The organism is Nocardioides sp. NPDC004968, assembly GCF_040608935.1.
GTDB lineage: Bacteria > Actinomycetota > Actinomycetes > Propionibacteriales > Nocardioidaceae > Nocardioides.
Genome location: NZ_JBEXJF010000012.1, coordinates 1 through 112,430 on the forward strand (window position 1 = coordinate 1; position 112,430 = coordinate 112,430).

General features: G+C 69.5%; 108 protein-coding genes (1 of these 108 running past the window's edge). 36 read left to right on the forward strand and 72 right to left on the reverse strand.

Going from position 1 to position 112,430, the window contains the following annotated elements:
- The 14 genes from ABZU72_RS13860 to ABZU72_RS13925 form a co-directional block, all read right to left on the reverse strand.
- Positions 1–118: MucR family transcriptional regulator (locus tag ABZU72_RS13860; protein WP_355019548.1), on the reverse strand; the 118-nt coding region annotated here is incomplete at its 3' end.
- 42 nt (positions 119–160) lie between these two features.
- Complete coding sequence (locus ABZU72_RS13865) at positions 161–1,777, reverse strand: FAD-dependent oxidoreductase (RefSeq protein WP_355019429.1); 1,617 nt, start codon at positions 1,775–1,777, stop codon at positions 161–163.
- A complete protein-coding gene (locus ABZU72_RS13870) occupies positions 1,774–2,235 on the reverse strand; it encodes a carboxymuconolactone decarboxylase family protein (protein WP_355019430.1) in 462 nt (153 codons plus the stop codon). Before ABZU72_RS13870 ends, ABZU72_RS13865 begins: the two co-directional genes overlap by 4 nt.
- 15 nt (positions 2,236–2,250) lie before the next feature.
- On the reverse strand, positions 2,251–3,123 hold the full coding sequence (locus tag ABZU72_RS13875; RefSeq protein ID WP_355019431.1) for an NAD(P)-dependent oxidoreductase: 873 nt from the start codon (positions 3,121–3,123) through the stop codon (positions 2,251–2,253).
- On the reverse strand, positions 3,120–3,884 hold the full coding sequence (locus tag ABZU72_RS13880) for an SDR family oxidoreductase (protein WP_355019432.1): 765 nt from the start codon (positions 3,882–3,884) through the stop codon (positions 3,120–3,122). The genes ABZU72_RS13875 and ABZU72_RS13880 overlap by 4 nt, the downstream gene beginning before the upstream one ends.
- The gene (locus ABZU72_RS13885; protein ID WP_355019433.1) at positions 3,881–5,362 is read right to left on the reverse strand and encodes an aldehyde dehydrogenase; all 1,482 of its coding nucleotides are present in this window, start codon (positions 5,360–5,362) and stop codon (positions 3,881–3,883) included. Before ABZU72_RS13885 ends, ABZU72_RS13880 begins: the two co-directional genes overlap by 4 nt.
- Positions 5,359–5,961 carry a hypothetical protein gene (locus ABZU72_RS13890; protein ID WP_355019434.1) on the reverse strand — a complete coding sequence of 201 codons (603 nt, stop codon included), beginning with the start codon at positions 5,959–5,961 and terminating at the stop codon, positions 5,359–5,361. The genes ABZU72_RS13885 and ABZU72_RS13890 overlap by 4 nt, the downstream gene beginning before the upstream one ends.
- Positions 5,962–6,156: a ferredoxin gene (locus ABZU72_RS13895; RefSeq protein WP_355019435.1), complete on the reverse strand. Its 195-nt coding sequence runs from the start codon at positions 6,154–6,156 to the stop codon at positions 5,962–5,964.
- Positions 6,153–7,523: a cytochrome P450 gene (locus ABZU72_RS13900; RefSeq protein ID WP_355019436.1), complete on the reverse strand. Its 1,371-nt coding sequence runs from the start codon at positions 7,521–7,523 to the stop codon at positions 6,153–6,155. The genes ABZU72_RS13895 and ABZU72_RS13900 overlap by 4 nt, the downstream gene beginning before the upstream one ends.
- Positions 7,520–8,299, reverse strand: a complete 780-nt coding sequence (locus tag ABZU72_RS13905; protein ID WP_355019437.1) for an SDR family oxidoreductase — start codon at positions 8,297–8,299, stop codon at positions 7,520–7,522. Before ABZU72_RS13905 ends, ABZU72_RS13900 begins: the two co-directional genes overlap by 4 nt.
- Positions 8,296–9,531, reverse strand: coding sequence for a cytochrome P450 (locus ABZU72_RS13910; protein WP_355019438.1), 1,236 nt, complete (start codon positions 9,529–9,531; stop codon positions 8,296–8,298). The genes ABZU72_RS13905 and ABZU72_RS13910 overlap by 4 nt, the downstream gene beginning before the upstream one ends.
- Position 9,532: 1 nt before the next feature.
- On the reverse strand, positions 9,533–10,081 hold the full coding sequence (locus tag ABZU72_RS13915) for a helix-turn-helix domain-containing protein (RefSeq protein WP_355019439.1): 549 nt from the start codon (positions 10,079–10,081) through the stop codon (positions 9,533–9,535).
- Between the two features lie 76 nt (positions 10,082–10,157).
- On the reverse strand, positions 10,158–10,946 hold the full coding sequence (locus tag ABZU72_RS13920) for an enoyl-CoA hydratase-related protein (protein ID WP_355019440.1): 789 nt from the start codon (positions 10,944–10,946) through the stop codon (positions 10,158–10,160).
- Positions 10,947–12,554, reverse strand: coding sequence for an FAD-dependent oxidoreductase (locus tag ABZU72_RS13925; protein ID WP_355019441.1), 1,608 nt, complete (start codon positions 12,552–12,554; stop codon positions 10,947–10,949).
- Positions 12,555–12,616: 62 nt separating this feature from the next.
- Here ABZU72_RS13925 and ABZU72_RS13930 point away from each other — a divergent pair, with 62 nt between their 5' ends.
- Positions 12,617–13,456: an LLM class F420-dependent oxidoreductase gene (locus tag ABZU72_RS13930; RefSeq protein WP_355019442.1), complete on the forward strand. Its 840-nt coding sequence runs from the start codon at positions 12,617–12,619 to the stop codon at positions 13,454–13,456.
- Here ABZU72_RS13930 and ABZU72_RS13935 read toward each other — a convergent pair whose 3' ends face one another.
- Positions 13,457–14,326 (reverse strand): alpha/beta hydrolase, encoded by an 870-nt coding sequence (locus tag ABZU72_RS13935; RefSeq protein ID WP_355019443.1) that lies wholly within the window; start codon positions 14,324–14,326, stop codon positions 13,457–13,459.
- 88 nt (positions 14,327–14,414) lie between these two features.
- Between ABZU72_RS13935 and ABZU72_RS13940 the strand changes: the two genes are divergently transcribed.
- Both ABZU72_RS13940 and ABZU72_RS13945 read left to right on the forward strand, forming a co-directional pair.
- Positions 14,415–14,867 (forward strand): nuclear transport factor 2 family protein, encoded by a 453-nt coding sequence (locus tag ABZU72_RS13940; RefSeq protein ID WP_355019444.1) that lies wholly within the window; start codon positions 14,415–14,417, stop codon positions 14,865–14,867.
- Positions 14,868–14,889: 22 nt separating this feature from the next.
- Entirely contained in the window at positions 14,890–15,300 is a 411-nt protein-coding gene (locus ABZU72_RS13945; protein WP_355019445.1) for an RpiB/LacA/LacB family sugar-phosphate isomerase, read from the forward strand.
- 30 nt (positions 15,301–15,330) lie between these two features.
- Here ABZU72_RS13945 and ABZU72_RS13950 read toward each other — a convergent pair whose 3' ends face one another.
- From ABZU72_RS13950 to hsaA, 7 genes are read right to left on the reverse strand one after another with little or no spacing between them, the layout of a single operon-like run.
- On the reverse strand, positions 15,331–16,023 hold the full coding sequence (locus ABZU72_RS13950; protein WP_355019446.1) for a cation transporter: 693 nt from the start codon (positions 16,021–16,023) through the stop codon (positions 15,331–15,333).
- A complete protein-coding gene (locus ABZU72_RS13955; protein ID WP_355019447.1) occupies positions 16,020–16,970 on the reverse strand; it encodes a cation diffusion facilitator family transporter in 951 nt (316 codons plus the stop codon). Before ABZU72_RS13955 ends, ABZU72_RS13950 begins: the two co-directional genes overlap by 4 nt.
- Entirely contained in the window at positions 16,937–17,272 is a 336-nt protein-coding gene (locus ABZU72_RS13960) for a metalloregulator ArsR/SmtB family transcription factor (RefSeq protein WP_141804731.1), read from the reverse strand. The genes ABZU72_RS13955 and ABZU72_RS13960 overlap by 34 nt, the downstream gene beginning before the upstream one ends.
- A gap of 59 nt (positions 17,273–17,331) precedes the next feature.
- On the reverse strand, positions 17,332–17,913 hold the full coding sequence (locus ABZU72_RS13965) for a flavin reductase family protein (protein WP_160023260.1): 582 nt from the start codon (positions 17,911–17,913) through the stop codon (positions 17,332–17,334).
- A 30-nt stretch (positions 17,914–17,943) separates the two neighbouring features.
- Entirely contained in the window at positions 17,944–18,843 is a 900-nt protein-coding gene (gene hsaC / locus ABZU72_RS13970) for an iron-dependent extradiol dioxygenase HsaC (protein ID WP_355019448.1), read from the reverse strand.
- Positions 18,840–19,742 (reverse strand): 4,5:9,10-diseco-3-hydroxy-5,9,17-trioxoandrosta-1(10),2-diene-4-oate hydrolase, encoded by a 903-nt coding sequence (hsaD, locus tag ABZU72_RS13975; RefSeq protein ID WP_355019449.1) that lies wholly within the window; start codon positions 19,740–19,742, stop codon positions 18,840–18,842. Before hsaD ends, hsaC begins: the two co-directional genes overlap by 4 nt.
- Complete coding sequence (hsaA, locus tag ABZU72_RS13980; protein ID WP_355019450.1) at positions 19,742–20,935, reverse strand: 3-hydroxy-9,10-secoandrosta-1,3,5(10)-triene-9,17-dione monooxygenase oxygenase subunit; 1,194 nt, start codon at positions 20,933–20,935, stop codon at positions 19,742–19,744. The genes hsaD and hsaA overlap by 1 nt, the downstream gene beginning before the upstream one ends.
- A 176-nt stretch (positions 20,936–21,111) precedes the next feature.
- On the opposite strand from hsaA, the gene kstD reads away from it, so the two are divergent.
- From kstD to ABZU72_RS13995, 3 genes are all read left to right on the forward strand, one after another.
- Positions 21,112–22,824 carry a 3-oxosteroid 1-dehydrogenase gene (kstD, locus tag ABZU72_RS13985; RefSeq protein ID WP_355019451.1) on the forward strand — a complete coding sequence of 571 codons (1,713 nt, stop codon included), beginning with the start codon at positions 21,112–21,114 and terminating at the stop codon, positions 22,822–22,824.
- A complete protein-coding gene (locus tag ABZU72_RS13990; protein WP_355019452.1) occupies positions 22,824–23,708 on the forward strand; it encodes a MaoC/PaaZ C-terminal domain-containing protein in 885 nt (294 codons plus the stop codon). The genes kstD and ABZU72_RS13990 overlap by 1 nt, the downstream gene beginning before the upstream one ends.
- Before the next feature lie 94 nt (positions 23,709–23,802).
- Positions 23,803–25,269 carry an FAD-binding protein gene (locus tag ABZU72_RS13995; protein ID WP_355019453.1) on the forward strand — a complete coding sequence of 489 codons (1,467 nt, stop codon included), beginning with the start codon at positions 23,803–23,805 and terminating at the stop codon, positions 25,267–25,269.
- 487 nt (positions 25,270–25,756) lie between these two features.
- On the opposite strand, the gene pulA is transcribed toward ABZU72_RS13995, so the two are convergent.
- The 8 genes from pulA to ABZU72_RS14035 all read right to left on the reverse strand — a co-directional run bounded on the left by pulA (position 25,757) and on the right by ABZU72_RS14035 (position 39,626).
- Positions 25,757–31,036 carry a pullulanase-type alpha-1,6-glucosidase gene (pulA, locus tag ABZU72_RS14000; RefSeq protein ID WP_355019454.1) on the reverse strand — a complete coding sequence of 1,760 codons (5,280 nt, stop codon included), beginning with the start codon at positions 31,034–31,036 and terminating at the stop codon, positions 25,757–25,759.
- Positions 31,037–31,178: 142 nt separating this feature from the next.
- The gene (locus ABZU72_RS14005; RefSeq protein ID WP_355019455.1) at positions 31,179–32,567 is read right to left on the reverse strand and encodes an alpha-amylase family protein; all 1,389 of its coding nucleotides are present in this window, start codon (positions 32,565–32,567) and stop codon (positions 31,179–31,181) included.
- Positions 32,568–32,794: 227 nt separating this feature from the next.
- On the reverse strand, positions 32,795–33,961 hold the full coding sequence (locus ABZU72_RS14010) for a lipid-transfer protein (protein ID WP_355019456.1): 1,167 nt from the start codon (positions 33,959–33,961) through the stop codon (positions 32,795–32,797).
- Entirely contained in the window at positions 33,958–34,335 is a 378-nt protein-coding gene (locus tag ABZU72_RS14015; RefSeq protein WP_355019457.1) for a MaoC family dehydratase, read from the reverse strand. The genes ABZU72_RS14010 and ABZU72_RS14015 overlap by 4 nt, the downstream gene beginning before the upstream one ends.
- On the reverse strand, positions 34,335–34,739 hold the full coding sequence (locus ABZU72_RS14020; RefSeq protein ID WP_355019458.1) for an OB-fold domain-containing protein: 405 nt from the start codon (positions 34,737–34,739) through the stop codon (positions 34,335–34,337). Before ABZU72_RS14020 ends, ABZU72_RS14015 begins: the two co-directional genes overlap by 1 nt.
- Positions 34,736–35,257: a MaoC family dehydratase N-terminal domain-containing protein gene (locus ABZU72_RS14025; RefSeq protein ID WP_355019459.1), complete on the reverse strand. Its 522-nt coding sequence runs from the start codon at positions 35,255–35,257 to the stop codon at positions 34,736–34,738. The genes ABZU72_RS14020 and ABZU72_RS14025 overlap by 4 nt, the downstream gene beginning before the upstream one ends.
- Positions 35,254–37,434 (reverse strand): acyl-CoA dehydrogenase, encoded by a 2,181-nt coding sequence (locus ABZU72_RS14030; protein WP_355019460.1) that lies wholly within the window; start codon positions 37,432–37,434, stop codon positions 35,254–35,256. The genes ABZU72_RS14025 and ABZU72_RS14030 overlap by 4 nt, the downstream gene beginning before the upstream one ends.
- A gap of 65 nt (positions 37,435–37,499) precedes the next feature.
- Positions 37,500–39,626: an acyl-CoA dehydrogenase gene (locus tag ABZU72_RS14035; protein WP_355019461.1), complete on the reverse strand. Its 2,127-nt coding sequence runs from the start codon at positions 39,624–39,626 to the stop codon at positions 37,500–37,502.
- Positions 39,627–39,797: 171 nt separating this feature from the next.
- On the opposite strand from ABZU72_RS14035, the gene ABZU72_RS14040 reads away from it, so the two are divergent.
- Positions 39,798–40,433, forward strand: a complete 636-nt coding sequence (locus ABZU72_RS14040; protein ID WP_355019462.1) for a TetR family transcriptional regulator — start codon at positions 39,798–39,800, stop codon at positions 40,431–40,433.
- Between the two features lies 1 nt (position 40,434).
- Here ABZU72_RS14040 and ABZU72_RS14045 read toward each other — a convergent pair whose 3' ends face one another.
- From ABZU72_RS14045 to ABZU72_RS14120, 16 genes are all read right to left on the reverse strand, one after another.
- Complete coding sequence (locus tag ABZU72_RS14045) at positions 40,435–41,274, reverse strand: hypothetical protein (RefSeq protein WP_355019463.1); 840 nt, start codon at positions 41,272–41,274, stop codon at positions 40,435–40,437.
- Positions 41,252–42,400 carry a hypothetical protein gene (locus ABZU72_RS14050; protein WP_355019464.1) on the reverse strand — a complete coding sequence of 383 codons (1,149 nt, stop codon included), beginning with the start codon at positions 42,398–42,400 and terminating at the stop codon, positions 41,252–41,254. The genes ABZU72_RS14045 and ABZU72_RS14050 overlap by 23 nt, the downstream gene beginning before the upstream one ends.
- A gap of 118 nt (positions 42,401–42,518) precedes the next feature.
- Positions 42,519–43,277, reverse strand: a complete 759-nt coding sequence (locus tag ABZU72_RS14055; RefSeq protein ID WP_355019465.1) for a glucose 1-dehydrogenase — start codon at positions 43,275–43,277, stop codon at positions 42,519–42,521.
- Entirely contained in the window at positions 43,277–44,164 is an 888-nt protein-coding gene (locus ABZU72_RS14060; RefSeq protein WP_355019466.1) for an SDR family NAD(P)-dependent oxidoreductase, read from the reverse strand. Before ABZU72_RS14060 ends, ABZU72_RS14055 begins: the two co-directional genes overlap by 1 nt.
- Before the next feature lie 6 nt (positions 44,165–44,170).
- Positions 44,171–44,365 (reverse strand): ferredoxin, encoded by a 195-nt coding sequence (locus tag ABZU72_RS14065; protein ID WP_141804749.1) that lies wholly within the window; start codon positions 44,363–44,365, stop codon positions 44,171–44,173.
- A 17-nt stretch (positions 44,366–44,382) separates the two neighbouring features.
- A complete protein-coding gene (locus ABZU72_RS14070) occupies positions 44,383–44,886 on the reverse strand; it encodes a pyridoxamine 5'-phosphate oxidase family protein (RefSeq protein WP_355019467.1) in 504 nt (167 codons plus the stop codon).
- A gap of 112 nt (positions 44,887–44,998) precedes the next feature.
- Positions 44,999–45,862 (reverse strand): hypothetical protein, encoded by an 864-nt coding sequence (locus ABZU72_RS14075; protein ID WP_355019468.1) that lies wholly within the window; start codon positions 45,860–45,862, stop codon positions 44,999–45,001.
- Complete coding sequence (locus ABZU72_RS14080) at positions 45,862–46,449, reverse strand: hypothetical protein (RefSeq protein WP_355019469.1); 588 nt, start codon at positions 46,447–46,449, stop codon at positions 45,862–45,864. Before ABZU72_RS14080 ends, ABZU72_RS14075 begins: the two co-directional genes overlap by 1 nt.
- Before the next feature lie 5 nt (positions 46,450–46,454).
- Positions 46,455–47,732, reverse strand: coding sequence for an MlaD family protein (locus tag ABZU72_RS14085; RefSeq protein WP_355019470.1), 1,278 nt, complete (start codon positions 47,730–47,732; stop codon positions 46,455–46,457).
- Positions 47,732–49,084: an MCE family protein gene (locus ABZU72_RS14090; protein ID WP_355019471.1), complete on the reverse strand. Its 1,353-nt coding sequence runs from the start codon at positions 49,082–49,084 to the stop codon at positions 47,732–47,734. The genes ABZU72_RS14085 and ABZU72_RS14090 overlap by 1 nt, the downstream gene beginning before the upstream one ends.
- Positions 49,081–50,337 carry an MCE family protein gene (locus ABZU72_RS14095; RefSeq protein WP_355019472.1) on the reverse strand — a complete coding sequence of 419 codons (1,257 nt, stop codon included), beginning with the start codon at positions 50,335–50,337 and terminating at the stop codon, positions 49,081–49,083. The genes ABZU72_RS14090 and ABZU72_RS14095 overlap by 4 nt, the downstream gene beginning before the upstream one ends.
- A complete protein-coding gene (locus tag ABZU72_RS14100; RefSeq protein WP_355019473.1) occupies positions 50,334–51,323 on the reverse strand; it encodes an MCE family protein in 990 nt (329 codons plus the stop codon). Before ABZU72_RS14100 ends, ABZU72_RS14095 begins: the two co-directional genes overlap by 4 nt.
- Entirely contained in the window at positions 51,323–52,423 is a 1,101-nt protein-coding gene (locus ABZU72_RS14105; protein WP_355019474.1) for an MlaD family protein, read from the reverse strand. The genes ABZU72_RS14100 and ABZU72_RS14105 overlap by 1 nt, the downstream gene beginning before the upstream one ends.
- Positions 52,420–53,562 carry an MCE family protein gene (locus ABZU72_RS14110; RefSeq protein WP_355019475.1) on the reverse strand — a complete coding sequence of 381 codons (1,143 nt, stop codon included), beginning with the start codon at positions 53,560–53,562 and terminating at the stop codon, positions 52,420–52,422. Before ABZU72_RS14110 ends, ABZU72_RS14105 begins: the two co-directional genes overlap by 4 nt.
- 13 nt (positions 53,563–53,575) lie before the next feature.
- Positions 53,576–54,418, reverse strand: coding sequence for an ABC transporter permease (locus ABZU72_RS14115; RefSeq protein ID WP_355019476.1), 843 nt, complete (start codon positions 54,416–54,418; stop codon positions 53,576–53,578).
- 7 nt (positions 54,419–54,425) lie between these two features.
- A complete protein-coding gene (locus ABZU72_RS14120; protein WP_305367616.1) occupies positions 54,426–55,157 on the reverse strand; it encodes an ABC transporter permease in 732 nt (243 codons plus the stop codon).
- Positions 55,158–55,534: 377 nt separating this feature from the next.
- Between ABZU72_RS14120 and ABZU72_RS14125 the strand changes: the two genes are divergently transcribed.
- On the forward strand, positions 55,535–56,785 hold the full coding sequence (locus tag ABZU72_RS14125) for a phospholipase D-like domain-containing protein (protein ID WP_355019477.1): 1,251 nt from the start codon (positions 55,535–55,537) through the stop codon (positions 56,783–56,785).
- 19 nt (positions 56,786–56,804) lie between these two features.
- Here ABZU72_RS14125 and ABZU72_RS14130 read toward each other — a convergent pair whose 3' ends face one another.
- Genes ABZU72_RS14130 through ABZU72_RS14140 form a run of 3 tightly spaced genes read right to left on the reverse strand, consistent with a single transcriptional unit; the run spans position 56,805 to position 59,535 of the window.
- Entirely contained in the window at positions 56,805–57,710 is a 906-nt protein-coding gene (locus ABZU72_RS14130; protein ID WP_355019478.1) for a DNA-3-methyladenine glycosylase 2 family protein, read from the reverse strand.
- Positions 57,707–59,095: a serine hydrolase domain-containing protein gene (locus ABZU72_RS14135; RefSeq protein ID WP_355019479.1), complete on the reverse strand. Its 1,389-nt coding sequence runs from the start codon at positions 59,093–59,095 to the stop codon at positions 57,707–57,709. Before ABZU72_RS14135 ends, ABZU72_RS14130 begins: the two co-directional genes overlap by 4 nt.
- A gap of 23 nt (positions 59,096–59,118) precedes the next feature.
- Positions 59,119–59,535, reverse strand: a complete 417-nt coding sequence (locus ABZU72_RS14140) for a MarR family transcriptional regulator (protein ID WP_355019480.1) — start codon at positions 59,533–59,535, stop codon at positions 59,119–59,121.
- 52 nt (positions 59,536–59,587) lie between these two features.
- On the opposite strand from ABZU72_RS14140, the gene ABZU72_RS14145 reads away from it, so the two are divergent.
- From ABZU72_RS14145 to ABZU72_RS14160, 4 genes are all read left to right on the forward strand, one after another.
- Complete coding sequence (locus ABZU72_RS14145; RefSeq protein WP_355019481.1) at positions 59,588–60,172, forward strand: TIGR03086 family metal-binding protein; 585 nt, start codon at positions 59,588–59,590, stop codon at positions 60,170–60,172.
- 42 nt (positions 60,173–60,214) lie between these two features.
- Positions 60,215–61,720: an ATP-dependent DNA ligase gene (locus tag ABZU72_RS14150; protein ID WP_355019549.1), complete on the forward strand. Its 1,506-nt coding sequence runs from the start codon at positions 60,215–60,217 to the stop codon at positions 61,718–61,720.
- Positions 61,721–61,776: 56 nt separating this feature from the next.
- Positions 61,777–63,240, forward strand: coding sequence for a glycerophosphodiester phosphodiesterase family protein (locus ABZU72_RS14155; protein ID WP_355019482.1), 1,464 nt, complete (start codon positions 61,777–61,779; stop codon positions 63,238–63,240).
- Positions 63,241–63,303: 63 nt separating this feature from the next.
- Positions 63,304–64,029: a TetR/AcrR family transcriptional regulator gene (locus ABZU72_RS14160; protein WP_355019483.1), complete on the forward strand. Its 726-nt coding sequence runs from the start codon at positions 63,304–63,306 to the stop codon at positions 64,027–64,029.
- 278 nt (positions 64,030–64,307) lie between these two features.
- Here ABZU72_RS14160 and ABZU72_RS14165 read toward each other — a convergent pair whose 3' ends face one another.
- Positions 64,308–65,588, reverse strand: coding sequence for an acetyl-CoA C-acetyltransferase (locus tag ABZU72_RS14165; protein WP_355019484.1), 1,281 nt, complete (start codon positions 65,586–65,588; stop codon positions 64,308–64,310).
- Between the two features lie 150 nt (positions 65,589–65,738).
- On the opposite strand from ABZU72_RS14165, the gene ABZU72_RS14170 reads away from it, so the two are divergent.
- Complete coding sequence (locus ABZU72_RS14170) at positions 65,739–67,061, forward strand: 3-oxoacyl-ACP reductase (RefSeq protein ID WP_355019485.1); 1,323 nt, start codon at positions 65,739–65,741, stop codon at positions 67,059–67,061.
- Positions 67,061–67,942, forward strand: coding sequence for a MaoC/PaaZ C-terminal domain-containing protein (locus ABZU72_RS14175; protein WP_355019486.1), 882 nt, complete (start codon positions 67,061–67,063; stop codon positions 67,940–67,942). The genes ABZU72_RS14170 and ABZU72_RS14175 overlap by 1 nt, the downstream gene beginning before the upstream one ends.
- Positions 67,943–67,957: 15 nt before the next feature.
- On the opposite strand, the gene ABZU72_RS14180 is transcribed toward ABZU72_RS14175, so the two are convergent.
- Complete coding sequence (locus tag ABZU72_RS14180) at positions 67,958–68,854, reverse strand: superoxide dismutase (protein WP_355019487.1); 897 nt, start codon at positions 68,852–68,854, stop codon at positions 67,958–67,960.
- A 123-nt stretch (positions 68,855–68,977) separates the two neighbouring features.
- Between ABZU72_RS14180 and ABZU72_RS14185 the strand changes: the two genes are divergently transcribed.
- Genes ABZU72_RS14185 through ABZU72_RS14195 form a run of 3 tightly spaced genes read left to right on the forward strand, consistent with a single transcriptional unit; the run spans position 68,978 to position 70,568 of the window.
- Positions 68,978–69,889, forward strand: coding sequence for a GNAT family N-acetyltransferase (locus tag ABZU72_RS14185; RefSeq protein WP_355019550.1), 912 nt, complete (start codon positions 68,978–68,980; stop codon positions 69,887–69,889).
- A gap of 56 nt (positions 69,890–69,945) precedes the next feature.
- Complete coding sequence (locus tag ABZU72_RS14190; RefSeq protein WP_091041496.1) at positions 69,946–70,164, forward strand: hypothetical protein; 219 nt, start codon at positions 69,946–69,948, stop codon at positions 70,162–70,164.
- Positions 70,165–70,178: 14 nt separating this feature from the next.
- Entirely contained in the window at positions 70,179–70,568 is a 390-nt protein-coding gene (locus ABZU72_RS14195) for a PIN domain-containing protein (protein ID WP_355019488.1), read from the forward strand.
- 3 nt (positions 70,569–70,571) lie between these two features.
- On the opposite strand, the gene ABZU72_RS14200 is transcribed toward ABZU72_RS14195, so the two are convergent.
- From ABZU72_RS14200 to ABZU72_RS14210, 3 genes are all read right to left on the reverse strand, one after another.
- Positions 70,572–70,922, reverse strand: a complete 351-nt coding sequence (locus ABZU72_RS14200; RefSeq protein ID WP_355019489.1) for an ArsC/Spx/MgsR family protein — start codon at positions 70,920–70,922, stop codon at positions 70,572–70,574.
- A 120-nt stretch (positions 70,923–71,042) separates the two neighbouring features.
- Positions 71,043–71,921: an acyl-CoA thioesterase II gene (locus tag ABZU72_RS14205; protein ID WP_355019490.1), complete on the reverse strand. Its 879-nt coding sequence runs from the start codon at positions 71,919–71,921 to the stop codon at positions 71,043–71,045.
- Between the two features lie 15 nt (positions 71,922–71,936).
- The gene (locus ABZU72_RS14210; protein WP_355019491.1) at positions 71,937–72,896 is read right to left on the reverse strand and encodes a PAC2 family protein; all 960 of its coding nucleotides are present in this window, start codon (positions 72,894–72,896) and stop codon (positions 71,937–71,939) included.
- Positions 72,897–73,183: 287 nt separating this feature from the next.
- Between ABZU72_RS14210 and ABZU72_RS14215 the strand changes: the two genes are divergently transcribed.
- Entirely contained in the window at positions 73,184–74,383 is a 1,200-nt protein-coding gene (locus tag ABZU72_RS14215) for an acetyl-CoA C-acyltransferase (protein WP_350658645.1), read from the forward strand.
- Positions 74,380–76,473, forward strand: a complete 2,094-nt coding sequence (locus ABZU72_RS14220; RefSeq protein WP_355019492.1) for a 3-hydroxyacyl-CoA dehydrogenase NAD-binding domain-containing protein — start codon at positions 74,380–74,382, stop codon at positions 76,471–76,473. The genes ABZU72_RS14215 and ABZU72_RS14220 overlap by 4 nt, the downstream gene beginning before the upstream one ends.
- Positions 76,474–76,562: 89 nt before the next feature.
- On the opposite strand, the gene ABZU72_RS14225 is transcribed toward ABZU72_RS14220, so the two are convergent.
- The 8 genes from ABZU72_RS14225 to ABZU72_RS14260 all read right to left on the reverse strand — a co-directional run bounded on the left by ABZU72_RS14225 (position 76,563) and on the right by ABZU72_RS14260 (position 84,078).
- Complete coding sequence (locus tag ABZU72_RS14225) at positions 76,563–76,784, reverse strand: hypothetical protein (RefSeq protein WP_355019493.1); 222 nt, start codon at positions 76,782–76,784, stop codon at positions 76,563–76,565.
- 145 nt (positions 76,785–76,929) lie between these two features.
- On the reverse strand, positions 76,930–78,828 hold the full coding sequence (gene dxs, locus ABZU72_RS14230; protein ID WP_355019494.1) for a 1-deoxy-D-xylulose-5-phosphate synthase: 1,899 nt from the start codon (positions 78,826–78,828) through the stop codon (positions 76,930–76,932).
- A gap of 10 nt (positions 78,829–78,838) precedes the next feature.
- Positions 78,839–79,291 carry an NUDIX domain-containing protein gene (locus tag ABZU72_RS14235; RefSeq protein WP_355019495.1) on the reverse strand — a complete coding sequence of 151 codons (453 nt, stop codon included), beginning with the start codon at positions 79,289–79,291 and terminating at the stop codon, positions 78,839–78,841.
- Between the two features lie 11 nt (positions 79,292–79,302).
- Positions 79,303–80,304, reverse strand: a complete 1,002-nt coding sequence (locus tag ABZU72_RS14240) for a zinc-binding dehydrogenase (RefSeq protein WP_355019496.1) — start codon at positions 80,302–80,304, stop codon at positions 79,303–79,305.
- Positions 80,304–81,179 (reverse strand): phosphonate ABC transporter, permease protein PhnE, encoded by an 876-nt coding sequence (phnE, locus tag ABZU72_RS14245; RefSeq protein WP_355019497.1) that lies wholly within the window; start codon positions 81,177–81,179, stop codon positions 80,304–80,306. The genes ABZU72_RS14240 and phnE overlap by 1 nt, the downstream gene beginning before the upstream one ends.
- Entirely contained in the window at positions 81,176–81,961 is a 786-nt protein-coding gene (locus ABZU72_RS14250; protein ID WP_355019498.1) for an ATP-binding cassette domain-containing protein, read from the reverse strand. Before ABZU72_RS14250 ends, phnE begins: the two co-directional genes overlap by 4 nt.
- Positions 81,961–82,902, reverse strand: a complete 942-nt coding sequence (locus ABZU72_RS14255) for a phosphate/phosphite/phosphonate ABC transporter substrate-binding protein (protein WP_355019499.1) — start codon at positions 82,900–82,902, stop codon at positions 81,961–81,963. The genes ABZU72_RS14250 and ABZU72_RS14255 overlap by 1 nt, the downstream gene beginning before the upstream one ends.
- A gap of 18 nt (positions 82,903–82,920) precedes the next feature.
- Positions 82,921–84,078 (reverse strand): TIGR03364 family FAD-dependent oxidoreductase, encoded by a 1,158-nt coding sequence (locus ABZU72_RS14260; RefSeq protein WP_355019500.1) that lies wholly within the window; start codon positions 84,076–84,078, stop codon positions 82,921–82,923.
- Between the two features lie 168 nt (positions 84,079–84,246).
- Between ABZU72_RS14260 and ABZU72_RS14265 the strand changes: the two genes are divergently transcribed.
- The 3 genes from ABZU72_RS14265 to ABZU72_RS14275 all read left to right on the forward strand — a co-directional run bounded on the left by ABZU72_RS14265 (position 84,247) and on the right by ABZU72_RS14275 (position 86,146).
- Positions 84,247–85,005, forward strand: a complete 759-nt coding sequence (locus ABZU72_RS14265) for a GntR family transcriptional regulator (RefSeq protein ID WP_355019501.1) — start codon at positions 84,247–84,249, stop codon at positions 85,003–85,005.
- A complete protein-coding gene (locus ABZU72_RS14270; protein WP_355019502.1) occupies positions 85,002–85,718 on the forward strand; it encodes a phosphonatase-like hydrolase in 717 nt (238 codons plus the stop codon). Before ABZU72_RS14265 ends, ABZU72_RS14270 begins: the two co-directional genes overlap by 4 nt.
- A 212-nt stretch (positions 85,719–85,930) precedes the next feature.
- Complete coding sequence (locus ABZU72_RS14275) at positions 85,931–86,146, forward strand: hypothetical protein (protein ID WP_355019503.1); 216 nt, start codon at positions 85,931–85,933, stop codon at positions 86,144–86,146.
- Here ABZU72_RS14275 and ABZU72_RS14280 read toward each other — a convergent pair.
- On the reverse strand, positions 86,143–87,378 hold the full coding sequence (locus ABZU72_RS14280; RefSeq protein WP_355019504.1) for a helix-turn-helix domain-containing protein: 1,236 nt from the start codon (positions 87,376–87,378) through the stop codon (positions 86,143–86,145). The genes ABZU72_RS14275 and ABZU72_RS14280 overlap by 4 nt on opposite strands.
- Before the next feature lie 224 nt (positions 87,379–87,602).
- On the opposite strand from ABZU72_RS14280, the gene ABZU72_RS14285 reads away from it, so the two are divergent.
- Positions 87,603–89,924 (forward strand): molybdopterin cofactor-binding domain-containing protein, encoded by a 2,322-nt coding sequence (locus ABZU72_RS14285; RefSeq protein ID WP_355019505.1) that lies wholly within the window; start codon positions 87,603–87,605, stop codon positions 89,922–89,924.
- Positions 89,925–89,932: 8 nt separating this feature from the next.
- Positions 89,933–90,424: a (2Fe-2S)-binding protein gene (locus ABZU72_RS14290; protein ID WP_350720292.1), complete on the forward strand. Its 492-nt coding sequence runs from the start codon at positions 89,933–89,935 to the stop codon at positions 90,422–90,424.
- Here the strand turns inward: ABZU72_RS14290 and ABZU72_RS14295 are convergent.
- On the reverse strand, positions 90,421–90,726 hold the full coding sequence (locus tag ABZU72_RS14295) for a thiamine-binding protein (protein ID WP_355019506.1): 306 nt from the start codon (positions 90,724–90,726) through the stop codon (positions 90,421–90,423). The genes ABZU72_RS14290 and ABZU72_RS14295 overlap by 4 nt on opposite strands.
- 86 nt (positions 90,727–90,812) lie before the next feature.
- On the opposite strand from ABZU72_RS14295, the gene ABZU72_RS14300 reads away from it, so the two are divergent.
- The 3 genes from ABZU72_RS14300 to ABZU72_RS14310 all read left to right on the forward strand — a co-directional run bounded on the left by ABZU72_RS14300 (position 90,813) and on the right by ABZU72_RS14310 (position 92,645).
- Positions 90,813–91,040 carry a hypothetical protein gene (locus tag ABZU72_RS14300; RefSeq protein WP_355019507.1) on the forward strand — a complete coding sequence of 76 codons (228 nt, stop codon included), beginning with the start codon at positions 90,813–90,815 and terminating at the stop codon, positions 91,038–91,040.
- On the forward strand, positions 91,037–91,723 hold the full coding sequence (locus tag ABZU72_RS14305) for a hypothetical protein (RefSeq protein ID WP_355019508.1): 687 nt from the start codon (positions 91,037–91,039) through the stop codon (positions 91,721–91,723). The genes ABZU72_RS14300 and ABZU72_RS14305 overlap by 4 nt, the downstream gene beginning before the upstream one ends.
- Positions 91,724–91,838: 115 nt before the next feature.
- Positions 91,839–92,645, forward strand: coding sequence for an endonuclease/exonuclease/phosphatase family protein (locus ABZU72_RS14310; protein WP_355019509.1), 807 nt, complete (start codon positions 91,839–91,841; stop codon positions 92,643–92,645).
- Positions 92,646–92,718: 73 nt separating this feature from the next.
- Here ABZU72_RS14310 and acnA read toward each other — a convergent pair whose 3' ends face one another.
- Complete coding sequence (gene acnA, locus ABZU72_RS14315) at positions 92,719–95,409, reverse strand: aconitate hydratase AcnA (protein ID WP_355019551.1); 2,691 nt, start codon at positions 95,407–95,409, stop codon at positions 92,719–92,721.
- A 283-nt stretch (positions 95,410–95,692) separates the two neighbouring features.
- Here acnA and ABZU72_RS14320 point away from each other — a divergent pair, with 283 nt between their 5' ends.
- Both ABZU72_RS14320 and ABZU72_RS14325 read left to right on the forward strand, forming a co-directional pair.
- Entirely contained in the window at positions 95,693–96,064 is a 372-nt protein-coding gene (locus ABZU72_RS14320) for a hypothetical protein (protein WP_355019510.1), read from the forward strand.
- Positions 96,051–96,482, forward strand: coding sequence for a hypothetical protein (locus ABZU72_RS14325; RefSeq protein WP_355019511.1), 432 nt, complete (start codon positions 96,051–96,053; stop codon positions 96,480–96,482). Before ABZU72_RS14320 ends, ABZU72_RS14325 begins: the two co-directional genes overlap by 14 nt.
- On the opposite strand, the gene ABZU72_RS14330 is transcribed toward ABZU72_RS14325, so the two are convergent.
- Together ABZU72_RS14330 and ABZU72_RS14335 are read right to left on the reverse strand one after the other, a co-directional pair.
- The gene (locus tag ABZU72_RS14330) at positions 96,479–97,297 is read right to left on the reverse strand and encodes an arylamine N-acetyltransferase (RefSeq protein WP_355019512.1); all 819 of its coding nucleotides are present in this window, start codon (positions 97,295–97,297) and stop codon (positions 96,479–96,481) included. The genes ABZU72_RS14325 and ABZU72_RS14330 overlap by 4 nt on opposite strands.
- 41 nt (positions 97,298–97,338) lie before the next feature.
- The gene (locus ABZU72_RS14335; protein WP_355019513.1) at positions 97,339–98,232 is read right to left on the reverse strand and encodes an AraC family transcriptional regulator; all 894 of its coding nucleotides are present in this window, start codon (positions 98,230–98,232) and stop codon (positions 97,339–97,341) included.
- A gap of 144 nt (positions 98,233–98,376) precedes the next feature.
- Here ABZU72_RS14335 and ABZU72_RS14340 point away from each other — a divergent pair, with 144 nt between their 5' ends.
- Positions 98,377–99,159 carry an SDR family oxidoreductase gene (locus tag ABZU72_RS14340; RefSeq protein WP_355019514.1) on the forward strand — a complete coding sequence of 261 codons (783 nt, stop codon included), beginning with the start codon at positions 98,377–98,379 and terminating at the stop codon, positions 99,157–99,159.
- Positions 99,160–99,176: 17 nt separating this feature from the next.
- On the opposite strand, the gene ABZU72_RS14345 is transcribed toward ABZU72_RS14340, so the two are convergent.
- Positions 99,177–99,824 (reverse strand): response regulator transcription factor, encoded by a 648-nt coding sequence (locus ABZU72_RS14345; protein WP_355019515.1) that lies wholly within the window; start codon positions 99,822–99,824, stop codon positions 99,177–99,179.
- Between the two features lie 2 nt (positions 99,825–99,826).
- Positions 99,827–100,960 (reverse strand): histidine kinase, encoded by a 1,134-nt coding sequence (locus ABZU72_RS14350; RefSeq protein WP_355019516.1) that lies wholly within the window; start codon positions 100,958–100,960, stop codon positions 99,827–99,829.
- A gap of 262 nt (positions 100,961–101,222) precedes the next feature.
- Here ABZU72_RS14350 and ABZU72_RS14355 point away from each other — a divergent pair, with 262 nt between their 5' ends.
- Positions 101,223–102,140: an ATP-binding cassette domain-containing protein gene (locus ABZU72_RS14355; RefSeq protein ID WP_355019517.1), complete on the forward strand. Its 918-nt coding sequence runs from the start codon at positions 101,223–101,225 to the stop codon at positions 102,138–102,140.
- Entirely contained in the window at positions 102,137–102,922 is a 786-nt protein-coding gene (locus tag ABZU72_RS14360) for a hypothetical protein (protein WP_355019518.1), read from the forward strand. The genes ABZU72_RS14355 and ABZU72_RS14360 overlap by 4 nt, the downstream gene beginning before the upstream one ends.
- Before the next feature lie 58 nt (positions 102,923–102,980).
- On the opposite strand, the gene ABZU72_RS14365 is transcribed toward ABZU72_RS14360, so the two are convergent.
- From ABZU72_RS14365 to ABZU72_RS14375, 3 genes are all read right to left on the reverse strand, one after another.
- On the reverse strand, positions 102,981–104,612 hold the full coding sequence (locus ABZU72_RS14365; protein ID WP_355019519.1) for an MFS transporter: 1,632 nt from the start codon (positions 104,610–104,612) through the stop codon (positions 102,981–102,983).
- 254 nt (positions 104,613–104,866) lie between these two features.
- Positions 104,867–106,069 carry a TRAM domain-containing protein gene (locus ABZU72_RS14370; RefSeq protein ID WP_355019520.1) on the reverse strand — a complete coding sequence of 401 codons (1,203 nt, stop codon included), beginning with the start codon at positions 106,067–106,069 and terminating at the stop codon, positions 104,867–104,869.
- Positions 106,066–108,081 carry an APC family permease gene (locus ABZU72_RS14375; protein ID WP_355019521.1) on the reverse strand — a complete coding sequence of 672 codons (2,016 nt, stop codon included), beginning with the start codon at positions 108,079–108,081 and terminating at the stop codon, positions 106,066–106,068. The genes ABZU72_RS14370 and ABZU72_RS14375 overlap by 4 nt, the downstream gene beginning before the upstream one ends.
- A 121-nt stretch (positions 108,082–108,202) precedes the next feature.
- Here ABZU72_RS14375 and ABZU72_RS14380 point away from each other — a divergent pair, with 121 nt between their 5' ends.
- The 4 genes from ABZU72_RS14380 to ABZU72_RS14395 all read left to right on the forward strand — a co-directional run.
- On the forward strand, positions 108,203–108,865 hold the full coding sequence (locus ABZU72_RS14380) for a TrkA family potassium uptake protein (RefSeq protein ID WP_355019522.1): 663 nt from the start codon (positions 108,203–108,205) through the stop codon (positions 108,863–108,865).
- A complete protein-coding gene (locus ABZU72_RS14385) occupies positions 108,865–109,536 on the forward strand; it encodes a TrkA family potassium uptake protein (RefSeq protein ID WP_350720306.1) in 672 nt (223 codons plus the stop codon). Before ABZU72_RS14380 ends, ABZU72_RS14385 begins: the two co-directional genes overlap by 1 nt.
- A gap of 117 nt (positions 109,537–109,653) precedes the next feature.
- Entirely contained in the window at positions 109,654–111,354 is a 1,701-nt protein-coding gene (locus ABZU72_RS14390; RefSeq protein WP_355019523.1) for an ABC transporter ATP-binding protein, read from the forward strand.
- Positions 111,351–112,430: the 5' portion of an ABC transporter ATP-binding protein gene (locus tag ABZU72_RS14395; RefSeq protein WP_355019524.1), read on the forward strand. 672 nt of this gene lie beyond the right edge of the window; the window shows 1,080 of its 1,752 coding nt (coding positions 1–1,080); it begins with the start codon at positions 111,351–111,353; the stop codon falls past the right edge of the window. The genes ABZU72_RS14390 and ABZU72_RS14395 overlap by 4 nt, the downstream gene beginning before the upstream one ends.

Consider the following 112,430-nt stretch of genomic DNA (forward strand, 5'->3'; position numbering starts at 1 on the left):
AGTCGCTCGGCAGGCCCCACTTCGTGCGGTACTGCTCGGGCGTCAGGCCGTAGGCTGTGTTGAGATGACGCTTGATACTGAAACGCCCGTCAAGTCCACGAAGGACCCGTCTAGTCACCGCGCGGGTCTCACTCCTTGGACACCAGTGGGCCGGCCAGGCTCACCGCGCGTGGACCAGTGTTGCGATGCGGACCTGTTCGGTCCGATCGGTCACTTTCACCCGCGGGCGACCGGTCTCCTCGCCCGAGGCACACTCGTGGGCGTCCAGGGTGTTCCAGCCGGCTTGGTCGACCACGGTCACGCCCCTCCCTGCCAACAGGTCATCGAGCGACTCTTCGGTCGGGTCGGGAAGGCCGCCCGCGGCATAGTCGTCGAGCAGGGTGCGTACGGTCTCCGCGGCGCAGGCGCGGTTGGTGCCGATCACTCCGCTGGGACCGCGCTTCGCCCAGCCCGCGGTGTAGGTGGCCTCGGCCCCGATCACCCGGCCGGCCTCGTGCAGGAAGCGGCCGGTACCCGCCTCGTTCGGGACGCCGGCTACGCCCGCGGAGCGGTAGCCCGTGGCCCGGACCACCAGCCCTGCCTCGACCTCCTCGCCGCTGGCGAAGCGCACTCCGGTGACGGTCTCCGTGCCGAGGATCTCGGTGGGTGTCAGGCCGAAGCGGAGGACGAGCCGCTTCGCGGCGTCCGTACGCGGCCGGGCGGCCAGGTCGCGGAGCAGGTCGGCCTTCTGGAGCGACCCGAAGGTGTGGGCGTTGCGTTCGGTCGTGTCCGCCTCGGTCGGCAGGGCGGTCAGGTCCGCCTCGTCGACCACGACGTCGATGCCCGGGGCGTCGGCCAGCGCCCGCAGCTCCGGGCTGGTGAAGGCGGCGTGCTCGGCGCCGCGGCGGGCGGTGACGACGACCTCGCGGATGCCGCTGGCCGCCAGAGCGGAGAGCGCGGCCGGAGCCAGGTCGGAGGCCGTCAGAGCCGCCTCGTCGGCCAGCAGCAGCCTGGCCAGGTCGAGCGCGACGTTGCCGTTGCCGATGATGACGGCCCGCTCGTGCGCGAGCGGGAAGGTGAGCTCGGCTCGGTCGGGATGGCCGTTGTACCAACCGACGAGCTCCGCCGCCGAGGTCGAGCCGGGCAGCTCCTCCCCCGGCAGGCCGAGGCTGCGGCCCTCGCCCGCGCCGGTGGTGTAGACGACCGCGTGGTGGGCGCCGAGCAGCTCCTCGTGGGTGACGTCGCGTCCGATCTCGACGTTGTAGCGCGTCCGCACGCGGCGGTGGCGGGCCGTCTTCGCGAACCCGGAGACGATCGCCTTGGTGTCCAGGTGGTCCGGTGCGACGCCGTAGCGGACCAGGCCGTAAGGGGTCGCGAGCCGGTCGATGACGGTGATCTCGACGTCGCAGCGGCGGGTGGCAGCGAGCTCCTCGGCGACGTACCAACCGGCCGGACCGGCCCCGACCACGGCCACCTTGAGCGGTCCGTTGCCGGTGATCTTGGGGGCCAGCGACGGCAGCGGCGCGGGCTCCTCCTGCTCGCCGGTGAACTCGAAGAAGGCGGCGTTGATGTCGACGTAGGGCGCGAACGCGTCCGGGACCTCGTAGTCGGGGAAGATCGCGTTGACCGGGCAGGCGTCCTCGCACGCGCCGCAGTCGATGCACTCGTCGGGGTGGACGTAGAGCATCTCGGCGGCGCCGAAGCCCGGCTCGTCGGGCCCGGGATGGATGCAGTCGACCGGGCAGACCTCCACGCAGGAGGCGTCGTTGCAGCACGACTGGGTGATGACGTACGTCATGAGCGCTGAGCCTTCCGCTGAGCCTTCCGCTGAGCCTTCCGCTGAGCCTTCCGCTGAGCCATCCGCTGGGCCTTCCCGATCGTCTCCTCGACGACCGTGTTCATCCTGGCACCGTTCGGCCATCCCGCGTAGTGGCTCAGGAACACCACGATCTCGCGCAGCTCGTCCTCGGAGAGCTCGCCGTTGGCGTACGCCGCGGGCACCTGGATCCCGAGCACGTCCGCCGCACCCTGCCCGGCGAGCAGGCCGATCAGCAGGAGCCGGCGGTCGCGGGTGGTCAGGCCCGGGCGCTGCCAGATGTCCCCGAAGAGATGGTCGGCGGTGTAGCGGAAGAAGTCGCCCTCGCCGTCGGCCATGTCGAAGCCGTAGACCTCCTCCATCTTGCGCAGCCCCTTGGCGCGCTGCTCGGGAAGGTCGGCGAACTTGTCGATGCCATCACTCATGTGCTCTGAAGTCATGTGTCCGTTCCTTGTTCAGTCCTTGGGCAGCCCGAGCCCCAGCGCCAGGCGCTCGAGCGCGAGCCGGGCGAGCGGCACCTCGACGCCGAGCTCGTCGGCGAGCGCGATCGCGAAGCCGAGGTCCTTCTCCCCCAGCGCGACCACGTGGCCGAAGACGCCGTGCCAGAAGTCGGTCTCCTCGATCGGCGCGGTGGTGTCGCGGTGCATGATCGCGCCCGGGCCACCGGTGATCGCGTCGGTGTGGCGTACGACCTCACCGAGCGCCACCAGGTCGAGCCCCGCCGCCTCGGCGAGCCGCTGGGCCTCGGTGGCGGCGGTGAAGGAAGCGAAGTGGAGCAGGTTGCGGGCCAGCTTGAACCTCGTCCCGGCGCCAACCGGGCCGGCATGGACCACCTTGGAGCCCATCGCGGCCAGGACCGGGCCGGCCGCTGCGTACGCCTCCGGGCTGCCGCCCACGAGGATGGCCAGGGTGCCAACGGCTGCCCCCATCGGGCCGCCGGAGACGGGGGCATCGAGCACGTTCACCCCGTGCGGCTCGGCGGTCGCCGCGAGCTCGGCCGGTGTCTCCGGGGCCACCGTGGAGTGCACCAGGACCGTCAGTGGGTCGTGCCCCGGACGGTCACCCACAGACGTGAGCACCTCGGCGAGCACCTGGCGCACCTGGTCGTCGTCGCGCACCATCACGCTGAGTACGTCGACGGCCGAGGCCAGCTCGGCGACCGAGCCGGCCGCCTTCGCACCGGCGGCACCGAGCTCGGCGACGGGCTCCTCGGCGATGTCGTGCACCCACAGCTCGATCCCGTCCGTGCCGGCGAGCTGGAGCGCCATCGGCTTGCCGATGTTGCCGAGCCCGACGAACCCGGCGCGCGTCCTGGGCACCGCGGTCACAGCCGGAACGTCCCGCCGCCGTCGACGGCGATGATCTGTCCGGAGATCCACGAGGAGTCCTCGGAGAGGAGGAACTTCGCGGTCCCGACCATGTCCTCGGTGGTGCCGAGGCGCTTGATCGCCATCTGCTTCGTCATCTCCTTGGCCGCGTCACCGGCCTGGGTGCGGGTCGCCTCGGTGTCGGTCGGCCCCGGCGCGATCGCGTTGACCCGGATGTTCATCCCACCGAGCTCGTGGGCGAGCTGCTGAGTCAAGCCGTTGATGCCGACCTTGGCCAGACCATAGAAGCCGGAGTAGAGGTAGGCGGCGGTCGAGGACTGGTTGACGATCGCCCCACCGCCCCGCTTCTGCATCGCCGGGTAGGCCGCGCGGGTCATCACGAGGGCCCCGTTGAGGTTCACGCTCATGAACTTCTCGTAGTAGTCCCAGTCGACGGTGATCAGCAGGTCGAAGGCCATGTCGCCGTAGATCGCGGCGTTGTTGATCAGCCCGTCGATCCCGCCGTACGCCTCGGTCGTCTCGGCCACCAGCGCGGCCGCCGACGCGTGGTCGGAGACGTCGCAGCGTACGAACCTGGCGACGCCGCCGGCCGCCTCGATCTCCTTGGCGACCTGCTGCCCCTTCTCCTCGTTCAGGTCGGCGACGACGACGGCGGCTCCCTCGGCGGCCAGCCCCTTGGCGTACGCCTCGCCGATCCCCTGGGCGGCGCCGGTGACGACGATGACCTTGTCCTTGAACCTCATGGTCTCTCCTGTGCTCATGCCGGCTCCGCGATCAACTTGGTCTCGAGGTACTCCTCGAAGCCTTCGACGCCCATCTCCCGGCCGAGGCCGGACTGCTTGTAGCCGCCGAAGGGGGCGTCGGGGCCGAACCACTGGCCGCCGTTGACACCGATGGTGCCGGTGCGGATCCGGGCGGCGACCGACTTCGCGCGCTCCAGCGACCCGGATTCCACGGAGCCGGAGAGGCCGTAGGGCGAGTCGTTGGCGATGCGTACGGCATCGTCGTCGCCGTCGTGCGGGATCACCGTGAGCACGGGGCCGAAGATCTCCTCGCGGGCGACGCGGGCGGAGTTGTCGAGGCCGGCGACGACGGTGGGCTGGATCCAGAAGCCGCCGGCGAGGTCGCCGTCCTGGACCGCGACCGCGCCACCGGTCGCGATGCGGCCGCCCTCCTCCTCGGCGAGCGCGAGGTAGCCGAGGATCCGGTCGCGCTGGACCGCGGAGATCACCGGGCCACAGATCGTGCCGGCATCGGCCGGGTCGCCCGCGCCGAGGGAGGACATCGTCGCGGCGGCCGCCTCGACGGCTGCGTCGTAAGAGTCGCGAGGCACCAGCAGCCGGGTGGTCAGAGCACAGCCCTGACCTGCGTGGACGGCTACCGAGAAAGCCGCCATCGAGGCGGCCGAGGCGATGTCGGCGTCGTCGAGGACGATCGCCGCGGACTTGCCGCCGAGCTCGAGGAAGACCTTCTTCAGGCTGGGCGCAGCGGCCGCCATGATCGCCCGGCCGGTGGCCGTGGATCCGGTGAAGGAGACCAGGTCGACCCGCGGGTCCTCGGCCAGCATCGCGGCCACCCGGTTGTCGCGCGGGGTGACGACGTTGAAGACGCCCGGCGGGAGATCGGTGTGCTCGGCCGCCAGCCGGCCCAGCTCCGCGGCCAGCCATGGCGTGTCCGGGGCGGGCTTCAGGATCACCGTGTTTCCCGCCGCCAGCGCCGGTCCGATCTTGGCGAGGTTGATCTGGTTGGGGAAGTTCCACGGCGTGATCGCGGCGACCACGCCGACGGCCTCGCGCCGCACCGTACGCCGCGAGGAGATCCCCATCGTGACCCCGACGCCGAGGTCCCGCTCCCACTCGAAGGACTCGGCGAGCTCGATGGTCCACTTCAACGTCTCGACCGGGGTGTCGAACTGCGGCCCGGCCACCAGGAACGCGGGCGCGCCGACCTCGGCGGTGGTCAGCTCGCGCAGAGCCTCGGCGTTGTCGAGGATCGCCTGGTGGAGCTGGCGCAGGCACCGGATCCGGTACGCCACGTCGGTCGACCAGTCGGTCTCGTCGAAGGCCTTCCGCGCGGCCGCGATGGCGGCGTCCATGTCCTCGGCCGTCGAGTCGGGCGCGCGCCCGATCTCCTGCCCTGTGGCCGGGTTGAGGATGGCGTACGTCTCGCCGGAGCTGGCCGCGCCGAGCTTGCCGTCGACGAGCTGCTGGGCGGGCGGGTTGGTGGGGATGCGCGTCATCTCGGCAGCTCCTGGGTGACGAAGTTCCCGGCCGCCACCGGCGGCGGCCAGACGGTCGAGGGCAGGTCGGCGAGGCGGTAGTGGCCGGGCTGCTCGATGCCGTTCAGCGACATCCGCTCCAGCAGCCCGGCGGTCGCCTTCTTCGCCTTGACGATGTCGAGGAAGGTGGTCGCGGTCGACCCGAGGTCGAACCAGTCCCGCTGCCAGGCGAACTCCAGCCCGTCGCCGTCGGGCCGCGGTGCGACCCCGAACCAGGAGCCGCCGATCCCGAGGATCTCGTACTCCTCGCCGGTCGCGTCGTCGACGATCCCGGCCCGCTGCCGCCAGAAGCCGATCACCATGGCGTTGACGTCATCGATGACCGTCGCCTGGTAGTCGTAGTGCCAGCCCTCGAGCCCGGCCATCTCGGTGCCGAGCGCCCACTCCCGAATCTGCTCGCGGCCCACCGCCATGAAGTGCTCGTCCGGCGTGTACATCCAGCCGTACGTCGCGTCCTCGGCATACACGTCGGCCAGCGGCGACCAGTTGCCGTCGGCCTCCGCCTTCCGGTTGAGGTCGAGCCAGTGGGCCCAGAACTCCTCGATCTCGGCGCGGTCCATTCAGTCCTCCAGATTGAGAGCGAAAGCGGGGCAGTACTTCACGGCCGCACGCGCGGCGGGAAGCTGCTCCTCGGACGGTTCGGTGATGCGTAGGACGACCTGATAGCTGTCGTCGTCGAAGGCGAAGAGCTCCGGGGCCTCGGCGAGGCACTCCTGGTGCCCCTGGCAGAGCCCCAGGTCAGCAGCGATTCTCACGGCGACCGCCTCCGGTAGCGGACCCGGCAGGGCTGCTGGAGCTGGATCACCATCTTGGTGAAGTCGTCGGCGTACGACTCGAGCGGCTGCGCCGCCTCGAACGAGTAGTCGCGCAGGATGACCGAGAAGATGGCCTTCATCTGCATCATCGCGAACGCGTTGCCGACGCAGCGGTGCTTGCCCGCGCCGAACGGGATCCAGGTCCAGCGGTTCTGCATGTCCTCCTGGCGCGGGTCGATGTAGCGGCTCGGGTCGAAGGACGCATGCCTAGGGAAGTCGGCCTCGATCCGGTTGGAGACCCGTGGCGAGGCGGCGAGCAGGGTGCCGGCCGGGATGGTCTCGCCGAGCAGCTCGAAGTCCTCGCGCACCAGCCGCATCAGGATGATCAGGGGCGGGTGCAGCCGCAGCGTCTCCTTGAGCGCCGCCTCGAGCACCGGGATGGAGCGCAGGGCCTGGAAGGAGACGTCGCTGCCGTCGGCGTACAGCTCGTCGAGCTCTTGGACGACATCGCCCATGACCTCGGGGTTCCGCAGCAGCTCGATCATCGCCCATGAGGCCGTGCCCGAGGACGTGTGGTGGCCGGCGAACATCATCGAGATGAAGACCCCGGTGATGGTGTCGGTGTCCATCTCGATCGAGATGAGCACGTCGAGGAGGTCGCGCTCCTCGCGAGCGACCTTGCCCCCATTTTCCTTGGCCCGCGCGACCCGCTTGTCGATGATCGCCTGGACCAGCGCGACGAGCTTCTCCCGGGCGGCATCGCGCATCCGGAAGCTCTCGATGTCGGCGTAGGCGTCGACGTACGCGATGGCGTCCGTGCCGTGCTCCAGCTCGTGATAGTGCTGGGCGAAGGAGGAGTCGAGCTCCTCGCGGAACGGCTTCCCGACCAGGCACGCCGAGGTGGTGTAGATGGTCAGCTCGGCGAAGAAGTCGAGCAGGTCGATCTCGCCCTCGTCGCCCCAGCCGGCGATCATCCGGCGGATCTCGGCCTCGATCGTCTGCGCGTGCCCGCGCATCATGTCGCCGCGCAGCGCCTGGTTCTTCAGCATCTGCTGCCGCTCCTCCGGAGAGGCGTCGAAGACGACGCCCTTGCCGAAGATCGGCGTCATGAACGGGTACGCGGCCGCCTGGTCGAGCACCTCGTCGGGCGCCCGGAAGAACGCCTCGTTGGCCTCGGCTCCGGTGACCAGGACGACGTCCTTGTCGGCGAGCCGAAAGCGCCCGAGGTCGCCGCACTCCTCGCGGACGCGGGTGAACAGCGAGATCGGGTCGACCCGCATCTCCGGCAGATGTCCGGTGCCGCGGATGATCTCGGGGACGCTGGGGTCCTGGTCGTCCAGGACGGTGGAGACGGTGGGGATCGTCATCGTGGCTCCTGCACAGGGGCTTCGGGGTTGACGTCGATGGTGCTGATGTGGACTCCGCGCTTGGCGGTCACGACCGATGTGATCGCGTCGGCCAGCGCCCGGGCCTTGAGGAAGTGTGGGTGGCGCGCGAGGCCCCATCTGACCCACTGCTCCAGCACGAAGCCGCCGAGCTCGGCGGGCCACTCGTTGCCGATGTCGGAGTGGGTGGGACCGGGTCGCACGATGGAGGCCCGGACGCCGGTGCCCTCGAGCTCCATCTGGAGCGCGTTGATCATGCCTTCCAGGCCCCACTTGGAGGCTGCGTACGCTCCCATGAACGGCCGCGGCTTCACCGCCACGTCGGAGGAGAGGAAGACCAGGTCGCCGCGCTGCCGCTCGATCATCCCGGGCCCGAAGGCGCGCAGGATCCGGTGGGCGCCGAGCAGGTTGATGTCGACCTGGCCGCCGAAGGTCTCGGTGGAGACGTCGACGGTGGCTCCCGGATGGGTGACGCCGGCGTTGCTGACCACGACCTCGATCTCGCCAAGGTCGGCGACCGCCTTCGCGGCGAACTCGGCGACCGACTCGTCCGAGGTCACGTCGAGGGGATGCGCGACCGCCTCTCCCCCGTCGGCCCGGATCGCGGCGGCGATCTCCTCGACCCGGTCGAGCCGCCGGGCACCGAGCGCGACCGGGAAACCTTCCGTGGCCAGCGCTTTCGCGGTCTCCGCGCCGATCCCGGAGGAGGCGCCGGTGATCACCGCCGGGCGGCGGTCGGGCTGTGCGTACTTGCTCATCGGACCGTCCTCCAGGCGAACGTGACGGGCAGCTCGGCGAACCCACGCACGCTGGTGGAGTGCACGCGGACAGCACGGTCGGCGTGGACCTCGAAGCCAGACGTACGCCGCACCAGCTCCGCCAGCACGACGCGAGCCTCCAGCCGGGCGAGGTTGGCGCCGAGACAGAAGTGCCGGCCGACGCCGAAGCTCATGATCCTGCCGAGCTCGTCGGAGGGGCGATGGATGTCGAAGACGTCCGGGGCGGTGAAGACGCGCTCGTCGCGATTGGCCGAGCCGAGCAGCACGAGCAGCTTCGACCCGGCAGGGACGACCTGGCCGTGGAGCTCGACGTCCTCGGCGACGTAGCGGGCCAGCATCTGGCTGGAGGTGTCGTGGCGCAGGGTCTCCTCGATCCATGCGCCCACCGGCGCGGTGTCCTCGGGATCGGCGAAGACCTCGGCGAGCTGAGACGGGTGGGCGCCGAGGTGGAAGAGCGCGTTGCCGAGCAGCTTGGTGGTCGTCTCGTTGCCGGCCACGACCATCAGGAACAGGAACGCGATCACCTCGTGGTCGAGCAGCCGGTCGCCGTCGACCTCGGCCTCGATGAGTGCCGAGGTGAGGTCCTCGCTGGGCTGCTTGCGCCGCTGCGCGACCATCTCGGCGTAGTAGCCGATCAGCTCGAGCGCGGCTGTCATCCCGGCCTCCGGTACGTCGCGTACGCCGTCCTCACGGTGCACCACCAGGTCAGCCAGGCGGCGCACCTCGTCGCGGTCGGCGACGGGGACGCCCATCATCTCCGAGATGACGTCCATCGGGAGCTTGCCGGCGAGCTCGGCGATCCAGTCCGCCTCTCCGGTCTCGGCGCAGGCCGCGATCAGCGCGTCGAGGTAGTGGTCGGCGAGCGCCTGGATCTGCGGGGTGAGCTCGCGTACGCGGCGCGGGGTGAAACCGGCCGAGACAAGCTTGCGCAGCCGGGTCTGCTCCTTGCCGTCCAGAGCCAGGAAGGACATCACCCGATGGGCGTCGGTGTTCCAGGCGCTGGCGTCGAGCGAGACCCCCATCCGGTTGGAGAAGGTGACGTCGTTCTTCACCGCGGCGTGCACGTCGGCATGCCGGGAGAGCGCCCAGAAGTCGTCGGAGGCGTTGTAGTAGAGCGGCGCCTCGTCCCGCAGCCGGGCATAGACCGGGTAGGGGTCCTCGTGGAAGTCGTAGTCGTAGGGGTCGAAGATCTCGGTGGTGGTGCTCGTCATCTCACTCCTTACCGACGATCACGGCGACGACCGGGGCGAGCCGGTCGGCCATCTCGTCGTAGGTCATCAGGCCCATGCCCGCCTGCAGCAGCGCCCCGGAGAAGGCGAGCAGCAGGGCTTCGCGCTCGGCCTCGGCCGCACCCTCGCCGAGCGCCGCCTCGAACCGGGCAGCGAACTCGGCCCCGATCCGCAGCCGCAGCCGCTCGACATCGGAGTCGCTGCCCAGCAGCGCCGGGGTGACCGCCGCCGCGAGCGCCGGCTCCTCCGCGATCCGGGTCGTGAGGCCGCGTACGGCCGCCTGCACCCGCTCCACGCGGGATCCGGTCTCCTCGACCGCCGGCGTCTCGGCCAGATGGCGCCAGAAGAGCTCGGCGAAGAGATGGTTCTTGGAGGCGAGGTAGGTGTACGCCGTGGCCGGGGAGACCCCGGCCCGGGCAGCGACCGAACGGACGGTCAGTGCCTCGTGCCCCACTTCGCGCAGCTCGGCCAGACCTGCGGCGAACACTCGCTCGACCGTCTCCGCCTGGCGGGTGCTCGTTGCGCTGGACACGTGTCCAGATTAGAACACGTTCTCGTTTCGGGCAAGGGGGTGACCACGACGGAATCGGAGTCCCGTTGTGCCCGGTTCAGGCCCCGGGCGGAAGCCTGGTGAAGTCGGGCTCCCGCCCCTCGGCGAAGGCGACGAGCGCCTCGATGTTGGCGGGACCGCCGAGCAGCTCGGCGAACTTGGCGTTCTCGAGCTCCCGGGCAGCCTCGATCCCAGGGCGCAGCGACGCGGTCATCGTCTCCTTGACCGCGACCAGGCTGCTGATCGGCCTCGCAGCGAGGGTGGCGGCGTGACCCCAGGCGACCTCGAGAAGCTCCTCTGGCTCGGTGACCCGCCAGACGAGCCCCATCTCGTGGGCCTCCTCGGCACTGAACCACTCCCCCGACATCAGCATCCAGGCGGCGTTCTGGCGGCCGATCAGCCGCGGGAACAGGAAGCTCGAGGCCGCCTCCGGCGCGACCCCGAGCGTGGTGAACGGCGTCTTGAACCTCGCCTTCGTCGAGGCGAGGACCAGGTCGGCGAAGCCCAGGAGCGTCACGCCGATGCCGAGACCCAGCCCGTTGACGGCGACGACCAGCGGCTTGGAGAACGCCGCCAGGGAGTCGACCAGGCCGATGAACCCGTGGGCGGCGCTCTCGTCGCCACCCGAGGCGGTCTCCTTCATCTCGATCAGGTCGGTGCCCGCCGAGAAGGCCCGGCCGGTCCCGGTCAGCAGCACGACCGCCACCTCCGGGTCCTCGTCGGCCTCGCGAAGCGCCTCGGCGAGAGCGACGTAGAGCGCCTGGCTGAACGCGTTGAGCTGGTCGGGACGGTCGAGGGTGAGCGTACGGACGCGATCGCGGTCCTGGCTCAGCAGCAGGTCGGACATCTATGCCCCCAGGATCAGGTCGGCGGCGCGCTCCCCGATCATGATCGAGGGCGCGTTGGTGTTGCCACCGGTGATCGAGGGCATCACGCTCGCGTCGGCGACGCGCAGGCCGTCGATGCCCAACACCCGCAGCGACGGGTCGACCACGGCGCGCTCGTCCGACCCCATCCGGCAGGTGCCGACGCCGTGGTAGACGCTGTGCACAATGTTGGGCAGCAGCTCACGGGTCGCCTCATCGGTGGCGTACGACGGGCCGGGCGAGATCTCGCCCTGGTTGTCCCCGAGACCGACCATCATCTCGCGCACCTTCGCGATCCCGTCCAGGAGCACCTCGGTGTCCTTGCCCGACGTCAGGTAGGCCGGGTCGAGCAGCGGGTGCGCGAGCGGGTCGGCGCTGGCCAGGCGTACGGTGCCGCGGCTCTCCGGGTAGATCAGCGTGGGCAGGATGCACAGTCCGGGCTTGCTCGTCGGCGGCCGGATGGCCTTGTCGCCGTCCTGGTTCGGGAACGGGTAGACCCAGTAGAGGACGTGCAGCTGCAGGTCGGGGACCTGATCGGCCAAGGCGCTGCGTACGAACCCGAAGGCCTCGAACTGCGAGCCGGCAGCCCAGCCCTTGCGGGTGAGCCGCGACTTCGCGAAGCCAGCGGCGAAGTAGGCCGGCGTGGGCCGCCGCAGCGCCGAATCCATCCGGAACGAGACCGGCACGAAGAGGTGGTCGTGGAAGTTGTCGCCGACGGGAAGGTCGGCGTGGACCTGGATGCCGTGGTCGCGGAGGTGGCCGGAATGACCGATTCCGGAGAGCATCAGCAGGTGCGGTGAGCCGTAGACGCCGGCCGCCACGATGACCTCGCGGGTCGCCCGGATGGTCTGCTCGTCGCCGTCGGCACCGACGACCTCGACGCCGGTGGCGCGCGAGCCCTCGATCCGTACGCGGGTGACCTGGGCCTTGGTCAGGATCAGCAGGTTGTCCAGCGGCTGCTCGCGCAGGTAGGCCTTCGAGGCCGAGTAGCGGCGCCCCTCGGACGCGCTGAGCTGGACGACGCCGACACCCTCCTGCTCCTTGCCGTTGTAGTCGTCGAGCGCGCTGACCCCGAGCCGCTTGGGCGCCTCGTCGAGCCAGGTCTGCGTCGCCGGGGTGAGGTCCTTCTGGTAGCGCACCTTCACCGGCCCGCCCTGGCCGCGGAACTCGTCGCCGCCGCCCTCGAAGTCCTCCATCCGCTTGAACGCCGGGAGCACGTCGTCGTAGGACCATCCGGTCGCGCCGTCGGCCGCCCAGTCGTCGAAGTTCTGGCGGTTGCCGCGCACCCAGAGCATGCCGTTGATCGAGGACGAGCCGCCCAGCACCTTGCCGCGGGTCATCGGGATGACCCGGTCGAGGGCGGCGCTCTGCGGGACCGACTTGTAGCCCCAGTCGACCAGCTTCTTCAGCTGTGGCGTGGAGAGCATCGCGGCGACCGCGCCGGGGAGCTCGAGCAGGTTCTTGATCCCGAAGGCGGTGTCCTTGGTTCCCGCCTCGATCACGATCACGCTGGCACCGCTCTCGGCCAGCCTGCGAGCGGTGGCGCAGCCCGCACTCCCGGCGCCTACGACGATGTAGTCGGCTTCCATGTTCACTTCTCTCTCCCGTTGATCCCTTCCGCAAAGACTAGAACACGTTCTACTGTTGTGTCATGCGCCACGGCATCGTCCTGTTCACCTCGGACCGCGGCATCGCGCCCGCCGAGCTCGCCACCGCCGCCGAGGAGCGTGGCTTCGACACGTTCTACGTGCCCGAGCACACCCACATCCCGGTGCGCCGCGACGCCCTGCACCCCACCGGCGGCGCCGAGCTCCCCGACGACCGCTACCTGCGTACGCTCGACCCCTGGGTCACCCTCGGGACCTGCGCCGCGGTCACCTCGCGGATCGGGCTCTCCACGGCCGTCGCACTGCCGGTCGAGTCCGACCCGATCACGCTCGCCAAGACGATCGCGACCCTCGACCACCTCTCCGGCGGCCGGGTCTCGCTCGGGGTCGGATTCGGCTGGAACACCGACGAACTCGCCGACCACGGCATCCCGGGCGACCGCAAGCGCACCGCACTGAAGGAGTACCTGGAGGCGATGCGGGCGCTGTGGACCGAGGAGGAGGCGGCCTATCAGGGCGACTTCGTCTCCTTCGGCCCATCCTGGGCCTACCCGAAGCCACCGCAGGGCCGGATCCCGACGATCGTCGGCGCCGGCGGCGGCCCCAAGACGCTGCGCTGGATCGCCCGCAACGCGGAGGGCTGGATGTCGACCCCGACCGAGGCCGGCATCGGCGACAAGGTGAAGACGCTGCAGGACGAGTGGGAGTCGGCGGGCCGCGAGGGCAAGCCCGAGGTACGCGTCCTCGTCGCGAAGCGGCCGACACCCGACGACCTGGCCGAGTGGTCGGTGGCCGACGAGCTGATCTGGGGCGTCCCCGACACCGAGCCGGCAGGCGTGCTCACCTACCTCGACAAGCTGGCGGGCAGGCTCGACCTCGGCTGATCAGCCCAGCCGCTCGCGCAGGAAGCCGACGATCCGCGCCAGGCCGCCTCGCGAGGCCGGCGAGATGCCCGGCAGGGTGAGATAGGCGTGGGTCGCCAGCCGCGGGCAGTGAACGGCGACCTCCACCCCAGCCGTACGCAGCGCGTCGGCGTAGCGCTCGGCGTGCGAGCGCATCGGGTCGAACCGCGCGGTGAGCACCAGCGCGGGCGGCAGACCCGCATGGGACCGCGCTCGCAGCGGCGAGGCCGACCACTCCTCGGCGAGCGACACGTCTTTGCCGAGGTAGTGATCCACGATCCCGCCCAGTCCCGGGCCACGCAGGCCGACGAGATCGACGAGCGGATAGATCAGCACCTGCCCGCGGATCCGAGACTCGCCCTCGTCCCGGGCGCGCAACGCCAGGACCGCGGCCAGCGTGCCACCGGCGCTGTCGCCCAGCACGGCGATCCTCGTCGGATCGGCGCCGAGCTCGTCGGCGTTCGCGACGACCCACGCCAGCACGGCCCAACAGTCCTCGACCGCCGCCGGATAGGGATGCTCCGGAGCGAGCCGGTAGGCCGGCGCGACCACGACCGCCCCGATGCGGGCCGCGATCCGGCCGGCCATCCAGCGCGACTGCTCGGGCGATCCCCAGCACCAGCCGCCACCATGGAATGCCAGCACGATCGGCCGCCCCGAGGCCTGGGCTCGCGGGATGTGGACGCGCAGCCGGATCTCGCCGACCCATGCCTCGCGCACCACCACCCCCGGGTCGTCCACCCCGAACACCCAGGTCAGGCGGCGGTTCGCCAACAGCGCCGCCCGCCGCTGGCGCAGCTCGACCATCCCGTCCACACCGTGATCCTGCACCTCGGCGACGGTCTTCGTCATGACCTACGGCCGACCGGCGGTCGAACGTCACCGCACAGCTCGCACAGACGACGCCCCAGAATAGAACACGTTCTACTATGATCGGCGCATGAGTGACATCAGCGAGATAGAGCAGCTCAAGTACCGCTACGTACGCCTTCTCGACACCAAGCAGTGGGACGAGTTCGCCACCTGCTTCAGCGACGACGCCACCGCCGACTACGCCGGGCTCTCGTTCACCTCGCCCGCCGAGCTGGTCGACTACATGCGGACCAACCTGCCCGCGGAGATCATCACGATGCACCACCTCCACCACCCGGAGATCGCGGTCGACGGCGATGCGGCCACCGGCCGCTGGTATCTCTACGACAAGGTCTTCGCCCCCGCCTACGAGTTCGCCCTCGAAGGCGCCGCCTTCTACGAGGACCGCTACACCCGTACGCCGCTCGGCTGGCGCATCGCTCACACCGGCTACCAGCGCACCTGGGAGCTGACCACCAGTCTGAAGGACCAGCCCAGCGCGAAGTTCACCGGACCCGGCGGACCGGCCACGCACGCCTGAGCACGAGGGTAGGTTCGGCACCATGCGGATCGCCTTCGGAAGCGACGACGAGAACGAGACGACCCGGGCCGTGCTCGCCGAGCTGCGGGAGCGCGGTGACGTCGAGGTCGTCGAGACCGACTCCTGGCCCGACCTCGGCGCCGGCATCGGCCGGGCGGTCGCGGAGGGCCGCGTCGACGTCGGCGTGGTGATGTGCTGGACCGGAACCGGCACGGCGATCGCCGCCAACAAGGTCCCCGGCGTACGCGCCGCCCTCGCCTGGGAGCCCTGGATCGCCCGCAACGCGCGCCTGTGGAACGATGCCAACGTCTTGGCGATGAGCCTCAAGCGCCTCGCCCCCGACGTCGCGGTCGAGGTCACCCGGGCCTTCCTCGACGAGACCGATCCCGACCCCGAGGAAGCGGCCGCGATCAAACGCCTCGACGAGCTGTGAGCGCACCCCGGGAGCCCCGAGGCTGCCCGGTCAGCAGCAGGCGCAGCCCTTGTCGCAGCCATCGTGGCTGGCGAGGGCCCCGGCCGGAGTGCAGCAGACCTCACCGCGCCAGGCGTTGATCCCCTCCCCCACGGCCAGCGCGGCGATGACGAGCGCAGCGACCGAGTCGGCCCACCACCAGCCCCAGGCGCTGTTGGCGAGCAGGCCCACGAGCAGCGCCGCGGACATGTAGGTGCACAGCAGCGTCTGCTTCGAGTCGGCTACGGCGGAGTGGGAGCCGAGCTCGTTGCCGGTGCGGCGCTGGATCCAGGAGGCGGCGGGCATCACGAGCAGGCTCAGCGCGGCGATGCCGATGCCGAGACCGGAGTGGTCGGCGGCGTGCCCGGCGATCAGGCTGGTGACGGCGTCATAGGAGACGAAGGCCGCGAGCCCGAAGAAGGAGAACGCGATGATCCGCAGCGCGACCTTCTCGCGGGCCTCGGGATCGCGGCCGGCGAACTGCCAGGCGACCGCGAGAGCGGAGGAGACCTCGATGACCGAGTCGAGACCGAAGCCGAGCAGTGCCGCCGAGCCGGCGATCGCTCCGGCCGCGATCGCCACCACGGCCTCGATCACGTTGTAGGCGATGGTGAAGGCGACCAGGAGGCGGACCCGTCGCACCAGGACGGCCCTCCGGGACGGATCGGGTCCGCCGATGACATGGATCGGGAGGCCCGAGCTCACCAATTCACCTCATGGCACTGGCGGGTCGGGGCGGTCTCGGTCTGCAGGGTGGCATGCTCGATCTGGTGCCGGGTGGCGAGCGCGCTCTGCGCCTCAGCCAGCACGGCCTGGGCATCGGTGCCCGCATCCAGGACCAGATGCGCGGTGGCGACATGCATCCCGGAGGTCAACGTCCACACATGCAGGTCGTGAACGCCGTCCACGCCCGGGACCGCTTCGAGGTCGGCGACGACCTGGTCGACCTCCATGCCCTCGGGGACGTGCTGGCCAAGGACCGCCAGGACCTGACGGCCCAGAGCGATGGCGCGTACGGCGACGAAGACTCCGATCGCGACGGCGACGGCCGTGTCCCACAGCGGCTGCCCGGTGGCGGCGACCAGCAGTCCGGCCACGATCACACCGACGCTGCCGGCGGCGTCGGCGACCACCTCGAAGTAGGCGCCCTTGAGGTTGAGCGACTCGCTCGCCCCCGCGCGCAGGAGCAGCATCGAGACCAGGTTGACGGCCAGGCCGATCGCACCGACCACGAGCATCGCCCCGGTCTGGACCTCGGATCCCTCCCCGATGCGGCCGATCGCCTCGAGCACGACGTAGACCGCGACCCCGAGCATCACCAGGACGGTCAGCCCGGAGGCGAACACCTCGACCCGGTAGGAGCCGTAGGTGCGGCGACCGGTGGTGTCGGCGCGGGTGGCGATCCGAGTCGCGACCAGCGCCGCACCCAGCGCGACGACGTCCGCGGTCATGTGGCCGGCGTCGGAGATCAGTGCCAGGGACCCCGACCACAGGCCCGCGACGAGCTCGACGACCAGGAACGCCGACACCATGGCGAAGGTGACGGCCAGGCGCCACCGGTGCCTGCCGCCGGCGTGGCCCACCGCGGCGCCGTGACCGTGTCCGTGCCCGTGGCCCATCAGCAGCAGCCCTGCTCGGCGGAGTCGCGGCATGCTTCCGGATCGGTGACCAGGATCAGGTCGTGCAGGTCAGCCAGAGCATGCGCGAGGCGGCCGTCGGCGAGCTCGTAGCGGGTCCGCCTGCCCTCGGGGACGGCGACGACCAGGCCGCAGCCACGCAGGCAGGCCAGGTGGTTCGACATCGACTGGCGCGTCACGCCCAGCGACTCGGACAGCTCGGCCGGGTAGGCCGGACCCTCGCGCAGCTGCATCAGGACCCGGGCCCGGGTGGCGTCGGAGAGGGCGTGCCCGAACCGGGCGAGAGCGTCCAGAGACGATGTGGTGGCGGTGACCATGCCCGCGACAGTACACCGAAACATGTATTCAGCAAAAGCTGAACCAATGGCGGGACGGGTCAGTCCAGCTCCCGGTAGTTGCTGCGGAAGAAGAGCAGCGGCTCTGTGGCGGTGCCCTCCTCGAGGTCCAGGACGCGGCCGACGACGAGATAGTGGTCGCCCTCCTCGTGGACCGAGTGGACCGCGCAGTCGAGATAGCCGACGGCCCCGTCGAGATGCGGGTCGCCGTGGTGGGCCGACGGGGTCCAGGAGATGTCGGCGTACTTGTCCGCGGCACGCGAGGCGAACTGGTTCGAGACGGCCTCCTGGCCGGCGGCGAGGATGTTGACCGAGAAGTGCCCGGCCCGACGGATCCGGGCCCAGGCCCGCGAGGACTTGGTCGGCGCGAAGAGGATCAGCGGCGGCCGCAGCGACACCGAGGAGAACGACTGGCAGGTCATCCCGACCGGGCCTTCCGCGGTCTGCGCGGCGATCACGGTGACCCCTGAGGCGAAGCGGCCCAGCACCGTACGGAACCGGGCGTCCGCCTCCGCGTCGGCAGGGGTCTCCGGTGGAGACGGTGGCGCTTCGAAGTCGAAGCGACCGTGGAAGGACTCGATCAGCTCCGGATGCGGCCAGCTCTCGGCGGCATCGGGAGACATCCCATCAGGCACCTCTATACGCATACCCGATCACTGGCCTACGCCGAAGTCGTGACCCCAGTACGAGACGGCCGTGGACTCCCGGGCGACCCACTTCTGGTCGTCGACCTGCAGTCCCTCGGTGCCGAACTCGATGTCGAAACCGCCCGGCGACTTCACGTAGAAGGAGACCATCTCGTCGTTCATGTGCCGCCCGAGCGTCGCCGAGAGCTTCGCGCCGTACTTCTTCACCCGCTCCAGCGCCCGGCCGACGTCGTCGAGCTTGTCGACCTCGAGCATGATGTGGACGCACTTGGAGTCGTTGGGGAACGGCAGGAACGCCAGCGAGTGGTGACGCGGGTTGATCCCGAGGAAGCGCAGCCAGATCTTCGTGCCGGGCTCCTTGCCGGCGAACTCCCCCGGCATGCTCATCGAGTCACGCAGCCGGAACCCGAGCGTGTCGCGGTAGAACTCCAGTGCCTCGACGTCGTCGGAGACCGGGATCACCACGTGGCCCATCCCCTGCTCGCCGGTCACGAAAGTGTGGCCGTACGGCGAGACCGCGGGGCGTCGCTCGTAGGTGATGCCATGGAAGAGCTCGAAGACGTTGTCGAAGGGGTCGCGGAAGCGCAGCATCTCCTGGACCCGGCGCTCGGCGAGCTCCTCGGGGGTGCCCTCCTCCACCTCGACCCCGGACTTCTCCAGGTGCTCGCGGGCCTGCGCCAGCGCGGTGTGGTCGGCGACCTCCCAGCCGACACAGCTGAGCTGGTCCACCTCGCCCGGCTCGATCACCAGCCGGGCCGAGACCTCGTCGATGCGGTAGTAGAGATGCTCCCGGTTCGGGCCCTTCGCCTCGATCAGACCGAGGACCTTGCCGGCGAACGTACGCCACGCCTCCAGGTCGGTGCTGGTGACGCGTACGTAGCCCATGGACTTCAGGTCGATCGTCATGACTTCTCCTTGGGAGTACGTTCGCGGTGCCTCTTCAAGAAGTTCACCGCGACCTCGCGGAACTCGTCGGCGGCCTCGATCTGTGCCCAGTGCCCACAGCGCGGGAAGACATGCAGCTGCGCCTTGGGAATCAGCTTCAGGGCGGGGAACGCACCGTCGAGCGGGTTGACCCGGTCCTCGCGCCCCCAGGTGAGCAGCGTGTGATGGCGCAGCCGGTGCGCCTCACGCCACAGCATGCCGTCCTCGGCGGTCTCGGGGTTGTAGAACGACCACCCCATCGACGCCATCGCCTCGCGCGCACCCGGCGCGGTCGCATCCGCGAACCGCTCCTCGACCAGCTCGTCGGTGACCAGCTTCTGGTCGACGACCATCGTCGAGATGAACGCCTTGAGCGCCTCCCGGGTGGGGTCGCTGGAGAAGTCCATCAGGCGCTGTACGCCCTCGGTGGGATCGGCATGGAAGAGGTTGAGCGAGAGCCCGCCCGGCCCCATCAGCACCAGCCGCCCCACCCGGTCCGGGTAGGTCAGCGCGATCCGCATCGCGGTCCCGCCGCCGAGCGAGTTGCCCAGCAGGTGCACCTTCTTCAGGCCCAGCTCGTCGAGGAGGGCGATCACCGCGTCGCCGGCGAAGCGGTAGTAGTTGCCCACCACCTCCGGCTTGTCGGAGGCGCCGAAGCCCGGCTGGTCGATCAGGATCGTGCGGAAGTCGGCCGCGAAGCCCTCGAGCGCGGAGCCGAAGTTGGACCACGACGAGGCCCCGGGACCCCCGCCGTGAAGCATCACCAGCGGCAGCCGGTCGTCCCGATCCGAACCCAGGTCGTAGTAGCGCAGCGAGATCTCACCCGCGGCCTCGGTCTTGATCGCGACGTCGTGAGCGACGTCCTCTTTCACCAGAACCATCAGTACATCCCCGGGTCGACCTTGTGCCCGAACTCGGAGGCGCCGTACATCTGCAGCGCCCGCTCGGGATCGTTGGCGGCATGGACACGACCCGCGTGGGCATCGCGCCAAGCACGCTGGAGCGGGGTGCCGTTGGCCAGCGCCCGGCCGCCGGAGGCCTCGAAGAGCAGGTCGATCGCGTCGATCGCGCGCTGGGTGCCGAGGACCTGGTCGCGGCGGATCCGCAGCCGCTGGGTGATCGGGATCTTCTCGCCGCGGGCGACGTAGGCCTGCTGCTCACGGATGTTGCCCATCAGCAGCGCCCAGGCGGCGTCGATGTCGGAGGAGGCGGTCGCCACCCGCACGGCAGCAAAGGGGTCCAAGGAAGCCTTCTCGCCGTAGGAGGCGCGGACCCGGTTCTGCTGCATGGTCACGTGCTCCTCGTAGGCACCGCGGGCCATGCCGATGATCGGCGTGGTGATCGTGGTGGTGAACAGCGAGTGGAACTGCAGCTTGTAGAGGTCACCGGTGTTGACCGCCTGCCCGGGACCCTTGCAGCGTCCGGTCTCGGCCATCGAGAGCGTGAAGGTCTCCGGGATGAAGACGTCCTCGACCACGATGTCGTTGGAGCCGGTGCCGGCCAGGCCGACGACGTTCCAGACGTCGACGATCTCGTAGCGCTCGCGCGGCACCAGGAACGTACGGAAGTCGACCACCTGGCCCTCGTCGTTGAAGACGAGGCCGCCGAGCAGCACCCAGGTGGCATGTGCGCAGCCGGAGGAGAACGACCAGCGACCGGAGAGCGTGAAGCCGCCCTCGGTGATCGCAGCCTTGCCCACCGGGGCGTAGGAGGAGGAGACCCGGGTGTCGGGGTCCTCGCCCCAGACCGCCTGCTGAGCCTCGTCGTCGAAGAGCGCGATCTGCCAGGGGTGGACGCCCAGGACGCTGGAGACCCAGCCCGTCGACCCGCACGCCGAGGCGATGTCGCGCACACAGGTGTAGAAGTCGACCGGGTCCGCCTCGAGACCGCCGAACCGGGCCGGCTGCAGCAGCTTGAAGAAGCCGACCTCCTCCAACTCCTTGACGCTCGACTCGGGCACGACCCGGAGACGCTCGGTCTCCTCGGCCCGCTCCCTGATCGTGGGCAGCAGGTCCTGCACCCCGTCCTTGACGGTCTGCGCGTCCTTGTGGGGGCGCTGTGTCGGTTCGCTCACCGCTCTGCCTTCCTGCATGGTGTCCCAATGACCTCGGACGGCGCGGTTCGTGCGCTGCCGATGGATCAATACTAGAACACGTTTCAGTTTTGTCGAGTCCCTGGGCGTGTTTCGTGCGCTGTCGTCTATGGTAGAACGTGTTTCAGTTCTGGGACAGTCGAGGTTGAGGGAGCACCATGGGACAGACCGACGAGACGTACGACGTCGTGGTCGTGGGCGCCGGAGGCGCCGGGATGACTGCCGCGCTCGCGGCCGCCCGCCGCCACGGGCTCGAGACCGTCGTCATCGAGAAGAGCGCCTACTTCGGCGGGTCGACGTCGCGCTCGGGCGGCGGGGTCTGGATCCCGCGCAACCACGCCCTCGAGGCGGCCCACCAGAAGGACTCCCCCGAGGCCGCCAGCCTCTACCTCGAGTCGATCGTCGGCGACGTCGTGCCCAGCGACCGGCGCGAGACGTTCCTGGACCGCGGCCCGGAGGTGCTCTCCTTCGTCTGCGAGAAGACGCCGGTGCGGTTCAACTGGGTCCCCGACTACGCCGACTACCACCCCGAGGCCCCCGGCGGCCGCGGCGCAGGTCGCTCCGTCGAGCCTGCCCCGCTCGACGCCCGAATGATCGGCGAGGAGGTCTCGCGCCTGCATCCGCCCTATACGAAGTCACCGGCCAACATGGTCGTCACCCAGGCCGACTTCCGGAAGATCAGCCTCGGCATGCGCACGATCAGAGGCCCGATCACGATGGTCAAGATCGCGGTGGCGCGGATCCTCGCCGGGCTCCTCGGGAAGAAGATGTACGCCATGGGCGCGGCGCTCGCGATCGGGCTGCGCAAGGGGCTCCTGGATGCCGGCATCGAGGTCCGCTACGAAACCGAGCTGGTCGGCCTGGTCACCGAGGGCGGCCGGGTCGTCGGAGTCGAGGTACGCCACGGCGAGTCCGGTCCGACCACGGTGATCCGGGCACGGCGCGGCGTGATCCTCGGCTCCGGCGGTTTCGAGCGCAACCTGGAGATGCGGGAGAAGTACCTGCCCACCCCGACCTCGGTCGAATGGACCACCGGCGCCTTCTCCAACACCGGCGGCGGGATCCTGGCAGGGATCGCGGCCGGCGCTGACACCGACCTGATGGACGAGTCCTGGTGGGGTCCGACGATCCCGTTCCCCGGACGGCCGTGGTTCGCGCTCGCCGAGCGCAACTTGCCCGGCTCGATCATCGTCAACAGCGCGGGCAAGCGGTTCATGAACGAGGCACTCCCGTACGTCGAGGCCGTCCACGAGATCTACAAGGGCCATGCTGAGTACATTTCTGGGCGAGGCATCTCGCACGTCCCGGCCTGGCTGGTCTTCGACCAGCGCTACCGCAACCGCTACATCTTCGCCGGCCTCGGCCCCGGGCAGCCGTTCCCGGGCCGCTGGCTCAAGAGCGGGGTCGTCGTGAAGGCCTCGACGGTGGAGGCGCTGGCCGAGAAGATCGAGGTGCCCGTCGACGGCCTGCGCGAGACGCTGGCCCGGTTCAACGGCTTCGCCGAGTCCGGCGTCGACGAGGACTTCCACCGCGGCGAGTCGACCTACGACAAGTACTACTCCGACCCCACCGTCAAGCCGAACTGCTCGCTCAACGTCATCGACCAGGCGCCGTTCTACGCCGTCAAGATGGCTCCCGGCGACCTCGGCACCAAGGGCGGCCTGGTCACCGACAGGCGCGCCCGCGTCCTGCGCCCCGACGGCTCCCCCATCGAGGGCCTGTACGCCGCCGGCAACGTCTCCTCCGCCGTCATGGGCCGCACCTACGCCGGTCCCGGCGCCACCATCGGCCCCGCCCTGGTCTTCGGCTATCTGGCCGCCGAGGACTGCGCCGTCTCGCTCAGCGATCCCGAGAACAAGGAGCACAGCTGATGCCCATCGACCCGACCAAGGCCATCGGCGCGGAGCTGCCGTCCCAGTCGTTCTCGTGGAGCTCGTCCGACGTGCTGCTGTACCACCTCGGCATCGGCGCCGGCTCCCGTCCCGGCGACGCGACCGACCCGGCAGCGCTGCGCTACACGCTCGACTCCGACGCCCTGACGGTGCTGCCGTCCTTCGGCGTCGTGGCGCCGACCTTCCACGTCACCGAGCCGCCCTCCCTCGACCTGCCGGGCTGCGACATCGACCTGGCCGCGGTGCTCCACGGCTCCCAGGAGATCCACGTCGACGGCCCGATCCCCACCTCGGGAGAGGCCGTCGTCTCGACCCGGATCGTCGAGGTCTGGGACAAGGGCAAGGCCGCCGTCATCGTCCAGGAGGGCGTCGCCACGACCCCGTCCGGCGATCCGTTGTGGACGGTCAGGAGCTCGATCTTCGTACGCGGCGAGGGTGGCTTCGGAGGCGAGCGCGGGCCGTCGACGTCGCTGCCGGTCCCCGACCGCGCGCCGGATGCCGTGGGTGCGTACGACGTCACCGAGCAGCAGGCGCTGCTCTACCGGCTGTGCGGCGACCGCAACCCGCTGCACGCCGACCCCGCCTTCGCCGCGAAGGCCGGCTTCCCGAAGCCGATCCTGCACGGGCTCTGCTCCTACGGCATCGTGCTGCGCGAGGCGACCGCCCTGCTCCTGGACGGGGACGCCACCCGGGTCGCCGGGTTCGGCGCCCGGTTCGCCGGGATCGTCTTCCCCGGCGAGACGATCTCGATCGAGGCGTGGGACGACCAGCCGAGGAACCTGGTCAAAGCCACGATCTCATCGGCGGACCCGGCCCGCGACGGCGCCCCGGTCCTCGCCGACTGCTACTTGGAGGTGCGATGAGCCGCGCGAGCTGTAACACGCTGTTCGTAGGACTACTCGCCCTATTAGAACGACCGGATAGTCCTACGAACGACGTGTTACACGGGGGGACGGCATGAGCGGAACAGCACTGCCCGACGTACTCTCCCCCGCCGACGTCGAGGAGCGATTCGGCGGCTGGTCGGAGGAGATCGACGTGATCGTGGTCGGCTTCGGCGTGGCCGGCGGGGCCGCGGCGCTGGAGGCAGCCCGGGCCGGCGCCCGCACGATCCTCCTGGAGCGCGCTGCCGAGCCCGGTGGCACCTCGGCGATGGCCGGCGGCCACTTCTACCTCGGCGGCGGCACCGCGGTGCAGAAGGCGACCGGGATCGAGGACTCGGCCGAGGAGATGTTCAACTACATCCGCGCGGTCTCCAAGGAGCCCGAGGACGACAAGATCCGGGCCTACTGCGACGACTCGGTCGAGCACTTCGACTGGCTCGAGGCGCTCGGCTTCGAGTTCGAGCGCACCTTCTGGCCCGGCAAGGCCGTCATCCAGCCCGGCACCGAGGGGCTGATGTACACCGGAAACGAGAAGGTCCACCCCTTCCGCGACCTCGCCGTCCCGGCGCCCCGCGGCCACAAGGTGCCGGTCCCTGGCGACACCGGTGGCGCCAAGCTGGTCGTCGACCGGATGGCCGACCGGCTGGCCGAGACGTCGGCGGTGATCCGCTACGAGACCGGTGCCACCAACCTGGTGATCGAGGACGGCCGCGTCGTCGGCCTGGCGTGGCGCCGGTTCGAGGAGCGTGGCGCGATCCGCGCCAAGGCGGTGATCCTCGCCGCCGGCGGCTTCGTCGGCAACGCCGACATGGTCGCCGAGCACACGCCCCGGCTCGGCGAGAAGCTCTTCCCGCTGGCCTCCACCTACGACGACGGCCTCGGGCTGCGCTTGGGCGCCTCCGCGGGCGGCCGCTGGCGGTTCATGGACGAGCCATTCCAGACCGCGCCGTTCTACCCACCCTCGATCCTGCTCACCGGGATCATCGTCAACAAGCACGGCAAGCGGTTCGTGGCCGAGGACTCCTACCACGCGCGTACGGCCGCGTTCGTCATGGAGCAGCCGGACTCGGCTGCGTTCCTGATCGTCGACTCGGCACACATCGAGCACCCGAAGATGCCGCTGTGCCCGTTCATCGACGGCTGGGAGACGGTCGAGGAGATGGCGGCCGGCCTGGGCGCACCCTTCGACGCCCTGAACGCGACCCTGACCTCCTACAACGCCCATGCCGCCAACGGCGAGGACCCCGAGCTCCACAAGGCGCCGGAGTGGACCGAGCCGCAGGACACCGGCCCGTGGGGCGCCTACGACCTCTCGCTCGGCAAGGCGATGTACGCCGGGTTCACCATGGGCGGTCTGGCGACCACCGTCGAAGGAGAGGTACGCCGCCAGGACGGCTCCGCGATCGCGGGCCTGTACGCCGCCGGCGCCTGCGCGGCCAACCTCGCCCAGGACGCCAAGGGCTACGCGTCCGGCATGCAGCTCGGCGACGGCTCCTACTTCGGCCGGCGCGCCGGGCGACATGCTGCGGGGCTGGACTGACCGGCACGGGTGACGGGCCTCACAACCTCGGCTCGTCCGGCGAGACCGATCGCCGGCCGACCCCAGGTTCCGGCTAGTCTTTACAGACGCGCATCAAGCGAACTGTTGCCATATCACATATCTCTCCAGAGGTGAATGGCTTCGGTAAAATTTGGGACTTTCGACCCTACGCGCATCGCGAGCCTGGCTGGTTATGTATACGCGACGCCACGGGCATCGCCGGTGTTGGCTCTCCCGACGCGTCCGCAGGCCATCGTTCCCCACTCGACGCCTGTCGCCGAACTAGCCGAAAGGAATCCCCATGTTCGACTTCCGGAGCCCGGCCGGCCTCATGGTCATCGCCGCCCTGGTTGTCATCACGCTCGTGGTGGTCGGCGCAATCGCCGGCAACAGCCCTTCCTGATCCTGACGCCGAGCTTCCTGCCAAGGGAGCCGCAGGCCCCGGCTCGATGAGCCGGGGCCGCGTACGTTTCTCGACCGGTCCGGATCAGCGGCTGAAGACCGCCACCGTCCGAGCGGGAACCGTGAAGGTGCCCGAGCCCGCCTCGAACGTGGCCGTCTTCACGACCTCGTCCGAGCCGTCGGCCTGGGTCGGGTGCAGGCGGTAGCCGGCGCCCTCAGCCCCCTTCACCGTCTGCTGCTGCGTCGTCGTGGTCGCGTTGAAGACGACCACGAGGTCACCGAGGCGCATGGTGATGACGCCCGGCGTCTCGTCCTTCCCCGAGAGCGGGAACCCGAGCTTCTCCTGGACCTGGCCGGTGGTGGACAGGTGGAAGGCCGGCTCGTCCGTACGGATCCTCAGCAGGTCCTGGTAGGCGGACGAGGCACCGTCGATCTCCGAGCAGCCCGGCGCCGTGGTCGAGGCCAGCAGCGGCTCGGCGAAGGGCCACTTGTCCTCGTTGTCCGCCGCGGGCGGCAGACCGCGACCGAAGCCGTTGCCGGCGTCGCAGTCCCAGTGGATGGCGTTGAACCAGTCGCCGGAGTCGTAGGAGTTGCGGTCCAGCGACTTCGAGCGGAGCAGGTCGGTGCCGGCCTGGGAGAGCGCCGGGCCCTGTGAGAGCGCGGCCGTGGCCATGGCGAGCACCTGCATCCGGGAGCGGTCCGCGGTGCTGGTCGAGGCGGGCAGCTTGAAGGTCAGCGCGTCGTAGAGCGACTCGTTGTCGTGGGCGTCGGCGTAGGCGAGCGCGTCTCCGGGCTCGTCCGCGTAGCCGGCCGGCGAGCCGTTGTAGTCGACCTGCGAGCCCTTCACTTGGTTGCCCGCGGTGTCGGTGAACGAGTAGTCGGCGAGGTTGCCGGACAGCCCGACCTTGATCAGGTCCTGGTAGTGCAGCAGCCGCGCCCGCTGCTGCGCCTCGGTGCCGTTGGCGGTCGAGGTGTTGGGGTCGGTGTAGAGACCGCTCGCGAAGCCCTGGACACCCGGGTCGGCGTCGAACGGGCCGCCACCGCGTACGGCATCCCTGGCGCGGTCGCTGAACGTGGCGATGCCGGTGCCCGCCATGTTCTTCTGGGTGGCCTGCACGAAGCGGGCGTCGTCGGCGATCTCACCGAAGTTCCAGCCCTCGCCGTAGAGGATGATCTTCTTCCCGTCGACGCCGTCCTTCTCGAGCGTGAGGGTGTCGAGGGCCTTGCGGACGGCCAGGATGTTGGCCTTGGTGTGGTGTCCCATCAGGTCGAAGCGGAAGCCGTCGACCTTGTACTCCTTGGCCCACGTGAGGATCGAGTCGACGACGAGCTTGCCCATCATCGCGTTCTCGGGTGCGGTGTTGGAGCAGCAGGTGGAGTTGGCGACCGAGCCGTCGGCGAGGAGCCGCTGGTAGTAGCCGGGCACGATCTTGTCGAGCACGGACGTCTTCGCCTGGCCGCTGCTGGTGGTGTGGTTGTAGACCACGTCCATGACGACGCGCAGTCCGTCCTCGTTGAGCGACTTCACCATCTGCCGGAACTCGACCGTCCGGTCGGTGCCGTCCGGATCGGTGGCGTAGGAGCCCTCCGGAACCGTGTAGTGGTAGGGGTCGTAGCCCCAGTTGTACGCATCCTTGGCCGCTGCCGCGGCGACACACTCCTGCTGCTCCTCGCTGTCCGGCGCGTAGGACGCGAGGTCGCAGTCGGGCGTGGTCTGGTCACTCTTCCTCTCCGGGATCGTGGCGATGTCGAAGGCCGGCAGCAGGTGGACGTACGACGTGCCGGCCTCGGCCAGCTCGCGCAGGTGCCTCACCCCATCGCTGTCCTCGTCGGCGAAGGCGAGGTAGCCGCCCTGGTGGTCGCTGGTCTCGTCCTCGACGGAGAAGTCGCGGATGTGGAGCTCCTGGATCTGGGCGTCCTTCATCGCCACGGCCTTCGGCTTCCTCAGGGTCGACCAGCCCTTGGGGGCGAGCGACCTGTCGCCGAGGTCGACGACGAGGCTGCGCTCGGAGTCCGCGGTGAGCGCGACCGAGTAGGGGTCGGTGACCTTGTTGGTGACGAGCTTCTGCACGCTCGGCGCCCACACAGTCACGGCGTAGCGGTACTCCTTGCCGCGCCAGGCCGTGGCGGAGCCGGTCACCGACCAGACGCCGCTGGCGTCGTCACGGCGCATCGGGACCTTCTTGCCCTCGAGCTCGAGCGAGACCTCGTGGGCGGTCGGCGCCCAGACGGACAGGGTGACCCTGCCGCCCTTGAACGCCGGCCCGAGGGACGCCTTCTCCGCCTTCTCGGCGTAGAGGTCGTCGAGGATGCCCTGCGTCTGGACACCTGTGCCCGTGACCAGGGCACCGTTGCCGATGCGCTGGGTGAGCAGGACCTGGCCGGCGAGCGCCTCGCGGATCCGGTCGCGGTCGCGGGTGTCGACGGTGAAGGCGGTGTAGTCCTTCAGGTGCGGGTACCGCGCCTTCTGCTCCTCGCTCAGCGTCGAGGCCTGGAGCCGCAGCCAGCGGCCTTCGCTGCTGAGCGCGCCGCCCTCGACGGTGATGCCGCCGTCGCGGTCGTAGACCAGCTGCGTCGACAGCGCCGAGCCGCTCGCCATCTCCTTCGGCAGCACCACGGTCTCCCGGTCGATCCACTGTGCCTGCGCCTTGGACAGGTCGAGCTCGGGTGCCGACCCGACCGACGGCAGCAGGTAGCCGGTGTCGCCGGAATTGAGCCACACCTCGTGGCCGTACGTGGTCAGGTCGAGCGAGCGGTCGTTCGGGATGTCCTTCTCGTCGCCCTTGTGGACGATGTAGTTGAGCGAGGTGGCGCCGTCGACCAGCGGCACCTCGAAGGTGACGCCGTAGGCGTCCTTGCCGGTGGGCTGCAGCGGCTTGGACCACTCGGTCGGGCTGGCGGCGCCGGTCCAGGTGTGCAGGCCCCAGCCGTCGTAGTCGCCGTCGGCGCGGTGCAGGTGGATGACCGCCTTGGACGTGTCGGGCGCCGGGTAGACGCCGTCGGGCCGGGTGGTCTGCTGGCCGTCGCTGCCGGCCTCGACCCAGACCTCGCCGGTCTCGGCGAGATCGATCGCCCGCTCACCGCCGTCGGCGGTGCCGTCCTTCTCGACCGTGTACGTCACCGAGGACGCGCCGTCGGGAAGCTTCACCCAGGCGAAGGCACCGTAGGCGTCGCGGCCGCTGAACTCGCCGCTCTGGTCGCCAGAGCGCAGCGACCAGCCGGTGTAGTCGCCGTCGGCACGCCGGTAGTGCACGACCGCGTAGTCGCGGTCGACGGCGCTCGGGTTCTCAGCCTCGGGCGCCTGTCCGGCCGTGGTCTCGGCCAAGTCGCTCGCGGTGCGTCCGTCACGGTCGACCACCACCGCCTTGTAGCGCAGCGCGGTGCCGGCGGCGACGGTCTCGGGGACGTACTGGGTGATCTTGTAGGGGGCGTGGTCGACGGAGCCGAGCGTGCGCCACTTTCCGTTGCCGACCTGGGCGGCGAAGACCACGCGGGCACCGGCGGTCTCCCCCGGGTCGGCGGAGAGGGTGACCGTGCCGGTGGCGCCGGGGTTCGGTGCGGTCAGCGACAGGGTGGGCTTCGCGGTGGCCTCCGGAAGCTTCGCGTCGGCGCGCAGGACGACCGAGGAGAGCGCCGGGACGGTCACCTCGATCGTGCCGTCGGCCGCGGTCTCGGTGGCGTCGCCGCCGTAGATCGTCTCGAAGGCGGCCGACTCCACGGGCAGCGTGACGGTCTTCGCCTCGGCGGCGTTGTTGACCGCGACCACGTACTCACGGTCCTCTCCGGTGCGCGAGAACGCGTAGACGGAGTCCTTGGCGTGGAGCTCGTGCTGGGTGCCGTCGGTCAGCGCCGGGTAGTCCTCGCGGAGCTTCGCCAGCGCGGCGATCGCGGTGTAGACCGGATGGGTGGTGTCGTACGCGTCGTCGGCATGCGTGCGGTCGGTGCCGATCTGGTCGTCGTCGAGGTAGTCGGCGACCTTCGAGCCGAACAGCGTCTGGCGGGCGTCCTTGTCGCCGCCGGCGCCGGTGAAGCCCTGCTCGTCGCCGTAGTAGACGACCGGGTTGCCGCGGGAGAGGAACATCAGCTCGTTGGCGAGCCGGGTGCGCTGGACGAGCTCGGCGTCGGTCGCGCCGGGGTGGTCGGCCGCGAGGAAGGTGCCGATCCGGCCCATGTCGTGGTTGCCGAGGAAGGTGACCTGCTCGTAGGCGTTGGCCTTGTCCGTGGCGTACTTGTAGTCGTCGGCGAACACCTTGGCGAGCCGGTCGGCCGGAGCGCCCAACGAGGCGAAGGCGCGGGCCGCGTCCTGGAACGGGAAGTCCAAGGTGGCGTCGAGACGGCCGCGGGTGACGTACGGAGAGGTGACGTCGCTGTCGGCGGAGTAGACCTCGCCGAACATGAAGAAGTCCTCGCGACCCTGCTTGGCGGCGTACGCATCCAGGGCGGTCGCCCACTCGGTCCAGAAGTCCAGGTCGACGTGCTTGACGGTGTCGATGCGGAAACCGTCGATGTCGAAGTCGCGGACCCACCTCTGGTAGATCTTCGTCATCCCCTCGACGACCTCGGGACGCTCGGTCCACAGGTCGTCCAGGCCGCTGAAGTCGCCGTGCGTGGTCGACTCGCCCTCCCAGGTCGAGTCGCCGCGGTTGTGGTAGAGCGTCGGGTCGTTGAGCCAGGACGGCACCATCTCGCCGGTGTTGGCCGGGGTGTACGGGAACGAGTCGTCGTCCACCTTCGCGCTGTCCGAGGACGAGTCGGCGTCGTCGAACGGACGGCCCTCGGTGTCGAGGTACGGGAAGGCGCCCTTGGGGCGGTAGCCGTACTTCTTCTCGGCGTAGTCGACGGTGTCGGCGGTGTGATTGGTGATGACGTCGAAGAAGACCTTCATGCCCTTCGCGTGGGCCGCGTCGACGAGGGTCTCGAGGTCCTCGTTGGTGCCGAAGTGGGGGTCGACCTGGGTGAAGTCGGTGATCCAGTAGCCGTGGTAGCCGGCCGAGGCGTTCGCACCCTCGCCCTGGACAGGCTTGTTCTTGAAGATCGGCGCCATCCAGATCGCGGTGGTGCCGAGGCCCTTGATGTAGTCGAGTCGCTCGGTGAGGCCCTGGAGGTCGCCGCCCTGGTAGAAGCCCTTGTCGGCGGGGTCGAACCCGGTCTCGGTACGGCTGCCGGTCAGGCCGCCCTTGTCGTTGGAGGTGTCGCCGTTGGCGAACCGGTCGGGCAGCACGAAGTAGAACTGCTCCTTCGTCGCCTCGTGACGGGCCGGCTCGGCGGCCAGCCTGGCGTCCGACGGCGGCTTCGGGGCCGCGGCGGTCGCCGACTCCGACGTGGCCGTCTGCAGCACCGTGGCGAGCAGTGCGGTCGCGAGCACGGTCGCTGCGATCCTGGGCGCGCCGTGTGCGCCACTTCTTCGATTCACCTTTGAGGGCCTCTCTGGATTGTGCGGGGGCATGCGGTGGAGACCGACCGTCCGGCGCCCATGGGGGGCGACGCCGGACGGTCGGACGAATGGATCAACTGCAGGTCATCGCGCCGACGTGCAGCGCGAGGGCGGTGTTGGCGCCGAGGGTGGCGGTGAACTGGCCGGAGCCGTTCACGGCAACGCTCTTGCCGCTCTGGACATCGCAGTAGGTGCCCGCTGCCAGCGACGTCTGGAAGGTGCGGGTCAGCGACGAGGACTCGTGGTTGATCGCGACGTACGCCTTGCTGCCTCGCCCGAAGGCGATGGCGTCGCCGCCGTTGTCCCACCAGTTGGTGACGGCCTGGCCGCGAGCGGTGTTGCGGAAGGCGACCATCTTCTTGATCTCGGACCAGGCGTGCTGGCACTTCCAGCCGTCCTGCCAGCAGGCGTTGACGGTGCCGGCGTTGGGCGGGCCGGCGTCCTTGTCGCTCCACTCGTAGCCGGAGTGGATGTCGGGCGAGCCGTAGGGCCAGGCCAGCATGAAGACGTTGGCCAGGGTGTAGTTGGCGCCGTCCTTGTAGTTGAGGGTGTCGCCGCCGCGCTCGGTGTCGTGGTTGTCGACGAAGACGGCCGAGCTGCTCGAGGACATGTAGCCCCAGCCCTCGCCGTAGTTCTTCAGGTAGGCGAGGTTCTCGTTGTTGAAGACCCGCTTCAGGTCGCGGGCGTAGCGGAACTCCTGGACGTCGCCGTTGCCGAGGTACTCGCTGGGCGAGACCGCCTCCCCCGCGCCGAAGATGGCCTCCTGCTTCCAGTAGGCGTTCGGGTTGCTGAGGCGGGACTTGATGTTGGCCAGGTCGGAGGCGGCCATGTGTTTGGCGGCGTCGATCCGGAAGCCGTCGACGCCGAGCGAGAGCAGGTCGTTCAGGTAGCCGGCGATCTTGCCGCGTACGTAGTCCTCGCCGGTGTCGAGATCGGCGAGACCGACCAGCTCGCACGCCTGGACGTTGGTGCGGTCCTGGTAGTTGCTGATCGTGGCCGTGCAGTTGTCCAGGTCGTAGCTCGAGTAGAGACCGGGGTAGGCGTACTTGCTGTACGACGAGCCGCCGGTGCCGGTCCCGGAGCCCGCGGACATGTGGTTGATGACGGCGTCGGCGACGACCTTCACGCCGGCGGCGTGACAGGTGTCGATCATGTTCTTGAAGGCGGTGCGGTCACCCAGCCGGCCGGCGATCTTGTAGCTGACGGGCTGGTAGGACGTCCACCACTGCGAGCCTTGGATGTGCTCCTGCGGCGGGGACACCTGGACGTAGCCGTAGCCGGCCGGGCCCAAAGTGCTGGTGCATTCGCGGGCAACCGAGGCGAAGTTCCATTCGAACATCACCGCGGTGACGTCCTTGTCTCCCGGTGGCGCGGCCTGTGCTGGGGCCGAGACCGGGATCGTGAGCGCGACAGCAGCTCCCGCCGAGAGGGCAAGTGCGGCAGCCATGGACTTTCGGGCCATGGATCCTCCTAGGTCGAAGGCAACGCGCCGTGTCCGGATGGGGGTGGTGGGGTGACACAGCGCGGCTGAATCTTGCTGCAAGATCTTGCAGGCCGACCGTATGAGTGATGCCGGTCACACGTCAACCCCTGATGTGTGGCCATCTCAAAGCAGCACCCCCGGGCGTGGCCCAGGGGTGCAAGACTTTGCGCAAAATTTCAGAGCCGCGCCTCGGCGGTCCGGCGCGGTCAGGGTGCCGTGAGCACCAGTCCGCTCGTCGGTACGCCGGTGCCCGCCGTCACAAGCACGTGGGCTGCGCCGGCGACCTGGTTCACGGAGGTGCCGCGCACCTGCCGTACGCCCTCGGCGATGCCGTTCATGCCGTGCAGGTACGCCTCCCCGAGCTGGCCACCGTGGGTGTTCACGGGCAGCCGTCCGCCGAGCTCGATGGCCCCGTCGCGTACGAAGTCCTTGGCCTCTCCCCTGCCACAGAAGCCGAGCTCCTCCAGCTGCATGAGTACGTAGGGGGTGAAGTGGTCGTAGAGGACGGCGGTGTCGATGTCGGCCGGAGTGAGACCGGACTGGCGCCACAGATCCTTGGCGACGACGCCCATCTCGGGGATGCCGATCTCGTCGCGGTAGTAGGAGGTCATCACGTACTGGTCGGCGGCGCTGCCCTGGGCGGCCGCGGCGATGGTGACCGGCGGATTCGGCAGGTCGCGGGCCCGCTCGGGGCTGGTGACGACGATCGCGACGGCGCCGTCGGACTCCTGGCAGCAGTCGAGCAGGTGCAGAGGGTCCGCGATCATCCGGGAGGCCTGGTGGTCCTCGAGGGTGATCGGCTTCTGATAGAAGAACGCGGCCGGGTTGGTCGCGGCGTGGCGCCGGTCGGCGACGGCCACGGCACCGAAGTCCGCGCTGGTCACGCCGTAGTCGTGCATGTAGCGGCGCGCCTGCATGGCGACCGTCGCCGCAGGCGTCGAGAGACCGAGCGGGTAGGTCCAGGCGTTGTCGATGCCGTTGGTGTTGACCTGCTGCGCGGCCCACGGCTGCACCTGCCCGAAGCGCTGCCCCGAGCGCTCGTTGAAGCCGCGGTAGGCGACCACCACATCGGCGACGCCCGTCGCGACCGCCATCGCGGCCTGCTGGATCGTCGCGCAGGCCGCGCCGCCGCCGTAGTTGATCCGCGAGAAGAACCTCAGGTCGCCGAGGCCGAGCTCGCGAGCGAGCGCGATCTCGGCACTGGTGTCCATGGTGAACGTGGTCAGCCCGTCGACGTCGCCAGGGGTGAGTCCGGCGTCGTTCAGGGCGGCTCTGGTCGCCTCGACGGAGAGCTGGAGCTCGGACCTTCCTGACTCCTTGGAGAACTCCGTCGCGCCGATACCGACGATCGCCGCCTTCCCGCTCAGGCTCATGCCGCGACCCTGACCCTTCCGGTCACGTGCGCACCGAGCGACACCGTGCCGGTGACCGTGATCGTGGCGATCCCGTCGGTGACCTCGGTGACCTCGCCGGAGAACGACAGCGTGTCGTAGGGGTAGGCCGGGGCGCCCAGCCGGATCGCGATGCCCTTGATCTGCACGTCGGGGCCGGCCCAGTCGGTGACGTACCTCTCACAGAGCGCCGTCGAGGTGAGGATGTTCATGAAGATGTCCTTCGAGCCGGCCGCCTGGGCACGGTCGCGGTCGTGGTGAACGTCTTGGAAGTCTCGCGTCGCGATCGCCGTGGAGACGACCAGCGTCGGGGTGATCGGGAGCTCCCAGACCGGGATCTCGTCGCCAGCCTTCATCATGGCCTCCTCCAGATCGGGAGCGTCAGCTCCTCATCGATGACGTTCCAGTCGACGACCAGGCGCTCGCCTATCCGCAGGCCGTCCTCGCCCTCGGGCGGCACGCCGGTCACCTCAGCCACCATGCGTACGCCCTCGGGCAGGTCCAGCAGGGCCACCACCAGCGGGAGCTCCTTGCCGGGCAGCTTCGGCGCGTGGACGACGGTGAACGAGTAGACGGTGCCCTCGCCCCGGGCGACGACATGACCACGGTCGTAGGCGTCGCAGCTCAGGCACGCCGGGCCTGGCGGATGCCGCAGGGTGCCGCAGGCGTTGCAGCTCTGGATGCGGAGCTCCTGCTTGGCGGTGCCTTCGAAGAAGTACGCGTTGTCCCGGCCGATCACCGGCCGTACCGGGCCGCTCATGCCGCCACCTTGGGAATGAACTTGAGGACGCGGAACAGCATGGTCGCGACCCGCTCGTCGCCCACGTACCAGGTGCTCCTGGAAGTCACGAAGTAGCCCACGCCCATCCCGGTGCTCTTGGGGCCGACGACGGAGTCGAGGGCCGTGGTGACGCGGACCTGCTCGCCGACGCGGAGGTAGCGGTCGTAGCTCTGCTCGGAGTTGGTGCCGAGGACGCCGTTGAAACCGGCGTCCGTGAGCACGTTCATCATCGCGTGGAGAGGGTCTCGGTCGGGGTGCTTCCCGCCTTGCCCGTACATCGTCCAGACCTGCGCCATCGACGGCGGCGCCTCGCCCTGGTGGAACCGCTCGGACTCCAGGCCCATCGCCTCGAGCCAGTTGTTGATCGTGGGCTGGTTGACCAGGTCGCGGGCGTCGCGCTCGGCGGCCTCGCCCCAGGCCTTGATCTCCTCGGCGGCGGCCATGATCTTCTCGTGGACGGCCTCGTCCACCAGCGTCTGCTTCTCGGGCCCGGTCATCGCGGCACCCTCGGCATCCCGAGACCGAACATCGCGATCAGCTCGCGCTGGACCTCCTGGACGCCGCCACCGAAGGTGAGCACGAGGTTCCGCTTCGCCTGGGCGTCGAGATAGTCGAGCAGGCTCTTCGTGACGGCATCCCCGGGGTCGCCATGGCGATGGACGAGGGCGATCAGGTCGGCGAGCAGGTGCTGGACCTGGTCGGCCGCGAAGACCTTCGACGAGGAGGCGTCGGCGACCTCGATGTCCCCGGCCTCCGCTGCCTTGGCGACCTCCCAGTTGAGCAGCTCGTTGACCCGGAAGACGGCGGTGGTCTTCCCGATCAGCGCGCGTACGTCCGGGCTGTCGGTGATGCCCTGGGACTGTGCCCACCGGAGGACGCGATCGCGCAGACCCTCGATCCGGCCAGCGGGGCCGAGCATGACGCGCTCGTGGTTGAGCTGGGTCGTGATCAGCTTCCAGCCCTTGTTCTCCTCCCCCACCAGCATGTCGGCCGGGACGCGGACGTCGTTGAAGTAGGTCGCGTTGACGTGGTGGGAGCCGTCGGCGGTGATGATCGGGGTCCAGGAGAAGCCCGGGTCGGTGGTGTCGACGATGAGGATCGAGATGCCCTTGTGCTTGGGAGCGTCCGGGTCGGTGCGTACGGCCAGCCAGATGTAGTCGGCGGCGTGGCCGCCGGTGGTCCACAGCTTCTGGCCGTTGACGACGTAGTGGTCACCGTCCCGCCTGGCCGTGGTGCGCAGCGAGGCCAGATCGGTGCCCGCCTCGGGCTCGGAGTAGCCGATCGCGAAGTGAACCTCACCGGCGAGGATCCGGTTGAGGAACATCTCCTTCTGCTTGTCGGTGCCGTAGCGGATCAGCGTCGGGCCCACCGTCTGCAGGGTCACCGCCGGCAGGTGCACGTCGGCGTACTGCGCCTCGTTGGCGAAGATCGTCTGCTCGACCTCACCGAGGCCGTGGCCGCCGTACTCCTTGGGCCAGCCGACGCCCATCCAGCCGTCGTCGCCGAGCTGTTTGATGAGCTTCTGGTAGGTCGGGCCGTGTCGGTCCCACGATCCCTCGGGACCGGGATCGCCCGGCTCGCCCTCGTGCGAGAGGCCTGCGAAGTAGGCCCTGACCTCGGACTTCAGGCTGCGCTGCGCCTCGGTGAGCTCGAGGTTCTTGGCCTCCGCGGTCTCGACGGGGACGTCGGCAGCCGAGGTGTTGAGCTGGTGGGCGATGTCGGTGCCCCAGGTCGTGAACGCGAGCAGCGGGTAGGTCACATCGACACCCATGCCGCCGTGGAGGTGGTGGCAGGTGCGGAAGGCGTACGGCGCGACCTGACTGGCCCAGTAGGCAGCGACCTTCAGGTCGACGTCGGCAGCTCGCTGGTCGGCGATGGCGGCGACCGCGTTGTCGGCGGCGAGGTCGAGCGTGCGGGAAGTGACGTAGACGTCGGCCAACTGCAGCGCGACCGCCTGGAACTCCGCGAGGGCACGGCCGAACTGCTGCCGGTTCTTCACATAATCGGCTGTCAGGTCCCGGGCACCGGCGAGCACGCCCGCGGCGCTCACCGCGAGCCCGGCGGTCGCGAGACCAGTCAGAGCCTCGAAGGCTCCCTCGCCCAGCGGCTCTGCCGGGGCTTCCTCGAGCACGACGGTGTGTTGTGGCACCTCACCCGACACGCTCGCGGGAGTCAGTGTGACTCCCGGGCCGCTCGGGTCGACGAGCACCACGACCGGCTCCCCGGTCTCGGCGGCGGTCGCGGTGACCAGGAGGCGGGAGCTCTCGGCGGCGTACGTCACCCCGGTCTTGCGACCGCTCACGGTGCCGTCCCGATAGCTGGCCGATGGCGCCTGCGGGCGTCCCGGCTCGAGCCAGGCCGGGGTCAGCAGCGTCTCGCCGCTCGCCACCCCGGGCAGGATCGCGCTCTGCTGCTCGGTTGTCCCGTGACCGGCCAGCGTCAGCGCGCCGACGGCGAGGGTCTCCCAGACCGGCACCCGCACCGCATGGCGCCCGGCCTCCCGCAGCAGCACCGCGACCTCCGCCGGCCCGAACCCCTCACCGCCCTGGGCCTCCGGCACGGGCAGTGCGGTCAGGCCGGCGCTCGCCCAGGCCGACCAGTCACCACGGTTGGGCTCGCGGGCAAGGACCTCGGCCACCACGCTGCGTACGGCATCGAGCGTCTCGTCTCCCATGAGCCAAACTGTAACGTGTTCTAGTTCTGATCGCGAGAGGGCTCGCTGTCCTATCGCGGCAGGACTTATCGGGGCAGGCCGAGGATCTGCTCGGCAGCCACGTTGCGGAGCACCTGGGTGGTTCCGCCGGCGATCGAGAGGCAGCGGGTTAGCTGAGACTGGTGCAGGTCCTCCCTGACCTGCGGGTCGTCGGTGAGCGCCAGCGGGCCGAGGAGGTCGACGACGAGCTCGGAGGCGTCCTGACGGTTGCGTACGGTCAAGAGCTTGGCCACCGAGGACTCCGCGCCTGGTCCGCGTCCGGCGAGCGCCTTGAGCGTGGAGCGTACGCCGAGCAGCGAGCAGACCGTCGAGAGCGCGACGGCATGGCCGACCCGGGCGAGATCGGCCCCACCGCGACCACCGGCGAGCACCACCGCGCGCTCGACACTGCCACCGAGGTTGGTCGAGGCCATCGCGACCCGCTCGTTGGCCAGCGTCGTACGGGCCAGGCGCCAGCCGCCGTCGACCTCGCCGACGACGAGGTCGTCGGGCACGAAGACCCCGTCGAGGAAGACCTCGTTGAAGAGTGCGTCGCCGGTCAGCTCGCGCAGCGGGCGGACGTCGATGCCCTCGCTGCGCATGTCCACCAGGAAGTAGGTGATGCCCTTGTGCTTGGGGACGTCGGGGTTCGTGCGCGCCAGGCAGATCGCCCAGTCGGCGTCGGCCGCGAGCGAGGTCCACACCTTCTGGCCGGTCAGTCTCCAGCCGCCCTCGACGCGCTCGGCACGAGTCGCGAGGGAGGCCAGGTCCGAGCCGGCACCGGGCTCGCTGAAGAGCTGGCACCAGACGATCCGGCCGCACAGCGAGGCCTGGACGAACCTCTCGCGCTGGGCGTCGGTGCCGTGCTTCAGGATGGTCGGCACCGCCCACCCGGCGATCTTGATGTCGGGCCGCGACACGCCGGCCGCGGCGAGCTCCTCGTCGATGACGAGCTGCTCGACGGGACCGGCACCGAGCCCGTACGGAGCGGGCCAGTGCGGCGCGAGAAGGGCCGCGTCGACGAGCGCATCGCGGCGCTCAGCCTCGGGAAGCGCCGCGATCGCGGCAACGGCTTCCTGCGCTCGGGGACGAATCGCGTCGTCCTTGCCGTCGAGGTCGACACGGACCGAGCGGCGGATGCCGGCCACGGCGTGCTCCGCCAGCGCGACCGCATGGGCGTCGCCGCCACCGAGGAGGCTTCGCAGGGCGACCGCACGGCGCAGATAGAGGTGGGCGTCGTGCTCGAAGGTGAAGCCGATGCCGCCGAGGACCTGGATGCAGTCCTGGGCCGCCCGGACCGCTCCGTCGAGCGCGGCGACGCCGGCGACCTCGGCTGCGAAAGCCCACTGGTCGACGTCGCCACCCTCGGCCGACGCCGCCGCGTCCCAGGCGGCAGCGGCCACCGCCTCGGCGGTCTCCAGCATCTGGGCGCACAGGTGCTTGATCGCCTGGAACGACCCGATCGGCGCCCCGAACTGCTCGCGCACCTTCGCGTACTCCACGGCCGTCGTCAGGCACCATTGTGCGATCCCGGAGGCCTCCGCGGCAGCGAGCGTGAGGGCCGTACGCCGCACCGCCTCGCCGCGCAGGCCCGGGACCTCGACCGCCTCACTGAGATCGACGTCGACCCGCACCTCGGCGACCCGCCTGGACAGATCGGGGCCCACCTGGGGACGTACGTCCGCCTGCTCGGCCGCCAGGAAGAACCAGTGCTCCTCGCCGTTGGCGCCGCGGGCACCGAGCAGCAGCTGTGCTGCCCCGCCTCCGTCGTAGGCGACGGGAACCGTTCCCTGGAGGCGGTCGCCGAGCTCGAGCACCGGGTCGAGCGCGATCCCGCAGCCGCCGGCGGTGACGGCCCCGACCACGTCGCCGAGCCCCGCCGCTCCCGCCTGGAAGGCGGCGACCGTGCTGCCGAGCAGCGGGCCCGGCAGCAGCTCACGAGCGCAGGCCTCGAGCGCGACGGCCGCATCCAGCAGCGTCCCGCCACCACCGTTCGGCTCAGGCGCCGCGATACCGGCGACGCCGTACTCCTCGACACCCCGCCACACCTCGTCGAAATCCGCGGAGGCGGTGCCCTCTGCGGCGCGGGCGATCGCGATGCCACCCAGCCCCTTGGCCCAGTCGCGCAGGCTCTCACTGAGGGCTTGGTGTTCGTCGGTGATGCCGATCGGCACAGGGACCTCCTACTATTTCCGTCTGGTTCCGCGGCCTTCAGGAATAGAGACTGATGTAGAACGTGTTACAAGTCTAGACTCACGGAGGAACGTGTTTCACTCGCGGGCGCCGTTGCGGTTAGCCTGAGAGCCACAGATCGAGATCCGGTCATAGTCCTAGGGGGACAACCAGTGACGTCCGTCAGCACGGAGCCACGCGACACCGATGGCCCGACTCCGGCCACCCCGCCCACCGGCGGTTCCGCGGCCCAGCGAGAGCGCCGCCGGCGCATCCTCGACGCCACGATCAGCCTCGCCGCCGAGGGTGGCTTCGACGCCGTGCAGATGCGCGCCGTCGCCGAGCAGGCCGAGGTCGCGCTCGGCACCCTCTACCGCTACTTCCCCTCGAAGATCCACCTGCTGGTCTCCGCGCTGGCGCGTGAGTTCACCAAGGACGTCGACCGCTCCGCCATCCGGGCGACTCCGGGCGACACCGCGCACGAGCGGATCATGTACGTCCTCAACCGACGCACCCGCGCCCTGCAGAAGCAGCCCAAGCTCACCGAAGCCCTCGTCCGCGCCTTCATGTTCGCCGACCAGTCGGTGACCGGCGAGATCCACGAGGTCGGCACCAGCCTGACCACCGTCATCGCCCGCGCCATGCACGGCACCCCCGACCACGGCGAGGTCACCGAGGAGGAGGCCGCCATCATCCGGATCATCTCCGACGTATGGCTATCCGCCCTCATCTCCTGGGTCACCGGCCGCATGGACGAGAAGGATGTCGAGAAGTCGATCGACGTAGCCGTACGCCTCCTGCTGCGCTGACCTATCGGCAGTCGGCCGGTGTTTCGATGGCGGACACTTCCTCGGGTGTCATCGCGCGGCTGCATTCGATGGCCCAGGTCAAGTCGTAGGGCTGATCCTCGCTGAAGCCCGTGATCGCGAACGGGCGATCTCCGGGCGCCTTGATCGTCATCGTCTCGCGCTTGCCGTGGTCGACGTAGTCGGCCTCGAACACCCATTGGCACGTCGGCCCAGCACTGGTCGCCTGGATGGAGATGACCACCGTCTCGCCCTTGGCCAGCGTGACCGTCCCACCGTCGAAGTACGCCGTGCCGTCCTCGGGCGAGGTCAACTTGGGTGCCTTCCCATCGATGGCGGTCTCCATCTCGATCTTCGTACCCTCCCCCTGCGGTAGGTCCTCGACGAGCGTTCCCGTCTTGAGCCGCTCCGTACACGCCCCGATCCGTTCGGGGCGGAGGTCGGTGATCACCACGGGGTCGCTGTGGCGCCCGACGAGAGTCACCTCCCAGGTGATGTAGCCAGCGGCATACCAGTCGTGGCTCGCTTCCCAGTCGGGATCGTTGACCGAGCCAAAGGCAGCCTCCCGGCCACTGAAGGCCACATCCGACTCCGAGGGCGGGATCAGCACTCGGCCGCTCAATTGCTTCCGGCGCACGTCCACCACCTTGATGCCGCTGCCCGGCTCGCTCCAGCCGTCGGGCAGGAGACCGGCGAACAGACTCTGCAGTCCGGAGCTGAAGGTCGCGCCCAGCGCAACCAGGATCACACCGACAACCCAGGTGGCCGGCTTCCTCACCAGCGACGCCAGCCGCCCCTGCCGGAGTGCGTCGGTCTCGGTCTCACCCGACCTCTTCTTCGACATCAGCCCGTGCTCCTCTCGAGAGTCGTAGTGCGAGCAGCACGGCGACGCCGGTCGCCCAGCCGAAGCAGGCCCCGAACCGAATGCCCTGGGCAGCGGTGTCGAGTGCCCAGTAGTGGCTCGCCAGCGCGAAGTCGTCCTGCGGCACGAGTGCGCCTTCGAGCAGGCCGACGACCGCGGCGAGCAGGGTCACTACAGCCCAGAGCTGCACCACGACGCAGAGCCCACCCGGCGTGCCTCTGCGCTGCCAGCCCGCCACGACGAGCGCAACCACCAGCCAGACCAGTACGACGAGGACGGCCGAGGTCAACGTACGCGGCAACCAGACCGACGTGTCGAAGCTGCCACTGAGCGAATGAGGATTGTGCGGCGGCGAGAGGCTGGCGTGGGCGAACCAGACCAGGCGCACCCAGGCCTGGCGCGGCTCGATGTCCGCCCCGTACGGGTCGGCGTCCGGGCCGTAGTGCCAGACGAACCCGCCGACGAGTGCCAGTACGAGTGTTGGCAGCGCACCCCAGGTCGCGACCTGAGCCGCTCGCGCCCGCCCTGCGGTCGGCGCGGTGACGGATCCATCGGTTTCGTCATCACCGCGCAGAGCGATCGCGGCGACCCGAGCGAACGCCGCCGCCGCGTACGCCGCATATCCACCGAACACTCCCACGACCAGACCGAGCCAGATCCCGTCGTCGGGCACCGCCCAGATGACCGTCGGCAAGGACTCGAGCCCACCACGGATCCCCAGGACCGTCTGGACCACCACGAAGAGGTTCGTCAGGCCCCCGGCGAGAACGCTCGCGCATAGCACGCGGCCGGCCACCGCGTAGACACCGTCGGAGGCGGTCCGCAGGCTCGCGTGGACCAGCGCCACGAGCAGGACGACGAACACCACCGTCGGCCATCCGGACGTGGGTGCGACGGGATAGCCCTCGTTCATCACCGCCGATCCCCACAGGAACGAGAACCCGTCCACCATCCGGCCGAGCACGTCCCCGAACCAGGCATGTCCCCGTGCGCTCCACAGAGCCGAGATGTCGCCGACGTAGACCGGGATCGCGAGGACCACGCTGTAGAGGAACGCGAACACACCCAGCACCACAACGGTGGCGAACGCACTGCGTCGTCGAGACAAGTTCTGATGGCCTTCGGTTCGTCCCCGCTGACTGAAACCTTCCCGCGGAAGTATGCCGGAGACGAGCCTCTCGCGCGGCCGACTCACCCATGCCGAGGCGGTGACGGCTCGGCAGGGATCAGCCGCCGAAGGCGTGAGTTGCGGTCGCGCCGCCGTCGATGGCGATCTCGGCGCCGGTGACGAAACCCGACTCGTCAGAGGCCAGATAGACGTAGAGGGGCGCGATGTCCTCCGGGTGACCGACGCGCTTGAGCGCCACCTTGGCGGCGCCGAACTCCATCGCGGCGTCATCAGCACCGACGCCGCGGGTCATCCCAGTGTCGATCATGCCGGGGTGCACGGAGTTGACCCGGATGCCGTTGGGGCCGAGCTCGAGGGCGGCGGCCTTGGTCATGCCGCGGATGGCGAACTTGGTGGAGGTGTAGCCAGCCACGAACGCCATCCCGGCCAGGCCCTCGATCGAGGAGGCGTTGATGATCGAGCCGCCGCCGTTCTCCTTCATCGTCGAGATCACCGAGCGCATCCCGAGGAAGCAGCCGAGGGTGTTGACCCGCCACAGCAGCTCGAACTCCTCGACCGGCTGGGTCAGGATCTCGCCGAAGCGCAGGATGCCGGCGTTGTTGGCGAGGACGTTGACCGGGCCGTACGTCTCGGCGGTCTCGGCCACGAGCGCCGTCCAGGACTCCTCCGAGCTCACATCGTGGTGCACGAAGAGCGCGGACTCCCCCAGCTCCTCGGCGAGCAGCTTTCCGGGCTCGTCGGCCACGTCGGCGATCACCACTTTGGCGCCCTCGGAGACGAAGGCGCGCGCGATGGCGGCTCCCTGTCCCTGCGCACCACCGGTCACGATCGCGGTCTTGCCCTCGAGACGTGCCATCACTGCTCCTCTAGGTCTTTCAGCTTCAGCTGCATGATCGAGTCGGCCGAGAACCCGGCCGCGGGGTCACGGTCGGCGAACCAGCCGCCGACCTGCTTGTCGAGCGAGTCCTGGTCCCAGGCGGCGTTGTCGAAGCGCTCGGCCACCGTGGGTGGCGCGAGGACGGCGATCATCCCGCCGTAGACGACGAAGACCTGTCCGGTGATCGCGGCGGCAGCCGGCGAGGCGAGGTAGGTGACCAGCGGCGCGACGTGCTCGGGCCCGTAGGAGTCGCCCGATAGCACGCCCTCGGTCATCGCGGTCGCGGCCCGCGGGCAGATCGCGTTGGCGCGTACGCCGGAACGGCCCATCGAGCGCGCCGTCGACATCGTCAGCGCGGTGATCCCCGCCTTCGCGGCACCGTAGTTGGCCTGTCCTGGAGGCCCGGACAGGAACGCCTCCGAGGAGGTGTTCACCACCGCGGCGTCCACCGGTGCGCCCGTCGACTTCGCGACCGAGCGCCAGTGGGCCGAGGCGTTGCGGGTCAGCAGGAAGTGGCCGCGGAGGTGCACGCGTACGACGAGGTCGAACTCCTCGTCGGACATGTTGAAGAGCATCTTGTCGCGGGTGATGCCCGCGTTGTTGACCACGATGTCGAGCCCGCCGAGGTCGTCGACGGCGGCGGCCATCATCGCGTCGGCAGTGGCACGCTCGCTCACGTCGCCGGCCGCGATCACCGCCTCGCCACCGAACCCGCGGATCTCCTCGGCCGCCTCCTCGGCGGCGCCCGGCAGGTCGTTGAGCACTACCCGGGCACCGGCCCGGGCCAGGGCGACCGCCTCGGCGCGGCCCAGACCCGCTCCGGCCCCGGTGACGATCGCGATTCTTCCATCCAGGTCAACGCTCACGTGGTGCTACTCCTCGATCCTCAGGGCCGCCTTGGGGCAGCCGGCCACGGCCTGCTCGATGCGGCCACGGTTCTCGTCGGTCACCGTCGGGTCCTCGATCTGCAGGTAGTCGTCGTCATCGATCTCGAACACGTCGGGAGCGAACGCCTCGCACATCCCGTTGGACTCGCACAGGTCGAAGTCCGCGATCACCTTTGCCATGTCCGTCTCCTTTGTCCTTACGCCGTCGTTGAGCCGTCATCAACAGAGCCCTGGCCGGGCAGCGCGCCCAGCTTGCGATGGTCCCAGCTTGCGACCTTGTCGGGCTCGATGACGATGCCGACGCGCTTGTGCGCCTGCTTCGAGACCAGGTCCTCGCCGAGCTCACCCAGGTCGGCTCCACCGGCCATCCGGGTCATCACGCGCAACCCGATGCCCTTGATCTCGTCGTAGTCCTCGACGAGTCTCGCCCGCCCGGTGATGCTCACCCCGCGCAGCTCGAAGTAGTCGACGCCGTCCTCGACCAGGCAGGTGACCCGCGGGTCACGCCGCAGGTTGCGAACCTTCTGCGACGGCCCGTAGGTCCAGAAGACGATCCTGCCCTCGTCGAGCACGTAGAACAGCGTGGTCAGGTGCGGAGCGCCGTCGGGACCGACGGTCGCGACCTGCACCTTCATCTGCGAGCCGAGGAAGTCCTCGATCTCGGCGTCGGTCAGCTGTACGGACTGGCGTGAGCCGGCCATGTGCCCTCCTCGAGCAGTGAAACTAGAACACGTTCTACCATATCAGGGTGGAGCGATCCCTTGGCGGGACCTCATGGTGAGACTAGGCCCTCCGCCTCAGGCTCCGCTTCGACTAGGAGGCGGCCTTCATCTCGGAGATCAGCCAGCCGCCGTCGTCCTTGACCAGCGTCAGCACCTCCCAGGTCGGGCTGACCACGGTGTTCTTCGTCTTCGGCGCGGTCGCGCTCTGGTTGACGAAGAGCAGCACCTTCGCGGACTCCTCGGTGGCCGAGATGATGGAGGCGGCACAGTCCTCGTCGACGCAGGCCTTGCCCTCCTCGGCCGCCTTCGCACCCTCCTCGGAGAGCGGCGCCACCTCGGCGTCGACCTTGATACCGAGGTCGGCCTGCTCCTTGCGCTTGTCCTCGCCGGGCAGCGTCTTCTCGTAGTCCTTCTGCATCGCCGGCGTCATCAGCTTCTTCGCCGCCGCGATGTCCTTCTCCGCGCTGGCGGCCTGGTAGGACATCACCGTCTGCGCCAGGTCGACCGAGTGCTCCATGATCGCCGCCCGGGACCCGGCCGCGGTCAGCTCCCCGTTCGGCGCCACGTCGTCGTTCGAAGCCATGTCGACGGCCAGCCACAACAGACCGCCGGCCACCAGGACGAGTACGCCGAGAACGGCTGTCAGCACCCGACTCCCGTCACCCAGCCACCGCTCGGCGAGCCCGGCGCGCTCCTCGGAATCACTCTCACCCTCAACCTCAGCTTGAGGCTCTGCGGTGTCGGTCTCGGCGTCCTCGGGCTCCGCCGCGCCGACCTCGCTCTCCTGCGGAGCAGCGACCTGGTCACGTACGTCCTCGTCCGGCTCATCGGCCGGAGGAAGCAGGTCGGACCCGCAGTAACGGCACTTGATCGCGGCCGCCTTGATCGTCTCCGCGCAGAAGGGGCACTCCTTCTGACCGGTGGAGACCGATCCGTTCGCTCGTATGCCTGTCATCAGTTGACTCCTGCCAGGTCGGACATGCGCCATCCGTCCTTCGTCTTGGCCAGCGACACCTTGAAGCGGTACTTCGAGCACCGCGCACCCTCGTAGGGGCAGGTGTCGCTCTTCTTCAGCTCAGCGGTCTGGCTGCTGGTGACGACCGAGTCCACGGCGACCAGCACGACCGCCTTCTTCGACCCGATCGCGCGGATGCCGACCTGCTTGACCTTGCCCTTGGAGATGGTCTGGGCGGGGATCGCGGCCTGCCGGATCTGCTCGGCGATGGCGGTGTACTCCTTGCCGAAGGTGCCGGTGGAGATCTCCTTGACGGCCTGGATCCTCGGGTCCATGTCGCGGTAGTCGACGTCGAGGAAGGCGATCACGCCGTCCTCGGCGACCGCCTTCACCTCGTCGTAGTCGGCGGCCGCGGCCTCGGCGGGCGTCGTCCAGGGCAGCACCCGGGCGCCGCCGATGAAGACGGCCGCGGCCAGCACGACCAGGACCACCACCACCGCCGCGAGCACGGTGTTGACCCGCCCCAGTCTGGCGACCGAGAGCTTCACATCGAGGGGATTGTTGGCCGATTCGACAGGTTCAGGCACCGGGCTCACTCCTCTCCCAGGATCATCGATCGCCAGGAATCGTCGGACAGGGCGGAGACCAGGCCTCCGTCATCGGTCGGGGTGGACATCGTGACCGTCTTTCCATCGGGAAGTTTGGTGCGCCCGGTCTTCGGGTCGTAGGTCGTGACGTACTTACCCACGCCCTCGGGCTCGGGCACCATGTTGACACCGCGCTGCATGATCGGGTTGTCGCCCTCATAGCCGGGCTGGGCGCGCTCGTCGGTGCACTTGGCCGGATAGAGCGGCTGGTCCTCCATCACCGTGCCGGGGATCCACTGGTCGGCGGGCTTGTAGCCCTCCTGGCACGGCGGTGTGGTGTAGACGAAGCCCATCGACAGGTGACCGTAGCCGTCACCGGGCGAGCCGGTCCACCCTGTCGCCACGACGCGCGGGAAGGTCACCAGGGTCTGCTCGATCGCGGGCAGCCGGGCGGTGAGCACCTCGTTGACGGTGCTGAGGTTGGCCAGGAAGACCGGCAGGAGCGGCTGCAGACCGTCGAGCAGCGACTGCACCTGGACCGCGGTCGCCTCGCCGCCCTGCAGGATCTCGCGCAGCTCCGGGTCGCGCTTGTCCAGCGTCGCGGTGACCTCCTCGAGCCCGTCGGCGAACTCCCGGATGTCGCCACTGTGCTCCTTCTGCGTCTGGAGCACGGTCTGGCTGGTGTTGAGCAGCCGCACGGTCTCCTTCTGATGCGCGGAGGCCTGGTCGACCAGCGTGGAGCCCGAGTCGAGCAGCGTACGCAGGTTCTCGGCGTTGCCGCGGAACAGCGTGCCGAGCTCGGCGACGACGGTGCTCAGGTCCTCGCCGTTGATCGAGGTGGTGAAGCTGTTCAGCTCGGTGAGCAGCTCGTCGGTGGTGCCGGGCATCGACTCCGGCCCGGCGGTCACGACGTCGCCCTCGGCGAGGTAGGGCCCAGAGGCGGATTCGGGGATGAAGTTGATGTACTGCTCCCCCACCGCCGAGAGGTTGTGCACCTCCACCTCGGCGTCCCGCGGCACCTCGGTGCCGGGGTCGAGCTCCAGCTCGGCGCGTACGCCCTCATCGGTGACGGTCATCGAGGCGACCCGGCCGATGCCGACGCCGCGGTAGTTGACCTCGCTGCCCTCGTAGAGGCCACCAGAGGCGGGCAGGTCGACCGAGACTTCGACGTGGCGGCCCAGGACCCGGTCGACGAGCCCGAGGTAGGCAGCCGAGACGTAGAAGATCCCGACCGCGGCGAGGATGAGGAAGATGACCAGCTTGTTGCGGACGCTCCGTGTCATCAGCTGCCGCCTCCCAGCAGTCCGAGGAGGCCGGCCAGGCCCCCGGTGGTCGGCTCGGCCGTGGGCGACTCGGCGTCGGTCGGGCTCGAGAGGCCCTCGGCGATCTCCGGCACCAGGTCGTTGAGCCCCGGCGTCTTGGTCGAGGTCGAGCTCTTGGGCAGCAGGTCGGAGATGTCGGGCAGCTTCGGCGTCTTCTCCCCCGGCTTCGCCGCGGTGTCCTCCTTGCCGACCACCGAGCAGACCAGCTGCAGGTTGGTCAGGTCGCACAGCGCCTTGGCCAGCGGCTGGATCGCCTCGCAGCCCTTGGAGTAGGACAGGCAGATCTGGAAGACCTGCGGGATGATGCCGCTGGACTCGCCGTTGGTGAGGCTGCCGACCAGCTTGCCGAGGTCGAGATCCATGTGGAACAGCGCGTTGGAGTAGTCACCCATCGCCAGCCCCGACGCGTTCTCGGGGAACGGGAAGCTGGCCGCCATCATCAGGCCGCGCGGCAGCGAGTCACCGGCGTCGGCGAGCTCGCGCAGCGTCGGTGCCAGCTCGTCCAGCGCCGTGGTCAGGTTGGCGCCGCTCTGGTTGATCACCCGGGTCGCGACGACACCGAGCCGGTCGAGCGCCTTCATCATCTTCATCAGGTCGGCGTGCTGCTGGCGGAGCACCTCGAGCGCCGGCCCGAAGGAGTCGATGGCCGCCTCGATCTTCTCGGACTCCTTGTTGAGGGTGCGGGTCAGCCGGTCGACCTGCTCCATCGCCTTGATGATCGAGCCCTTCTGCTGGTTGAGCGAGGCGACCGTGGTCTCCAGGTTGCCCAGCAGCGCCCGCATGTCGCCAGTGCGCCCGTCCATCATGGTGTTGAGCTCGTCGCTGATCGTCTTCAGCTGCCCGACGCCGCCGCCTGCCAGCAGGAAGGAGAGCGCGCCGAGCACCTCCTCGACCTCGGGGTTGCGGTTGGTGCGGTCCAGGCCGATGGTGGCGCCGTCGCCCAGCCTGCCGGCGCTGGCGATGGTGGACCCCTCGGGCGCCACCAGGGCGATGTACTTCTCCCCGAGCAGGCTGGTCTGGCGTACGTTGGCCAGCGCGTCGGCCGGGAGCTCGATGTTCTTGCGCAGGGTCATGGTGACCTTCGCGTGCCAGCCCTCCCGCTCGACCTTGTCGACCTGACCGACCGGCACGTCGTTGGCCATCACCTTGGTGCGAGGCACCACGTCGACGACGTCGTTGAACTCCGCGGTGACGACATAGCCGTCGCCCTCGCCGACCTCCTTGCCGGGTAGCGGCAGGTCATAGGCCTGTACGCCGCACCCGCTCGCCATCGCGACGAGGCCGACCATGGCCAGGAAGACTCTCGTCCTCATCTCTTGCCTCCCGACATCAGTTCCTGGAGCGAGCCGCTGAGCTCGGTGATGCCGCCCTGGGTGACCACCTCGGGCTCCACCTCCGACTGCTTGGCCTTGGTGCCGTTCGTCGGCCCGATCGGCAGCCCGGAGGCGGTGTCACGGTCGGTCGGCGCAGCGGCGTCGGTCAGCGCCTTGCCCACCGGCGCGGTCGACCCGGTCGGCAGCAGCGCCTTGAACAGTGCGCAGATCTCCTTGGCCCCCGGGATCTTGTCGTTCTCCACGACCATGCAGAGGATGTTGGACAGATCCGAGCCGATCGGCCCGACCTGCAGCCGGAAGCCGACTGAGCCCGACGCCGGGTCGAAGGACTCGGCCAGGTTGCCGATCCCGAGCGGCGCCAGGTCGATGACGGTGCCGAGAGTCTCCTTCTCCTTGGCCAAGATGTTGAGCGTCTTGTTGAGCTCCTTGACGTCGCCGACCAGGGCGTCGCGGTTGTTCTCCACGAAGGACTTCGTCACCCTGACCGCCTGCGCGATCGCGGCGAGCGCCTGGTCGAGCTCGTCGCTCTCCCCTGCCAGCTGGGTGGAGACGGTCCCGAGGTCGGTCAGGAACTTCTCGGTGGTGTCGTCGTTGCGGGCCAGCGTCCGGGTGACCTCGGAGAGCTGGGAGAGGGTGCTGAAGAGCTGCTCGGAGTTGCCGCCGAGCACCTGGGCTGCCTCGGACATGTCGGCGATCGCCTGGTTGCCGATCTTGCCGTTGCCCTCCAGGGCGTCGGCTCCTTCACGCAGGACGTCGCTCAGCGCGCCGTTCTTGTTGGCGCCGTTGGGTCCCAGCGCAGTGGTGAGCTCGGAGAGGCTGGCGTAGATGCGGTCGAGCTCGACCGGGACCGCCGTACGCTCGATCGGGATCTCACCGCCGTCGGCCATGGCCGGCCCTCCGGTGTACGCCGGGGTCAACTGCACGAACCGGTCGGCGACCAGCGTCGGGGTGACGATTGCCGCCTTCACGTCGTTGGGGAGCTTGTAGTCGCTCTCGTACTCGATCACGACCTTCACGTGGTCGCCCTTCGGCTCCAGCGAGGCGACCTTGCCGACCTTGACGCCCATGATGACCACGTCGGAGCCCTCGTAGACGCTCACCGCCTGGGGGAAGCTGACGGTCACCATCTTGGTGTCGGGCGACGCGACCTCGGAGACGAGCAGCAGCCCGCACATCAGCACGAGCGCGATCGGCAGCGCGGCCCACTTTCGGCCCCAGAAGTTCTTTGTCATTCCACGATCCCTGGTCGTCGTCCGGGCACGAACTCGCCGCTCACGATGCCGGTCAGGTTGGCGAGGTAGGCGTCGAACCAGGGGCCGGTGCCGATGATGTTGATCAGGATCGACGCGTACGGCCCGTAGTTCTGGATGGTCTTGGTCAGGTCCTCGTCGCGGGCGTTGAGGAACTTCAGCGCCTGGTTGAGCGCGTCCAGCGCGGGCCCGATCTGCTTCTGGTTCTCCTTCACCAGGGCCTGCAGCTGCTCGGCCAGGGCGGTGGCGTTGACCAGCAGCTGGTGGATCGCCTGGCGGCGTTGGATGAGCTCGGCGAAGACCTGGTCGCCGTTCTCCATCACGCTGACGATGTCCTGCTTGCGCTGGTTGACGAGCTGGACGACCTTTTCGGCATCCTGCAGCAGCGACTCCAGCTCGTCGCCGCGGGCGGCGATCGTCTGGGAGAGCGCGGCGATGCCCTGGAAGGCGCCCTGTACCTCGGGCCCGGCCTTGTCGAGCGTGCCCGACATCGTGGTCAGCGCCTTGGCCAGCTGCTGGGTGTCGATGGCCTCGGTCGTCTCGGCGAGATCGCCGAACGTGCCGACGATGTCGCTGCCGGCGCTGGTGCGGGCCAGCGGGATCTTCGAGCCGGCATCGAGGTTGCGGCCGCCCTGCGGGGTGATGTCGAGGTACTTCTCCCCCAACAGGTTGAGCACGCCGATCGAGGCCTCGCTGCGATGGCCGATCTCGGTGCCCTCGACCGAGAACGAGACGACCACCTTGGCGCCCTCGATCTCGATGTCGCTGACCCGGCCGACCCGGATGCCCGCGATCTCCACCCGGTTGCCCACGTGCAGGCCGCTGGTGTCGGAGAACTCGGCCTGGTAGGTGGTGCCGGAGAACCACGGGAGCTTGCGCAGGTTGAACGCCGCGGTCAGCGCCAGCGCGATCGCCACGATCGTGATGACGCCGGTGCGCGTGAGCTGGGTGTCGGAGTGATGTGCCATCAGAGCTTGCACCTCTCCGCCCGGCTGTAGAAGGCCACGTTGTCGAGCTGCTTCTGGATCGCCTTGACGGCGGGCGAGTTGTCGAGCAGCTCACCGAGCGAGGGCAGCTTGATCGAGAAGTCGAGGTCGCAGAGGTAGTAGTTGTACCAGGAGCCGTAGCTACCGATCCGCGCCTGCGACTCGAGGGTCTCAGGGAGCCGCTCGAGCGTCTTGTCGAGCAGCTTCTGGTTGCCTGGTTTGTTCAGGATGTCCACCACCCGCTTGAGCTGCTTGATGTCCTCCTTGAGGAACGGGCGTACGTCGGTGAGCAGCCCGGCCAGCTCGTCGGTGAGGTCGCCGATCGAGGAGATCGAGTCGCCGATCGCCTCCTTGTCGCGCGCCAGGTCCTTCATCCAGCCGCTGAGCTGCTGGATGAGCTCGGCCAGCTCGGTGTGGTGCTCGTTGACGGTGTTGAGCGTCTTGGACAGGTTGGTGATCACGTCGCCGATCAGCTGGTCGCGCTCGGCCAGGGCGCTGGTCAGCTCGGCCGTCTCGGACAGCAGGCTGGCGACCGTGCCGCCCTCCCCTTGAAGCACCCGGATCAGGTTGAGCGAGAGCTTGTTCACGTCCTTGGGCTGCAGCGCCTGGAAGAGCGGCTGGAAGCCGTTGAAGAGCTCGGTCAGGTCGAGCGCCGGAGTGGTGTTGGCCATCGCGAGGGCCTGTCCCTGGCGCAACGGGGTCGCGTCGGACCCGGTCTCCTGGGAGCCGGCGTCCTGGGTGAGCGCCAGGTAGCGGTCGCCGACGAGGTTCAGGTAGCGCACCTGGGCGCCGCTGGCGGTCGTCAGCGGCACCGTCCTGTCGACCCGGAAGGTGACCATCGCGTGGTCGCCACCCTCGATCTCGACGGCGAGCACCTCCCCCACGGTGATGCCGGCGACGCGTACATCGTCTCCCTCGCTCAGACCCGAGGCGGTCGTGAACTCGGCCCGGTAGGGCACCCGGTCGCCGAAGCCGACGTTGCCCATGATCGAGGCCAGGGTGCCGGTGACGAGGATCGAGAGAACGGTGAAGATCACCAGCTTGGTCCCGGCGACCGTGGTCTTCAGATCGCGCTTGTTCACTGCAGACCCCCGTTCCCTGGTGCCCACGGGACGTCCTCGGTGCCGTTCTCCAGCTCGTTCGGGCCGGCCGGCACCTGTGGGTTCGGCAGGCCGTCGCACCACGGGCCGTGGCCGATCTCGCCCCATTCGGGGCGGTCGTCACGGCCGTACGCCGGCTTCTGGGTGCCGTCGAGGACCATGGTCTGGCGCACGCGGTTCTGCTGGAAGACGGTCGCCAGCAGCTCGGTGTAGTCGTCGAGGCCCTTGAGCAGGCAGGTGTACTCCGGCGAGTAGTCGGAGAGCAGCTTGAGCAGCGGCACCGCCAGCTCGGTCTCGTACCTGATCGCCTTCTCGTTCTCGGCGAGCAGGTTCTTGGAGGTGTCGGCGACTCCGGTCACGGAGGTGAGCAGGCCGCCCAGGCGGGCGCGCTGCTCGGTGACGGTGTTGGCGGTGGTCGTGGTGTTCTCGAGGACCTTGACCAGGTCGGGCGCGGCCATGGAGTACGTCTCGGCGACGTCGGCCATGTCCTCGAGATCGCGTTCGAGTGTGGGGAGGTGGACGTTCATCTCTTCGAGGTAGTCGTTGAGCTGGACCATGGTCTCGCCGAGCTTCTCCCCGTTGCCGGAGAGCGCGGTGGCGAGGGCGTGCAGGGTGCTGTTGAGGTCCTGTGGACGGATCGACTTCAGCAGCGGGAAGAGCCGGGCCAGGATCACGTCGAGCTCGACGCTGGTGCGGACCCGGTCGGCGGGGATCACGGTGCCGTCGCTCAGCGCGCCGGTCCGCTCCCCCTCGGGGTCGATGAACTCGACATACTTCTGCCCGAACAGCGTCGTCGGCTTGATCGCGACGCTGACGTTGGCGGGGATCTGCTCGGCCTGCTCCGGCTCCAGACCGAGCTCGATGACGGCCTTCTTGCCGTCCTGGTTGATCTCGCGGATCTGGCCGACGATGACGCCGTGCATGCGTACGTCGCCGTAGCGAGGCAGCTGCAGGCCGGCCCGGTCGGCCTCGACGCTGACGGTGGTGAACTGCACGAACGCCTTCTGGTAGATCGCGATGCAGAGCGTGACCAGCAGGGCGAGGGTCACCGTGAAGGCGATCCCGGAGACGAAGAGCTTGGTGTGCTCGGCGCGGGTGTCGCGCTGGATGCCCATCAACATCTGGCTGCCCACCTCATCCCGTGATCCGGACCGTGGTCGTCGAGCCCCAGATCGCGAAGCTCAGGAAGAAGTCCGCGACCACGACGGTGACGATGGACGTACGGATCGCCTTGCCGACCGCGATGCCGACCCCGGCCGGGCCGCCGGAGGCGGTGTAGCCGTAGTAGCAGTGGATCAGGATGATCGCGACCGCGAGGATGATCAGCTTCAGGAAGCTGTAGAGGATGTCGATCGGTGGCAGGAACGCCAGGAAGTAGTGGTCGTACGTCCCGCCCGACTGCCCGTACATCAGCGTCGTGATCAGCCGCGGGCTGAGGTAGGAGGCGCACAGGGCGACGATGTAGAGCGGGATGACGGCCAGGAACCCGGCGATCATCCGGGTGGTGACCAGGTAGGGAAGGCTCGGCACGCCCATCGCCTCGAGCGCGTCGATCTCCTCCGAGATCCGCATCGCTCCCAGCCTCGCCGTGTAGCCGCAGCCGACGGTCGCGGCCAGCGCGATCGAGGAGATCAGCGGAGCCACCTCGCGGGTGTTGAAGAACGCCGAGATGAACGCGGAGAACTTCGCGACACCGATCTGGCTCAGGCTGGCGTAGCCCTGGATGCCGACCTCGGAGCCCGCGAAGAAGGCCATGAACGCGATCACGCCGACGGTGCCGGCGATCATCGTCAGGCCACCGGCGCCGAAGGCGACCTCGGCCAGGATGTTGAGCACCTCCCGCTTGTAGCGGCGGATGGTGCGGGGCGCCCAGGCCAGGGCCTTGACGTAGAAGAGCAGCTGGTCGCCATAGCCCTCGACGGCATGGCGCTGCTCCTTGACGATCTGGTTGCCCACCTGGGCAATCGTGTTGGTCACCGGGGGATCACAACCCGTCCTGAGGAACGATCTGGAAGTAGACAGCGGTCATGATGGAGTTGAGGACGAACAGCATCATGAACGCGATGATCACGGCCTCGTTGACCGCTCGGCCGACGCCGCTGGGACCACCCTGGGCGTTGAGGCCGTTGTAGGCGCCGATGATCGCCGCCAGGAACCCGAACAGGGCCGACTTGACCATCGAGATGTAGAGGTCGGGAAGGCTAGCCAGCGCGGTGAAGCTCGACAGGAACGCACCGGCCGAGCCGCCCTGGACGATCACGGTGAAGAAGTAGCCGCCACCGATGCCGGTCGCGATCACGATCCCGTTGATCATCACCGAGACGAACAGGCACGCGAGGACCCGCGGGATCACCAGCCGGATCACCGGGTCGATGCCCAGCACCTCCATCGCGTCGATCTCCTCACGGATCTTGCGCGATCCCATGTCGGAGCAGATCGCCGACCCGGCGGCCCCGGCGATGATCAGCGCGGCCGCCATCGGCGCCGCCTCCCTGACCACCGCGAGCACCGCCGTCGCCCCCGCGAACGACTGTGCTCCGAGCTGGCCGGCGAGGTTGCCGACCTGTAGCGAGATGACCGCCCCGAACGGGATCGAGACCAGCACCGCGGGCAGCAACGTGACGCTCGTGATGAACCAGGCCTGCTCGAGGAACTCCCGCATCTGGAACTTGGTCGTGAACGTCCCCTTGACGACCTCTCCGGTCATCAGGCCCATCCCGCCGACACCTCGGACCAGCGATGCGAACTGCACTGCCATCCTTCACCTTTCGCGTGGTCTTGTGACTCGGCTCACGTTTCAAGCCTGTAGTAGAACATGTTTCAGTTCTGAGGGCAACGACCCGCCGCGACATGCCCGGGAACAGGGTGGGAGGTATTCCTGCACAACGACTTACCCGTCGGTAGGTGACGCGGATCACAGGATCCGCCACCCCTGCGCCACGGTCGGAGAAGGCCTGCTCTCGCATGCTGGGCCTGAACGTGCGATCGCACGCGTCGGAGCCCTCGACGGGGCCAGAAGTCCGCACCGGTGTGTCTCGCCGCGCTGAGCCAGTTAGATTGGGGGCTGTGATGAGACTGTCGCCGGGGGGCGTCATGAGGTTCCTACGCCGCCTGCTCCTCGCCGTCTTCGGCGTGCCGGTGGCGCTGGCTGTCGTGATGAGCCTCGTCGACGGCTACCGCACCCGAGGAAAGCGCGGCCTCAGGGGCAAGCCGTTCCCGGTGACGCCACCGCTGACCAACAGCGTCGGCGACGGCACGGTCACCACCTACACGTTCGGCAACGACCTCTACGAGGACATGATCGCCGCCATCGACGGCGCGAAGAAGCAGATCTTCCTCGAGACGTACATCTGGAAGGGCGACGAGGTCGGCCAGCGGTTCAAGCAGGCGCTGGCCTCGGCGACCGAACGAGGCGTCGACGTCTACTGCATCTACGACGAGCTCGCCAACCTCGTGGTGCCCTCCCGGTTCAAGCGCTTCCCCGAGGGGATGCACGTCCTGCGCTATCCCACCTACGCGGCGGGGTGGCGCTTCTTCGACCTCTCCCGCTACGGACGCGACCACCGCAAGATCCTGGTCGTCGACGACACGGTCGGGTTCGTCGGCGGCTACAACATCGGGACCGCGTACGCCACCGAGTGGCGCGACACGCACGTGCGCATCACCGGCCCCGGTGTCTGGGACCTGCGGCGCGCGTTCGCCGACTTCTGGAACCTCAACCGGCGGCGGCCGCACCCGCTGACCCACAGCAACGACACCGAGGGGCCGCTGCTCATCGAGACCGCACCGTCGTGGGAGCCCGATCTCCGGTTCCACCGCAACGTGCCCCGGTTGTGGATGTTCCCGATCCGGTCGATGTACCTCGAGGCGATCAACCGGGCCTCCCGCAACATCTACCTGACCACCGCCTACTTCGTCCCCGACGAGGACTTCGTGGACGCGCTCAAGGCCGCGGCGCAGCGCGGGGTCGACGTACGCATCCTGCTGCCGCTGAAGTCGAACCACATCGTCGTCGACTGGATCTCGCGCGGCTACTTCTCCCAGCTGCTCGGCTCAGGAGTGCGGATCCTGCGGTTCAAGGACGCGATGATCCACGCCAAGACCGCCACCGTCGACGGCTTCTGGTCGACGGTCGGCACCGCCAACATCGACCGGCTCTCGCTGACCGGCAACTACGAGATCAACCTGGAGATCTTCGACCGCGACGTCGCCAAGCAGATGGAGGAGATCTTCTCCCGCGACGAGTCCAACGCGATCGAGCTGACCGCCGACGAGTGGGCCTCCCGCGAGATCCACCGCAAGTTCACCGAGCTGGTCCTCACTCCCCTGCGACCGCTGCTATGAAGGCTTGCCGAGTCGGCACTCAAGAAGGCAGGTGTGTCCGCGGCGACATCTTGGGGCCCCGACGAGGCCGCTTCCCGGCACCGCGGTAGATGAGGGCGACCACACGAGCACGATGCGGGCGGAACCGCTCCAGATAGTCGCGTAGCCGGTCGTCGTCCCAGGCCTCGTTGGTCAGCGCCCAGCCGACGTCCTTGGCCAGATGGTAGTCACCGAAGCTGACCGCGTCGGGGTCGCCGAGCGCCCGCTGCCGCACCTCGGCGACGGTCCACTCCCCGATGCCCGGGATGGTGGTGAGCCGCCGCTCGACCTCCTCACCCGGGAGACCGGCGGTCCGCTCGACCGCCGTCGCGACCCGGGCGGCCTGGAGGACAGCCTTGGACCGGGCCGGATCGACCGGCAGGCGCAGCCAGTCCCAACTGGGGATGGCCCGGAGCTTCTCGGGTGTCGGCTGCAGGCGCAGCCCGTGATCGGCCCCCGGGCCGGGGGCGACCTCACCGAAGCGCCTGACCAGGTTTCCGAAGCCGCGGAACGCCTCGTTGTTGGTCACCTTCTGCTCGATGATCGAGGGCACCAGCGCCTCCATCACCAGTCCCGTACGTCCGAAGCGTGGCACCTCGAAGCGCTCCAGCAGGCCCGCGAGCAGCGGGTCGTCGGTGTGGAACTCCTCGGGGCGGTCGTTCGCACCCAGCAGTCCGGGGACGTGCTCCAGCGCCCACTCCGCACCCTCGCCCCAGGCCTCGGACTCCACCTCGGCGTCGCGCTGGCGCAGCCTGAGCGTGGCGGGGCCCTGTGGCGTACGGATGGCTCGCCAGTGGTCCTCGCCGAGGATCTTGTACGTCGGGTCGCCCAGCCCACGCCGAAGCGGCCGCAGCATCGAGGCGAGGCCGACGGCGTAGCCGGGACGGACCGTCCGCTGCGCGCTCATATCCCGAGGTTAGCCCGCGGGAAGACCCGGCTGGTGGTCAGATGGGTCGCCCGGCCGGCAGGGTCGCGGCCGGTGAAGCCGAAGACCCGGCGTACGCCGTGGAGCGCGTCGGCGGTGACGACCTGGTCGGTGGCGTACGGAAGGACCTCGTAGCTCTGCGGTTCGTCGCCGATGGCGACGCCCTCGGGGCCGGGGATCTCCTCGACCCACAGCCGGCCGTCAGGGTTCTGGCGCAGCGTCCAGTCGACGATGCGGGCGCGGTAGGTGCCGAGGAGCCGGCCGGCGTCGAAGCCGGAGGGCGGCTGCGGCGGCGGCACCGGGTCTGGCGCGATCCGGACGCCCGCGAGGTCGTCGAGAAGGTGGCCGACGACGTCGTGGTAGAGCCCGTAGGTGTCGCCGCCGTTGGTGAGCAGCGCGACCGCCAGCCCGTGCTCGGGCACCATCCGGAAGAAGGCCGACTGCCCGATCGTCTGGCCGTCGTGGCCGACGAGCCCCTGGCTGATGTCGTCGAGGGACCAGCCCAGACCGCGCGCGTCGGATCGAGTCGATGCGGGATGGTCGACCTGTCGGGTGAGCACCTCGGCGCAGGAGGCCGCCGAGAGAACGCGGGTGCCGTCAGGTGCCGTCCCGCCGTCGAGATGCATGGCGGCGAAGCCGAGCAGATCGCGTACGCGCATCGACAGCATCGCGCCGACCGGGCCGCTCGCCCGTGCCATCCCCCACGCCGGTCCCGGTCGCAGGACATGGTCGGGAGCGGGGTCGATGTGGCCCATCGCCGCACGGAACCTGATCGCGTCGTAGGCCGTGGTGGCGATATGGGTGAGGCCCAACGGTGCGGCGAGACGCTCCTGGAGCGCCCGGTCCCAGGTGGTGCCGCGCAGCACCTCCACCAGGCGTCCGAGCACAGCGAAGCCCGCGTTGGAGTAGGAGAACCGCTCCCCCGGGGCGAAGATCTGCGGCAGGTCGCCCATGGACGCGACGAACCGCTCGACCGCGTCATCGCCCGGCCCGTGGTCGGTGAAGATGTCGCCCTCGAAGCCGGCCGTGTGGGAGAGCAGCTGACGGATCGTGATCGTCGCGGACGCCTCCTCGTCGGCGACCGCGAATCCCGGCAGGTGGCGCCTGATCTCGTCGTCGAGGCCGACCCGGCCCTCGTCGACCAGCTGCATCACCAGGTCGGTGGTCCACAGCTTGGTGATCGAGCCGACCTGGAACAGCGAGTCGGTGGTCGCCTCCACACCGGTCTCGAGGTTGAGGATGCCGCAGGCGTGGTCGATGACCTGGCCGTCCTGGAGCACCCCGACAGCCGCCGCCGGCACGCGGCGACGCGCCAGCAGGGCGGGGAACTCGGACTCGATCCAGGAGCGGGCGGTAGCAAGCGACATGGGGCGAGGATAGGCGGAGCGGCTCAGCGCTCGGTGTTGGCGAGTGCGGTCAGTGCGCGCTCGAACGCCGCCCGGTCGGCCGGATCGAGATCCGCCAGCAGCTCGGTCTCCATCGTCCCGATGGCGTCGCGGCAGCTGCGGAGGACCCGAGAGCCGGCCGGGGTCAGGGACACGATCCGGTTGCGGCGGTCGGCCGGGTCGGGCTCGCGCGCGACCATGCCCTGGGCCTCGAGGCGGTCCAGGTTGCCGATCAGGCGAGTCTTGTCGCGGCCGGTCGTGGCGGCGAGCTGCGCCTGGGTGGGCGCGTCCGAGTCGGCCAGCGCGCTCAGCACCGCGTAGTCCCACATCTCCAGACCCGCGGCGTCGAGGATCGGCTTCTCGCGGGCCATCACCTCGCGCATGAGACGGGACAGCAGGAAGCCGAGCTCGGGTCGATCCACCGCAGAATCCTAACCGCTCGACATATCATCTACGGATGCTTACGATCTACGTATGCTTACTTTTACGGAGATCCTCACTGCCTACGACCGCGCCCTCGACGACATCACGGTGCTGGCTTCCGGGGCCGGCGATCTGACGGCTCCCACCCCGTGCGCGGGGTGGGACCTCGCGGACCTGTTCGGCCACATGGTCGGACAGAACCTCGGCTTCGCCGCTGCGGTCACCGACGGCGACGCGCCGGTGGGTGCGTACGAGTCCGTGCCGGTCGCCGGCGACGACGTCGCTCGGACGTGGCAGGACTCGGCCACCCGGGTTCGGAACGCGTTCGGCGCCGCCGACCCGGAGGCGACGATCCACCTCGCCGAGTTCGGCTTCCACCCGACCGCCGCGGTCGCACTGGGCATGCAGCTCCTCGACGCCGCCGTGCACGCCTGGGACGTCGCGACGGCGCTCGGGAAGACCTACCGGCCGGCAGATGTCACCGTCACCTTCGTCCTCGACATGGCCCGGCAGATCGCCTCAAGACCGGGTGGGACACCGGTGTTCGCCGCGCCGCTCGCCGAGCAGGGCGAAGACCCATGGAACGACGCGCTGCGCCTCCTCGGGCGCGATCCGGACCACCAGGCGGCCGCTTAGGATTCCTGGGAAAGTGTCGGTGGCGTGATGTTCACTGGGAGCATGCTGCTCGCCGACATCGTCTCCACCTCGAACGCCGTCGCCGCGACCCGGTCGCGGAAGGCGAAGGTCGCCGCGCTGGCGGAATGCCTCGGCGCGGCCACGCGCAATGAGCTGCCGGTGGTGACCGCCTACCTCGCCGGCACACTGCTGCAGCGACGTACGGGACTGGGGTGGCGTTCGCTCACCACGCTCCCCTCGCCCGCGGCGGAGGCGACGCTCACTGTGAGCGACGTGCACGAGGCGTTCGAACGGATGTCGCTGCTGGCGGGCTCGGGCTCGCAGGTCGCCCGGGCAGCCGAGGCCGAGACACTCTTCGGCGCGGCGACGACCGCGGAGCAGGCGTGGCTGCGGGGCGTGATCACCGGAGAGGTACGTCAGGGGGCGCTCGACTCGCTCGTGCAGGAAGCGCTCGCGGTGGCGGCCGGGGTGCCCTTGCCCGCCGTACGCCGCGCCGCGATGCTGGCCGGCTCGACCGTGGTGGTCGCTGGGCTCGCCTTCGACGGTGAGGAGGCGCTCGCCGAGGTCGGCCTGGTCGTGGGACGGCCCGCGCTGCCGATGCTCGCCTCGTCGGCGGGCTCGGTCGAGGAGGCCATGGCCAAGCTCGGCGAGGCGGTCGTGGTCGACACGAAGCTCGACGGCATCCGAATCCAGGCCCACAAGTCGGGCTCGGAGGTACGCATCGCGACCCGCACCCTGGAGGACATCACCGCGCGGCTGCCCGAGGTTGCGGAGATCGTCGCCTCCTTCCCGGCCGACACGCTCGTGCTGGACGGCGAGGCGATGACGCTGGGCCCCGACGGGCGGCCGCGGCCGTTCCAGGAGACCGCCTCGCGCACCGCGACCCGGTCGGCGGCCGACACGGTCGTCGCGCCGTACTTCTTCGACATCCTCCACGTCGACGGCCGCGACCTCATCGACCTGGCCCTCGACCAGCGCCTCACCGAGCTCGACCGGGTCGTCCCCGAGCGGCATCGGGCGCCGCGGCTGGTCACGGTGGACACCGAGGAGGCGGAGCGGTTCGCCACCGACGTGCTCGCCGCCGGCCACGAGGGCGTCGTCGTCAAGGGGGTCGGCCTGCCCTGGGAGGCGGGGCGGCGCGGCTCGGGCTGGATCAAGGTCAAGCCCGTCCACACCCTCGACCTGGTCGTCATCGGCATCGAGTGGGGCTCGGGACGCCGCAAGGGCTGGCTCTCCAACATCCACCTCGGCGCCCGGGGCGCCGACGGCGAGTTCGTGATGATCGGCAAGACGTTCAAGGGCATGACCGACCAGATGCTGGCGTGGCAGACCGAGCGTTTCACCGAGCTCGCCGTCGGGGGCACCGACGACTGGCAGGTGAAGGTCCGCCCCGAGCAGGTGGTCGAGATCGCCTTCGACGGGGTGCAGCGCTCGACGCGCTATCCGGGCGGCGTCGCGCTGCGGTTCGCCCGGGTCGTGCGGTATCGCGAGGACAAGTCGCCGGCAGAGGCCGACACGATTGATACCGTCAGAATGTATCTTCAGTGACCTAATCGGGATACCGGGTGCAGGTGGCCCCGATCGATCCTTTAACCTCACTGCGCGTGCCCCCACACGCCTATGCCCGCCTGGTTGCGATCCTCGCGGCCCTGACGCTGATCCTGGGGCCCGCCGCCGTCAACCCGGCCTCAGCCGCCACCGGCGCCTCCACCGAGCTCTCGGTCGCCGCGCCGACCGCCAGCGTCTCCCGGCCGATCCTGGGTGAGTCGTTCAGGCTGAGCGGCTCGCTCGGGCCCGGCGTGAGCCGGGTGGTCCGGCTGCAGCGCTACCACGACGGCGACTGGGAACCCGTGCAGAAGCAGTTCGCCGCACAATCCGGTCACTACTCCTTCATCGTGAGCCAGTCCTCATGGAGGATGCGCTGGCGGGTCTTCGCTCCCGGCGTCGAGCGTGAGGGGCGGAACTGGGCGGAGCGGGTCTCGGCGCCGCGTACGCTCTTCGGGCAGCAGCAGGCCGTCACGACCAGCATGGCGAGGTCGGTGCGCGCCGGAAGCGCAGTGCGACTCACCCTCTTCGCCGCTCCGGCCCGCCCCGGACGGGTCCTGACCCTCCAGCGCGAAGGCGGCGACGGCTGGACGAACGTAGCCCACCTCACCACCGGCGCGACCGGCCATGCGACGTACGTCTTCAGGACCCGGGAGGTGGCGAAGACGCGCTTCCGGACGATCGCCCGGGCGCATCACGGGGCGCCGGCGTTCGTGGGATCCTCAGCGGCCGTCTACGCCCTCGGGAGCAGGCCGGTCGGAGTGATGGCCTGGCGCGGCGACTCGCTCAACCATCCGGAGAACACCCTGGACGCGTTCCGCAGCGCCGTGCGGCAGCGGGCCGACTACATCGAGATGGACTTCCAGCCGACGGCCGACGGCGAGTGGGTCCTGGTGCACGACGGCGACTTCAGGCGTACGACCGATGTCGAGGCCCGCTTCCCCGAGCGCCGGAGGGCGAGCCCGCGGGAGTTCACCCTCGCCGAGGTGCAGTCGCTCGACGCGGGCTCGTGGATGGGGCCGCAGTTCCGGGGTGTCCGGGTGCCGACCATCGAGGAGACCTTCGACGCCATCGAGTCGGCCGAGCGACTCCACGGCCACCGGGTCCGGCTCGTGGTCGAACTCAAGGGCGAGAGCGCCGCCGAGATGCGCGCGCTCTACCGCAAGGTCGTCTCGCTGCGTCCGGACTGGGTCTCCAGGAAGAGCCACGGCGACAAGGCGATCTTCATGAGCTTCGAGGCGAGCCACTTCGACTTCCCCGGCTTCGAGCGGACCGGGATGGAGACGGTCGCCGTCAAGGACGAGCCCGACCCCGCAGACCTCCACGATGGCGAGTTCACCCAGGTGCACCTCCACACCCGGCTGCTCGACGCCGCCCTCGTGGACCGCTACCGCAACCAGGGAGCCGAGGTCGGCACCTGGCCGGCGGTCGGCACCGCTTCTGTGCTCCGCGCCGCGGTCGCGGGGGTCGACTACGTCACCACCGATGACGTCGCCGGTGCTCGTCGCGCACTGCTCCACTAGGCGGATGTGAGGACTGACACTCACAGTGCAACTCCGAGTTGCACACCGCGTACAGTGTGCTTGGTGAGCACCCGATCAACCAGTCCCCACTCCGCCTCGGGCTCCGCTTCGGCCCGCGGCACCGAGTCCGACGGACGCCGCTCGGCCGCCGCCGCCCGACGCCGTGCCCGCGAGGCAGACATCGTCGCCGCCACCCGCAAGCTCTTCGACGAGCGCGGAGTGAGCGACGCCCAGATCGAGGACATCGCCAAGGCGGTCGGCATCAACCGCGCGATCGTCTACCGGCACTTCACCGGCAAGGACGAGATCTTCGCGCTCACCCTGGTCGGCTACCTCGACGAGCTCCGCGAGCGGATGCTCTCCGCGACCGAGGGCGACAGCGCCCCCACCGACGTGGTCCGCGACGTCGTCGGCACCTTCGTCGACTACGGGATCGAGCATCCCGCCTTCGTCGACTGCGCCCAGACGCTGATGCGCCGCAGCGGCTCCGACCTGCTCGACGAGCTCTCCGAGAGCGCCCTGTTCCGCCTGGGCCGGGCGATGAACGGCTGTCTCACCATCCTCACCACGGTCTTCGAGGACGGCGCCGCCTCCGGCGAGCTCCACGTCAAGGACGCCAATCTGCTCGCCAACACCCTCTACGCCTCCGGTCTCGGCGCCCTCCAGCTCGCCCGCGTCGGCATCCTCGTCTCGGAGTCCGCCCCCGGCGTACCCACCGTCGGCTCCGTCTCCCCCGACCAGGTCCGCGACTTCCTCGTCACCTCCGCCCTGGCCCTCACCGCCAAATAACGCCGAGCCGTCACGTACGTCGCCCGAGACGTCACGTACGACGGTCGAGACGTCAGTTGTGGGCGCCGAGATTGCAGTTGTGGGCGACGAAACTCGAACTTCGTCGCCCACAACGACATTCTCGGCCGCCACTTCTACCGATTCGGCGGGCTAGCAACGGCCGAGGCGTCACGTACGTCGGCCGAGCTGGCAGTCGGGTGTCAACTCGGCCGACGGGAGTGACGTATCGGCCGACCGGGGTGACGCCTCGGCTGGCTCTGGTCGCCTCAGCGTGAGGGTTACTTCTCCAGGATGGCGACTACGCCCTGACCACCTGCGGCGCAGACGGAGATCAGTCCGCGGCCGGAGCCCTTCTCATCGAGGAGCTTGGCGAGGTTGTTGATGATCCGGCCGCCGGTGGCGGCGAAGGGGTGGCCGGCGGCGAGGCTGGAGCCCTTGACGTTGAGCTTCTCGCGCGGGACGGTGCCGAGCGGGGCGTCGAGGCCGAGCTTGTCCTTGCAGAAGTCCGGGGACTCCCAGGCGGCGAGGGTGGAGAGGACCTGCGATGCGAACGCCTCGTGGATCTCGAAGAAGTCGAAGTCGTCGAAGGTCAGGCCGTTGCGGGCGAGCAGGCGCGGGACGGCGTAGGCGGGAGCCATCAGCAGGCCCTCGCCACCGGCGACGTAGTCGACAGCGGCGACCTCGGCGTCGACGAAGTAGGCCAGTACCGGCAGCTTCTTGGAAGCGGCCCACTCCTCGCTCGCGAAGAGCACCGCGGAGGCGCCGTCGGTCAGCGGCGTCGAGTTGCCGGCCGTCATGGTCGGGTTCTCGCCCTTGACCCCGAAGACGGGCTTGAGCGTCGCGAGCTTCTCCACGGTCGAGCCCGGGCGCAGGTTGTTGTCCTTCTCCAGACCGCGGAACGGGGTGATCTGGTCCTCGAACCAGCCGGCCTCGTACGCGGCGGCGAGCTTCTGGTGGGAGGCGGCGGCCAACTCGTCCTGAGCCTCGCGGGTGACGCCCCACTCCTGCGCGGTCAGCGCGGCGTGCTCACCCATGGAGAGCTTGGTGCGCGGCTCGACGTTGGCCGGGATGTTGGGGATGACGTCGGCGGGGCGGAGCTTGGCGAAGGCCTTGACCCGGTCGATGTTGGTCTTGGCGCGGTTGGCCTCGAGCAGGACCTTGCGGAGCTTCTCGCCCAGCGCGATCGGCGCGTCGGAGGTGGTGTCGGTGCCGCCCGCGATGCCGGAGTCGAGCTGGCCGAGCGCGATCTTGTTGGCGATGTACGTCGCGGCCTGGAGGCCGGTGCCGCAGGCCTGCTGCAGGTCGACGGCGGCCGTCTCGGGGGCCAGCCTGGAGCCGAGCACCGACTCGCGGGTCAGGTTGAAGTCGCGCGAGTGCTTGAGCACCGCGCCGGAGGCGACCTCACCGATGCGCTCACCCTCGAGGCCGAAGCGAGCGGCGAGGCCGTCGAGGACGGCGGTGAACATCTCCTGGTTGGACGCGGTCGCGTACGCACCGTTGGAGCGGGCGAAAGGAATACGGTTGCCGCCCACGATGGCGACACGACGAGTGGTGGTCATGAGTTCATCCTTGTCTGATGAAGCGCTTTGGAGAAGGGTATGTCAGGGAGATCACGAAAAGTGGACACCGAGTTACACCTGTAGTTACAACTGGCCGGTAACATACCAACGTACGCCTCAGAGACCACGTCCAGAAGGATCAGAGAGACCATGAGCGACAAGTACCAGAGCTTCACCCAGTCGGCGATCGGCAAGGTCCTCGTCAAGAACCTCGGGCTGCCGAGCCCCGCCAAGCTCGAGCGGTACGCAGCCGGTGCCCCGCTCGTGAAGGGCACCGTCCTCGTCGGCGGGCGTGGTCGTCTGGCGGAGTCGCTGAGCGGGCTCCTCGGCGAGCTGGACATCACCTCGACCGACACGGCGACGGCCGGCACCCGGTTCAAGGGTCTCGTCTTCGACGCGACCGGTCTCACCTCGACCGCCGACCTGGTCGCGCTGCAGGAGTTCTTCACCCCGGTGCTGCGCAGCCTGGAGAACAACCCGCGCGTGGTCGTGATCGGCACCCCGCCCGAGCAGCTCGAGGGCGCGGAGCGGGTCGCCCAGCGCGCCCTGGAGGGCTTCACCCGCAGCCTCGGCAAGGAGATCGGCAAGGGCGGCACCGTCCAGCTCGTCTACGTCGCCGAGGGCTTCGAGGGCTCGCTGCTCTCCACGCTGGCCTTCCTGCTCTCCCCGAAGAGCGCCTACGTCTCCGGCCAGGTCGTGCGGATCGGCACCAAGAACGCCTCTCCCGCAGCCGAGCAGGTGGACCCGAAGAAGCCGCTGACCGGCAAGGTCGCGCTCGTCACCGGCGCCGCCCGCGGCATCGGCGAGGAGATCGCCAAGGTCCTGCAGCGCGACGGCGCGACCGTCGTCGGTCTCGACATCCCGCCGGCCGAGGACGACCTGAAGAAGGTCACCCCCGACTACATCACCGCCGACATCACCTCCGCGGACGCACCGGCCACGATCGCGGCCTACCTCCAGGAGAAGTTCGGCGGCGTCGACATCGTCGTGCACAACGCCGGCGTCACCCTCGACAAGAAGCTGGCCAACCAGAAGCCCGACCGCTTCGGCAAGGTGCTCGAGATCAACATCACCGCGCCGGAGCGGATCACCGCCGAGCTGCTCGAGCAGAAGCTGGTCCGGCCCAACGGCCGCATCATCGGCGTCTCCTCGATCGCCGGCATCGCCGGCAACCTCGGCCAGACCTCCTATGGCGCCTCGAAGGCCGCCGTCATCGGCTTCGTCGACTCGCTGGCCGAGGAGCTTCCCGACGGGATCACGATCAACGCGGTCGCGCCGGGCTTCATCATCACCCAGATGACGGCGGCGGTTCCGTTCGCGACGCGTGAGGTCGGCCAGCGGCTCAACGCGATGGCCCAGGGCGGCCTGCCGGTCGACGTCGCCGAGACCATCGCCTGGTACGCCTCGCCCGCCTCCACCGGCGTCAACGGCAACGTCGTGCGGGTCTGCGGCCAGATGATGCTGGGGGCCTGATGAGCACGCCCAAGACCGAGCCCAGCTTCACCGGCAGGTCCGGTCCCGCCCTGCTCGTCCGGGCGGCGCTGCCGGCCATCCCGGGCATCAACGCGCTCCCGGGGATCAAGAAGACCGGCGTCGCCTACGAGGAGCTCAGCCTCACCCGCGAGCCGGTCGCTCTCGAGCGGACGGCGGTCGACGCGTACGCCGAGCTGTGCGGCTTCCCGATCAAGGACACCGTGCCGCTCCCCTACCCGCACATGCTGGCCTTCCCGCTGCACATGGCGCTGATGTCCTCGCCCGACTTCCCCTCGCCCGCGATGGGGATGGTCCACATCGAGAACTCGATCAGCGGCTACCGCCCGATCTCGGTCGGCGAGGCGGTCGCGGTCACCGCGACCGTGGGGCAGCCCGAGCCACACCCGGTCGGCAAGGCGTACCGGTTCCTGACCGTCGCCACAGTCGAGGGCGAGGTCGTGTGGGAGTCCACCTCGACGTACCTCGTCCGGGGGAAGCGCAACGCCGACGTGACCTGGAAATCAGATCTGATCGAGGTCGACCCGTCCGGTCCCGTGTTCCCGCTCAAGGCCGACCTAGGCAGGCGCTACGCCAAGGTCGCCGGCGACTACAACCCGATCCACCTCTACCCGCTGACCGCGAAGGCGCTGGGCTTCAAGCGCCAGATCGCGCACGGGATGTGGACCAAGGCGCGCTGCATCGCGGCGCTGGAGAACCGGCTCCCGGGCGCGGTGCGGGTGGATGTCGCCTTCAAGAAGCCGGTCTTCCTGCCGTCCTCGGTGGCGTTCGGGTCGCTCAAGCACCTGGACGGCTACGACTTCTCGCTCCACAAGCGCGGGTCGGACACGCTCCATCTGGTGGGGCGTACGACCGCGCTCTGAGCCCGGGCTCGCGGTTCAGCGGCGAAGAGCGGTGACCCAGTAGGGCGTGTCGGGCTCCGGGGTGGTGGTGAACCGGGCGTTGGGCAGGTAGAGCCGGTCGCGGTAGGCGGCGACGGTCGTCGGCACGTCGAAGTCGTCGCTCGTCAGGGTGTCGACCTGGACACCGCTGAAGCCAGACCTGTCCAGATGGATGACGGCGATCTGGTTGATGCGGTTGCGGACGACGTACAACGTCCTGCCGAGCAGCAGCATGCCGTCGCCGTTGGTGAGGCTGGCCCCACCGAGGTCGACGACACTGGTCGCGCCGGTGCGCGGGTCGACACGGTGGAGGAGGCCCGTGGTCGAGTTGACCACCAGCAGGCCGCGGCCGTCTGGAGTAGCGGTGATGCCGTTGGCATTGAAGCCCTCCACCTGCTCCCAGTCCCCGGTGAGCGGGAGGGTGCGGACCGGGCCTCGGCCGAGCGGCACGGCGTAGAGCTGGGCCTGCTGGGAGTCGGTGAACCACGCGGAGTGGCGGGTGAGGACGACGTCGTTGACGAAGCTGGTCGCGGTGGTGAGCTGGTGGTCGGCGAGGAGACGGCCGGTGCGGGTGTCGATCACCCGGGCGGTTCCGCTGGGGCCGCCGGAGGCGAAGAGTCGGCCGTGGCGGTCGACCTTGATGCCGACGGTGGCGGTGCCGGGGCCTTGGGAGACCACCTTGCCGCGGCCGGTGCGCAGGTCGACGCGGTAGATGTCGCCGTCCACGCGCGACCCGAACCAGGCCGTCGGCCCGCCTCCGATCGCGATGCCCTCGGGCTGGAAGCCGCGCGGGAGGTCGAATCTCTTGGGGAAGACCGTGTGCGCGTCGGCCGTGGCTGGGACGATGGCCGCGACCAATGCCGCGGCGAGCAGGGCGATACGGATCCGGAACATCGTTGCTCCTGACGGGGTCGGCGCCGCCGAGCCGGCGTGGAGGACGGCTGCTACCGCCTACCGTACGCCGCAGGCCCGATAACCCGTGGCGACTCAGGGTGAGCAGGTGGGACCGTGAGTCTCATGACCCCGATGACTCTTCCCACCGGCTATGCCGAGCGGCCGTTGGAGCTGGCCGATGCTGCCGCCGTCACCAGGGTGATGGCCGCCAACGAGCTGGCCACCGTCGGCGAGGTCGTCATCGAGCTGGCAGACATCGTTTCGGAGTGGCAGCGACCTTCCTTCGACGTCTCCGCCCGGACGGTCGGTGTGGTCGATGCCGACGGCGACCTGGTCGGCTACGCGGAGTGCTCCGGTGGCTCCCGGGCCGATGCCGCGGTGCATCCAGACCACTGGGGCCGTGGTCTCGGCACCGCCCTGGCCGGCTGGCTCGCCGCAAAGGCGGGTGAGCTCGGGGAGCCGGTCATCGGCATGCCGGTACCCCAGGGCTCGCCCGGCGACCGGCTGCTGGAGTCCCTGGGCTGGTTCCCGCGCTGGGAGTCCTGGGTCCTGGCGCTGCCGCAGAACGCGGCGATCCCGGTGCGGGAGCTGCCGGAGGCGTACGCCATCCGGGCTGCCACACCGCAGGACCACGAGCAGGTGTGGACCGTGATCGAGGACGCCTTCCTGGAGTGGTCCGAGCGCGAACGTGAGCCCTACGCAGACTGGGTCGCCACGACCATCGAACGGCCCGGCGCCGAGCCGTGGAACGTCCGCGTGGTGACCGGCCCGGACGGTGCCGTGGTCGCCGCCGCGGTGCTGGTGATGACCGAGGACGGCGGGGAGGGGTACGTCAGCAGGCTGGCCACCCGCAAGGACCAGCGCAACCGCGGCCTGGCCCAGGCGCTCCTCGCCGACGCGTTCGGCGCCGCCCGCGCCCACGGAGCGACACGCGCGACCCTGTCGACGGACTCCCGCACCGGCGCCCTCGACCTCTATCTCCACGTCGGCATGGAGGTCGAGTCCACCTGGGTCCACCGGGCGACCCGGCCCTGATCCCACTTCGGCGCCCCGGCCTCGGCTACCATCTTGCGTCCAGGAGGTGGACAGACATGTCCGACGTACTGATCCGAGGACTCTCGGATGACGAGCTCGCGCGCATCGACACCGAGGCGACGCGGCTCGGGCTCACCCGCAACGAGTATCTCCGCCGATGGTTCACGCCCGACGCTCTGCGTCCGCTGCCACCGGCGCGACCCGTGGCCGGCGGCGACTTCGCGAAGTTCGCCCCGCTCGCCGACCGGGGTCTGATGCGTGACGCATGGTCGTGAGGCGACCCTGGCTGATGCACCGGTCGGCACTCGCCCGGATGTCCACCAGCCCCGACGCTGAGAAGTGGTCCCGCCTGATCGAGCTGGGACAAGTACGCATCACCACCACCACACTGCTCGAGATCGGCCATCTGGCCCGATCCGAGCGGGAGTGGTCCGATCTCGTCGAGGACGTGCCGGTGATCCACATGCCGCTCGCGACCCTCACTCCGCGTACGGAGGCACGGGCGCTGGAGATCCAGCGCATCGTGCTGCGCGACGGCCGCCACCGGGCGCCGTCGGTGCCCGACCTGCTGGTGGCCGCGGTCGCCGAGGAGGCCGATCTCACCGTCCTCCACGCCGACAACGACGTCGATCTCATCACCCGCACGACCGGTCAGCCGGTCGAGCGGCTGCGTGGCTGAGGCTCAGAAGAGCTCGCGGACCTTCTCGATCGGCCGGGCGAGCACGCCGCGGTCGCCCTTGAGCACGATCGGGCGCTGCAGCAGGGCAGGGTGCTCGACCATCAGCGCGACCAGCTCGTCCTCGGAGAGGTCGCGGTTGGCCAGGTCGAGCTCCTTGTAGACCGGCTCCCGCTTCCGCAGCACGTCACGCGCACTCAGGCCGGTCTTGGCGAGGATGTCCTCGACCTCCTCGGTCCGCAGGCCGAGCACGTGGTAGTCGACCTTCTCGAAGTCGACGCCCTCCTCCTTGAGGAGAACGAACAGGTTCCGACACGTCGTGCAGGTCGGCTTCTCGTACACGGTGATCTGGTCCACGGCGCCACCTTAGCCCGCGGTTCGGGTGCGCTATCGCGGCAGGCGACCAGGGTGTGCGATAGTGCGCCGACCTATTTCTGGACGCGCTGATGAGGCCGACGAGCCGACTCGACGAAGAGGTCAGGCGCGGGGCGGGCGGATGAGGCCCTCTTGAGCAACCGTGGCGGCCAGGATGCCGTCGGCGGTGAAGACCCGGCCGATGGACAGGCCGCGGCCGCCGTAGGCCGAGGGGCTCTCCTGGTCGTAGAGCCACCATTCGTCGGCGCGGAAGGGGCGGTGGAACCAGATGGTGTGGTCGAGCGAGGCCATCTGGATGCCCTTGTGGTCCAGCGAGTGGGCCGCGAGAGAGGCGCCGAGCAGCGAGATGTCGGAGGCCCAGGTGAAGGCACCACGCTGGATGTCGGGATCGTCGGGCAGCGAGGCGCCCAGCCGGATCCAGAGACGCTGCTGCGCGGGATGGACCGGATCGGGCTTGATGCCGAGCAACGAGTTGCCGACAGCACGCACCTCGACCGCCTCCCACTCGCGCGCCAGCGAGACGGCCTCCGGGCTGCCGGAGTCGGCCATCATCTTCAGGAAGTCGATGCACTTCTCGGGCGGCGGGACCGACGGCATCGCATCCTGGTGCTCGAACCCGGACTCCTCACGCTGGAAGTTGGCGGTGAGGTAGTAGATGTCGCGGCCCTTCTGCCGCGCCCGAACCCGCCTGGTCTCGAAGGAGCGCCCGTCACGGATCCGCTCGACCTCGTAGACGATCGGGTAGGACGGGTCGCCCGGCAGCAGGAAGTACGAGTGCATCGAGTGCACCGTGAAGGCCGGGTCGGCGGACCGGATGGCGGCCATCAGCGCCTGCGCTGCCACCTGGCCGCCGTAAGCGCGTCCACGCGAGTTTCGGGTCGTGGTGGCGCCGTGGAAGAGGTCCTTGTCGATCTCGACGAGGTCGAGCACACCCACCAGCTCGGCCACCGCCTGATCCGCCGCTACGGCGTCCGTCGTCATGTGAGTGAGTGTCTCTCAATCCTTCTCAGGGTTGTCATCGGGGTCGGGACCGTTGAGCCCGGCCAGGAACTGCTCGAACTGCTCACCGAGCTCGTCACCGGTCGGCAGCGGCTCGTCGGGCGCCAGCAACGAGCGTCCGGACTCCTCGCCGCGCTGGAAGGTGTCGTACTGCTGCTCGAGAGCGGCCACGACCTCCCGCACCTCGGCATTGTCCTCGATGTAGGAGGCGATCTCCTCCTCGCGGCGCTGGGCTTCCGCCTCCAGGTCGGAGACCGGGATCGTCAGCCGGGCCGCGCGCTCGAGCTCCTCGACGAGCACGACCGCAGCGGCCGGGAAGTCACTCTGGGCCAGGTAGTGCGGCATGTGCACCACGTAACCGCCCGCGGGGTGGCCCCACTCCCCCAGGCGTACCTCCACCAGGGCCTGGGCTGAGGCCGGGATCCGGATCTCGCCCTTCCACGGGCTCTCCCAGACCTGCCCGGCGAGCTCCTGTGCCGGGTCGTTGGCGTGCCTGGTCGTGGTCAGCGGGCGGGTGTGCGGCACCGCCATCGGCACCGACGCGAGCGAGATCACCTCGGTCACGCCGAGGCGCTCGATGACCTCGCGTACGGCGCCGGCGAAGGCCTCCCAGCGGTTGTCCGGCTCGGGGCCGTGCAGCAGGAGGTAGGGGTTGTCACCGGTGTCCTTGAGCAGCCGGACGACCAGCCGCGGCGCGTCGAAGGACTCGTAGTGATCGCTGACGAAGGAGATCGCCGGTCGGCGGGCCCGGTAGTCGTGGAGCTCGTCGACGTCGAAGGTCGCCACCACCGGCGCTCGCCTCGACGTCTGGATCAGATGAGCCGCGGCCCGCTCGGCGGCCTTGCCCGCGTCGAGGAAGCCGTCCAGGACGACCACCAGCGGAAGCTGGTCACCTCCGGCAAGGATGATCTCCTCGGGCAGGTCGTCGACGATGTGCACCAGTCGTGATCCGGCCATCGGTGTCTCCTCCCGTTGCGTACGGCCCTCGCGGGCCTCGTCGTCGCTCGCCTCGCCAGGGATCGCGACCCTGGGGCTCAACCTTCTCAATACACGCTTCCACATGACGACAGCGCAGCATCCTGGACGCCCCAGTTATTCCCAAGCCGACGCGCGGAGACCGGCGACCTCAGCTGCGACAGGCCGTGTGACCTCCCCCTCGGTGCGGCCGTTGTTACTAGCGGGTAATGTAGTCGGCGGGCACCACCCGTGCCCGCACCTCAGCACCACCTAGTAGGAGTGACACGGTGACCCGACAGCTGCGAGAAGTCGTCTTCGTCGACGGCGTACGCACACCTTTCGGCAAGGCCAAGGGCCAGTACGCCGAGACCCGCGCAGACGACCTGGTCGTCAAGCTCATCCGTGAGCTCACGCGCCGCAACCCCGAGCTTCCCCCCGAGCGGATCGACGAGGTCGCCATCGCCGCGACCACGCAGATCGGCGACCAGGGCCTGACGATCGGCCGCACCGCCGGCCTGCTCGCCGGGCTCCCGCAGTCCGTCCCCGGCTACGCGATCGACCGGATGTGCGCCGGCGCGATGACCGCCGTCACCACGACCGCCGGCGGCATCGCCTTCGGTGCCTACGACGTCGTCATCGCCGGCGGTGTCGAGCACATGGGCCGCCACCCGATGGGTGAGGGCGTCGACCCCAACCCGCGGATCATCTCCGAGAAGCTCGTCGACCCCTCGGCGCTCGTCATGGGCAACACCGCCGAGAACGTCCACGACCGCTACCCGGCGATCACCAAGGAGCGCACCGACGCGTTCGCCGTCCGCTCTCAGGAGCTGGCGGCCAAGGCGTACGCCGACGGCAAGATCCAGCCCGACCTGGTCCCCGTCGCCACCCGCTCCGCCGAGAACGGCTGGGGCCTGGCCACCACCGACGAGCCGATGCGTCCGGGCACCACCACCGAGGACCTGGCCAAGCTGAAGACCCCGTTCCGCCCGCACGGCCGCGTCACCGCGGGCAACGCGGCGGGCATCAACGACGGCGCGACGGCCTCGTTGCTGGCCTCCGAGGACGTCGCCCGCGAGCTCGGTCTGCCGATCAAGATGCGGCTGGTGTCGTACGCCTTCGCCGGCGTCGCCCCCGAGGTCATGGCCGTCGGCCCGATCCCGTCGACCGAGAAGGCGCTGGCCAAGGCCGGGCTCACGATCGACGACATCGAGGCCTTCGAGGTCAACGAGGCGTTCGCGATCCAGGTGCTCGCCTTCCTGGACCACTTCGGCATCGCCGAGGACGACGAGCGCGTGAACCCCTACGGCGGCGCGATCGCGTTCGGCCACCCGCTGGCCTCCTCCGGTGTGCGGCTGATGATCCAGCTCGCGCGCCAGTTCGAGGAGCGCCCCGAGGTCCGCTACGGCCTCACCACCATGTGCATCGGCCTGGGTATGGGCGGCACGGTCATCTGGGAGAACCCGAACTGGACTGGGGAGTCGAAGTGACTGACATCAACACCCTTCTCGCTGATGTCGAGAAGCTCTTCTCCGACGACGAGGTCGTGACCGCGGCCAAGCTGGCGAAGGTCACCCTGCCCTCCGGCAAGGTCCTCGGCCTGGTCACCCTCGACAACGGCCACGACCACACCCGGCCGAACACGTTCGGGCCGAAGTCGCTGGTCGAGCTCAACACGGCGTACGACGCGGCCCTGGCCGACCCCGAGATCGACGCGGTCGCGGTGACCGGCAAGCCGTTCATCCTCGCGGCCGGTGCCGACCTGACCTCGCTGCAGGCGGGCGGCCCGGACGGGATCCGTACGATCGCCGAGCTCGGTCACGCGGTCTTCCGCAAGCTGGGCGACGGCGCCGACGGCGTCAAGAAGCCGTCCTTCGGCTTCATCAACGGGCTCGCACTCGGTGGTGGCCTCGAGGTCGCGCTGCACGCCGACTACCGCACGATCCAGGACTCGGTGCCGGCCGTCGGCCTGCCCGAGGTCATGCTCGGCCTGATCCCGGGCTGGGGCGGTGGCTACCTGCTGCCGAACCTGATCGGTCCGGCCAAGGCCGCCAAGGTCTTCATCGAGAACCCACTCAACAACGGCAAGGTGCTCAAGGGCACCGAGGCCTTCGACCTCGGCATCGCGGACGCGATGTTCGGTGGCGCCGACTACCTCGAGCAGTCGCTGCTCTGGGCCGACGGCATCCTGTCCGGTGACGTCACGGTCACCCGCGAAGAGATCGACCGGGGCGAGGCCTGGGACGAGGCTGCCAAGAACGCCGGCTTCTTCGCCTGGGCCAAGACCGGCGACGCCTCCCCGGCCGCCAAGAAGGCCGTCGAGCTGCTCACCCTGGCCAAGACGGCGACCCGCGACGAGGGCTTCGCGGCCGAGGACGACGCCCTCGTGGCGATGTCGAAGACCCCGCAGCTGCTCGCCTCGCTCTACTCCTTCGACCTGGTGCAGAAGCGCGCCAAGCGTCCCGCCGGCGCCCCCGACAAGGCGCTCGCGCAGAAGGTCACCAAGGTCGGCATCATCGGTGCCGGTCTGATGGCCTCGCAGTTCGCGCTGCTCTTCGTCCAGCGTCTCAAGGTGCCGGTCGTCATGGTCGACCTGGACCAGGAGCGCGCCGACAAGGGCGTGGCGTACGTCCACGCCGAGCTCGACAAGAAGCTCGCCAAGGGCCGTGCCTCGCAGGACGCGACCAACCGCCTCAAGGCGCTCGTGACGTCGTCGATCGACTACGCGGAGGCCTTCTCCGACGCCGACTTCATCATCGAGGCCGTCTTCGAGGAGATGGGCGTCAAGAAGACCGTCTTCGCCAACGCCGAGGCCGTCGCGCCGGAGACCGCGGTCTTCGCCACGAACACCTCGAGCCTCTCGATCACGGAGATGGCGGCCGACCTGAAGAACCCCGAGCGGGTCGTGGGCTTCCACTTCTTCAACCCGGTCGCGGTGATGCCGCTGCTCGAGATCATCCGCGGCGAGAAGACGTCGGACGCGGCCCTGGCCACGGCGTTCTCCGTCTCCAAGTCGCTGAAGAAGACGTCCATCCTGGTCAAGGACAGCCCGTCCTTCATCGTGAACCGGCTCCTGGGCCGCTTCATGGGCGAGGTCTCCAAGGTCGCCGACGAGGGCACCCCGGTCGATGTCGTCGAGTCCGCCTTCGCCGGGGTCGCGCCGATGGGCCCGTTCGCGCTGATCGGCCTGGTCGGCCCGGCGATCGCGTACCACAACAACGAGACCCTCGCGAAGGCCTTCCCGGACCGGTTCTACCTCTCCGAGAACCTCCACCGGGTCGTCGAGGCCAAGAAGAGCTCCTTCTTCGGTCCCGACGGGCGCACCCTCGACCCCGAGGTCGAGGCGCTGCTCGTCTCCGGCGACGTGGTCAAGACCGCCGAGGAGGCGCGCCAGCAGTCGCTCGAGGCCATCGCCGACGAGATCGGCCGGATGCTCGAGGAGGGCGTCGCCCAGGCCGCCGAGGACATCGACCTGGCGATGATCACCGGGGCCGGCTTCCAGTTCTGGAACGGCGGCATCACCCAGCTCCTCGACCGCGAGGGCATCTCCGAGAAGGTCACCGGGAAGAAGTTCCACTGACCGAAGCAAGTCCGCCCCCGACCGATCTGATCGGTCGGGGGCGGTCCCATGCTGGGCCGGGGCAGTCCCGGACGCACCTCAGCAGGGACTCAGGCCTTGTCGGTGGCCACCTTGCCGCCTCCGACCGCCGATTCCGGCGTGCCCATGTTCTGCCGCGCGCGGGGCCGCTGCTGGCGACCCGAGGCCTGCGCTGAGCCGCGCCGGCCCTCGATCTTCTTGCGGATCTGTTCGTCCGCCGCTCTGAGGTCGAACGGCGCCGACATCTGCTCAGGTGACCAACGGAACTCGGCCACGAGGTCGTCATAGAGCATTGAATCCCCCGAGTGCTGTGTGGTGACGATACCGAGGGCCCTCGTCGCCCCCGACAGACCCACTCTAAGCCCAGAGCGACCGATATTCGCCAGGGGCTCGACCAGAGAGACCGACCCCGTAGGGTCAAAATTCGACGTCTCGGCGTCAGAAACTGACGTCTCGGGGCAGGGGGGTGGGGGTCAGGGCGCCCAGGCGCTCGATGGTGTCGAGCGCGACCGCCTGGGGGGTCAGGCCGATGCTCTCCAGGATCTTGGGCCGCTTGGCGTGGTCGAGGAACTCCTGCGGGATGCCGTGGATCTTCACCGGGGTGCGTACGTCGGCGGCGGTCAGGGCCTGCAGGAAGGACGCGCCGACACCGCCGGCGACGCCGTTGTCCTCGATGGTGACGACCAGGCTGTGGTCGGCGGCCGCCTCGATGAGCGCCGGGTCGATCGGCTTGACCCAGCGCGGGTCGACGACGGTGACGCCGATGCCCTGGGCGGTGAGCCGCTCGGCGACGCCCACGGCGACCTCTGCCATGGAGCCGACGCCGACGACCAGGACGTCCTTGGTGCCGTTGCGCACGAGTACGTCGGCCTCGCCGAGCTTGGCGATCGTGGCGATGTCCTCGGGCGGCGGGCCCTTCGGGAAGCGTACGACCGTGGGCGCGTCGTCGACCTCGACAGCCTCGTCGAGGAGCTCGTTGAGGCGAGCGATGTCGCGCGGCGCGGCCAGGCGGAGCCCGGGGACGACCTGGAGCAGCGACATGTCCCACATGCCGTTGTGGGACGCGCCGTCGTCGCCGGTCACGCCGGAGCGGTCCAGGACGAACGTCACCCCGGCCCGGTGGAGGGCGCAGTCCATCAGCACCTGGTCGAAGGCGCGGTTGAGGAAGGTCGCGTAGACCGCGAAGACCGGGTGCAGACCACCCATCGCCAGGCCGGCGGCCGAGGTGGCGGCGTGCTGCTCGGCGATGCCGACGTCGAAGGTGCGCGCGGGGAACCTGGCCTGGAACGCGTCGAGGCCCACCGGGTGCATCATCGCCGCGGTGATCGCGACGATGTCCTGGCGGCTCTCCCCCAGCCGCACCATCGCGTCGGAGAAGTGGTCGGTCCAGATCCGGCCCTTGGGCTTCTCGGCGCCGGTCTGGACGTCGAAGGGACCCGGCGAGTGGAACTGGTCGGCCTCGTGGCGCTCGGCCGGGTCGTAGCCGTAGCCCTTGCGGGTGATCGCGTGCACGATCACCGGACCGCCGAACCGCTTGGCCGAGGTCAGCGCCTGCTCGACGGCGTGCCGGTCGTGGCCGTCGACGGGGCCGACGTACTTCAGGCCGAGGTCCTCGAAGAGACCCTGGGGCGCGACCGCGTCCTTGAGCCCCTTCTTCACCGCGTGCAGCGCGTCGTAGGCCATCGCGCCGATCCCGGGCACCGCGTTGAGGCGGCGCTTGACCATGTCGAGGACCAGCTCGTAGCGCGGGTTCGTACGCAGCGCCGTCAGCGCCGTGGCCAGGCCACCGATGGTCGGGGTGTAGGAGCGGCCGTTGTCGTTGACCACGATGACCAGCTTGGAGTCGTGCTGGATCGCGATGTTGTTGAGCGCCTCCCAGGCCATCCCGCCGGTCAACGCGCCGTCGCCGATCACCGCGACGACGTGGCGGTCCTCGCCGCGGATCGTGTAGGCCTTGGCCAGCCCGTCGGCGTAGGAGAGCGCGGTGGAGGCGTGGGAGTTCTCGACCACGTCGTGGTCGGACTCGGACTGGCTCGGGTAGCCGCTCATCCCGCCCTCGCGGCGCAGCGTGCCGAAGTCGCCGGCCCGGCCGGTGACGAGCTTGTGGACGTAGGACTGGTGGCCGGTGTCGAAGACGATCTTGTCGCGCGGGCTGTCGAAGACCCGGTGCATGGCCAGGGTCAGCTCGACCACGCCGAGGTTCGGCCCCAGGTGGCCGGTGTTGGTGGCCACGGTCCGGATCATCAGGTCCCGGATCTCGCTCGCGAGGAGCTCGAGCTGGTCGTCGGAGAGATCACGAAGATCCTGCGGCGCGGCGATGCGTTCGAGGAGACCCATGGCCCGGATTCTACGTCTCGACCCTGAAGGACTTCGACCCGGATAGCGCCGCGTGCTGAGGCGATCCGAGGAAGGGCGTCAGCCCGATCCGGGCCGAATCGCTGAGGTCCAGGTCAGGCGCCTTCACGGGGTCGACGAAGACGATCTGTCGGCCCTCGTGGCACACGATGTCGGCGTCGGTGAGGTCGACGCCGGCGGCGTAGAGGTGGATCTTGTCGTCGGTGCCGGTCTCGGGGTGGCGGAGCTCCTGGACGGCGACCAGCTCGAGGGCCTCGGGGCCCAGGCGCACCTCGGTCTCCTCCTCGAGCTCGCGGACAGCTCCGGCCAGCGGGTCCTCCCCGGACTCGAGGTGGCCGCCGCAGAAGGACCACTTCTCCGGCGCGATCGTCGGATGCTCGTCGCGCTCCTGGAGCAGCACCCAGCCACGACGGTCGACAAGGATCACGGCGGCGAACTCGGTCATGAGGGGCGAGCCTAGTCCTCCCGCGGCCGCACCGATGCCCGCGGTCTGCCCAGCTCCCTCGTCAGTACGTCACCGACCTGCTCGAGCCCGACGGGCTCCTCGACCAGCTCGGCCCATGGACGATCGGACGCGGCGAGGAAGGAGACCGCCTGTTCCAGGTGGCGCGCCTCGTAGTTGTGTACGCCGCTGATCGACCGCCAGCCCCGCACGATCGCCTCGGGGTCGACCGAGATCGCGCGCCCCGGGGAGACCGAGCCGACCAGGACGAGGGAGCCGCCGATGTCGAGCGCCCCGAGCGCCGCCTCGACCGCCGAGGAGGCGCCGGAGAAGTCCATCGCCACATCGACTGGCGGAAGCGCCTGCCCCGCGGACAGCGTCGACGTCGCGCCGAAGCCGACGGCCAGCTCCAGCCTCGCGGGCTCGACGTCACTCACCACGACCTCGGCCGCCCCGGCGTCCGCCGCGGCGGCGACCGCGGTGAGCCCGAGCATCCCGGCGCCGACCACCATCACCCGCTTGCCGCGCAGCGAGCCGGCACGTTCCAGGGCCGCCATCACCGTGGCGGTCGCGCACCCGGCCGGCGCGGCGACCTCGTCGGCCACGGTGTCGGGGACGGGCACGACCGCGGTGCCGGCCGGCAGGAGCACGTGGGTCGCGTACGTGCCCGACAGCGGCCAGGCCGGCTCGTACGGCTCGTGGCCGAGTTTGCGCACCGAGTGGCACTTCGCGGTGAGCCCCCGCCTGCAGCGGTCGCAGGTCCCGCACGAGACGGTGACGCCCCAGACCACGCGCCGGCCGGTGCCCACGATCCGGCCGACGCCCTCGTGCCCGAGCACGCTCGGGCAGGCGCCGGGCCGCCGGCCGGAGACCGTGTGGTGGTCGGAGCCGCACACCGTCGCGAGGTCGATCTCGACCAGCGTCTCCCCCGGTCCCGGCACCGGAAGGTCCACGGTCTCCAGCGTCACCTCGGAGCCACCGCGCCACACCGCGACCCGTGCCATGAGCCGTGCCATCACACCGCGCCGACCTTCCTGCGCAGCCAGGCCGAGAAGAGGTCGATGACGATGATCAGGACGATCACCATGCAGACGTACGTCATCATCGTGTCGAAGTGGAAGCTGTCCACCTCGGTCTTGATGAAGAACCCGATGCCGCCGGCTCCGACCGTGCCGAGGATGACCGAGCTGCGTACGTTGGTGTCGAAGCGGTAGAGCAGCAGGCCGAGCAGCGAAGGCATGACAGCAGGCAGCACGGCGTGCGCGGCCGACTGCGCGGGTGAGGCTCCGGCCACGCGGAGCGCCTCGACCGGCCCCTGGTCCACCTCGTCCATGGCCTCGGACCACAGCTTGCCCATGACCGCGACGTTGTGGATCGCCAGCGCGATCACGCCCGGGAACGCACCGAAGCCGACCGCGGCGATGAACATCAGCGCATAGACGGTCTCCGGGACGGCCCGCAGCACCGACATCACCGCGCGACCCAGCAGCCACAGCGGAACGAACCGGTTGGTCGTACGCGAGGAGATGACCGCGAACAGCAGCGCCACCGGAATCGACAGGGTCGTGCCGAGCAGGCCGATCCAGATCGTGAGCAGGCAGTACTCCAGGCCGGGCCGGATCGTCTCGGACCAGCGCAGGTCGAGCGGGAAGGCACCGTCCTGATGGATCGTCTTGCCGTTCGGGTAGGTGCGGTCGACCCCGAACAGGAAGTTCCACAGGCCCCGCCAGCCCTCGAGCAGCTCCCTGGGCGAGGTGTTGGTCTGCACCGCGGCGTACCAGTGCACGAGAAGCAGGGCGACCGTGATGGCCGCCCCGACGGCGATGCCGGACGGCCGGAAGCGGGGTGGGATGTCGAGACGTGGTTCCGGGGCCTTGGTCAGGCTGCTCATGCGAGCACCCCCATCTCGGCTGCTTCCAGCGCTTCCACCGCGGGCCGGTAGAGACCGGCCACGGTCTCGTCGGTGACCTCGGCGCTGCTGCTGTCGAAGACGAGCCGGCCGCCGGCCAGCCCGAGGATCCGGTCGGAGAAGCGGCGCGCCAGGTCGGGCTGATGGAGCACCGCCGCCACCGCCAGACCGTCGTCGTCGGCCAGCGAACGGAGCAGGTTCATCACCTGCTCGGAGGCGGCCGGGTCGAGCGCCGAGACCGGCTCGTCGGCGAGCAACACCTTGGCGCGCTGGCACAGCGCGCGGGCCACCGCGACCCGCTGCTGCTGGCCACCGGAGAGGCGACCCGCCTTCTCCCGGGCCCGGTCGGCGAGACCGACCCGGTCCAGGCACGCCATCGCCTCGGCCTGCACCTCGCGCGGGAAGGCCAGCACCGACCAGGACCGGCTCAGACCGAGCCGCCCGAGCGCACCCGCGCAGACGTTGTCGAGCACGCTGCGACGGGGCACCAGATGGATCTTCTGGAAGACCATCGCGACCGTCGGCACCGCCTCGCCGGGCTTGGCCCTGAGGCCGTCGACCGTGATCGTGCCGCCGTCAGGACGCTCCAGACCGACCACGCAGCGCAGCGAGGTGGACTTGCCGGACCCGTTGGCTCCGAGGAGGCTGACCACCTCCCCGGAGGCGACTTCGAAGGCCAGGCCGTCCAGGACCGTCTTCTCCCCGAACGACTTCCTCAGGCCGTCGATACGCAGGGCCGCGCCGGAGAGGTGATCAGCGCCCATCAGAGGTCGTCCGTGGTCAGGTCGAGGGCCTCGGCGAGGTCGGCGACCGGCTGGTAGTCCTCTTCGGTGACCGCCACCAGCGCCGGCTTGCCGGCGGGCGGGGTGAAGTCGAGGTACTCGCCGATCTCCGCGACCGCGTCGGCCGGCAGGTTCAGCAGCGCCTCCTGAACTGCCTTGGACACCTCGGGAGTCATGTTCGGGCCCGCCGCGATCGGGTCGTTCAGGATCGGCTCGGACTTCCAGACCTGGCGGAAGGCGGACTCGTCGAACTGGCCCTCGGCCGTCGCCGAGGCCAGGGTCTGACTGTTGATCTCGGCGGCGTCGACCTTGCCGTTGACCAGGGCCAGCAGCGCCTCGGTGTGGCCACCGGCGTACTCGGCCTTGACGTCCTTCTCGATCCCGGCGTCGATGAGCGCCTTGCGCGGCACCGCGTCACCGGAGGTGGAGCCGGACTCGGACAGCGCCAGGGTCGTGCCCGCGAGATCCTCGACAGACTTGATCGGCGAGTCCTTGGGCACCCAGATGCCACCGGTGTAGGAGGAGACCTTGCCGTCCTCGCCCGCGAACGACGCCAGCGGCGTGGCGCCGGCCTGCTTCTGGGCGAAGACGTAGCCCAGCGGCCCGAACTGGCCGATGTCGAGCTTGCCGTTCTGCATGGCCAGGATCTCGGCGACGTACGTGTCGGAGATCTGCACCTCCACCTCGCAGCCGAGCTCTTCGCCGAGGGCCTTGCCCAGGGTCTCGTAGACGGGGATCAGGTTCTTGGGGTCCTCGAAGGGCTCGACGCCCATCTTCAGGGTGCCGTCGGGGCAGATCTGGTCGGGACCGACCTCGCCGCCCGCGACGGCTCTATTGGTCGTCGCCTCGCTGCCGCAGGCGGCCAGGGCGAGAGTCAGCGTGGCGGCGCCGGCGAGGGCGGTGAGGGAGCGCAGGGGGGACATGTGAGGTTTCTCCTGTGGTCAGAACAGCTGGTCGAGGACGGTGGGCGCGAGGCCCAGTGCTGTGGTCATGCCGATGCCCGACGTCACCGAGACGACCCGGAGGCCCGGGAACGGCTCAGTGTCGAGGAAGTCGGTCCGCGGGGAGTCCGCGTAGACCCCTCGCCAGCGACGTCGGACGGTGAGCGGAGCCCCGAGCAGCCGCGCCCCTTCCCGCAGCACCAGCTCGGCGACGTGCTCGTCGTCGAAGGGCAGGTGGGTGCGGTCGTAGTGGTGGGTGTCGCCCAGAACGATCGACCCGGGTCGGCCGTTTGTCCCCGGGCGCTGGGTGAGCATGAGGTTCATGACGACGTCGAGGAGCTCGGGCGCGGTCGCCTCGAGCTGAGTGCGTACGTCGGCGGCCGCCGTGGTCTCGGCGAACCCGCCGTAGCGGAGCATCGAGAGCCCGGTCAGCACCGCCGGCCCGATCTCGACACCTCCCGGAGGCGCGACCTCGAGCATCTGCAGCCGGCAGCGGCGTACGGCTGCCTCCTCGGCGACCTGCGGGAAGAGCCGGTCGATGTCATGGCCGGCGGCGTGGACGACCCGGGCGGAACGGATGGTTCCGCGGCTGGTGCGGACGTCGATCCCACCGGCGGTCGGGTCGATGGCGCCGACATGGGTCGCCCAGCTGAACCGGACGCCCTCGGACTCCAGCCACGCGGCGATCGCCGGCAGCGCCTCGCGCGGGTCCACCCTGAGGTCGAGCGGCAGGTGGGCGCCGCCGAGGACCTCGGCGGCGGCCGGCGGGAACAGCTCGCCGGTGGCGTCGGCGTCCAGCAGGCGGGCCTGCTCGGTGCCGCGGATGCCCGCGAACTCCTCGAGGACTGCCATCTCGGCATCGGTCCGGGCGACGACGACCGTGCCGGTCTCCCGGAGACCGAAGCCCGCCTTGGCGGCGAGGGTGAGCCAGTGCTCACGGGCCGTGAGGGCGTAGGCCAACGCCTGGCCCGACTGGGCGGTGGCGCAGATGTGCCCGAAGTTGCGGATCGAGGCGCCGACGGCGCGCTCGTCACGCTCGATGACATGGACCTTCAGGCCGCGCGCGAGCCCTTCGACGGCATGCGCGAGGCCGACGATCCCGGCACCGACGACGACAAGGTCGGCGGCACCGTCGGGGGTGGTCGTGTGAGTTGGCACGGCCCGAACACTTCTGTCTCGCGGCAGCCCTGGTCAACAGTCCCGATGAACATGTACATACAAGTTAACCGGTCGTTTTCCTGCGCACCGTTTGGTCCTCGGAGCGTTTTCCGGGCGTTCACGAATCGCTTCATCACACTTGTCTGATCAAGTTGTAACCTGCTGCTCATGAGTAGCCCGCTGCACGTCCAGGTCACCGAGGCCATCCGTGCCCGGATCATCGCCGGCGAGCTGCCGACCGGCGCTCCGATCCCCTCCGAGGCGCAGCTCTGCGAGCAGTTCGGCGCCTCCCGCGGCACCATCCGTACGGCACTGGCGAGTCTGCGCCGCGAGGGCCTGCTCAGCGGCGGCCAAGGACGTCCTCCGACCGTGCGCGACACCGCGCTCGGGCAGCCCTTCGAGCAGCTGATCTCGTTCAGCGCGTGGGTGCAGCAGATCGGCCACACCCCCGGCCAGCGCACTATCGAGGTCGCCCGGCGCGGCGCCACCGCCGCTGCCGCCGAGGCGCTCGACATCGATGAGGGTGACCCGGTCGTCGACGTGCTGCGGCTCCGTCTGCTCGACGGCCAACCCGCGATGCTCGAGCGCAGCACCTTCGTCGAGCGCGTCGGGCGGCTGCTCTTCGACTTCGACCCCGACACCGGCTCGCTCTACGGATATCTGACCGCCGCAGGCGTCGACCTGCACGCCGCGCGCCACACCATGGACGCGGTCGCGGCCGACGAGACCGACGCCGACCTGCTCGACATCGAGGTGGGCAGCCCGCTCCTGCGCGAGCGCCGCCGAGCGACCGCCACCGACGGCACGCCGCTGGAGTACGCCGACGACCGCTACCGGCCCGACCGGGTCACGTTCACCATCGACAACACCCGCCCGTCCGCGGCGGGGATCCGCCCCGACGTACGCATCCTCAAGGAGATCTCGTGACCGCCTACGACCCCGCTAACCGTCTCGGGCTCCGCTTCGACCTAGCCGCCCTCGACATGGCCGGCACCACCGTCGACGAGGGCGGGCTGGTCTACGACGTGCTCGAGTCGACCGTCGCGGACGCCGCCGGCGAGCCGGTCCCGCATGACCTGCTGCTGCAGTGGAAGGGCACCTCGAAGTGGGAGGCGATCCAGGGACTGCTGCGCGGGCTCGGCCAGGACCCGACGACCGCCCAGGTCGACAAGATCTTCGACGGCTTCGGCGAGCGCCTCGTCACCGCCTACCGGGAGACCCCGCCGCAGCCGTTCCCGGGTGTGCCCGAGATGTTCGCGACGCTGCGCTCACGAGGCGTCAAGGTCGCGCTGCAGACCGGCTACTCCACCGAGATCGCCGCCGCCATCCTCGACGGCCTCGGCTGGACCGTCGGCCCCGGCGCCGAGTCGACCGTCGACGCCCTCATCACCTCCGACCTCGTCTCCGCCAGCCGCCCCGCCCCCTACCTCGTCTTCCACTGCATGGAGGCCACCGGCGTCCAGGACGTACGCCGCGTCCTGGTCGCCGGCGACACCCCCAACGACCTCGGCGCCGGCACCAACGCCGGGGCCGGCTTCGTCGTCGGCGTCGCCACCGGCTCCTTCACCCACGACCGGCTCGCCACCGAGCCGCACACCCACCTCCTCCCCTCCACCGCGGACCTGCCGACACTCCTGTAGAGCGTGTTCGGGGACCCGGCGTCGAGTCGGGCGTTGTCCAGTGCGTGCGATCGCAAGGCGGAGGAGGGAGGCGGCCCGGTGTTGGCCGTCGACCGACGAGAACGCAGCGAGCGTGCGTACTGGGCAGCGCCCGGCCGGCGCATCCGGGTTCTCGAACACGCTCGAAACGTACGTTCCTTGACTGGACACAAGCCAAGGCAAAGACTGGCTCCATGGCACTGACCAAGAAGCAGAAGGCGATCCTGACCACCGGCGCGCTCATGGCCCAGGCGGCAGTCGCTCCGGTGATCCTGCGGGACCTGCAGACGCGCTCCGACGACGAGATCCGCGGACCGCGGATGCTGTGGCGGCTGTGGGGCAGCACCAACCTGCTCGGCGCGGCGGTCTACTGGTTCTACGGCCGCAAGCCGGCCTCCGCCCAGGCCTAGGCTCTCGCGACGCCGCGAGGCTCGGTGAGGAGCCGGATCGCGAAGATCAGCTCTTCGACGTCGGCGAACCGGCGCAGGTCGCAGCCGGTGCGCTCGGCGATCCGCTCGAGCCGGTGGTAGGCGGTGTTGACGTGGACATGCAGACGCTCGGCGGCCAGCTTGGCGTTGAGGTCGCAGGCGACGTACGCCAGCATGGTCTCGATCATCACGCTGTCACGCGCGAGGTCCTCCTCGACGAACTGGCGCAGCGCCGGGCGCACCAGGCGGCGAGCGGTCGGATCCTCGCGCAGCACCAGGTAGTCGATCGTCGAGATCATCGACAGCGCCATCACGCCGGGATCCGCACCGAGGACGTCGCGAGCGATCCCTGCCTCGGCGTACGCGGCGGGCGCCGCGCCCAGGCCGGCATGCACGGTGCTGACCCCCACGGCCAGGTCGAATCCCTCCCGGGCGAGATGGCGGTAGATCCGTCGCAGGTCGGGCACGACCGTCCTGACGTCGTCGGTGGCGACGGGCAGGATCCCGACGAGCAGCTCCTGGCGGATCACCGTGACCCCCTCCCGCGACGGGCCCAGCTCGGTGCGCACGTGCCGCAGCGCCTCCCTCAGGCTCCGCCCCGGGCGTAGCGGCCGCACCGGCACCGCGACCAGGACGATGATCCGGTCATCCGGTTCCAGGCCGCACCTGCGGGCCACCTCGAGCATCGGCCCCGGCCGGACCCCGCGTCCGGCGAGCAGGTCCTCGACGAGGTCCCGGCGGATCCGGTCGCCCTCGGCGAGCTCGACCTGGTGGGCGGCGAGGTAGGCCTCGGCCGCGACCGTACTGCCGACCTCGATCACCTGCATCACGTGCGAGGCCACCGGGAGCGCCGCGCGACTGGTCTCCGGGTCCGTGGCAGCGATCTCGACGATGCGCTCCCACAGCGCCACCTGACCGATGCGGAAGGCCTGCAGGAAGTCGGCGAGCGCGACCCCCTGACGAACTCGGCGGGTCGCCTGGTCCACCGTGAACTGGAAGTCCTCGCGTACGGCCGCCCGCCCCTCCTCCAGCGTCGTCAGCACCGCCAGGAAGACCGCCTCGGCATGGTCGCCGACCTCCTTGCGCAGCTCGGGATCAGGGCTGACGGCGTAGGCCGGCACCTGGTCCCAGTTGTGCTTGAGGAACAGCTCCACGGTGTGCGGGAGGTCCTCCCTGATGCCCGCGACGATGCGTTTGATCGGCTCCGTGCTCATCGCGCTCCCTCGGTGTCTCGCTGGCGGTTGCGGCGTCAACCAGATCAACGCGCGAGTGTGGCGACAGTCACGCTCAACCCGGTTTGTGATCTGTCTCCATCCGCGTTGTCGCGCCCTCACACATTTCCCGACGCGCCCTTCCCAACCGAGATCTGGCTGGTGAATGGTGCTATGTGTCGGGGGTCACAAAACTCGGACCCTGCCCACGCCAGGAGTGATTACACATGGGGACGCACAACCCGGATGGCCCTGCTCGGGTCTCCAGACGATCGTTCGTCGGATACGTCATCGGCGGAACCACGCTGATCGCAGCCGCAGACCTGGGGCTGGCTCCGTCGGCCGCCCACGCGGTGCCGGTGCCCTCGGTGCCGCAGGTCCCCGAGGTCTATGACCTCAACGACTTCTTGACCCACTGCGCGATGCCGACCTCGAACCTGATCGCGATCGAGGTCGACGAGAAGGGGCACGCCCACTTCGCACTCCCGCGGATGGAGGTCGGCCAGGGCATCACCACGGCCGTGGCCATGCTGATCGCCGAGGAGCTCGAGCTCCCGGTCGACCACGTGCACGTCACCCTGGCGCCGGCCCGTCCTGAGCTGCTCTTCAACCAGCTGACCGGCGGCTCCAACACGATCATCTCGATGTACACCCCGGTCCGCGTGGCCGCCGCCATCGCCCGCAAGGCGCTGCTCGAGGCGGCCGCGATCCTGCTCGGGGGCGCGGTGACTCAGCTGATCTCCAAGGACGGCGTGATCAGCCTCCCGGACGGGTCCTCGGTGACGTACGGCGAGGCCGCCGCCAAGGCGGCGCAGCCGACGACCGAGAAGGTCGAGGTCGAGCTGAAGGAGACCTCGGATCACCAGATCGTCGGCAAGCCCCATCGCCGCGTCGACGCGCGCGCCGCCGTGACTGGCAAGAAGAAGTTCGCGATGGACCTCGACGTCCCCAACGCGCTGCCCACGATGGTCTGCCGCGCACCCGAGCTCAACGGCACGCCGGAGTCGATCAACAACAAGGGCGACGTCGAGACGATGCCGGGCGTCACCCACGTCGCGATCATCCCCACCGGCGTCGCGGTCCGGGCCAAGACCTTCGGTCAGTGCATCGACGCCGTGCGCGCGCTGGACGTGACCTGGAACTCCGGCACCGTGACCACGATGTCGGCCAAGCACATCAAGCAAGAGCTCAAGGCCGGGCAGATCCCGCTGGCGGTGCCGAAGATCGGGGCGACCTCGGTCGACGGCGAGTTCACCTTCCACTTCCGCAGCGGCTCGGCCCTCGAGCCCAACTGCGCGGTCGCCGACGTACGCGACGGCAAGGCCACCGTCTGGGGAGGCCTGAAGTCGCCGATCGACGCCCAGGGCAGAATCGCCAAGGCGCTCGGCCTCCCGCAGACCAGCGTGGAGGTCAACGTGGTCCAGGGCGGCGGGTCCTTCGGGCGCAAGCTGTTCAGCGACGCCGCCGTCGAGGCCGCCCACGCGTCCAAGGCGTTCGGCGCGCCGGTCAAGCTGATGTGGCACCGCGCCGACGAGCCGCGCCAGGGTCGGGTGCACCCGATGGCGGTCTCCCAGATCCGGGCGACGGTGCTGGCCGGCAGCATCCTCACCTTCGAGCAGCGCCACGCCAGCGTGGCCTGTGACTTCACCCATGGTCTTGGCGAGCGGCTGACCGCGGAGGTGGCGGCGCTGCCGACCGGTCTGTCGAATCTGACCTTCTCGGAGTCGATCTTCATGCTCGCCACCGAGCTGCCCTACAACTTCGGGGTCGTCACCCAGCTGCTCAACGAGCCGAAGCCCGCGGTCGACCGGTTCAACACCAGCTCGGTCCGCAACATCTACTCCCCCGACGTCGCCACGGCCAGCGAGCTGATGGTCGACCAGCTCGCCAAGAAGCTGAAGCTGGACCCGGTCGCGTTCCGGCGCAGGTACCTCAAGAGCAACACCGTCAAGCGGGTGCTCGACCGCGCCGCCGAGCTCGGCGACTGGGGCCGCTCGATGCCCGCCGGCACGGCGCAGGGCATCGCCATCCACAAGGAGTACAAGGGCGCCACCGCCGTCCTCGTCGAGATCGACTGCCGCCCCGAGACGGTCAACCGGGAGGTGCGCGACGCGGTCACCGGACCTCGGATCACCAAGGCCGTCGTGGTCGCCGATGTCGGCCTGGTGATCAACCCGGCCGGCGTGAAGGCCCAGATGATGGGTGGCTTCTCCGACGGGATGTGCCAGGCGCTGACCTACAGCAACCACCTGGTCGACGGGCAGTTCCTGGAGGCCAGCTGGGACAACTCGGCCTACACCCGGCAGTGGAACGTGCCGTTCGAGTTCGAGTGCGAGGTGATGGAGTCGCACGGCAGCCAGCCGGGCGGCGTCGGTGAGGCCGGGGTGGCCGCTTCGATGGCAGCCGTCGCGTGTGCCTACGCCCGCGCGACCGGCGAGGTGCCGACGGAGTTCCCGATCAACTTCCACGAGCCGCTCCACTTCGAGCCCAAGTCCTTCATCCCGTCCGTCCCCGAGTCGCCGACCGACGGCCTCGCCTACACGTTCTGAGGTCTTCGATGCCTTCTCACACCTTCCAGCTCAACGGCGAGACCGTCACCGTCGACGTCGAGGACGACGTCCGCATCCTGTGGGTGCTGCGCGATGTCCTCGGTGTCACCGGCCCGAAGTACGGCTGCGGCATCAACGTCTGCAAGGCCTGTACGTCGCACATCAACGGCAAGGCGTTCAACCCGTGCTCGGTGCGTGTCGCCGACATCGGCGCCGACGACGAGATCACCACCATCGAGGGGCTTGCCGACACCGCGCCCGGCGACGGCCTGCACCCGATGCAGGAGGCCTGGCTCGAGCACGACGTCGCCCAGTGCGGCTACTGCCAGCCCGGCCAGATCATGACCGCCGTCGCCCTTGTCAACAAGGTCCGCAAGGAGGGCCGCGCCATCACCGAGGCCGACCTCGACACGATCCGCAACGTGTGCCGCTGCGGGACGTACTCCCGGATCCGGGAGGCCATCAAGACCGGGCAGGACGCGATGGCCCGAGGTCTCTAGCCTCGGTCAAGCTCCTGCTCGATCCGCTCGACCTTCGCGGTGAGCTGGCCGGTGTAGCCGGGCCGGATGTCGGCCTTGAGCACCAGCCCGACCCGCGGGGAGACGGCGGCGACCGCGTCGACGCACTGCTTGATGACACCCATGACCTCGTCCCACTCACCTTCCAGGTTGGTGAACATGGCGTTGGTCTCGTTTGGCAGTCCGGACTCGCGGACGATGCGGATCGCCTCCGCGACAGACGCGGCCACCGAACCGTCGGGGTCGTCGGTGGTCGTGGGGGCGATCGAGAAGGCGACGAGCATGTCGAAACACTATCCAAACGTTTCGGCGGCCTGCATATAGTGGCGCCGCCGGGGGCCGAAGGTGCACCGCCGGCGGGAAGGAACCGATGAGTGAGGGACTCGACCGGCTCGCTGCCACGCTGGGCGTGCCGGCCACGCGGCTCGCGCCGCTGGAGGCGTACGACGACCAGCAGCTGGGCCGGTTCGACGATCTGGTCCAGGGAGCGATGGCCGCGGAGGACAAGGCGTTCGACGCCTCCCTCGACGAGGCACTGAAGCTGGTGCCGAAGATGCTGCGCGGGGTCGTCCAGAAGATGCTCGGAGGTAGCCGATGACCGCCCTGACCAGCGCGCTGGAGATCACCAAGCTCGCCCACGAGATGCACGTGGACGAGGCCGAGCTCGCCGAGTTCGCCACCACCTCCCCCGATGACCTCCGCGACCTGCGCGGGATCGTCTCGCACGCGATGTTCAGCCGTCACGAGTCCCGGGTGAAGGGGCTGGCCGCGGTCAGCAAGAAGCTCCCTGCGGCCGTCACCGCCAAGATCACCGAGTTCGCGATGGGCCCCATGCTCAGCGCCCGCGTCGCGGCGGTCATGGACCCGGCCGACGCCGCGAAGCTGGCCGGCCACCTGAAGCCGGAGTTCCTCGCCGAGCTCTCCGTCCACCTCGACCCGAGCCGGGTCGAGGGCATCATCGCCAAGCTCGACAGCGCGCTCGTCGTCGAGGTCGGCCGCCGCCTGCTGTCCGAGGGGCACCTGCTCACCCTGGCCAGGTTCACCGGCGTCGTACGCCCCGAGACGTCGCTCGAGGTCGTCGACGGCGCCTCGGGCGCCGAGATCCTCGAGCTCGCGCTCTTCATCGACGAGCCCTCCGTGGTCGACCCGATCCTCGCTGGGCTCTCCGATGAGACCGTTGCGGAGATCGCTGCCGCCACGGCCGAGCACGGCGAGGCCGCCGATGCCCTCCTCGCCGCGCTCCACGAGGACAGCCGCGCCAGGATCGCCTCACTGACCTGACACGCTGGCCTTCGGTGACCTCGCGGCGGATGCCGGGGTTCACACACGTGAGCGTTGGCTGAACGACTCCCGCGTAGCCTTTCCGCGCAGGTGGGAGGGCTGGTTTCGTCAGCCCGTGAACACTCCACGCCTACTCGCCGTCCGCGCCCTGACCGCGCTGGCCCTCATCGTGCTGTCCGCGTTCTCGATGGCCGCCCCCGCATGGGCCGCGACGCCCGAGAGGCCGGCTCAGGTCGGCGCGCCGTACTCCCTCATGCAGATGAACCTCTGCCTCAGCGGCGGTGCCCGCTGCTACCCCGACACCGAGTACCCGAAGATCCTCGACGAGGCCGTCGAGCGGATCCAGGAGAACGACGTCAACGCGGTGACCTTCAACGAGGCCTGCAGCGGCGACGTCGAGAAGATCGCCGAGCGCACCGGCTACCACATGCGGTTCGCGACCGTCCTCTATCCGACGACTCCCTACCAGTGCAAGACCCCCGGCGGACGCGGCGTCTTCGGCAACGCGGTGCTGACCAAGGAGGCCATCATGAGCGCCCAGGACGCGGCGTACTCCCGCTGGAACGGCTCCGAGCAGCGCCGCTGGCTCTGCGTGACCACCGCTCGCGGCGTGGACGTGTGCACCACGCACCTGTCCACCGACGGCGAGGCGGACCCGGCCTCCGCCAACAACCTCCAGTGCGGCGAGCTCCGCGCGGTCCTCGAGTCGCGCACCAACCCGACCGTCTTCGGTGGTGACATGAACCGGCAGGCCTCCTGCGCGCCCGAGGGCTTCTGGACGCTGACGGACGACGATGCCGCCCAGCTGCCCGGAATCCAGCACGTCTACGGGAACACCGGCCAGCCGACCCTCGAGATCGAGGGCGCGACCTACACCGACCACGACGTGATGATTGCCCGCGCCGTCATCCCCAAGCCCTGAGCTCTCCGGAGCGCCCGACGCGAAACGGCCCGCCACCCCCAGTCGGGGTGACGGGCCGTTTGTCGGCTCAGACTCAGGCGTTGACCAGGCTGCGCAGGACGTACTGCAGGATGCCGCCGTTGCGGTAGTAGTTGGCCTCACCGGGGGTGTCGATGCGGACGACCGCGTCGAACTCGACGCCCGTGTCGGTGGTGACCTTGACCGTCTTCGGGGTGACACCCTCGTTGAGCGCGGTGATGCCGGAGATCGAGAAGGTCTCCTCACCGGTCAGGCCGAGGCTGTCGGCGTTCTCGCCCTTGGGGAACTGCAGCGGGATGACGCCCATGCCGATGAGGTTGGAGCGGTGGATCCGCTCGAACGACTCGGTGATGACGGCCTTGACTCCGAGCAGCGAGGTGCCCTTGGCGGCCCAGTCGCGAGACGAGCCGGAGCCGTACTCCTTGCCACCGAGGACGACCAGCGGGGTGCCGGCCGCGGCGTAGTTCTGCGCGGCGTCGTAGATGAAGCTGACCGGAGCGTCGGGCTGGGTGAAGTCGCGGGTGTAGCCACCCTCGGTGCCCGGGGCGACCTGGTTCTTGATCCGGATGTTGGCGAAGGTGCCGCGGATCATGATCTCGTGGTTGCCTCGGCGCGAGCCGTAGGAGTTGAAGTCCCGCTGCTCGACGCCGTGCTCGATGAGGTACTTGCCGGCGGGCGAGTCCTTCTTGATGTTGCCCGCGGGGCTGATGTGGTCGGTGGTGACCGAGTCGCCCAGCTTCAGCAGCACCCGAGCACCCTCGATGTCGGTGACCGGGGCCGGGGCCTTGGCCATGCCGTCGAAGTAGGGCGCCTTGCGGACGTAGGTCGACTCCTCGTCCCAGGTGAAGGTGTCACCGGTCGGGGTCGGCAGGTTCTGCCAGCGCTCGTCACCCGCGAACACGTCGGCGTAGTCCTTGGTGAACATGTCGGAGGAGATCGCGGTGGCGATGGTCTCCTCGACCTCGGCCGGGGTCGGCCAGATGTCCTTGAGGAAGACGTCGTTGCCGTCCTGGTCCTGGCCGAGGGGATCCTCGAACAGGTTGACGTTCATGTTGCCGGCCAGGGCATAGGCGATGACCAGCGGCGGCGACGCGAGGTAGTTCATCTTCACGTCGGGGTTGATGCGACCCTCGAAGTTGCGGTTGCCGGAGAGGACCGAGACGACGGCGAGGTCGTGCTCGTTCACCGCGGCGGAGACCTCGGGGATGATCGGGCCCGAGTTGCCGATGCAGGTCACGCAGCCGTAGCCGACCAGGTTGAAGCCGACCTTCTCCAGGTAGGGCGTGAGGCCCGACTTGTCGTAGTAGTCGGTGACGACCTTCGAGCCCGGCGCGAGGGTGGTCTTGACCCACGGCTTGCGGGTCAGGCCCTTCTCGACGGCCTTCTTGGCCAGCAGCGCCGCGCCGATCATGACCGACGGGTTGGACGTGTTGGTGCAGGAGGTGATCGAGGCGATCGTGACCGCGCCGTTCTCCAGGTCGAACTGCTGACCGTCGGCCAGGGTGACCGGGATCTTCGCGTCGGTCGCCTTGGAGGTGTACGTCGGCAGGTGACCCTCGAAGGAGGTCTTGGCGTCGGTGAGCGAGACGCGGTCCTGCGGGCGCTTCGGGCCGGCGATCGAGGGCACGACCGTGGAGAGGTCGAGCTCGAGCTTCTCCGAGAAGCGCGGCTCGGCGGCCGGGTCGTGCCAGAGGCCCTGCTCCTTGGCGTACTTCTCCACCAGCGCCAGCTGCTCCTCGGAGCGGCCGGTGAGCTTGAGGTAGTTGATGGTCTCCTCGTCGACCGGGAAGATCGCGATGGTGGAGCCGAACTCGGGGCTCATGTTGCCGATGGTGGCGCGGTTGGCCAGCGGCAGCGCCGTGACGCCGTCGCCGTAGAACTCGACGAACTTGCCGACCACACCGTGCTTGCGCAGCATCTCGGTGATGGTGAGCACCAGGTCGGTGGCGGTCGAGCCCTCGGGCAGGTCGCCGTTGAGCTTGAAGCCGACCACGCGCGGGATCAGCATGGAGACCGGCTGGCCGAGCAGCGCGGCCTCGGCCTCGATGCCGCCGACGCCGAAGCCGAGGACGCCCAGGCCGTTGACCATGGTGGTGTGCGAGTCGGTGCCGACGCAGGTGTCGGGGTAAGCCTGCAGCTCGCCGTCGACCTCGCGGGTGAAGACGGTGCGGGCCAGGTGCTCGATGTTGACCTGGTGGACGATGCCGGTGCCCGGCGGTACGACCTTGAAGTCCTCGAACGCGGTCTGGCCCCAGCGCAGGAACTGGTAGCGCTCGCGGTTGCGCTCGTACTCGATCTCGACGTTGCGCTCGAACGCCTCCGGGGTGCCGAAGACCTCGGCGATCACGGAGTGGTCGATGACCATCTCGGCGGGCGAGAGCGGGTTGATCTTGGTCGGGTCGCCACCGAGCTCGGCCGCGGCCTCGCGCAGGGTGGCCAGGTCGACGATGCAGGGCACGCCGGTGAAGTCCTGCATGATCACGCGCGCCGGCGTGTACTGGATCTCCTTGTCGGGCTCGGCGGTCTCGTCCCAGCCCGCCAGGGCCTTGATGTCGTCGGCGGTGATGTTCGCGCCGTCCTCGGTGCGCAGGAGGTTCTCCAGCAGCACCTTCAGCGAGAAGGGCAGCGACTGAACGTCGAGGCCCTCACCCTTGACCGCATCCAGGCGGAAGATCTCGTAGGACTTACCGTCCACGTCCAGGGTGCTCTTGGCACCGAAGCTGTCCTTGCTGGCCAACGCGTTCATCTCCTTGCTCGCGTCCACAGTGACGTACGAATTCAAGTCTTTGAGGCCCATCCTGCCCCGGCTACCTACGCCGGGAAAACAAAGGCTCACCTAACCTTTTACGACGGAACAACCCGCCGATCTCTTGATATCAAGATACATGATGTCGAACGACATTTCGAATCACCCCGGCGCGCCGTGTTGTGACCACCGCCGCTGACAGCGATCCTCGGATGCTCCATGATTGGTCCGACCGGACCCGCCGGGCCGCTACTCGTCGGGCACTAGTGATGCGAGGAGAGCCTTGAGCACCCTGATCGCCCTCGTGGCGCTGGTGATCGCCGTGGCCGCCGCCGCTGTCGCCTGGCGCCTGCGGCGCGCCAACAAGGCGCTGCGCGCTGAGACCATCGGTCTGCTGTGGCGGCTGGAGCAGGCCGACATCTCGGCCCCGCGCACCGCCTATGCCGAGCTCCCGCCCGAGGACCGGCTGCTGAGCATCCGCATCCTCAACCCGCTCGAGCTGGCCTCGGCCCAGACCAAGGCTGCCACGATGCTGCACAAGGTACGGCCGGCGCTGCTCTCCAAGATGGTCTACGACCAGGCGGCGGAGTCGCTGCGGGAGCGGCTCGCCGACGAGGGCGTGGTGGCGGAGGTCAAGGTCCATGCTGGTCGCTAGCCTCGCGCTGCTCGGTGTGCTCGGCGCCGGTGTCGCGGTCGCTCTCGCCTTCCTGGAGCAGCGTCGTCTGGAGCAGGCCCTGGAGGACGTACGCCTCGCGGACCTGAAGGCGCGCACCTCCCTCGCCGAGGCCGAGCGAGCCGCCGACTGGCTCAGTCCCATCACCGACCCGATCACGGCACCGTTCGCGGAGGCGACCCGGTCGGTGGCCGGCGCACTGGCTCGGGTGGTGCCCTACTCCGGGCGCCGTACGCCGCGCGTGCTCAACGCGATGCCGGCCACCACGACCGGTGACCTGCTCGGCACTCTCGGCCCGCACCTGGACGAGGCCGTCCTGGACCGCCGACAGCTGATCACCGACCTCTCCGACGACCCGACGATGGCGATGCGGATCATCACCGACGACGCCAGTCGCTAGTCCAGCGTCTTCAGCCGCTCACTGAGGCGTGTCCGCTCGTCGTCGGTGAGCGGCACCGCGAGCTCCTCGACGTAGGCCATCACCTCGTCGAGCCCGATCTCGCGGTGCTCGGTCTCCTCGCCCTCACGGCGGATGGTGACGGTGTTGTGGGTGAGGCTGAGGTGTCGGTCCTCGAGGAGCTTGGTCACGATCAGCCGGTGACGGAAGTGCACCGTCGGGTGGGTGCTGGTGTAGTGGTGGCCGATCGCGACGTCGCTGGGCACCACCAACGCCTCGTCGTGAGTGTGCATGAGGTCCCAGCCGTCGTCCTTGGCCCGCTCCAGCGCCCAGCCGTGCTCGCCCCACCGCACCCGATGGGTGATGCCCCGGACCTCGTCGACCGCCCCGTCGACCAGTGGGATCGGACGCCACACGCTCAGCCCGAACCCGGGATCGGCCAGCAGCCGCTCCCCGTCGAGCTCCGCGATGGCCACCAGATGCGTACGACCTGCCGCGGTCGGGTCGGCGCCCACCCGCGCCAGCCGCCGCTCGACGGCGAAGCCCAGCCGGTCCAGCACCGCTGCGAACAGCGTGCCGTGCTCGAAGCAGTAGCCGCCTCTCCCCCGGCCCACGAACTTCTGCTGCACGTCGGGAAGGTCTACGCCGGGATGCTGGTCGAGCAGCACGTCGATGTTGTCGAAGGTGAAGGTGCGGAGGTGGGCGTCATAGATCTCCTCCAGCGCGTCCCGGGAAGGGCCGGGTGGCTCGGCCACCCCGATCCGGTCGAGATACGCCGTCAGGTCGAGCCGGTCGGTCCCCCACAGGTCATCGCTCACAGGATGAATCTCTACCGGCATCTCGCCATACCCGCAACGGACTATGTGTCCGTGCGCGCCGCACCCGCGTCGCCGACATGAGCGCTCGGCGGCACGCCGTACTGGCGCCGGTACTCCCGACTGAACTGCGAGGCGCTCTGGTAGCCGACCGCGTGCGCGACCCCGGTGACGTCGCCCGCCCGCCCCGCGAGGATCACCCGCGCCTCGTGCAGGCGCAGCTGCTTCTGGAACCGGATCGGGCTCATGCCCGTGACCGTGCGGAAGGTGCGGTGGAAGGCCGACTCGCTCATCCCCGCCATCCGTGCGAGCTCCGCGACCGAGACCGGGTCGGCGGGGTTGTCGCGGATCCAGCGAACCGCCCGGCCGACGTCGTGGAGGCGGCTGTCTGCCAGACCGAGCTGACGCACCGTGGCGCCCTGCTCGCCCGTCATCAGCCGCCACAGGATCTCCCGCTCGATCAGCGGCGCCAGCACCCGGATGTCCCGCGGGCGGTCCAACAGCCGCAGCATGCGGACCGCGGCGTCGATCAGATCCTCGTCCGCCCTACTCACCGCGAGTGCCGGCGCGGCGTCAGAGGAGCGGCGCCAGACGGGCTCGGCCGCAGGATCGAGCAGCAGCTCGGCGATCACCGACGGCCGCAGCCGTAGGCCGAAGCCGAGCGCGGGGCGCTGCACGCTCGCCTCTGTGTAGTGACCTCTCACCGGAAGGTCCAGGGAGGTCACCAGGAACTGACCGGGTCCGTACTCATGGATCAGGTCGCCGACAGAGAGAGTCTTGCGCCCCTGGGCGATCAGGGCGAACACCGTGCCGGAGAGAGACACCGCCGCCGGATCACCGGGACCGGTCACCATCGACACCAGAACGCCGCTCGCGGCGGTGCTCGTCCCCCGCTGGGCGTGCCGGGCGATCAGGCTCCGCAACTGCTCCATCGACATGTGGACAGTGAACCAGGTGGCATGCCGGTTCGTGCCTGACCAAGCAGGATCAGGCAAGAGCAGAGGAGGATCTGTCTACTTCTGAAGCGCTCCGGACGGTTGGCTGGGTGACATCTCCTCCAACCGACCAGAGAGACCGACCACATGTCTGCATCATCAACGCCCACCGTCCCCGTCGCCGTGGTCACCGGAGCCAGCTCCGGGATCGGACGTGGCGCCGCAGTCCAGCTCGCCCTTCGTGGCACCGGAGTCGTCATCACGTACAACCGCAACCCCGATGGAGCACGCCAGGTCATCGACGAGATCACCGAGCTCGGCGGTGTCGCCGTCGCACTCCCTCTGGACATCGTCCGCCCTGAGTCCTTCCCCGAATTCCGCGACCAGGTCAGCGCGGTGCTGGCCGAGCGCTGGCAGACCGATCGCCTCACCGCGCTCGTCAACAATGCCGGCGTCGGCGGGGTTCCGTTGATGTTCTCCGACACCACCGAGGAGCAGTTCGACGCCTTCATGGAGGTCAACCTGCGTGGTCCCTACTTCCTCACCCAGTCGCTTCTGCCACTGCTCGCGGACGGCGGGGCGGTCGTCAACGTCACCAGCAACGCGACCGGGGCCGGGCTCACGCCGGGCTACTCGGCGTACGCGATCTCGAAGGGTGGCATGGCGACGCTGACCCGCTACCTGGCCAAGGAGCTCAGCCCGCGCGGGATCCGGGTCAACGCTGTCTCCCCCGGCGTCACCCGCACCCGGCTCGGCGGTGACGCGTTCGCCAAGCATCCCGAGATGATCCCCGCGATCGCCGAACAGACGGCGCTCGGCCGGATCGGCGAGCCCGAGGACGTCGGGCTGATGATCGCAGCGCTGGCCTCCGAGGAGGGACGGTGGGTGACCGCCCAGGAGATCGAGGTCTCCGGCGGCTACAACTTCTGACCGGCCCGGCCGCGAGCCTAGGCCTGGCCCGCGTCGTGCACGACGATCGCGACCTGCACCCGGTTGACGACGCCGAGCTTGCCGAAGAGGCGAGACACGTGCGCCTTCACGGTCGCCTCGCTCATGAACAACGAAGCCGCAACCTCTGCGTTGGACGCGCCAGACCCGACCGCGAGCGCCACCTCACGCTCGCGATCGGACAGCGCGGCCAGTCGATCCGCGGCAGACCTGCGCCGGTCCGAGGCCTGGGCGTCACCGACGTGCGACAGCAGCGTGCGGGTTACTGACGGCGACAGCATCGCCTCGCCCGAGGCGACCAGGCGTATCGCGCCCACGATCTCGGCCGGCGGGGTGTCCTTGAGCAGGAAACCACCCGCGCCGGCTCGCAGTGCGCTCATCACCTGCTCGTCCGCCTGGAAGGTGGTCAGCACGATCACGTGAGGCGGTGGGTGCAGCTGGCGCAGCGCAGCGGTGGCGGTGATGCCGTCCATCTCCGGCATCTGGATGTCCATCAGTACGACGTCGGGCCTGTGCTGGCGGACCGCAGCAACCGCGCGGACGCCGTCGGACGCCTCGCCGACCACCTCCAGGTCCGCGGCCGAGGACAGGATCGTTCGTAGACCGGCGCGTACCAAGGCGTCGTCGTCGACCAGCAGAACTCGCATCCTCACCACCGCAGCTCGGCGTCAACCACGAAGTCGCCTGATCCGTCCGGCCCGTGCACGAGCGTGCCACCGGCGAGGGTCACCCGCTCCTGGAGACCGAGGAGACCGGCACCGGAACCCGGAAGTGCCGACCGGGCATGGGCATGAACGGGCAGCGGGTTGCTGACGCTGACGTGCAGCCCGCTGCCTGCCGCACCACGGACACGCACCCGCGCCGCCGTGCCGCGGGCGTGCTTGCCGATGTTGGTCAGGGCTTCCTGGACGATGCGATAGGCATCTCGACCCAGCGCGCTGGGCGCCGTGTCGACTCGGTCGACCCGCATCTCGAAGTCGATCTTCGCACCGGTCTGCCGAGTCTCCTCGACCAGGCGAGGGATGTCCGTCAGAGTGGGCTGCGGTGCGGCTGTGGCGACCTCGTGCCCGGGCTCCGCGCGCAGAACCCCGACGACGCCACGTAGTTCCTCGAGAGCCTGGCGGGCCGTCGAGCGCAGCAGCACGGCAGTCTCCCGCACCTTCTCCGCCGGCAGATCGGGCCGGACTTCCAGGCCGCCTGCGTGCAGGGCGATCAGCGAGATCCGGTGCGCGAGCACGTCGTGCATCTCGCGGGCGATCCGGGTCCGTTCGGCCATACGTGCGTTCTCGGTGCGCACGAACTGGTCGGCCTCCGCACGCAGCGCACGCTCGCGCAGTGTGTGCAGGAGCTGACGTCGGGCACGGACGAACATCCCCCAAGCAGTGGCCGCGAGCACCATCGCGAGGGCCAGGAGCAACACCGTCGGTGCGTCGGTCCGTCCACTGTAGATCGCGTAGCCGATGGCCTGCGGGACCCACAAGATCGCGACCAAGAGCACCTGCCGGACGCTGCGGTGCACCGCCAGGGAGGAGAGCGCAAGCAGGCCCGCGATCGTCGCAGCCGCCGAGAACACACCGAGCACGACACAGAGAAGCGCGACACCGAGCGGCCACCGGCGCCGCCACCACAACGCGAGGCAGCAGATGGCCCCGCCCACGGCATCGATGATCAGCTGCGAGCCGGTCAGCGGATGAACGGTGTCGTGCACCCCTTGGATCAGGATGAGTACGCCGAACGTGACCGCGACGAGGAACCCGACGGTGTCGACGACCCAGTCGCGCACCGTACGGGGACCAACCCTGTCCAGCAGCGATGGATCGGACTGTGTCCCCGGTGACAACGGCATCAGCTGCTTGGCCCAGATCATTCGTGGCCTGACATGACCTCAGTATAGGCGGCCCGTTCGCGCCAGTGACACCAACGAAGGTCGACGCGGACCCGCGACGAAAGGCGCGATTCGCTCGGCCTCGCGAGCTCTTTTGGTGGTGCGGTCCTAGCCCGCCGCCCGATGTGCGAAGACCCGTCCAGCAGCCACGCTTGCCGACATGATCACAACAACCGCTCTCACGAAGAGCTACCGCAATGCCCCGGTCGTACGTGATGTCTCTCTTCACTGCGAACCCGGCACCATCACTGGCTTCCTGGGCCCCAACGGCGCGGGAAAGTCCACCACCATGAGGATGCTCGTCGGTCTTGCTCGACCCGACCACGGGACGTCCTTGATCGCCGGTCACCCGTTCGTCGAGCTGCCCAATCCCACGCGAGTGGTCGGGACCTTGCTCGACCCTTCGGCGATGCACGCCGGGCGTACCGGTCGCGCGACCCTGACCATCGCCGCGCGAATGGCTGGTGTGTCGACCGATCGGGTCGACGAGCTGCTGGACCGCGTCGGACTGGCAGACGCGGCCGACCGACGAGTGGGCGGCTACTCCCTCGGCATGCGGCAGCGCCTGGGGATCGCCCAGACGCTCGTCGGCGACCCGCACGTGCTGATCCTGGACGAGCCGGCGAACGGGCTGGACCCCGAAGGCATCGCCTGGATGCGTCGGCTACTGCGCGACTTCGCCGACCGTGGTGGCACCGTGCTGCTCTCCAGTCACCTGCTGCACGAGGTGCAGGCGACCGCCGACCATCTCGTCGTCATCTCCCAGGGCGCCGTGGTCGCGTCCGGACCGATGGACGAGCTGCTGGCCAGCTCGAGCCTGTTGGTGCGCACCCCCGACACGGAAGCACTCGCCGCCGCCCTCCGCGCCGCCCGTGTGGACTACGTCGCCGGCCCGGACCAGACGTTCGTCGTCGACATGGTCGGCGGGGCCGTGACCACAGAGACGGTGGCTCGCATCGCGTTCGAGAAGCAGGTGCTCCTCACCGAGCTGCGCCACTCCGACGCGGGCGGTCTCGAACAGCTCTTCTTCTCACTCACCGCCGCGGACGCGGCACCAACCCAGGAGGCAGCAGCATGACCACCACGATGACTCATCCTGTCGGCACCGCCGACTCCACGTCGCAAGACGTGATGTTCCCCGCCATCCCGTTCAGTCGCCTGCTTCGTGTCGAATGGGGCAAGGCGTCCGACACCCGAGCCTCACGGTGGTTGCTCGCCGCGGTCGCGGTGTCGACAGTGGGCCTCATGCTGGTGCCGATCGTGTCCCCGTCGAGCATCGAGCAGTCCTACACGAGCTACCTCGGATTCGCGGCGGTCGCCCTGAGCATCCTGCTGCCTGTGGTGGCGATCCTGACCCTGACGAGCGAGTGGAGCCAGCGCACCAACCTCACGACGTTCACCCAGGAGCCGCGACGCATGCGGGTCGTCATCGCCAAGATCGTGGTCTCCCTGATGCTGGGTGTCGGCGCGGCGGTGTTCGGCGCGCTGGTCACCGCTGTGGGTCTCGGCGTTGCCGCAGCGTCAGGTCGGACACTCGAGGCCGACCTCAACATCGGCCTCATGGTGGCCTTCCTGGCGTACGTGCTGCTCAACATCATGACGGGCGTGGCGCTCGGTGCGCTGATGCACAACTCGGCGGCCGCGATCGTCGCCTCCTTCGTGCTGCCCATCGGGTTCGCGCTTCTGGGCACGGCATCGCAGGTGGTGGCCAACTGGCTCGACTACTCGACCGCCTTCACCTGGCTGCTCAACGGCCAATGGTCCGGCCACACGGCGCAGATCCTCGTCGCCATAGTCCTGTGGGTGGCGGCACCGCTGGCCGTCGGTCTCGTCCGCACGGTGCGTCGCGAGATCAACTGACCCACGAATTCGCGCCACATGGTGTGCACACACCCGTGCCCCACCGCAGAAGTCGGCCTCAGGCGCTTCCCGCCGCAGTCTCATGCGGCAGGTCCCTGGTGAACGCCAGTGAGAGCAGGGCAAGGAATGCCGCGGCGAGCAGCCCGGCTTTGAGCGCTTGTAGCTGTGCGGACTCGTAGTCCTCGACGAGCGCCTCGGTGGTCGGCTCGTCCAGCCCAGCCTCCTGGGCAGCTGCTCCGATCTGGTCAGCGGACACGAAGTCGATTCCGGACCCGACAGCCACGCCGACCTGCTCGGAGACCGCGCTGCTGATCCGCTCATCGGAAGAGATGTTGGATACGAAGGCGCTGGTGAGCCCCGACAGCACGATCGCCCCCAGCAGGGCCACGCCCAGTGACGAGCCGAGCTGCTGGCCGGTGAACTGCAGCCCGCCGGCCTCTCCCCGACCCGAGGCGTCGACCGAGGACTGCACGACGTTGCCGAGCTGCGATGCGATCAGACCCATCCCCACGCCGAGCACCGCCATCGACCAGGCGAAGCTCGAGTCGTCCAGCTCCGGCTCGATCGTGGCCAAGAGCAGCACGGCTGCGACCATGCTGGTCGCCAGACCGGCCCGCACGATCGACCGGATGGCGAAGCGGCGGGACAGCCGTGACCCGGCTGCCGAGGCGAGGAACATGGTGATGGAGACGGGCAGCATCCTGAGGCCTGTATCCAGGGCATCGAGCCCGATCACCAGCTGTAGATACAACGGAATCGTGAAGAAGACGCCCATCAGGATCAGGTTCTGGCTGAACAGGCCGACGAGGCCGGAGCGCAGCGGGGCGATCTTCAGCAGCGCCAGGTGCACCAGCGGGTCGCGTCCACTACTCTCTCGGCGAGCCTGCCACGCCTTGAAGCCCCACAACAGGACCGCCCCGAGGCCGATCACGAAAACCGTCAGTGAGAATCCGAACGGCGTCACCGGGGAGTCGTCTGTCGGCTTGACCCACCCCCAGGTGCTCGACTGCAGCACCCCGAGCACGACCAGGCCCAGGCCCGTGGCAGACAGCACGGTGCCGACGATGTCGAGTCTCGGTGCCGGTCCGGTCCTCACCGCGTCGGCCACCTTCGGGGTCATCACCAGGATGAGGGCCACCAACAGCACCTCACCGGCGAAGATGATCCGCCACGAGTACTCGGTGGTCGCCCAACCGCCCAGGATCGGACCCACGGCGATCCCGGCACCGGCGACCCCGCCGATCACGGCGTAGGCCGCCTTCCGCGAGGCGCCCTCGAAGTTGCCTGCGATCAGTGCCACCATCGCCGGAAGCACCAGGGCCGCACCGAGCCCTTCCAGCACCGACCAACCCAGCGTCAGGATGGCCACCGACGGCGCCAACGCCGTCATCGCCGAACCGCACGCGTAGATGACCAGACCGATGACGAACGTCTTGCGCCGACCGATGATGTCGCCGATCTTGCCGCCGGTCAGCATGAACATCGCCATCACCAGGCAGTAGAGCGTGATCACCGCCTGGATCGTGGTCACCGTCGTGTCGAAGTCCGCCACCAGCGCGCTGATCGAGACGTTCATCGCCGACTGGTCCAGCACCATGACGAACTGGGCGATGGCCAACGCCACCAGCGGCAACCAGTTCGTCTTCGCTGCTGAGTCCGTCTGCGTCTCCTGGGAATCACCCGCGGTCACGGTTGCTCACCTCCTCGATGCGTTCGGTCGGCTCGATCCTCGGCGGGTGCGAAGTGACAGACAGGTCATGGGCACCACCCAGCTGAGGAAACTGTCTCTCTGTACCGTCGCAGGCCCAGGTCGCCGTCGCTTCACCCGCTGCGGGCGAGGCGCAGGGGCTACATTCGCCGCTGGAACTGCTCCAGCCTGCGTTCCTGAACCTCATCCCCATCGTGTGAGCGAGGTGCCTTCATCGCGAATCGCTGCGCCTCAGGTCAGAGTCGGGCTCTAGCGAGCAGCGCGACGCATTCGACGTGATGCGTCATCGGGAACAGGTCGAAGGCGCGCAGTGAGCGCAGCCGGTAGCCGTGCTCGGCGAAGATCGCGACGTCGCGAGCCAGTGCGGCGGGGTCGCAGGCGACGTACGCGACCTTCCGAGGCGAACGCGCGACGACGGCCTCGACGACCTTCCGTCGGGCACCCTCACGGGGCGGGTCGAGGACGACGAGGTCGAAGGGATCTTCCTCGAGGCGTCCCAGCACGGTGGCGACATCACCGGCGCTGACCTCGGCGGTGGGGACGTTGCCCACCGAGAGAGCGGAGGCGGTCTGGTCGCCCTCGACGGCGACGACACGTCCGGTGGGACCGACCCGGTCGGCGAGGAAGGCGGAGAAGAGGCCGACGCCGGCGTAGAGGTCCAGGACGGTGTCGCCCGGGGCAGGTGAGAGGGCGGACAGCACCGCGGAGACCAGCGTCGAGGGCGCGCCGGGGTGGACCTGCCAGAAGCCGTCCGCGGAGACCTCGAAGGAGTGCTCCGCTCCCCCGACGGCGACCTGCTCCACGACCGTCCCGGCACCCGGCTCGCGGGCGTCGGTGGTGGCGATCAGGCAGTCGTCGACGGGGATGACGTCGTGGGAGCGGTACTTCCGCATGCCTCGGCCGCCACCCGGGGCGGTCGTGTAGCGCTGACGGGTCCGCCAGCGCAGCCCGTCCTCATCCCCAGGGACTGCCTCGACGGCCAGTTCGGACACCAGCGGGTCCGAGGCCGACAGGCCACCCAGGCGGACCAGCTGCTCGCGCAGCACCGTCGCCTTCAGCTCGCGCTGGGCGGACACGGAGACGTGCTGGAAGTCGCAGCCGCCGCAGAGGCCCGGACCGGCGTACGGGCATGGCGGAACGACCCGTTCCGGTGCGGCCGAGATCACCGAGACCGCGTCGCCGCGCCAGAACCGGTCGCCGGCGGTTCCCTCGGTGATCTCGACGACCACCTGCTCACCGGGCAGGGCGTGGCGTACGAAGACGACGCGGGAACCCTCCCTGGACGTGCCGGTCTCGATCTGCACCCGGGCGACGAAGTGGCCGCCGTGGGCGACCGGGCCGACCTCGACCTCGAAGCGACGACCGACGTACGACTCGCCCTTCGAGGCCTTGGGACGGGGCCGCCGCCCACGGGGCGCGGGACGCTGCGGGCGGCTCATCGGCGTCCGCTTCCGCGACGCAGGCCAGGCGCGAGCCAGTATTCCTCGCGCAGCTCCTCGGCGCGCTCCTTGCCGGAGGCGAGCTGGTAGGGCACGGAGATGACCATGACACCCGGGGTGAACAGCAGCCGGCCCTTGAGCCGCAGCGCCGTCTGGTTGTGGAGGAACTGCTCCCACCAGCGGCCGACGACGTACTCGGGGATGTAGACCGCCACGACGCCCCGCGGGTTGGCGTCACGGATCGCCGAGGCGTACTCCACGACCGGGCGGATCAGCTCGCGATAGGGCGAGTGGAGCACCTTGAGCGGCATCGGCAGGTTGCGCTCGTCCCACTGCTTCAGCAGCTCGGCGGTGTCGGAGTCGGAGGTCGAGACCGTCACGGCCTCGAGCGCGTTGGGCCGGGTCGCCTGGGCGAAGGCCAGCGCTCGCAGCGTCGGCTTGTGGAGCTTGGAGACCAGCACGATCGCGTGGACCCGGGTCGGCATGACCTTGTCCTGCTCGTCCGCGGCCAGCTCGCGAGCGACGTTGTCGTAGTGGCGCCTGATCCCCAGCATGACGACGTAGAAGAAGCCCATCGCCAGGATCGTGATCCAGGCGCCGGCGAGGAACTTGGTGATCAGCACGATCACCAGCACGACCGAGGTCATCCCGAGACCGAAGGTGTTGATCGCCCGCGAACGCTGCATCCGGCGCCGCTCGCTCGGGTCCCGCTCGGTGGCGAGATGGCGGGTCCAGTGGCGGATCATGCCGAGCTGGCTGAGGTTGAACGAGACGAAGACTCCGACGATGTAGAGCTGGATCAGCTTGGTGGTCTGCGCCTCGAAGACGATGATCAGCGCGATCGCCAGCACCGCCAGGAAGACGATGCCGTTGCTGTAGGCGAGCCGGTCGCCACGCGCCCCGAGCGACCGGGGCGCGTAGCCGTCCTTGGCGAGGATCGAGCCGAGCACCGGGAAGCCGTTGAACGCGGTGTTGGCGGCGAGCACCAGGATGATGCCGGTGACGGTGATGACGAAGTAGAAGCCCGGCGGGAAGTCGTTGAACACCCCGGCCGCGATCTGGGAGATCACCGGGTGCTGCTCGTAGCCGTCCGGGACCGCGTCGCCGGCGGCGGTGCGAAGGTTGTCGAGCGCGTGCGGGTCGACGTAGCGGATGCTCATCTGGTTTGCCAGCACGATGATGCTCATCATCATCGTGATCGCGATCAGGCCGAGCAGCAGCAGCGTGGTGGCGGCGTTCTTGCTCTTCGGCCGCTGGAAGGCGGGTACGCCGTTGGAGATCGCCTCTACACCGGTCAGCGCCGCACAGCCGGACGAGAACGCGCGGGCGAGCAGGAAGATCAGCGCCACCTGGTTGAGCGTGCCCTCCCAGCCCTCCTCGGGGCGGATGTGGAGGGCGGCACTCTCGGCCTCCGGCAGGTTGCCGGTCACCAGCAGGACCATCCCGTAGATGCCCATGCCGAGGATGGCGAACATGAACAGGTAGGTCGGGATCGCGAAGAACGTCCCGGACTCGCGCACGCCGCGCAGGTTCGTCGCGGTGAGCAGCACGATCGCGATCGAGGCGACCAGGACCTCGTGACCGATCAGGCTGGGGATCGCGCTGGCGGCGTACTGCGCGGCGTTGGAGATCGACACCGCCACCGTCAGCACGTAGTCGACCAGCAGGGCGCTGGCCACGGTCACGCCCGCCTTACGCCCCAGGTTGACCGTCGCGACCTCGTAGTCGCCGCCGCCGCTCGGGTAGGCGTGCACCGTCTGCCGGTAGGAGGTGACCACGGTCAGCATCACCAGGGCGACGACCAGGCCGATCTTCCAGGACCAGGCGTACGCCGAGGCTCCCGCCACCGCCAGCATGATGAAGATCTCGTCGGGCGCGTAGGCCACCGAGGAGAGGGCGTCGCTGGCGAAAACGGGTAGCGCGATGCGCTTCGGCAGCAGCGTCTCGCCCAGCTGAGAGCTACGGAGCTTGCGACCGATCAGGATCCGCTTGGAGACATCACCAACACCCACAACCGCAGACGCTACGGCACATCGCGGCTTCGGCGCGCTTCCGGATCGCCACGCCCATCCGAACACGCCAACTTCGAGGGCGTAGGCGACGCGCGGCCCGGGCGAGTGCAATCATGACACGGTGCACGTAGTGATCATGGGCTGTGGCCGCGTCGGCTCGACCCTGGCCAGGAGCCTCGAGGACCGTAACCACACGGTCTCGGTCATCGACCAGAACTCCGAGGCGTTCCGTCGGCTCGGACCCGGGTTCAACGGCGACAAGGTCGCCGGGATGGGCTTCGACCGCGAGGTCCTGCTCAAGGCCGGCATCAAGCGGGCCGAGGCGTTCGCGGCGGTCTCCAGCGGTGACAACTCCAACATCATCTCCGCCCGGGTGGCGCGCGAGGAGTTCGGCATCCAGCAGGTCGTGGCCCGCATCTACGACCCCGGCCGCGCCGAGGTCTACCAGCGCCTCGGGATCAGCACCGTGGCGACCGTGAAGTGGACCGCCGACCAGGTGCTCCGCCGGCTCCTCCCGGCCGGCGCCGAACCCGACTTCCGCGACATGTCGGGCAACATCCGCATCGACCAGGTCATCATGCCCGAGTCCTGGGTCGGCCAGCGGACCATCAAGTTCCAACGCCAGTCCGGCAGCCGCATCGCCTGGATCGACCGGCTCGGCGAGGGTGTCCTCCCGGTCCTCGAGAGCGTGATCCAGGAGGGCGACGTGCTCCACATCGTCATGCGCGAGGAGAACACCGCGCAGGCGTACAAGACGATCAAGAACGGCCCCGAGGAAGACTGATGCGAGTAGCGATTGCGGGAGCCGGAGCCGTGGGAAGGTCCATCGCCAGTGAGCTGATCACCAACGGCCACGAGGTGCTCCTCATCGACAAGAACCCGGGCTCGATCAAGCCCGAGCGGGTCGCCGACGCGGAGTGGCTGCTCGCCGACGCGTGCGAGCTCTCCTCGCTCGAGGAGGCCAGGCTCGACAACTGCGACGTGGTCATCGCCGCGACCGGTGACGACAAGGCCAACCTGGTCTGCTCGCTGCTGGCCAAGACCGAGTTCGGCGTGCCGCGCACCGTCGGCCGGGTCAACCACCCCAACAACGAGTGGCTCTTCACCGAGGCCTGGGGCGTCGACGTCAACGTCTCCACCCCGCGGATCATGTCCGCGCTGGTCGAGGAGGCCGTCACCGTCGGCGACCTGGTGCGGCTGTTCACCTTCCGGCAGGGCCAGGCCAACCTGGTCGAGATCACGCTGCCCGCCGACTCCCCCTACGTCGGCAAGCCGACCGGTCTGGTGCCGTTCCCGGAGAACTGTGCGCTGGTCACGCTGCTGCGTGACGGCCAGGTCTACGTACCCACCCCCGAGCAGCCTCTCGAGCAGGGCGACGAGCTCCTCTTCGTCGTGCCCACCGAGAAGGAGGACGAGCTCGAGCGTCTTCTCGCCCCCACGGGTCACGGCGGCTGACGCCGAGGACCTCGTACGCAGCACCCCTCGATCTCGGCAGGACAACAGTTGGCTCGCTCCCCCCTCCTCCAGACACTTCGTCCTGTCCGGGGAAGGCTGGTCGCCAGCCTCCTGCTGATGGTCGTCTCGACCGTCGCCGGCCTGGTGCCGCTGGTCGGGATCGTCGAGCTCGCCCGGATCCTGCTGCCCGCGGCGTCCGGGGCCGGGGTCGACGCGAGCCGTGCCTGGGTCGTGGTCTGGACGAGCGTGGCGGCGCTGCTGGTACGCCTGGCGACGGTGCTCGGCTCGTCGTGGCTCTCCCACGTCGCCGACCTCGACCTCTCCATCCACCTGCGCCGGCTGCTGGTCGCCCGGCTCGGCAGGGTGCCGCTGGCGTGGTTCACCGAACGCAACTCCGGCACCGTCAAGAAGGCCGTGCAGGACGACGTCGCCGCGCTGCACCACCTGGTCGCGCACTCGGTCATGGAGCTGACGGCGGCGATCACGCTGCCGGCCGTCGTGGCCTGCTATCTCTTCGTCGTCTCTCCGCCGCTCGCCCTGGTCACCCTGGTTCCGCTCGTGCTCGGGCTGGTCGGGTTCCGGATCTCGATGCGGGGTGCCGCGGCGCTCTACCGTGACTACGACGCCGGGCTGGCCGAGCTCGCCGCGGCGACGGTCGAGAACACCGGCGGGATCGCCGAGATCAAGACCTTCGGCGCGACTGGGCAGGCTCACCGGCGCCTGGCCGAGGTCGCCACCCGGTTCGGCGGTTTCAACCGGGCCTGGATGCGACACTCCGCCCTGGGGATGCTGCTGATGGAGCTCGCGCTGACGCCGGCGCTGACTCTGGTCCTCGTGCTCGGGGCCGGGGTCTGGATGCTTCGGGCCGGCCAGATCACCGGGCCCGACCTGGTTCCCTTCCTCGTCCTCGGCCTGGCCATGACCGCGCCGGTCACCGTCGCCGGCTACGCCGCGCGCGAGCTGCGCGAGGCCACCGAGGCGGCCCGGCGCATCCAGCGTCTGCTGGCCGAGCCCGAGCTTCCGGAGCCGGCCGCCCCGGGCCCAGCCCCAGACTCCGCTCGCGTCGAGCTTCACAACGTCTCCTTCTCCTACTCTCCCGACGCGTCACCGGTGCTCCACGACATCGACCTGGTCCTCGAACCGGGCACGGTGACCGCGCTCGTGGGCCACTCCGGCTCGGGCAAGTCGACCCTGGCCAAGCTGCTGCCCCGCTTCGCCGACCCCACCGCCGGCCGGATCACGATCGCCGGGGTGGACCTGCGCGAGATGACGAGCGCACAGCTCTACGAGCAGGTCTCCTTCGTCTTCCAGGACACCGGGCTGCTGCGTACCTCGATCCGCGACAACATCCGGCTCGCTCATCCCGAGGCACCGGACGAGGAGGTACGCCGCGCGGCCGAGGCCGCGCAGATCGCGGGCCGCATCGACGAGCTCCCGCGAGGCTACGACTCGGTGGTCGGTGAGGACGGCCAGCTCTCCGGCGGCGAGCGGCAGCGGGTCGCGATCGCCCGCGCCCTGCTCTCCGACACCCCGATCCTCGTCCTCGACGAGGCCACCGCGGCTGCCGATCCCGAGTCGGAGGCGCTCGTCCAGCGGGCGCTGTCCCGCCTCGTCGCCGGACGTACGCTGCTCGTGATCGCGCATCGGCTCTCGACGGTCACCGCGGCCGACCAGATCGTGGTCCTCGACGAGGGCCGGGTCGCCGAGCTCGGCACCCACGTGGAGCTCCTCGCGCTGGGCGGGCGCTACGCGCGGCTCTGGGCCGCCGACCAGCGCGCCCACCCGGTGGACGGCTGGGCCGAGGAGGAGTCGGCATGATCACCATCGTCCGTCTCCTCGCCGACCTCCTCGATCCCGCTCATCGCCGCCAGCTCGCCCGGGTCGTGGCGATGTTCGTCACCACCGGCGTACTCCAGGGTCTGGCGTTCGCCTGTGTGGTGCCGGTCCTGGACGCCGCGCTGCGCCAGGACTGGGACGCGGCGACCACCTGGCTGGGCGTGCTCGCCGGCCTCTTCGTGGCCCATCACGTGGCGCTGACGGTCGGCAACCTGGACGGCTACGACCTGGCCTGCGACCTGCTCGACATCACCCTGGCCCGGCTCGGCGACCACACCGTGCGGCTGCCGCTGGGCTGGTACGACCAGGACCGCACCGGGCAGCTCTCCCGGATGGCCTCCAAGGGCGCCACCGACATCGCCTCGGTGCCGGGCCATCTGCTCAGGCCGTTGATCGCCGCGGTGGTCAGCCCCGTCACCGTCGTCGTCGCGATGGCGTTCCTGGAGTGGCGCCTGGCGCTCGCGCTCCTCGTCGGAGTCGTCGCCGTGCTCGCCACCACCCGGCTCCTCGCGACGATCGTCGGCCGCGGCGAAGGCGCCTACGACGCCGCGATGGCGGAGGGCTCGGCGCGCGTGGTCGAGTTCGCGCTCAACCAGCCGGCGCTGCGTGTCTTCGGCCGCACCGTCCACGGCAACGAGCTGGTCGAGAACGCGCTGCGGGAGCAGAAGCGAGCGTCGCGACGGCTGCTGGTGACCGGGTTCGGTGGCCTGGGGATCCAGCTGCTCTCCATCCAGGCGCTGCTCACCCTGGTGATCGCGCTGGCCGTCCACCTCAGTCTCGGCGGCACTCTCACCCCGGCCACGGCGATCGGGCTCCTCGTCCTCACGGTGCGGTTCGTGGAGTCGCTCATCGACTACGGCGAGCTCTCCAGCGCACTGCGGATCGCCGAGGGCTCGTTGCGACGTGTCCTCGATGTGCTCGCCCTCGAGCCGCTCCCCGAGCCGTCCGCGCCGGGCGAGCCGGCCGACAGCGGCATCGAGCTGCGCGACGTGGCCTTCTCCTACGACGGCACCGCCCGGGTCATCGACGAGGTCTCCCTCGCCGCGCCGCCGCGCTCG

Excerpts from the sequence above, each read along its gene's own strand:
- ABZU72_RS14225 (WP_355019493.1), bottom strand. The coding sequence starts at position 76,784 with ATGCTCTATGACGACCTCGTGGCCGAGTTCCGTTGGTCACCTGAGCAG.
- ABZU72_RS14290 (WP_350720292.1), top strand. The coding sequence starts at position 89,933 with ATGCCTTCTCACACCTTCCAGCTCAACGGCGAGACCGTCACCGTCGAC.
- ABZU72_RS14355 (WP_355019517.1), top strand. The coding sequence starts at position 101,223 with ATGATCACAACAACCGCTCTCACGAAGAGCTACCGCAATGCCCCGGTC.
- ABZU72_RS13890 (WP_355019434.1), bottom strand. The coding sequence starts at position 5,961 with ATGGACCGCGCCGAGATCGAGGAGTTCTGGGCCCACTGGCTCGACCTC.
- ABZU72_RS14345 (WP_355019515.1), bottom strand. The coding sequence starts at position 99,824 with ATGCGAGTTCTGCTGGTCGACGACGACGCCTTGGTACGCGCCGGTCTA.
- ABZU72_RS14180 (WP_355019487.1), bottom strand. The coding sequence starts at position 68,854 with ATGTTCCGGATCCGTATCGCCCTGCTCGCCGCGGCATTGGTCGCGGCC.
- ABZU72_RS14065 (WP_141804749.1), bottom strand. The coding sequence starts at position 44,365 with ATGGCAAAGGTGATCGCGGACTTCGACCTGTGCGAGTCCAACGGGATG.
- hsaD (WP_355019449.1), bottom strand. The coding sequence starts at position 19,742 with ATGGTTCTGGTGAAAGAGGACGTCGCTCACGACGTCGCGATCAAGACC.
- ABZU72_RS13965 (WP_160023260.1), bottom strand. The coding sequence starts at position 17,913 with ATGTCTCCCGATGCCGCCGAGAGCTGGCCGCATCCGGAGCTGATCGAG.
- ABZU72_RS14170 (WP_355019485.1), top strand. The coding sequence starts at position 65,739 with ATGAGCGACAAGTACCAGAGCTTCACCCAGTCGGCGATCGGCAAGGTC.
- ABZU72_RS14120 (WP_305367616.1), bottom strand. The coding sequence starts at position 55,157 with ATGGGCCTGATGACCGGAGAGGTCGTCAAGGGGACGTTCACGACCAAG.
- ABZU72_RS13885 (WP_355019433.1), bottom strand. The coding sequence starts at position 5,362 with ATGACGCGCATCCCCACCAACCCGCCCGCCCAGCAGCTCGTCGACGGC.
- phnE (WP_355019497.1), bottom strand. The coding sequence starts at position 81,179 with ATGAGCAGCCTGACCAAGGCCCCGGAACCACGTCTCGACATCCCACCC.
- ABZU72_RS14255 (WP_355019499.1), bottom strand. The coding sequence starts at position 82,902 with ATGTCCCCCCTGCGCTCCCTCACCGCCCTCGCCGGCGCCGCCACGCTG.
- ABZU72_RS13920 (WP_355019440.1), bottom strand. The coding sequence starts at position 10,946 with ATGTCCGACCTGCTGCTGAGCCAGGACCGCGATCGCGTCCGTACGCTC.
- ABZU72_RS14305 (WP_355019508.1), top strand. The coding sequence starts at position 91,037 with ATGACCGCCCTGACCAGCGCGCTGGAGATCACCAAGCTCGCCCACGAG.
- ABZU72_RS14145 (WP_355019481.1), top strand. The coding sequence starts at position 59,588 with ATGCTTACTTTTACGGAGATCCTCACTGCCTACGACCGCGCCCTCGAC.
- ABZU72_RS14025 (WP_355019459.1), bottom strand. The coding sequence starts at position 35,257 with ATGACCGGGCCCGAGAAGCAGACGCTGGTGGACGAGGCCGTCCACGAG.
- ABZU72_RS14165 (WP_355019484.1), bottom strand. The coding sequence starts at position 65,588 with ATGACCACCACTCGTCGTGTCGCCATCGTGGGCGGCAACCGTATTCCT.
- ABZU72_RS13960 (WP_141804731.1), bottom strand. The coding sequence starts at position 17,272 with ATGGTCACCGCCACCACATCGTCTCTGGACGCTCTCGCCCGGTTCGGG.
- ABZU72_RS14135 (WP_355019479.1), bottom strand. The coding sequence starts at position 59,095 with ATGTCGCTTGCTACCGCCCGCTCCTGGATCGAGTCCGAGTTCCCCGCC.
- ABZU72_RS13990 (WP_355019452.1), top strand. The coding sequence starts at position 22,824 with ATGCCCATCGACCCGACCAAGGCCATCGGCGCGGAGCTGCCGTCCCAG.
- kstD (WP_355019451.1), top strand. The coding sequence starts at position 21,112 with ATGGGACAGACCGACGAGACGTACGACGTCGTGGTCGTGGGCGCCGGA.
- ABZU72_RS14370 (WP_355019520.1), bottom strand. The coding sequence starts at position 106,069 with ATGAGCCGCCCGCAGCGTCCCGCGCCCCGTGGGCGGCGGCCCCGTCCC.
- ABZU72_RS13940 (WP_355019444.1), top strand. The coding sequence starts at position 14,415 with ATGAGTGACATCAGCGAGATAGAGCAGCTCAAGTACCGCTACGTACGC.
- ABZU72_RS14390 (WP_355019523.1), top strand. The coding sequence starts at position 109,654 with ATGGTCGTCTCGACCGTCGCCGGCCTGGTGCCGCTGGTCGGGATCGTC.
- ABZU72_RS14095 (WP_355019472.1), bottom strand. The coding sequence starts at position 50,337 with ATGACAAAGAACTTCTGGGGCCGAAAGTGGGCCGCGCTGCCGATCGCG.
- ABZU72_RS14010 (WP_355019456.1), bottom strand. The coding sequence starts at position 33,961 with ATGAGCCTGAGCGGGAAGGCGGCGATCGTCGGTATCGGCGCGACGGAG.
- ABZU72_RS14015 (WP_355019457.1), bottom strand. The coding sequence starts at position 34,335 with ATGAAGGCTGGCGACGAGATCCCGGTCTGGGAGCTCCCGATCACCCCG.
- ABZU72_RS14100 (WP_355019473.1), bottom strand. The coding sequence starts at position 51,323 with ATGGCACATCACTCCGACACCCAGCTCACGCGCACCGGCGTCATCACG.
- ABZU72_RS14020 (WP_355019458.1), bottom strand. The coding sequence starts at position 34,739 with ATGAGCGGCCCGGTACGGCCGGTGATCGGCCGGGACAACGCGTACTTC.
- ABZU72_RS14250 (WP_355019498.1), bottom strand. The coding sequence starts at position 81,961 with ATGGGCGCTGATCACCTCTCCGGCGCGGCCCTGCGTATCGACGGCCTG.
- ABZU72_RS14150 (WP_355019549.1), top strand. The coding sequence starts at position 60,215 with ATGCTGCTCGCCGACATCGTCTCCACCTCGAACGCCGTCGCCGCGACC.
- ABZU72_RS13870 (WP_355019430.1), bottom strand. The coding sequence starts at position 2,235 with ATGACTTCAGAGCACATGAGTGATGGCATCGACAAGTTCGCCGACCTT.
- ABZU72_RS14175 (WP_355019486.1), top strand. The coding sequence starts at position 67,061 with ATGAGCACGCCCAAGACCGAGCCCAGCTTCACCGGCAGGTCCGGTCCC.
- ABZU72_RS13865 (WP_355019429.1), bottom strand. The coding sequence starts at position 1,777 with ATGACGTACGTCATCACCCAGTCGTGCTGCAACGACGCCTCCTGCGTG.
- ABZU72_RS14325 (WP_355019511.1), top strand. The coding sequence starts at position 96,051 with ATGCTGGTCGCTAGCCTCGCGCTGCTCGGTGTGCTCGGCGCCGGTGTC.
- ABZU72_RS13945 (WP_355019445.1), top strand. The coding sequence starts at position 14,890 with ATGCGGATCGCCTTCGGAAGCGACGACGAGAACGAGACGACCCGGGCC.
- ABZU72_RS14240 (WP_355019496.1), bottom strand. The coding sequence starts at position 80,304 with ATGGCACGGCTCATGGCACGGGTCGCGGTGTGGCGCGGTGGCTCCGAG.
- ABZU72_RS14385 (WP_350720306.1), top strand. The coding sequence starts at position 108,865 with ATGCGAGTAGCGATTGCGGGAGCCGGAGCCGTGGGAAGGTCCATCGCC.
- ABZU72_RS14280 (WP_355019504.1), bottom strand. The coding sequence starts at position 87,378 with ATGAGCACGGAGCCGATCAAACGCATCGTCGCGGGCATCAGGGAGGAC.
- ABZU72_RS14275 (WP_355019503.1), top strand. The coding sequence starts at position 85,931 with ATGGCACTGACCAAGAAGCAGAAGGCGATCCTGACCACCGGCGCGCTC.
- ABZU72_RS14340 (WP_355019514.1), top strand. The coding sequence starts at position 98,377 with ATGTCTGCATCATCAACGCCCACCGTCCCCGTCGCCGTGGTCACCGGA.
- ABZU72_RS14070 (WP_355019467.1), bottom strand. The coding sequence starts at position 44,886 with ATGGCCGGCTCACGCCAGTCCGTACAGCTGACCGACGCCGAGATCGAG.
- ABZU72_RS14045 (WP_355019463.1), bottom strand. The coding sequence starts at position 41,274 with ATGTCGAAGAAGAGGTCGGGTGAGACCGAGACCGACGCACTCCGGCAG.
- ABZU72_RS14295 (WP_355019506.1), bottom strand. The coding sequence starts at position 90,726 with ATGCTCGTCGCCTTCTCGATCGCCCCCACGACCACCGACGACCCCGAC.
- ABZU72_RS14205 (WP_355019490.1), bottom strand. The coding sequence starts at position 71,921 with ATGACGACGGACGCCGTAGCGGCGGATCAGGCGGTGGCCGAGCTGGTG.
- ABZU72_RS14335 (WP_355019513.1), bottom strand. The coding sequence starts at position 98,232 with ATGTCGATGGAGCAGTTGCGGAGCCTGATCGCCCGGCACGCCCAGCGG.
- ABZU72_RS13930 (WP_355019442.1), top strand. The coding sequence starts at position 12,617 with ATGCGCCACGGCATCGTCCTGTTCACCTCGGACCGCGGCATCGCGCCC.
- ABZU72_RS13995 (WP_355019453.1), top strand. The coding sequence starts at position 23,803 with ATGAGCGGAACAGCACTGCCCGACGTACTCTCCCCCGCCGACGTCGAG.
- ABZU72_RS13880 (WP_355019432.1), bottom strand. The coding sequence starts at position 3,884 with ATGAGCACAGGAGAGACCATGAGGTTCAAGGACAAGGTCATCGTCGTC.
- ABZU72_RS13935 (WP_355019443.1), bottom strand. The coding sequence starts at position 14,326 with ATGACGAAGACCGTCGCCGAGGTGCAGGATCACGGTGTGGACGGGATG.
- ABZU72_RS14005 (WP_355019455.1), bottom strand. The coding sequence starts at position 32,567 with ATGGCCCGAAAGTCCATGGCTGCCGCACTTGCCCTCTCGGCGGGAGCT.
- acnA (WP_355019551.1), bottom strand. The coding sequence starts at position 95,409 with ATGAACGCGTTGGCCAGCAAGGACAGCTTCGGTGCCAAGAGCACCCTG.
- hsaC (WP_355019448.1), bottom strand. The coding sequence starts at position 18,843 with ATGACGATCGACCTGAAGTCCATGGGCTACGTACGCGTCACCAGCACC.
- ABZU72_RS14190 (WP_091041496.1), top strand. The coding sequence starts at position 69,946 with ATGTCCGACGTACTGATCCGAGGACTCTCGGATGACGAGCTCGCGCGC.
- ABZU72_RS14360 (WP_355019518.1), top strand. The coding sequence starts at position 102,137 with ATGACCACCACGATGACTCATCCTGTCGGCACCGCCGACTCCACGTCG.
- ABZU72_RS13910 (WP_355019438.1), bottom strand. The coding sequence starts at position 9,531 with ATGACGAGCACCACCACCGAGATCTTCGACCCCTACGACTACGACTTC.
- ABZU72_RS14125 (WP_355019477.1), top strand. The coding sequence starts at position 55,535 with ATGAGGTTCCTACGCCGCCTGCTCCTCGCCGTCTTCGGCGTGCCGGTG.
- ABZU72_RS14085 (WP_355019470.1), bottom strand. The coding sequence starts at position 47,732 with ATGACACGGAGCGTCCGCAACAAGCTGGTCATCTTCCTCATCCTCGCC.
- ABZU72_RS14110 (WP_355019475.1), bottom strand. The coding sequence starts at position 53,562 with ATGTTGATGGGCATCCAGCGCGACACCCGCGCCGAGCACACCAAGCTC.
- ABZU72_RS14185 (WP_355019550.1), top strand. The coding sequence starts at position 68,978 with ATGACCCCGATGACTCTTCCCACCGGCTATGCCGAGCGGCCGTTGGAG.
- ABZU72_RS13925 (WP_355019441.1), bottom strand. The coding sequence starts at position 12,554 with ATGGAAGCCGACTACATCGTCGTAGGCGCCGGGAGTGCGGGCTGCGCC.
- ABZU72_RS14090 (WP_355019471.1), bottom strand. The coding sequence starts at position 49,084 with ATGAGGACGAGAGTCTTCCTGGCCATGGTCGGCCTCGTCGCGATGGCG.
- dxs (WP_355019494.1), bottom strand. The coding sequence starts at position 78,828 with ATGGGTCTCCTCGAACGCATCGCCGCGCCGCAGGATCTTCGTGATCTC.
- ABZU72_RS13955 (WP_355019447.1), bottom strand. The coding sequence starts at position 16,970 with ATGCCGCGACTCCGCCGAGCAGGGCTGCTGCTGATGGGCCACGGGCAC.
- ABZU72_RS14300 (WP_355019507.1), top strand. The coding sequence starts at position 90,813 with ATGAGTGAGGGACTCGACCGGCTCGCTGCCACGCTGGGCGTGCCGGCC.
- ABZU72_RS14210 (WP_355019491.1), bottom strand. The coding sequence starts at position 72,896 with ATGGCCGGATCACGACTGGTGCACATCGTCGACGACCTGCCCGAGGAG.
- ABZU72_RS14285 (WP_355019505.1), top strand. The coding sequence starts at position 87,603 with ATGGGGACGCACAACCCGGATGGCCCTGCTCGGGTCTCCAGACGATCG.
- ABZU72_RS14055 (WP_355019465.1), bottom strand. The coding sequence starts at position 43,277 with ATGGCACGTCTCGAGGGCAAGACCGCGATCGTGACCGGTGGTGCGCAG.
- ABZU72_RS14130 (WP_355019478.1), bottom strand. The coding sequence starts at position 57,710 with ATGAGCGCGCAGCGGACGGTCCGTCCCGGCTACGCCGTCGGCCTCGCC.
- ABZU72_RS13905 (WP_355019437.1), bottom strand. The coding sequence starts at position 8,299 with ATGAGCAAGTACGCACAGCCCGACCGCCGCCCGGCGGTGATCACCGGC.
- ABZU72_RS14075 (WP_355019468.1), bottom strand. The coding sequence starts at position 45,862 with ATGACAGGCATACGAGCGAACGGATCGGTCTCCACCGGTCAGAAGGAG.
- ABZU72_RS13900 (WP_355019436.1), bottom strand. The coding sequence starts at position 7,523 with ATGACGATCCCCACCGTCTCCACCGTCCTGGACGACCAGGACCCCAGC.
- ABZU72_RS14235 (WP_355019495.1), bottom strand. The coding sequence starts at position 79,291 with ATGACCGAGTTCGCCGCCGTGATCCTTGTCGACCGTCGTGGCTGGGTG.
- ABZU72_RS14030 (WP_355019460.1), bottom strand. The coding sequence starts at position 37,434 with ATGGGAGACGAGACGCTCGATGCCGTACGCAGCGTGGTGGCCGAGGTC.
- ABZU72_RS14265 (WP_355019501.1), top strand. The coding sequence starts at position 84,247 with ATGAGTAGCCCGCTGCACGTCCAGGTCACCGAGGCCATCCGTGCCCGG.
- ABZU72_RS14195 (WP_355019488.1), top strand. The coding sequence starts at position 70,179 with ATGCACCGGTCGGCACTCGCCCGGATGTCCACCAGCCCCGACGCTGAG.